The following is a 115,343-nucleotide window of genomic DNA, read 5'->3' as shown; positions in this document are numbered from 1 at the left end:
TCCCATGAAAGCCATAGCTCGTAAAATAAAGTACGATTTCCTGTCCTGATGCAAATCCCGCACCGACGATAATTCCTACATAGGCACCACCGATTTGCAAACTTTTTTTCAATCAGTTCTCTCCCTGTTTATCCTATTATCGGGATCATCACCAAAACGTGTGGTTGATTTCCGTTCCGACTGGGCGCTTTCCTGGGGGCGTCCGATGAGCGCTTAGGGCAACAGGATGTTGGTCACGAAGGCGTTATCACAGGACGTGATGCTTTTAGCCTTCGTTCCCCTAACTGCTCGCTCCAGGGTCTCGGGCCAACACGATGTTGGTCACGAAGGCGTTATCACAGGATGTGATGGTTTTAGCCTTTGTTCCTCTATCGCTAATCCCCAAGGAGTCGCCCAGCCGTAACGAAGATCAACTTATTTACATAGTAGACGTTTTACCAAAAGTCATCCACAACATTTGGTGATGAACCTATTATTGATAGACCTTTCTGCTGATTGTTAGCTTATCAATTACCTTCATATTAGGGGTATATCCAATACCAATTGTTTGTGGCACACGAATATAACCATCCTCTACCAGTACTTCAGGTGTAATGATATCCTCATACCAATAATGACTAGAGCCCGCAGTATCCCCCGGCAGTACAAAATTAGTGAGCGATGTTAATGCAATATTATGCGCTCGTCCGATTCCGGCCTCTAACATGCCGCCACACCAAACGGGAATCTTATTTTCCTTACATAAATCATGAATTCTTCTTGCTTCTGTTAAACCGCCCACACGTCCTATTTTAATATTGATAACACCACAACTACCTAGCTCTATCGCTTTTCGGGCATCTTCATAAGAGGTGATGCTTTCATCTAAGCAAATAGGCGTTTTTATCTTTCGCTGTAGATTAGCATGGTCGACAATATCATCTACAGCTAAAGGTTGCTCAATCATTAATAGATTAAATGCATCAAGTTGCTGCAATACATCCATATCGTTCAATGTATAGGCCGAATTAGCATCTACCATTAATGGCAAATCGGGCATTTCAGCTCGTATAGCACGAATTACTTCTACATCGTGACCAGGCTTAATTTTCACTTTTACTCGTTTATAGCCTTTATTTACATGGCTTTTTAATAGATCTATTAATACTTCGGTGGAAGATTGAATACCTACGCTAACGCCTACCTCTATTTGTTCCTTTTCTCCGCCTAACGCTTGAGCGAGTGATTGTTTTGTTTGTTGAGCATAAATATCCCATATAGCCCCTTCAATAGAGGACTTCGCCATGCAATTACGACGAATAGAGGAAAACAAAGCACTAACTTCATCTGGATGCCCAACCTCTTTATGTAACAAGATAGGAATCAAGAAGTCTTCAAGCATATGCCACGTTGTTTTTAATGTCTCCTCTGTATACCAAGGCGCTACAAATGCAACAGCTTCTCCCCACCCTACAATTCCTGATTCATCTATCGCTTCTATAAGTAGAAGTTCCTTTTCATCAATTGTGCCAAAACTCGTTGTAAACGGTGATTTCATTGGCATTTTTATATGTCTAACTGTAATCTGTTCTAGTTTCACAAGATTTCACTCCTTATCCTTATTATAAAGCTAATAAGGAGCGTCTGACTAATAGATAGCTATGGACATATTCCTTGTGCTTTTTCATTCGAACGATTGCATAATTTTGTTCAAACAATGTCGTTAAAATGGTACGAACTTTATAACGCCAGTCTTCTGCAAGCTTAGGACTCTCCACTTTCATCTTTTGTAAATGTTGAGGAATGGGCAATAAATAAGCGTCCTTATAAAATGATTGCTCTTGCTGAAATTCACCATCAATATCGAGCACTGGTAAGCCATCTACCGTTAGCGACCACGGTACAATTTCTTCAGCTCCCTCTTCCAGTTCATCCAAGGAGTCCTCCACTCGATCGCGTTCAACCCACCATTCTACGACAATTCGATCTGAAGGTAGCCCATCGTTAAAATCGTCCTTGAGCGGACCATAATAATCATTTTCATACTGAAAACTATAGGAATCGAGCTTCAAAAACGATAAATTAGCCATACATGCCTCTAGTGGATCAAATAGCCAAATCACAAGCTGGAACTCATGTTCTTTGGCATATTCCTGCTGGGCATGCTTTAATAATTCACCTACACCTTGTTCACGATATGTTTTCTCTACACCAATCATGTGTGAGTGTAAATACATTTTTCCATGTCCATAGCCAACAAAGCAGTAGTTAAAGCCAATCAGCTTTTCGTCTAAATACGCCCCAAGCACTAATCCACCATTTTGTACAGCCGCTAACAATTGATGAGAAGGAATAGCCTGACTCCCCCAAATACTTTCGTTTAAAATTTGTACTTCTGCAACCTCTGTAGGTGTCATTATTTTTTGAATACGTACCCTCTCTAACATTACGCTGACCCCTCCTTTGTATTCCCTGACTCCAATGCTAACAATACCGCTCTTGTAAGAATTTCAACTCCAGTTACCAGCCTCGCCTGCTTAAATTTCATCTTCGGATGATGTAGTCCTGGTGTTAGTCCACAGCCTAAACCTAACATCGTTGATTTTAAATGTGGGCGTTGCACAGCATAGTGATGAAAATCTTCTCCTCCAGGTGTACGAATGGGCTTTCTTAAATTCGACAACCCTGTTGCTTGCACGATTGCTTGCTCCATAAAATATTGAGCAGTTGGATCTACCTCAGCAGCTACTACATTTGCTACTGTACATAATTCAATCTGCACTTTATGCAAGATCTTGGAAGAATCAATAACCCTCTTTACTCCCTGTGCAAGTGCATCCATTACATCATTTTGCTGAGCTCGTATATCAATGGTGAACGATGCACTCCCAGGAATAATATTGCCGGATTCTCCTCCTGCATGGAATTTGGTCATCTTAATTGATACAGGAATCATCGGATCTGTATGAATCGTTCGTAAATCTTCGATAATAGTTGCTCCTACTTCAATGGCATTCACGCCGAGATGCGGCCTTGCAGCGTGGGCATCTTCTCCAATGATTTCCCCTTCTATCAACCGAGAGGCTCCATGATGTAACGCGGCACAATATGTACCGTCTTCAAGCTCATGGACAGGTCTTACATGGACACCAAATAAAAAGTCTAAATCATCAATGACACCTTCTTTTAAAACGGAAAAAGCACCTGTTCCTTTCTCTTCAGCTGGTTGAAAAATCACACGAATTGTACCGTTGAATGATGGAGCAAGCTCTTTCAAAAGTAAGAGAGTACCGATTGCCATCGTCATATGTCCATCATGGCCACAGGAGTGATTTGCACGAAACTCACCATCTACTTCCTGCCATAACGCATCTATGTCCGTACGTAAACCGACTTTAGGATGACCATTTCCTATATCTACATAAAGCCCTGTACTGTTTTTAAAGCGTATTGGTGTATAACCTTCCTGCGTTAGTAAATCGTAAATATAATTTGTTGTTTCTACCTCATGCCAGCTTATTTCAGGATTCTCGTGCAAGTACGTGAAAATCTCCATTAATCTTGGCCTCAAGCGACTCAAAGCTTCCTTCATAGCATCCAACCCCTTAAATTATCATACTATTAAGATTATTATAAATGAAAATGAAAACTTTTCTACTAAGAAACGTCCCGCTTTCAACAATTTAACTACATGTTACAGCTTATCACCTTCAGATTGTAGATAATTTTTATATCGAAGCATAAGAACTAGGTTGGTTGGTTGATTAACCACCTCTTATTCATTTTTATCGATTAGAAAGATGCTGATTTCCGCTAAATGCTACAGCGAGCTAAGTTGCATATAATAAGTAAAAGATCTGACTTATCCTCAATAGTTTGGGATAACATTTATTGAAGCATATTAGTTGATTGGAGTGGAGGCTGGGCGACTCCTCGGGGATCAGCGTCACAGATGAGACCCTGCAGCGCAGCGAAGCGGCTCATCGGGCGCCCCCAGGAAAGCGCACAGCCGGAACGGAAATCAACCACACGCAATATGATGAGCAAAGTATCAACAAAATATCTCTTAATACAAAAAAAATGCAAGTACAGTTATTTGATTAACTGTACTTGCATCTTTTGATTAATTAATACCTCGCATAGCTTTTGAAATAATTGGCGAAAGTACTAATATTATGATCCCGAAAACAATTGATAATGAGCCTAAGAAACCGAAGTATGTGAATTCACTTACCACTTCATAGACTTTTACAAGTTGTGCGTTGATCGCTTGCGCTGCTGCGCTTGTTAAAAACCAAAGTGACATCGTTTGTGCAGCAAAAGCCTTTGGAGCCAATTTTGTAGTAACTGACAACCCTACTGGCGATAATAATAACTCCCCAACTACAACTAAAAAGAATGATAATACTAGCCACCATGGACTTACTAAATCTGTACCACCAGATAAATACGCTGGAAGCATCATCACTAAGAATGACAATCCTGCAAAGAATAATGCATAAGCGAATTTACGCGGTGTAGATGGTTGCTTATCTCCCCACTTCATCCATAACATGGCAAATAACGGAGCCATTGTAACGACGAATAAAGGGTTTAATGATTGGAACCAAGAAGATGGAATATGAAAACCACCAATATCCAATCGTGTACGACTATCTGCATACGTTGCTAAAATAGTCGCCCCTTGTTCTTGGATTGCCCAAAACATTACAGCCGATAAAAACAAAGGAATATAAGCGAGCACGCGAGACTTCTCGTCCTTCGTTGTTTTCTCACTGCGATACATATAAATAAAGTACACCGTTGGAATTACAATACCTAGCGCCGTAATAATTAAACCAAAAACATTCACTGTTAGTACGCCAGTTTTGATACCAATTGCCCCAGCAATAATAATAAGTAGCGCTAAAATCCCAAATCGTGTAAAGACTTTTTTCCGTTCTTCAGGCAGTAACGGGTTGTTTACCTGTAATCCTGCTAACCCTAAATATTTTTTTCCTGTTAATTTAAAAATTATTAAACCAATTAACATCCCTACCCCTGCTACACCAAAGCCTAGGTGGAAACTATACTGTTGTCCAATTGTTCCGACAATTAATGGTGCAAGGAATGATCCCATGTTAATGCTCATATAGAAAATTGAAAAACCTGCATCACGACGACTATCTGTATCAGCATACATATCTCCGACAATGCTTGAAACGTTCGGTTTTAATAAGCCTGTCCCAATGACAATAAAGAACATTGAAACAAATAACATGCTTGCGCCACCAGGTAACGCTAGCAGGAAATGTCCAATCATAATGAACACGCCACCATAGAAAATAGTCCTACGTGTACCTAGTATTCGGTCAGCAATCCAACCACCGATAATCCCTGACATGTAAACCAATGATCCGTAGATAGCCATAATTGAGTTCGCTAGTCCACGATCTAGGCCTAAGCCGCCTTCATGCAATTCATAATACATAAAGAAAATCAGAATTGCTCGCATACCGTAGTATGAGAAACGTTCCCAAAATTCAGTGAAAAATAATGTAAAGAGCCCTTTAGGGTGTCCGACAAAGCCATCTTGAGGGACGGATTTTACAATTTCATCTTTAGTAGACATAAAAATATCCTCTCCCGATTTCATTATTCAATAATAATATTATTACCCAATATTAAAGATAAAAACTTTATTTCATCATACTAAAGCGTTTTAAAAACTTTTTCAAGAGTTTTAAAAAATGTTGGAATTTTACACCTTTTCTTTAAATTCAGTTTAATTTCCATAGAATTGTACCAAACCTATTGATATTCCTAAGTTTTCTGATTCTTTAATATCTACTAAATTATAAACCACCGTTAAATTATTCTAAAATATTTTATAGTCAGATTTTTTACTTTTTAAACAAAAAAGCTAGTATTATCTATAATTTCATTCACAGCGATATAAATTTGCTTTTTCGATTATAAAAAAGCATGCTAGAAACACGAAGTGCTTCTAGCATGCTTTTAAAACAATGATGTTATTGATTATTTCATTACATATTGTTGGAATTTTGCATAATCCGCTTCTTTCAACTCTAGCGTTAGCAGCGTACCATTTTCTTCATACGCTGTTTCATAAACAGAGGCATGTTCATTTAAATAAGAAACGATATTTCCCTGTTCGTACGGAATGAGCATTTTACATGTTATATAATCAGAGAAAATATGCTGACGTATCATTTGCAATAATTCCTCTAATCCAGTCCCTTCCTTCGCTGAAATCCAAATGTTATCACCGCTGATAACAGGGTATGGAACGCTTGCTATATCAGCTTTATTATACACATAAATTGTTGGAATCCCTTCAACGCCAACTGCTTTAAGCGTTTCATTTGTTACTTCCATCATAAAGCCGTGCTCAGAATTGGAAACATCCACAACATGGAGTAATAAGTCGGCATCACGAGCCTCTTCCAGAGTTGAGCGGAATGCCTTTACTAGATGATGCGGTAATTTGCTAACGAAACCAACTGTATCTGTTAATAAAAACGTCTTTTTATCAGGTAATTCTATTTGACGGACAGATGTTTCAAGTGTGGCAAAAAGCATATCCTTCTCAAACACTTGCTTATGATCTTCCTGCCCTATTTTCGTAAGTAGCTGATTCATAATGGTTGACTTACCCGCGTTCGTATAGCCAACAATGGAAACGACAGGGACGGCATTTTTACGTCGTTGTTTACGCTGTGTCTCTCGTTGCTCCTTTACATGCTCTAGGTCCTTCTTTATTTTCGAAATCTGATCCTCAATTTTACGACGGTCTAGCTCGAGCTTTGTCTCACCAGCACCACGGTTTTTAAAGCCACCACCAGTGCCACCACCTTGACGACTGAGAGAAGCATGCAAGCCAACCAAACGAGGTAGCATATATTGCAATTGTGCTAACTCAACTTGCATCTGTGCTTCACTTGTTTTAGCACGACGTCCAAAAATATCTAAAATCAACATCGTTCTATCAATAACCTTTGTCTCTAAATCGCGCTCTAAATTACGGATTTGCGAAGGTGATAACTCATCGTTAAAAATCACTAAATTTGCTTGTACTTCATCATAAAAGTTTTTTATTTCTTCAATTTTCCCTGTTCCAACATAATGAGATGGCGTAACTCGCTCTAAATTTTGTGTGACAATGCCGGCAACTTCAACATTTAAAGCTTCAGCTAAATTTTCCAGCTCCTCCATTGAATAATCAAAATGCTCATCATTCCGTAAATTTACGCCAACTAAAATAGCTTTTTCAACCAATATATCTACTTCTTTAATTCTATCCATCCACAAAACCTCCCACCAATGCCTTGATGCTACTACGACAAATTTTCTTCATCTTACCATATAATGTCCTAAACCGTGTCGTTTAACATGTATATCGAAAAAAATGCGCCTTCTTTGCAAAAGGCGCACTTCATTCATTTACTTCCGTTCTTCTTTTAACAATACTTCAGTACGATTGAACTCGTCTTCAATATCTTTATTCGGTCTATATGTCAAAATGCTGACAATAACCGCTACGATTAAGCACACTACGAAGCCTGGTACAATCTCATATAATGTATCAGCTAAGAATTTAATTTTCCCCCAAACAAAGGCGGTTGCAGCGCCTGCTACCATCCCACTAAGAGCTCCGTAATTCGTTAATTTTCTCCAATATAGGGACAGCAATATTACTGGACCGAATGCTGCACCGAAGCCAGCCCAAGCAAAGCCCACTAAGTCTAAAACAGAACTATCTGGATTCCATGCTAAAATTGCTGCGATAATAGCTACAACTAAAACAGCGACACGGCCAGTAAAAACATAATGCTTATCATCTGCTGTTTTATTAAATAAGGCTTTGTAAATGTCTTCTACAAGTGCTGACGAAGTAACAATTAATTGTGATGAAATTGTACTCATAACCGCTGCTAAAATGGCAGCTAGCATTATACCTGCAATAAACGGATGGAATAGGAGTTGGCCAAGTACAATAAATACCGTCTCAGCGTCCTTTAACTCACCTGCATTTTGCTCATAATAAGCCACACCTACCAAAGCTGTCGCAATCGCTCCGAATAAACTTAACATCATCCAGCCAATACCGATACGACGTGCCTGCTTTGTTTCTTTTACTGAACTTATCGCCATAAAGCGCACGATAATATGTGGTTGTCCAAAATAACCTAGTCCCCATGCAAGTGATGAAATGATTGCCGCAGCAGTTGCAGTTGCAGGTAATAAGCTCAGATGTTCAGGATTTACAGCTTTAATAGATGCTATTGTGTCTCCAATTCCACCTGTTAAAAACAATCCAAATAACGGGACAGAAATAAGTGCTATAAACATAATTAGCCCCTGTAAAAAGTCTGTATAACTAACCGCTAAAAATCCTCCAAACAATGTGTATGCCACAACAACAGCAGATACAAGCAATAAACCAGTATGGTATTCATAGCCAAATGAACTATCAAAAAACTTGCCTCCTGCAACCATTCCCGAAGAAACATAAAATGTAAAAAAGATTAAAATAATAATACCCGACGCAATTCTTATTAGCTTTGTACTATCATGTAAACGATTATCTAAATAACTCGGAATAGTAATTGAGTCATTAGCAATTTGTGTATATGCACGTAGTCTCGGTGCTACAAGTAGCCAATTCAAATAGGCACCAATCGTTAAACCAATAGCAATCCAGGCCTCAACAATTCCAGATAAATAGATCGCACCCGGTAAACCCATTAACAGCCAGCCAGACATATCTGCTGCACCTGCACTTAGCGCTGTGACAGCAGGGCCTAGCGAACGCCCACCGAGCATGTAATCCGTTAAATTCGTTGTTTTAACAAATGCATACCAACCGATTCCTAGCATGGCGATCATATAAATAATAATCGCAAGTAATTGATACATGTTTGCAGACATATTTTTCCCCCTAGTTTCCCTATCAATCTTTTTATTAAAAATTCTTTATATTTAAAATACCACAAGTATACAAAATAACCTATAATCATTCAAAGAGCGAATTCTGAAATTTATAATAGCAATGCAATTCATAAAGTATGTTAAACTAGTGCCATCTATAACACGATAAAGAAGGCGAAATGTATGACATTTGAAGAAATGAAAGCTCAGCTTATAGAGCGGATTTTACAACAGCAACTTGTTACTGCGACAATCAGTCAACCACGTATGAAATCAAACGAAGTAAAACGTATAAAGCTAAAACCTTTATTATTGAAGGATGCTTACCATATACAAGTTGAATATCAATTTGAACGTATTTTAAAGCATGAAAATGTTCTATTAGAAGATTTCCCTGAGAAGCTAGAAGCATTTTTGAACGATTACCGTCAAGCACATATTGATTATATTGATGAAAAAATACAAGTGCAGCTATCAAAAAAGAACAAAGTACTATGGAAATCTGATAAGTCCTCAACGCCAAAGCAAGTCAATTTAACGCATAATCGCAAGAAAAACTATTTACTGGCAGAGGATAAGCCATACCCATTTTTAATTCGTCTTGGCGTACAAACAGAAGATGGAAAAATAAAAAAACAAAAATACGATAAATTTAAACAAATCAACCGCTTCATCGAATTTATTGATGATGCATTAACATATTTACCAAAGGATCGTCAGGTTCGTATTTTAGATTTCGGTTCAGGCAAATCCTATTTAACATTCGCCTTATACCATTATTTAAAAATCGAAAAAGGTTTAGACATTCGTGTCACTGGTTTGGATTTAAAGAAGGAAGTCATTGAAGAATGCTCACAAATCGCACAGGATTTAGGCTATGAGCAGCTCGAATTTCTAGTAGGAGATATTAATGATTATAATGATGAGTCTGCGGTGGACATGGTCGTAACGCTACATGCTTGCGATGTTGCCACTGATATGGCATTGGCCCGCGCCGTAAAATGGGGAGCAAGCGTTATTTTAAGTGTCCCTTGTTGCCAGCATGAGCTAAATCGCCAGCTAAATACACCAGCTCTTGATATCATGCTTCAGCACGGTCTCGTACGCGAGCGTTTTTCAGCGCTTGCAACGGACGCAATCCGAGCAGAAATTTTATCACTTGTGGGCTATGAGGCACAACTGCTAGAGTTTATCGATATGGAAAATACACCAAAAAACATTTTAATAAGAGCTTATCATACTGGTAAAAAGCCAAGCACTGAACAGCGCGCTAGCTATGATGCGTTTTTAAAGTTGCTAAATGCCAAGCCGTTTTTAGCGAATGAGTTACAAGCTTACCTTTAAAATGCCGCGGTATTTGTGAGTAAAGCGCAGGGATTCACGCTGCTTCTGCGGGTATTTCATCGCGAAGCGCGGGTATTCACTCCTTCCACGGGTATTTCATAGCGTAGCGCGGGTATTTCATAGCGTAGCGCGGGTATTCGTCATCCTTCCGCGGGTATTTCCGAATTTGCTTAATCAAATAGAAAGGGCGGTCCAATAACTTTTGGACCGCCCTTTCTATTATAGTTCTTGTCGTAATGCTTGAATAACGTCAATTTTCGTGGCCTTACGTGCCGGACGATAGCCTGAAATCATCGCTACACCAATACTAATCGCTGATGCAATAATAACGAGCTGCCAAGGAATAAGTGAAAATGTAATGTCATTTTTACTAAATGCCTCTTCCCCTGTTGCTGCTTCTAGAATTAAAGGCAGTGCAGCATTTGCTACAAAGCTAATAACATATGAAATGGCAACAGCTATTAAAGTTCCAATAATACCAATGAACGTACTTTCCATTAAGAACAATCGTTGAATAAGCTTTGGACTAGCTCCAATCGCCTTTAAAACACCGATTTCACGAGTACGCTCTGTAACTGCCATTGTCATTGTATTGAAAATGCCAATCGAGGCGATCAAGACAGCAATTGTTCCTACAAAAATTAAGCCGATTTTTAAAACTAGGAAAAATACATTCATTTGATCTAATTGTTCAGTCACCGAATAAACGTTATAGCCTTTGTCTTTTAGTTTTTCTAATATCGGTTTTACATTTTCCATGCTATCAGCAAAAATATTGAATTCTGAATGAAACACGTCATCCTCTTTAACATTACCTGTTGCTACTAAATTAGTTGCTAGCATTGGCTTTTGCTCTGTATCCATATAAATAGAGTTATTGATCATCCAATCATAAGAAGGCTTCTTCATAACACCGACAATCGTATACTTTATTTTCTCTCCTTCTTCTGCCCCATCAGTACGTGGCATTAATGACAATTCGATCTCTTTACCAATTAATGAGTCCTTATAGCCTTCCTCACTACCATTATAATACGTGCCTTCTACTTCAGCTTTTTTACTCTTTTCTTCAATAATTTTGCGCTCAGCATCATTTATTAATGTTTGAGCAAAATGATAACCAACAACGATTTCGTTTGGTTTTGTTGGATACTTCCCTTCCGCAAGCTTGCCATTTACTTGCGCAAAATCATGCATATTCGCAACGTATACATCAGATAGTGTATCGCGATCCTCAAAAAATGAATGTGCGGATGCATTGACAGTAATCGTTTCAAGGACTGTTTCCACATGTTCTATACTTTTTATTTCATGGACTTGTTCCTCTGTAAATTGATCATTACCAAACACTTGAATTTTCGTAATATTTTCATCCGATAATATTTCATTACGTATGGAATCCTGCAGCCCAAACCCAACTGATGCGAGGACAATCAAAAATGCACAGCCCATCGTTGCCGCCAGTACTGTCATAAACACACGTAATTTATTTTTCTTTATATGCTGTGTAACAAAATCTAATTGATCTTTAAATAACATGTTATGCTTCCTCCTTTACAAGTTCCCCGTCGTACATGCGGAAACGTCGGTGTGCTATCGTTGCTACTTCCTCATCGTGAGTAATGATGACAAATGTTAAACCAAGCTCACGGTTTAGACTTTGAATGAGCAACAATATATCTTGCTCTGTTTCCGAGTCAAGACTTCCTGTCGGCTCATCTGCTAACAAAATCGGTGGGTTTGTAATTAGAGCTCTCGCAATACTAACACGCTGTTGCTGACCACCCGACAATTCATTTGGGTAATGGTCTGCCACCTCCGTTAAACCAACCTTGTCCATTAATTTTTTTACCTTTTCTGTACGCATAGCTTTCTTGATACCTTGTAACTTTAATGGTAGTTCTATGTTTTCAAACGCTGTTAAGCCTGGCATCAATTGAAAGTTTTGAAAGATAAATCCAAACTGTTGCAAGCGAAAAGCTGCACTTTCTACTTCAGTGAGATTAGCTGTTTCCTTTCCGTTTACCTTAATAGATCCTTGTTCAAATTTCATAAATCCAGCTAGTATTTGTAGTAAGGTTGATTTACCGGAGCCACTTTTACCAACAATTGCGACAATCTCTCCTTTTTTCACCTCAAAGTTGACACCTTTTAATACCGGCACCTGCTTTTCCTTGCCTTTCTTTCCAATTAAAAATGTATGTTGTAAGTTTTCAACCTGTATCATTTTTAAATAAACACCCTTTCACATTCTTCTGACTCATCACCATAACGTGTGGTTGATTTCCGTTCCGACTGGGCTCTTTCCTGGGGGCGTCCGATGAGCCCCAAGGAGTCGCCCAGCCTCCACTCCAATCAACTTCTATGCATGGATAAATATCATCCCAAACTTATGGTTATGAGCCCTTCTTTCTCTATTGTAGTAAAGAATTCTTAATAAAGTTGAAGGATAAAAATGAAGATATTCTTAAGAAAGGGGAAAACTATAAGCAAAACGATTCCTTTACATTCCCTTTACAATTCTGAGATATAAGTTATTCAAAAATTTATGTCTCCATAGTATTCTTTTGTAGTAAACAGAAAGTAAAAACCTTTATAAAACCTATTTTAAAAGCACTTTTCTGTATTAATAAAAACAAATACAGTGATGCCCTTATTATTTTATGAACAAATTGTATATTACAGGATTGTAAAGTTTTATGGAGAATAGAAGAATTTTATGTAGATAAATTAAAGATTTTGTTATGATAGTAAAGTTTAGAGGCCAATTTATTTATATCCAGGAGGATTCGATTTACATGCTTAACTCAAAAAAACAAGACCCTTTCTTTATAGCTTTGCATAAAATTGCTGAGAATATGAGAGAGGCCGTACATTACGCAAATGATTTTCGTATTAACAGTGTAGCTGACTTAAAAGAGATTAGCATTACTATGAAAAATTACGAAACAGCTGGTGATAAGCTCATTCACGAACTAATCGTGATGCTAAACAAATCATTTATGACACCTATCGAACGCGAAGACATTCTAGAATTTGCAATTCGTATGGACGACGTATTAGATGGTACGGAGCATTGTATCGCTCATTTTGAGATGTTCTCTCTAACTGAGGTTGATGAATCAATGCGTACTTTCTTAGGCTATATTTCAAAAGGTGCTGATGAAATTGTGAAAGCAACAGAAGAGTTAAAGAAAAAGAATCTTATTGGCATGCGCCCACACGCAATTCTTATTAAGGACTATGAACGTGAATGCGATGAAGTACAACGTTCATCTATTAAACAACTATTTTTAAATGAAAAAGATCCAATTCGACTTATTAAATATAAAGATATATATGAACAACTTGAAGATATCGCTGATCATTGCCAAAACGTTGCAAATACTATGGAAACAATTATCATGCGTAACGCGTAATTAGGAGATGGGCACTTACAATGAACACAATCATTATACTAACTGTACTGGTCGTTATCTTTGCCCTAACATTTGACTTTATCAATGGCTTCCATGATACAGCAAATGCTATCGCAACTTCAGTTTCTACTAGAGCATTGAAACCTCGCGTAGCTATCATGATGGCTGCGACGATGAACTTTATCGGAGCTATTACTTTCGTCGGTGTTGCAAAGGCTTTAACAAAAGATATTGTAGATCCATTCTCTTTAAATGCCTTTGCAGGAGACACGACAGGATCAGTCGTTATTTTAGCAGCATTAATCTCCGCTATTATTTGGAACTTACTAACATGGTATTTCGGTATTCCATCGAGTTCTTCACATACTCTGATTGGGTCCATTGCTGGTGCAGCAATTGCATCTGCAGGCTTCGGGGTTCTTAACTATGGCGGTTTTACTAAAATCATTATGGCCTTAGTGCTATCACCAATCCTTGCGATTTGCGCTGGCTTTATTATGATGACATTGTTTAAATTATGGTTTAAAAACTTAAATTTATATCGTACGAATAAAGGCTTCCGTACGATGCAAATTTTCACTGCCGCCATTCAATCTTTTACACATGGTACAAACGATGCACAAAAGGCAATGGGTATTATGACGATGGCATTAATCGCTGGTGGTTTGCATACAGGAGATGAAATTCCTTTCTGGGTACGAGCTGCAGCAGCAACTGCAATGGGGCTTGGTACTTCTATCGGTGGCTATAAAATTATTAAAACAGTCGGCGGTAAAATTATGAAAATCCGTCCAGTAAACGGAGTTGCCGCGGATTTAGCATCTGCGTCTATTATCTTCGGTGCTACATTAATTCATCTACCAGTTTCTACAACACACGTTATTTCTTCCTCTATCATGGGTGTCGGCTCTGCACAACGTGTACGTGGCGTAAACTGGGGGATGGCGCGTAAAATCGTCACGACTTGGGTTATTACAATGCCAATTTCTGCAGTTATGGCAGCTATTATTTACATTTTATTATCGTTATTCTTTTAGCTTCTCGGACACAATTATGCCGAGGCATAATTGATTTTGATTGCATACTAAGACTCCTGTTCCTTATTAGGGACAGGAGTCTTTACATTATTACACGACAAAATGTGACACATCCTTTACACTATTTTAAAAAGGAGGATAGCACCTACTATGAAAACTTTTTCAGCTTTTATAACAGCCCACGCTAAAGCTATCGTAGCCTTATGGTTCGTCATTTTTATTTCCATGGCTATGTTTGCTATACAACTTCCAAATAAGCTTCATGGCGACGGTTTCTTTGTGAAAGGAGATCATACCTACGTAACCAATGAGCTTGCCAAAACATTTGATTTACCATCCGATACAATTTTGGTCGTCTTCCATCCAGCGGACGATAAGAAAATTCAAGATACATTAAAAAAGTTGAAAAAAACAAAGGAGATTCATTCAATCCAATCACCACTCGATGATGCTTCTTTACAAAAGAATGGTGTAGCATATGCCATGATTCATCTTAAAAATAATATTGATCATCTACCGGATGTTGTGAAAGACATCCGTTCATTAATAGAGGATGACGGTGTGAGCATTACAGGCGGACCTGTTATTTCAGCGGACATCAATACAGCCAGTCAAAAGGATTTAGCGTCAGCGGAGGCAATAGGCTTACCAATCGCTATCATAGTGCTATTACTAGCTTTCGGTACTGTCGTAGCCTCCATCTTACCTATCATTATTGGCGTTGTTACTGTTGTCACCGCGTTTGGAATTTTGACTTTGTTTAGCGGTAATGTCAATTTATCGATTTTTGTATTAAATATAGTCCCCATGCTTGGACTTGCATTAAGCATTGATTTTGCCTTGTTGTTTATTAACCGATATCGCGAGGAACGTGCCCACACTTCCATTGTACAAGCTATTCAAACAGCTATACAGACAGCTGGCCGTTCAATCATCTTTTCTGCTGCTTGTGTCATGATTGGCTTAGGTGCCATGATTGTCATTGACGTCGAGATTTTTCACAATATCGCTTTAGGAGGCGCAATTGTTGTATTTCTTGCAGTACTTTCAGGCTTAACCTTGCTACCTGCTACGATGATGTTATTAGGAGATCGCCTTAATAAATGGCGCCTATTACGTGTAAAATCTGATGGCGCAAATCGTTGGCGTGGCTTTGCCGGTTTTGTCATGAAATATCCTGTTGCCATCGTTATTGTAGCTTTATTATTACTAGGTATTGGTATGATTCCATTGAAGGATATTAAACTTACAATTCCTCAGGTGGATTCATTACCGGCGAAATATGAGGCACGTGCAGCTTATGATCAGTTAGACGAAACGTTCGGACTTGGCGATACCTCAACTTTATATTTGTTAGCAGAACGTAAGGAAGGTTGGCAAAATGCTGAGGCAAGAGAGCTTATTTACACTATTCAAGAAAAGTTGCTTGATGACCCATTAGTAAATCAGGTATCAACCATTTATACGACGGCTAACATTAAGTCACCTGAGGAACTGACAGCTTCTTTGAAAATTCCACAAGTGGCAGAACAATTAAAACCAATTCTAAATACGTTTGCTAAAGATAAACAACTCTTTATCCCAATTACATTGAACGCAGCCGGTTCATCCACTACTGCTCAAGAATTTGCTCGAACATGGAAAGATAAAGATTTAGGTGTCGATTTTACTCTCGGAGGTCATGCGAAATTCAATCAAGAGATTTTCGATGAAATTGCTAGTAAAATTTTCTTGGCTGTCTCTATTATTATTGTTTCAACGTTCTTTATTTTAATGATCGCTTTCCGCTCTATTTTAATCCCACTGAAAGCGATTATTATGAATATCATTGGACTTTCATCAGCCTTCGGTATTCTCGTCTATATTTTCCAGTATGGTCATTTGGGCATTGAAGCCGGTACGATTGTCCTTATTATCCCAGTAATTGTATTTTGCCTTGTATTCGGCTTAAGTATGGACTATGAAGTCTTTTTAATATCTCGCATTCAAGAGGAATATCAAAAAGGGGCGGATAATACACGTGCCACGATTGACGGTCTAACTTCTACAAGTCGTATCATTACGTCAGCAGCGCTTATTATGATTGTTATAACCGGGGCATTCGCTTTTACAGATGTGATGCCCGTGAAGCAAATTGGGGTTGGTATAGCTGTTGCGGTCGCCATCGATGCAACCATTATCCGTCTCTTGCTCGTACCAAGTCTTATGAAGCTCTTTGGGAACTGGAATTGGTGGCTACCCTTCACGAAGAAACAAAAATAAATGGAGATCAATGATGCCTCGGCACATTGCATTTTACGTTAATAATTGTAGCTGACGTTTCACTTTCGCTACGAAAACATTTGCTGAAAGAAGTAAAAAAATCCGCTCCCTTACACAAAGGTTGCGGATTTTTCCTTATTTTGAATAAATACGGTCGTACCATTCTTTTGCTGCTTGTACCTCAGGCATTGTTAGCTGATGACCGTAATTAAACCATACAGTTGTCACCTCTGCCCCAGCTGCCGTTAAAAGCGCCTCTAAGTCTTCGGATTCCTGAGCAGAACACATTGGATCATTCGTTCCAGCACCGATAAAGACAGGAATAGAAGAAAGTGTAGGCAATTCAAGATCACGTCTAGGCACCATTGGATGATGCAGGATTGCACCTGCTAGAGCATCCTCATAATGGAATAATAGGCTAGCAGCTATATTCGCACCATTAGAGTAGCCGATAGCAACAACTCGATGACGGTCAAAGCCATACTGCTGTGCTGCTTCTAATAAAAAGTCATTTAATTCCTTCGTACGGAAAATTAAATCCTCTATATCAAAAACCCCTTCCGCTAATCGACGGAAAAAGCGTGGCATACCATTTTCAAGTACATTTCCACGGACACTTAAAATGCTTGCTGTCTCATCAATTTCCTTTGCAAGGCCAATTAAGCTTTGTTCATTTCCACCTGTACCGTGTAACAATAAAAAAGTTGGTTTTGTTTCATCTATTCCTTTATGAAAAACGTGCTGCATTTACAGTCCACCTCTCGATTATCTTGAATTCGAGATAATTGTAGCCTGTGGCAAAATTAAATTCAAGCTCTTTGACTTATTAATTTCGCGATTTTCACTATTGGGCTGTTCCTTGTGGTCTTTGTAAAATTTTGTGATCGTAAATACTGAAAATAAACAAGCAGCTAGAACAACAACAATAACTATTCCCACTAATTTTTTCCCATTCATTCGTTCGTATCCCCCGAATTACTTATTTCTTTTTACGAAAACCTTCTTCTAGTAAATATTCTTTCGCAGCATCGTGTGTACCAAAGGCTTCCTCTAAATTTTCTCCATGATAAACATTCCACGAACGTTGCTCAAAGGCTAGCATTAATTGAGCACCTTCACGATTTTGCCATACCTCTTCGATTGGTTCTTGATCCTCTGCTTCTTCCGATAAATATTGAATGGCATCTTCAATAATTTCACGAAGCTGTTGTTCATCGTAGTCACGAATATTTACTAAGCCTTTATTTGCTTCTTCCTTATAGCGCAATAAATCACCGACAAATACGAAGCCGTTGCCATTTGGGTGTAGTTTTTCCACAACAATTGTTTTTTCATAAAGACTATCCATAAAGTGATAATTTACGCGTTTCAATGAAATTTCCTTCTTTGTCAGTTCAGGAAATGAGTCGATGATGGCTTGCTTTTGTTCAAATGTTAGCATATAAAAATGCTCCTTTTCTATTCAATATACCTTACAGTATAACTTATTCTTCCTGTTATATCGAAGTAAAATAGGAAGTACTAAAAGTAAAGTTTCATGTCCATAACGTGTGGATTGATTGTGTGGGTTGATTTCCGTTCCGATTGGGCGCTTTCCTGGGGGCGTCGGGCCAACAGATGTTTTTTTGCGCGAAAGCATAGCGACAGCGGCACCGAGGCAGGTCACGAAGATCAACTTATATATACTCTTTAAAAATTGATGAAGAAACAAGAAACCAGAGCCTAATCATTTTCTACTATAAAAGTAAAAATCCGCTTTAACTCTCTGCGGAAAAAGCAAGAGCACACCGATGTTGCTCATACCTTATTCACGGAAAGTGAAGCGGATTTACCGTTTACAATTATCCTAGGATTCTTATGAGGCTTTTCAGACTCCCTACAACTTCATAACATTTTATCTTTTACAAACTGAATAACATGTGCAACGTATAGTTCCCGGTAAGGGACAAATTGTGCAGTACTTACTGGGCGCACAATTTTCACTCGTTGACCATCAGGGAAATATTCATAGCCTTCAATATTCAAAGTAGCTGTTTCTCCTAAAAAGAATGCCTCTGCCTCATCAAGCTTTGCTCGAACGACCCCTGACACTTCCTCATACTGCAAGTTAAATGATTCCCAATCATGTTTGAATGGATATATAAAAACATGACAAAATTCATTGTCAATCATGTTTTCTGAAACGATACTACAAGATGTCATGCCCATTTTAACAACTTCGTGTACGTCGACATCGAGTCCTAGCTCTTCCTTCACTTCACGAATTCCTGATTCTACTGTCTCTACGGCTAATAGATGCCCCGCCGCTGTAATATCAAGCAAACCAGGATAGTCCTTTTTTTGTGCACTACGGATTTGGAAATAGATATAGTCCTCATTGACAAGCCAACAGTGGAATGTTTCATGCCATAGCCCTTTTTCATGTACCTCTGCTCTCGTTGCTGTCCCTATCTGTTCATGCTGTTCATTAAAAACTTTCACAATTTCTTGTTCCATTTTTCCCGACTCCTATACCGACTTCGTAGCCTTTTTCTTAATCACATTCCGTTCATCATAAATATTGGACGCGATCACTTTTAATACTGCATAAAACGGTACAGCAATGATAATACCAATAAAGCCTGCAATATTACCTGCTGCTAAAATAACTGTAATAACGGTTAACGGATGGATATCGAGTGTTTTCCCCATTACATTAGGCGTTATAAAGTTACTATCAATTTGCTGCGCCACGAGTGTGACAACAGACACCCATATGACTAACACTGGATCCTGAACAACAGCCACGATCAGCGCTGGTGTAAAGGCGATCCATGGTCCTATAAACGGAATCATATTCATAAAGAAAGCAAATATAACAAGAAGTAATGAATACTCTAAACCTATAATTAAATACCCGACATACATAATGAGTGCTAGTAAAAAACTAATTTGTAGCTGTCCTTGTATATAGCTACGTAAAACACTATCAATTTCACTTAACGTTTTCTTCACCCATTCACGACGTTCACCACTAAAATATTTATAAATGGATGGTGCAAATTTTTCATGATCCTTCAACATAAATATAAAGAAAAATGGAATTAAAATAGCTAATAAAGAAACTGAAACAACTGATTGTAAAAACGATACTAGTCCCTTACTTGCCGCAAAAGCAATATCCTGCACATAATTCGCCATATTGTCGATTAAATCTTTTAACTGCGGTGGGAAGTTATCCCTGTTTTTCAACACATAATCAGCTGCCTCTTGAATACTAGCACTAATCTGTGGTACATTCTTCGCTAAATTATTTACCTGTACTGCAATCGGATTACCAACGATCCACCCAAAGCCACCAACAAGCGCAATTAATCCAATGACTATCGTTAATATGCTTGCCCATCTCGGCCATTTACGCTTCTCTAAAAACCTCTGAATCGGCTCCGTAACATAATACAAAACGCCGCCAAGCAATAAAGGTACAAAAATAGCCTTTAAAATAATAACAAGCGGCGAAAAAATCCAATGAATCTCTATAAAATATTTAATGACTAGTAGCGCAAGTAAAATCCCTACGCCTACTTGAAACCAAACTTTCCTCGTCACTTTCATTCACTTCCTTTTATCTCAGTTACTGAAAATACTACTTATATATTAACCATTTAGCAAGTATCCTAGTATTTATTGTCTAAATAATAGAGTTTTAAAACAAAAAAATTCGCAACCCTCCAGCGGGCAATCCCGCAAACCCCTCAAATGCCAAAGCATCTGAGTAGGCTCATACGGTTTGCCTTCCACAGGAGTGTCGCAAATTTTCACAATGTAGCAGTTTATAATTTTGTATCGTCTACTGAATTTAAGTAATCTTCAATATCTCCAATAACCGATTCAACACAGCCGTCCTCAAATGGTGAAATTAAGCCCGCTTCTTTTACAAGCTTCGTAAAGGACATAGAACCACCTAAACCACATAAATGAATATAGTCCTTCCAGGCAGCTGCAAATTCTTCACGTGAACGTTTCCAGAATTGGAATGCACAAATTTGCGCTAACGTGTAATCGATGTAATAGAACGGACTTGAATAAATATGACCTTGACGTTGCCATATACCACCTGCTTCTAGATAGCTGTTATGATCATAGTCACGGTGTGGCAAATATGTCTCCTCAATTTTTTCCCACGCAGCTTTACGTTCAGCCGGTGTCATATTCGGATTTTCATAGATCACATGCTGGAACTCATCAACTGCAACACCGTAAGGAAGGAATAATAAGCCACTACTTAAGTGTGTGAACTTATACTTTTCAGTGTCCTCCTTAAAGAATAACTCCATCCATGGCCATGTGAAAAATTCCATACTCATCGAGTGAATTTCACAAGATTCATATGTCGGCCATAAATACTCTGGTATTCCGATGTTACGACTTGAATAAACTTGGAAAGCATGTCCAGCTTCATGTGTTAACACATCGATATCACCTGAAGTACCATTAAAGTTCGAGAAGATAAATGGTGAGTGATAGTTTTCGATAAATGTACAATAACCGCCACCCTCTTTACCTTTCTTCGCCACTAAGTCCATTAATTCATGGTCAATCATAAAGTTGAAGAATTCACCTGTCTCAGGTGATAGCTCCTCATACATTTTTTTACCGTTTGCAACAATCCATTGCGGATCGCCTTTTGGTGTAGCATTCCCTGACACAAAGTTGAATGCTTCATCATAGAACTTAAATTCAGAAATACCAATACGCTTTGCCTGGCGTTCATATAACTTAGTTGCAATAGGTACGATTAAATCACGAACTTGGTCACGGAATTTCTTTACCATATCTGCATTATAGTCAATGCGATTCATTCGAATATAGCCTAGCTCGACATAGTTTTTATAGCCCAATTTAACAGCGATTTCATGACGCATCTTAACAAGGTCATCATATAGTCGATCAAATTCCCCTTCATGCTCAGTAAAAAAGCCAAAGCGCGCATCCGTTGCCGCCTTACGCATTTCGCGATCAGTAGACTCTGCATATGGACCAAGCTGGGCAAGCGTTAATGTTTCACCATTAAAGTCAATTTGCGCAGAGGCAACTAGTTTATTATATTCCGAAACGAGCTTGTTCTCCTTTTGCATTAGATCAATGACTGCTGGTGAAAAACCTTTAATTTGATAGGTTGCTAAATCAAATAATTGCTGGCCCCATTTTTCTTCTAACTGCTCACGGAATGGTGAAGCGATTAGCGCCTTATAATATTCTGTTGTTACCTCTTCCAGCTCAGGTCCAACCTCGTCAAAATAATCGCGTTCTGCATGATAAAATTCATCATTTGTATCAATCGAAGCACGAATGTACACTAGGTTCGCCATCGTAGCATAGTCATTACTCAATCCGTTTAATTTTTCAATTATTTCACTTTGCTCGTCCATCGTTTGCGCATTTTTAAATTGGTCAATGAAAGATAATTGTTGCTCTTTCATTGCCTCAATATTCGGACGGCTGTATTCATAGTCTTTAAATGTTTTCATAGAAGTCCCCTCTTTCTGTCATATACCCCGTTATATTTCTATTATATGCCAAATCTATATTATTAAGAAATAAATTAATAGCCAAATACATATGTTTTTAATAATGCTGCCCTTTCACGTAGCGTTAACTTCAATTCCACCGATTTTGGCGTTTTTGCCGCAACGACATCTACTTCAAAACCTAAAGACTCCGCTAAATATTTCGCACGCTTTAAATGAAAATCATTAGAGACGATCGTGATTTTCTTAGTTCCTTTAGGCAAAAGATCTTTACTAAATAATAAGTTCTCATAAGTTGAAGTAGATTGGTCTTCCACTAATACTCTATTAGCATCAATACCATTGTCCTGTAAGTATTTAAGCATGACTGAAGCCTCTGTCCGATCTTCATCTTCCCCTTTTCCACCTGACACAATCACTTTTACATGAGGATACTTTTTCAAATACTTTACAGCCTCTTCTAATCTATTTTTCAAAGAAAGCGATGGAATCCCTCCCGGTTTCACCTTCGCTCCCAGGACAATCATGTATGAAGCAGTTCCGTTTGCAGCTGGCTGGACCCCTTGCTTCATCTCCTCGCCGAGCCAAATATAAACAACACTACTTATAGCAAGTAGTATAACCCCTAATCTTATTACCCATTTCTTCACGATTGATCCCCCCTTACCATTTATTAACGTGCAGAGGAAAAAAAGGATGCTTGTACTAAAATTACTGTACAAACACCCTAATCGATTATCTTAATATAAAGCGCTTAATAGAATCCTGTAACGCAGTTATTTCATCTGTTAAATCATTGGAAGATTCGCTAACAACCTGAATGGCACGCTGCTGTTCATCAACCGATGCCGTTACTTCCTCTGATGCAGCAGCATTTTTCTCACTAATCATCGCAATACTTTCGATAGATTGCATAATATCATTCTTTGAGCTATTCAAATATTCTACTCCTGTAGTCATTTCCCTAATTATAGAAATGATTTCTTCTACGGCCAATTCTATTTCCTTAAAGGATGACTCTGTTATGGCAACCGAATCATTTTGCTGACGAACAATGACGTCTGTCTTCTTCATCTCATCGTTCACTAAATTAGTTTCACTTTCAATTCCCTTTAAGGTTGTACGCACTCGCTCTGTTGCTACAGATGTTTGATCCGCTAACTTACGTACCTCCTCAGCAACAACTGCAAAGCCCTTGCCATGCTCCCCAGCTCTAGCCGCCTCAATAGAGGCATTCAATGCAAGTAGATTCGTCTGATCAGAAATCTCCGTAATAGTACCGACGATCCCTTCAATTTCCCTGACTTTCACAATTAAGCTATTAAATACAACATGAACATTATGAATCAATTCTGAAGACTCGTGTGATTTCTCTTTTAAGCTCTTTAAATTTAAGAGCCCCTCTTGATTTGATCGCTTCATATGTTGGGATGCTTCAAGCATTACTTCATTTTTGTCATGCAATACTTCAATCTGTTGTGCAAAATCAATGGCAGTTCTATTCGTATCCTCTGCATCCGAAGCTTGCATTACTGCACCGTTTGAAACTTCATTTATCGCTTTTACTATTTCATCTCCATAAGCGTTTGTTTCCTCTGTCACAGATGTTAAATTTGACGATGTCGATTGAATTTCTACAATAGCTTCCTCTACATCTGTAATTAATGTTTTCAGTTGATCAACCATTTCATTAAAGCCTTCATTTAACTGACCAATCTCATCTGAGCGTTGTAGATTTTCAATTTCTACAGTTAAATTCCCCTTGGCTACCTCACGTACACGTTTTGATAATTTTCGCACTGGTAAAGCTAAATGTCTTGAAACCATTATGACAACTGCAGTACCTATAATGATGGCACCTAATAATGTAATACCAATGACGAGTAATAATGAATTAGCCCCTTTATTAAAGTCTTGCATATATGTACCCGATGCAATGATCCAGCCCCAATTAGGATCCTTTGCAGAATAAATTATTTTATCAGCTAATACATCTTGACCCGGCAGCTCAAACTCATATTGTGTAAATCCCCCACCAGCAAGTGCTTTTTCGGTTACTTCCCGAATAAAGTAATTGCCGTTACTATCTTTACCGTCCCATAGGTTTTCCCCTTCTCGGGTCGGATGGGCTATAAATGTCCCTTTTTCATCTAAAACATATAGATAACCATACTCCCCTAAGTCTCCAGGATATTTACTTGGCCTCTTCCCTTCACTATCCTTTGGTCCTAGAAGTGCCTCACGCACTTGCTCCTGTGCAACTTCTAAAGGAATGTCGCCCCTCTTAACACTCTCATTCGCAAGCTCAATTAATTGCAAAGAAGATTCAACACTATTTTTAATAACTTGTTCACCAATATCATCCATACCTTTTTTTGCTTTACTATAACTAATTAAACCTATAACTAAGCTAGGGATAATTAATAGTGCTAACGAAATGATAATTAGTTTCCCCTGTATTGAACGTGAAAACTTCATGCTTTAGCCCCCCTTCTTTCCTCTTTCACTATGACTATTAATCTATATTATGTTATGATTAGGGATTTTTCACAATGGGTAAAATGTAATTTACGTTTGAATTATTCGCCTTTTTACGCAAATATGCTCGATAACTTAACGAGGGGAGTATATCCATTCCTATTGGGCCATTTCCCGGGGGCGTCCAGCCTTCACTCCAAATCTAACAAATATGATTCCAAACTTTTAATGACGAGCTTCAAATATGCATACACACATTTCAATAGTTAAGAAAAAACTATCTTTCTACAGGGGTATGCCTTATAGAAAAATAGTTTTTTGATTGTTATCGTTATTAAAATGTTTAGACACTATCTTAACTCTCGTCTATGATATGATTTTAATCCAAACCACTAAAGATAATAAAGTAGCGAAAAGGGTCGGGATTGTTAAAATAATACCTATTTTTAAATACTGAACCCACCCAATCTTTATTCCTTTTTGCTTCAGTATATGGAGCCATAACAATGTTGCGAGTGAGCCAATCGGTGTCATTTTAGGACCTAAATTTGTGCCTATGACATTTGCATAAATAAGCCCTTCTTTAATAATTCCAGTCGCACTAGTTTCAGCAATAGCTAATGCATCAATCATTACAGTTGGTAGGTTATTCATAATAGCTGACAAAATCGCTGCTATAAACCCCATCGTTATTGTCGCTACCATCAACCCTTGCTGTATAGCGTGCTCTAATAGACTTGCTAGCAATCCTGTCATTCCTACATTTTTCAAACCGTAAACAACCACATACATACCGATAGAAAAGAACACAATATTCCACGGTGCGCCTTTCACAACTCTCTTTGTATCTACAATATGGCTACGTCGTGCTAGTAGGAAAAAGATAGTTGCTACACCACATAAAATAAATGACACTGGAATTTTGAAAAACTCACTCGTTAAGAAACCAACTAATAGAATGGCTAAAACATACCATGATAATAAAAATAATCTCGAATCACGAATTGCAAGCTTTGGATTATCAACCGCCTCGAGTGAATATTCTTTTGGAATCGAACGGCGAAAGACAATATAAAGTACAACAACGCTTGCTAGTAAAGAAACGAAGTTCGGTATCAACATATGTAGGGCATATTCCATAAATCCAATACCGAAATAGTCTGCCGACACAATATTTGTTAAATTACTAATGACTAACGGTAAAGATGTTGTGTCCGCTATAAAGCCACTTGCAATAATAAATGGAAAGATCATTTTATCGGTTAAATTCAATTTACGGATCATTGCGAGAACAATTGGTGTTAGTATTAAAGCTGCACCGTCATTTGCAAATAACGCTGAAACAATAGCACCTAGACAGGAAAGGTAAATGAATAAGCGTATACCACTTCCCTTTGCCACGCGTGCTATATGTAGGGCAGACCATTCAAAGAATCCTATTTCGTCTAAAATAAGTGAAATAAAAATAATTCCTATAAACGATAACGTTGCATTCCAAACAATCCCTGTCACCTCAACAACATCTTGCCAGGTAACAACTCCGAGCATTAACGCAATTGCAGCACCAAAACAAGCAGACCAGCCGATCGATATTTTACGTGGCTGCACTATTACAAAAAATAAAGTTACTAAAAATATCGCAATAGCTAAAATAGCTTGCACCATTTTCCTCCCTAATTAAAAACCAGTAGCTTTATTCGCTACTGGTTTCTTATGTTTAAATTATTCGCCTAAATCTGCATTATGATAAACGTTTTGGACATCCTCTAAATCTTCTAATACATCAATTAATTTTTCAAATTTCGCAATGTCGTCACCAGTTAATGCAACTTCTGTTTGTGGAAGCATTGAAAGCTCTGCTACTGTAAATTCTTGAACGCCTGCTGCTTTTAGTGCTTCTTGTGCAGCAAAGAATTGGTCCGGCTCAGCATAAATAATGACAGCCTCATCTTCTTCTAGAATATCACGAGCATCAACATCTGCTTCCATTAAAATTTCAAGAACTTCATCTGCTGATTTACCTTCTAAACCGATAACCGCTGTTGAATCAAACATGTAGGCAACAGATCCACTGACACCCATATTCCCATTATTTTTACCAAATGCTGCACGTACATCAGAAGCTGTACGATTAACATTATTCGTTAAAGCATCCACGATTAACATAGTGCCTGCTGGTCCGAAACCTTCATAACGTAATTCGTCGAAGTTTTCATCTCCGCCACCCTTCGCTTTTTCAATTGCTTTTTCAATAATATGTTTAGGAACACTGTATGTTTTTGCTCGTTCAAGAACAACTTTAAGGGCACGGTTTGATTCTGGATCTGGCTCGCCTGATTTAGCTGCCACATAAATTTCACGTCCAAATTTTGCATTGATACGGCTTGTGCTTTGGTCTTTAGACGCTTTCTTTTCTTTAATATTGTTCCACTTACGACCCATAGTTTCCACTCTCTTTCAAATTATAAGTTTATCAATTACGCCTCGGCGTAATTTCGTCCGGATGTTTTATTTTCATTTAAACACCCATGAATAGGATTGCACTCATCTTATATAGATCTTCCACTGAATGAAGATAAAATCATAAATGCGCAGTTGCACATTTGTAAATGGTGATTAAATACTTCTCGTATCTTTACTCTGCAAATAATAACACAAATGATGCTTACAAAGCTAGATATGCCAATGTTTAAGGTAACTTTATTAAGTCATTAATTGCAAAAATTTGTTTCACTTAGAGCCACTTGGGATGATCACCAAAACGTGTGGTTGATTTCCGTTCCGGCTGGGCGCTTTGTCGCTGCCGCTTCGCTTTCGCACAGAGCAAAGCTTCCTGGGGGCGTCCGATGAGCCGCTTCACTCGCGTTGCTCGCTCCAGGGTCTCGGGCCAACACGATGTTGGTCACGAAGGCGTTATCACAGGATGTGATGGTTTTAGCCTTCGTTCCCCTATCGCTGATCCCCAAGGAGTCGCCCAGCCTCCACTCCAATCAACTTATTTACATAGTACGTTTTAACAAAAGTCATCCACTACTTTTGATGATGGACCGCCACTTGACAATTGGTTTTCTACTTTGATTTTTTCTAATAGTGCATGACAGCCTTCTAAAACTAAATCATAGGTTTCTTGGAAATCTCCTGTATAGTACGGATCAGGAACGTCTTTTCGATGGTTAGTTAAATCTAAAAAGCGGAAAATTTTTGGGGAATCAGGATTCCCCAACATTGTGCGGATATTACGTATATTGCTTTCATCCATGCCAATAATGTAATCAAAATTTTCAAAGTCAGCCTTTTGTAATTGTCGGCCTTGCATCCCTTTTGTTGAGATGCCATATTCTTTTAGCTTATTTTGTGTTCCCTTGTGAGGTGGTTCGCCGATATGCCAAGAGCTTGTTGCAGCCGAATCTACATGGACTTTATGACTCAAATGCTCTTTCTCTACCAAATCACGCATGACCGCCTCAGCCATTGGTGATCGACATATATTCCCTAAACATACAAAAAGTACTCGAATCATTTTTATGTCCTCCTACAATCAATGTCGCCTTGGCGCAATTGTAGCTGTCGCTTTGCTTTCGCTACAATTAACATCTGTATCTAACGTTTTATCTTTTCAGCAAAATATTTGTGAATGCAGATAAAGCACTCAAAATCAATCGATTCTGAGCGCCTTCTAAGTTATCCCACATTACTTGCAGTATGCTACTACTTCAAGTGAATGTGAAGATTTTAGTTTGTGTTCTTCACACAGAGGGTTCTCCTCGTTGTTTCACTTTATTTCTTTTCTGCTGCAACTCGCTTCTCTAATTCTTCAGTTAATGCTATTAATTCATGCTCAAGGCGAAGTGTAAATTCCTCGCGCCCTTCTTTACCTTTACCCGTTACGTAAAATGGCTCGCCATAAATTAGATAACCTTTTCCACGCTTAAAGACATCTCCAGCATTACGTGCACCAACATAAGCAGCTGGTACAATTTGGGCTTTAGACAGCTGCGCTATTGTAATCGCACCTTGCTTTAAATCCGAACCTTCTGCATTTCTTGTACCAGATGGGAAAATCCCTACGATTTTACCCTCTTTCAATAACTGTGAAGGGATTTTAATAACACTTGGTCCTGGATTGTCACGATCAACCGGAAAGGCATTTAATCGTTCAATAAGCCAGCCAAGACCTTTTATATCAAACAACTGCTTTTTAGCCATAAAGTGAACTTCTCGAGGAGTCATTGAGACTCCAAGATTTAAAATATCAACATAGCCCGTATGTGTACATGCAATAATAAACCCACCTTCCTTCGGTAAGTTTTGCTCTTCATATACACGCGCTTTTGAGCCCGTTAATTTCAATATCACTTTTACAACATTCGCTATAAATTTATACACTGTTTCATTCCTACCTTATTCAATAGTTTTCCCCATTGTAATCGAAAAGACCCGTATACTGCAATTGCTTGTGAAATATCTAGACTCTTCCCACTAATACATCAACATCGATCGTAATTTCATTTAACAGGATATTGGATCCCTCTTTTTTATGCCAGCCCATCGGTGTCATTTCAAGCAGAGCTGGGACAAGCTCTGTAGCTAGCGGTACCGTATAAGTTATACGTTCTACACTAACATCGGTAAAGCTTTCTTTAAACCGAGCAACTATTTGTTCATTCGAATACGACTCTTTAGTAGAATCCGCATATAATTGCGCTCGAAGCTCATGTAAGTACCCGCTCTGAGGTACAACCTTAACAACACAACCATTCTGAGTTAACAGACGTTTAAATTCTTCGTAATTGGCAGGCGATAAAATATTTAATATGGCGTCGAAGCTCGACCTTGCAAATGGACTTTTCGCTAAATCACCGACACACCAAATTTGCTCTGGATAATGTCGAGATGCAGCAAGGATGCCTTCCTTGGCAATATCAATACCAATTCCTATCCCATGTTTCTTTGCCATAATACGAGCTAAATGTGAGCCCTCACCACAACCTGTATCAAGCACGGTTTCTGCATTAGCAATTAGCTCTCCGATTTTATCTTCTACTACATCATAGATACCACTATCAATAACCGCTTTTCGAGATTCAAAGAGCTCTTTACTGTACTTAGAAACAGCACCATGTGTCAGCATATTGACGTATCCCTGTTTGGCAATATCAAAAGAATGATTTGAAGAACATACTAATCTACCTTGCTCAAAAACTTCCATTGATTCCTGACAAATCGGACAAGCAAAAAGCTTTATATTTTTATCCATTAACGCTGCCCCTGCAGCTCTTTTAGATAGTGCCCCCATTAATTTTCCTCCTTCTGTTCTGTAGGTGAAATAAGTGCAAAACGCTCCCACTTACGACTTCTCCATCTAAAGTATACGATAACAGCTCGCATCCATTCATCTGCCGCAATTGCTAGCCAAATACCTACTAACCCCCAATGTAAAACGAATACGAACAAGTAACCGAGTGGGAGGCTCATACATACCATTGATAAAAAACCAATTTTCACCGGAAATCTTGCATCCCCTGAGGCACGTAGCGAGTTAATAACTACTATATTCATAGTACGCCCTGTTTCAAGTAGAATACTTAATGCTAGAACCGATGCACCGATGGCTATAACCTCTGGATTATCTGTAAAAACGTGCATAAGTTGCTGACGGAATATCGTCACAACTGCAACCATAGTAATCGTAAAGGCAAAAGCTGCCCGTACACTTGTCCAAAGCTGGTCATAAGCTTGATCCTTTTTACCAGCACCGACATTTCGTCCAATAATTATAGCTGTACCTGTTCCGATGGCAATCGCAAATAAATACGTAAACATCGAAATATTCATGGCATATTGTCTCGCAGCAAGTGTCTCTGCGCCTAAATACGTTGCATAATAAAGGAAGATAATTTGACAGAACTGATAAAGCACCTGCTCAAATGCTGACGGTAAGCCTATATTTAATATTTTTTGAACATATTCCTTTGAATACTCGAAATAATATTCTAGCTTTACTCTTACTTCCAAGACTTGATACAACAGCCAGAAAAACACAAGAACTGCTAAACCACGACTTATCACTGAGGAAATAGCCGCACCTTTTACACCTAACTCTGGTAATCCTAAGTTACCAAAGATTAAACCGTAGTTTAAGACAACGTGTAACACATTCATACCTAGTGATACATACATCGTTTGCTTTGTCCATCCATGTACACGGATAATCGCTGCTAACGCATTTATAATTGCCTGTAAAAAAATAAAGCTTCCGATGATTACCAAGTAGCTTTGAGCGTATTTAAGCACTTCCCCTTGCAAATTCATCATGGTCATTAAATGACTTGAAAAGAAGAAAAATAAAACACTCATCATTAGTCCAACGATCAAATTCATCGTTACTGCTAAAGCGGAAATCTTCGCAGCTTCAAAAATGCGCCTTGAACCTAAATATTGAGATACAACAATGGAAGCACCATTACCAACTACTTCAAGTATTAAAATTGCAATATGAATATATTGATTGGCTGCACCAACTCCTGATACAGCATTATCTGATAAAGCACTGAGCATAAAAGTATCGGCCAGTCCCATTAACATAAATAAAAATACTTCTAAAAATATCGGCCATGTTAAATGGAATAAACTTAACCTATCTGTCTCTTTAATATCACTTTCTCTTAACGTATCTGCCAATACTTTTCACTTCTCCTAATCGCTTCGTAAATATTTCACTTGCTGTTAATCTTTCAACTACCTTCTTTGCCTTCGATACAGATTAATTACTGCCCAATCAATTATGCCTCGGCATAATTGCGTCCGGAATCGGCTTTGTGCTTGCACAAAGAACTCCTTTTCGATTCCGTGACATCCGCCGGGGGCTTTAACTTCTTTCAGCGGGTGTTTGGACACCCGCTGAAAGAAGTTAAAAATATATAGTATCTTATCATAGATTTTTAGACTGTAAAGAGTTTTTATAATGAAACAATCAAATATGCCTCGGCATAATTACGTCCGGAGGCTTTAGGGCAACAGGAGTTAAAAGATTATGCAAAGCTACTATAATACGCAAAAAATCCCTCTCACAATTTTATGTGAAAGGGTTTCTTATCATAGTAAGCAATAGTCCTGCAATTGCTGACGTTTTTCAGTTGTTAACCCAAACTCTTGCTCTAGAAAAGCTGATTTCGAGCCATATCGGTTATCCATTGCATCAAATGCTGCTTGTAAATAGTCTTCACGGGCAGACATTAAGGCATAAAATTGCTGTAATTCTTGATCGCTATAATCTTGCTGCATGGTCTTAGCCATCCGTTCGACTAAGGGATGTAAATGTACATTTGTATCTAAATAGTCCTCCATTATCGTTTCCACAGGTACATCTAAAGCAAGTAAAATAAGTGCACTGCCAATACCTGTTCGATCCTTCCCGACTGCACAATGATGAACAAGCCCTAAATTTTCAGGTTGTTGAATCGTTGCTATTAACTCTTTGAACGAGGCATTATTAAAAGGCATTTGTGCATAAAATTCTCGGAACATCTCCGGGCTTACAACCTTATAAAAATCTTTTCCACCAGCGTTTGTAGGCATCTCAAAAGCATGATTTCCCTTAGCTGGTATTTGAATATAATTAGCATTAGGGAATCTCGGATTAGGATTATTTTGAGCCTCATGGTTGTCTCGATAATCAAAAATTGTTTTCACACCTAGCGTTTCAAAAAGCTCCTTATCTGCTGTCGTCATTTTACCAAGTGCCGCTGAACGATAAATCAAACCATTCTTAACAGCACGCCCATCTCTCGACTTATAACCACCCATATCCCGAAAATTATAAACTGCCTCAAACGGAATAATCTTTATATCAAACTGTTTCACTCACTGCACCTCTTCCTGTTAGCAAGCATACTTATCTCTATTTTATAGAACAATTCGATATAATACCAATTTTCGAACTAGGAAATGTCATACACTACTTAGAGCGATGAGGGGATTTATTTGAGCACTTCTTTATCTGGGCGGAGCAGGTCGGTGGTCGTATTTCCCGATCACTTTTCCTCCCAAGCGGAGCAGTTATCCACTTTACCCGATCACTTTTTCATCCAAGCGGAGCAGTTATCCACTTTACCCGATCACTTTTCCTCCCAGGCGGAGCAGTTATCCACTTTACCCGATCACTTTTCCATCTAGCGGAGCAGTTATCCACTTTACCCGATCACTTTTCCTTCCAAACGGACCAGTTATCCACCTTTCCCGATCACTTTTCCTCCCAGGTGGAGCAGTTATCCACTTTACCCGATCACTTTTCCTTCCAGCGGAGCAGTTATCCACTTTACCCGATCACTTTTCCTTCCAGCGGAGCAGTTATCCACCTTTCCCGATCACTTTTCCTCCCAGAGTAGGTCTCCTTCTTACCCATCAAAAAAGCTGCCCTTGATAAAGGACAGCTCGAAAATACTATTTTTCAATAATAATTATTTAAATAACTCAGGGTATACTGCTTTTGCGATTAACTCAACAGCTTCGCCAATACGCGGACCTGGGCGATTTGAAATATCAGTATCTATAGAATAAACCGCTTTATTTTGAATGGCCGTGATTGAATTCCATCCATCACGAGAAAGAATTTCTTCCGCTGAGTTTTTCACATAGCTTACTGTTGTTAAAATGACTTCTGGATTTTTCGCAATGACATCTTCCTCAGATACCGGTGCCCAGCTTTTAAGGTCAGCAAAAACGTTGTTAACATTTGCAGCATTTAAAATCTCTTGTTGGAATGTACCAGAACCAGCTGTATAGATATCTGGCTTTGGACTAATTTCTAAGTAGACATTTTTGGGTTTTTTCACATCTTTAACTTTCGCTTGGACATCTGCAATTTTAGCTTTAATATCTTCATTTAACTTTTCGCCTTTATCTTCAATTCCCATAACCGTTGCGACTTGTTCGATATCCCCATAAACATCATCAAATGATTTAGCTGATTGAATGGCAAACACTTTAATACCCGCATCCTCAAGGCCTTTTAATGCATTTAAATTTTCTTCATCTTTGCCTCCAGTTGTATAGGCAATAACGACATCTGGCTTTAGGGCTAAAATACGCTCACTATTGAATGTTGTAGAATTAGAGACGCGCTCAATTTTTTGTGCTTCTTCTGGATACGTATCAAATTCTGTTGCACCAACGATTTTATCGCCTACGCCTAGAGCAAATAAAATTTCTGTATTACTAGGTTGTAATGAAACAATAGTTTTAGGTACTGCATTAAACGCTACTTCTACGCCACGGTCATCCTTAACTTTATAGCTAGTTTTCTCAACTTGTTGAGCTTCCTTAGAAACAGTTCCTTCATTTGTATCTTCTTTCGTGCCACAGCCAACTAATACGAGTGCCAGCATCAACACAGAAAGCCATTGCAGCTTAAACATTTTCTTCATTTCATTGATTCTCCTTTTTCTTTTTCATCGGGTATGACTTACTAATAAACGGTATTTCAGCAATACCAGCATGCTGATTCATATAGACAGCCATTACAAAAAACACATTGGCTAGCAATCCTAAATAATCAAAGAGAATAGCTGGTACTTCGCGTTCTTCAGACACTTTGTGCAAAACACGATATGATTTTTTCGCCTCACTACGGCATAAATGTAATGTAGTAGCCGCCTCTATTCCTTGAGGTAATACAAAGTTTTGTATTTCATCCTTAACATGGCTAACATAGAAATCATAGCGATCACTTAGCCAAGTCAAATCATCTTCGGTTACCGCTAATTTACCTCGGACTGAGCCATTTACATGGTATGCCATTGGCAAAATGGCTAGCAAATCATCTGCTACTACCTCTACCGTTTCTTTTTTCACCGCCGCCAATGCTACACCAATATGCGTTGTTAGGCTATCTGTTCGAATTTCAAAATCTACTGTCGATGCCTTTTCACGCATAAATGGATAACAAGAATAACGTGCATCTTTTTTCAAATCTAAGTCCCCGCTTTCCTTCATGAAAAATTCTTACCTTATTAACACCCGGCTTACATTAGGTGAATTATAAGTGCACATAAAAAAAACGTTGTTCCCACTCCTAAGGAAACAACGAAAAATAACATAAATATTGTCGCATAGATACGACATAGCCTATGTATTTGCCGCATATCCTCCTAGCTTCCGAAGAGTTATCTATACGTTCAAACAAAGGTCGGTCTCCTGGCTTGCACAGTTCACTACGTTCATAAAGAACCTTCCCATCGGATAATTCGACAGTGGTATATCTTTATAATTCCTGTACTTACAGTTGCGGAAACAGCTTCGGTTTTTCACCGAATTCCCGATTATGCTATAGTTCAGCACCTTTATTCTGCAAGAATTATTCACTTGTAATGCAGTTTAACATAGATTGATAGGAAAAAATAGCTGTGGAATTTAGAATAAACAAATTACGATGGATAAGAATCATGCAGGTATTACCTTATGCACGCGGATATATTCACTGCCCCCACGGGTATTCATCCTGCTCGTGCAGATACTTGTTATGCTTCATGGAGTAAAACATTTTATTTTTTCATACGTTATAAAAAAATTAGCTATTTCAAAACTTTTACCGGATGGCATTCTTATATTTCTTTTTGGATTTAATATCTTCTTCTTCCTCAATTAAACGTTGTGCAATCTCTAGTAGTTTTGGGTCATTTGTTGCATCGAATAGCTTTTTAAAGGAAACTATAATATCATAGCGTATTAATGTCGGGTGTTTTTCGTCTAAGCATGTTTGATACCTTTTAGCCAAATATGATACGACTAAATCTCTTTGTACTTGCCCTGCTAAGCCTATTTTCCAAATTGCCTGTAAAGTATGCCTCACAGTGACTGTTTCTTCATCATACGTTACTGCCCAAATCTTTAAGAAGTCCTCTAATACTCTTTCTTCAGGATCACTTTTTGCTGCCAATGCGCATAAAAATTGTGCAGCACTTGCACGCACATGACCATTTTTGTATGTAAGAGTCTGAACAAGTTGTTCCCAAACTGAATATGTCCAATCAACTGGCTCCTGCATAATTTTCATTAATTCTTCGTATGATTTGTATTGAATATCACGGTCACGCTCTGTTAAATTACTAAAAAGTTGCAAAATCTCTTTTTCCATGATTCATCCCTACCTTTATTGTTTCAGAACGAAAAAAAATAATGCACTTGTAAGTGTTTTCTCATTTCCCATCATTCGTTACTTCGCTACTACAAAATAAAAGTCTCAAATAATTATAATTTCAAAGTAAGATCCCTACTTGTATATGTCAAAATTATCAGAAACGAGGTTCAATATGCAAGGAATACTTTCTTTTAGCTATATGAAGACATATTTTACTCGTTAGAGGTGTCACACTTATCAGCCTTTGCTTTAATTCAAGTAAAATACGCATTAATGATGACAATCATTCTATGAATAAGTGATGTTATTTCTTTTCTCGGCTCCATCTTCATTTTTGTAACTGGTCCTATAGTAGTAAATATATCTACTTATGTAAATTTATTCTTCACAGAAGTTATTTTACTCATTATTGATCGAGTAGTCGAGCCTAAATTAATGGATAACCATATCTGTTTGCCTGCTAGGTTTACTCGTAGGTTTTTAACTATATTTTAAATAGTTGATTTTTACGGGATAACCTCCAATACCGTCAAATAATAAAAAAGGTTATCCTTGTAATTTCTTTTACAAAGATAACCTTTTCGCTATTTAAATCGTCTATATTTTAGTACGGCTTTTTAAATACGACCGAAGCCTACTAAATATTGATTCCACCAATCAAGTGATTCAATGACAACACCTTTATTTTGAGCATCAATCATCGTGTTGTTTCCTAAGTAAATACCTACATGCGCTATACCCGAACCATAGCTGAAGAATACTAGGTCACCTACACGTGCTTCACTTGCTGAAATACGTTGTGTTGCTAAATATTGTTGTGATGCTGTACGTGGTAAAGATACGCCTGCTTGTTGGTAAGACCATTGCACAAGACCTGAACAGTCAAATCCTGTCGATGGGTTACTACCGCCCCAAACATAGCTACGACCTAGGAATTGTTTCGCAGTTGAAATAGCATCACCTGAAGATGCAGTGCCTGACCCTGAACCAACAACGACTTTTTGTTCTGATTTTTCATTGTTAGCTTTGCTACTATTGCTAGCATCGCTATTATCATTATCGTTACTGTTATTATTGTTGTTTGTTGCTTGTACAACTGGAGTAGCTGCTTGAAGTGCACGTAAACGAGCTGCCTCTTCCTCTGCTGCTTTACGTTCTGCTTCTAAACGCTCTTCTTCTTGTTTCGTTGCAATTTGTGCCTTTAATGCAAGAGATTTTGCTTCATTTTCAGCTTTTTTAACTTCCATTTCGCTTTCCTTCTCTTGAAGCTCTTGGAATTGCTTTTGAAGCTCTTTTTGTTTTTCATCTAATGTTGCTTTTTGTTTCTCTAAGTTAGCCTTATCTGCTTCTTGTTGATCTACTAATTCTTGGTCAGCATCCATTAATGTTTTTACCGCTACGACACGGTCCATTAAATCTGCAAAGCTTTTTGATTCAAGAACAGCGTTTAAATAAATACCTACAGTATTATCTTGAGCTTGGTATGCAGCCATACGGTCACTTAAAATCACTGAACGTTGCTCAATACGTTTTTTAGTATCGACAATATTTGCATCCACTTCTTTAATGTCTGCCTGTACTTTGTTAAATACTTTTACTTTTTCATCGATCTCTTGTTGTAGTTTCTTTAATTCTTCTTGTAGCTTTTTAACCTCTGTATCTATTTTAGCTTTTTTATCCATCATTTGTTGAGATGTTTCTTCTGCGTGTACTTCAGTTGGTTGTACTGTATTAAATAATAAGCCGCCAGCTAGTGCTAGTGCTAGCACCATCGACTTACGCCATTTATTGCGCTTACCCACGTTATTCTTTCCCTTCACTAGTCAATTTCGTTCGTAGAATTTTACTGTCATCATTGGAACGATTTCTTTTATGTAATCTTATATTTTATTAGCCTTTTAAAGTTTAGCACTATTAGCATAACTTTTATACTATTTCGCGCCTTTTTAATGGTTTAGTAAAACTCGAAACATTCTTGTAATATTCATGTAAATTCTAATAAATTCTACAAAATCTCGTTTTATTCTACATAGCAACGTTTTTAGCTACTTTACCATTAGACCCACTCTCTATCTTGTAATGTTTTTGTAATATTTCTAAGGATCTTTTTTACAATAAAAAAAGGTAAGGGAGCATTTCCCCTACCTATAAATAATGTGTATCCATAAACAAAGATTGATTTTCACTCCGAGTTGGCGCTTCTATTGCTTCATGGAACGTAGTGCTTGGATAGAAAGCCGTACTAAGAGAATGGCACATAAAAATAAGCCTAAGTATGCAGCTGTATTTAAGTAAACAGCATACATGTCATGAATAAATTGTGAAATCGCTAAAAGAGCTACAGAAATAATGCCAAAGGTAATACCAACGAGGAGCAAGACGAAACGGGAAAACAGATTGGTAATAAAACGAGCATTATCCTCATCCGAAAAAACATCGTGATGTAAAATAATTTTCCCACTCTCTATCCGTTGAATAAGTTGGTCGACTCGTCTTGGCATTTTGCGCAACGTCGGAATAAGCATGGACAATTCTTCTTGTATACGTTCCTTCGCCGCCAATGGTTCTTTAAATGGCTTCAGGAAGGATGCCCGCATATATGCGGATGAAAAATCTTTTGCTTCTGTAAAAATATCAAATCTTGGGTCAATTACCCGTAATGTGCCATCCAATGTTACTAAGGAACGCAGCGCTAAACCTACTGCGGGATAGAAAGCAAGACCAAAATCACGAACAACTGTAAATAACGCATGTATCAATTCCTCTGTAGGAATCCGATCCACATAAGAGATTTTCAAGAGAATTTGATCAATGGCTTGCTCCATCTTCGTACGTTCTGCATGATCAGCATTTTCAACCAATAATGTTAAGCCGTCAAATAAAGTACTTGAATCATTTAGATGAATCCCCATTAAAATTAGCTTTAAGCCATCTTGTTGTGTAGCTCCCAAACGCCCTACAGCCCCAAAATCAAGCAGTATCGGTGAGCCATCCGTCTCATCAATATGAATATTCCCTGGATGTGGATCTGCATGAAAGATACCAGAAAGAAGCATCTGCTCAAAGAAAGAATACAAAACAGTCCGGGCAAACTGCCTACGATCACTTTCTAAACGACTAAATTCAGCCGCAGCATTAGCAACACTTTTCCCACGTATATATTCCATGACAATAATATTTTCATAACAATATTCTGTATAGATTTTAGGAATCCGCACCTTATATTCGCTTTTAGCAAGAGCTTTCGTCACCTGCAATGTATTACGAGCCTCAATATCTAAATGAGTTTCCTCGCGTAAACCATCTGCAAATCCTTTAGCAAGCTCACGAAAACCAAGTGACTCAGCCCATGTAGACTTTCGTGAAAGCCAATTGGCAAACTCCTCTAAAATCTCGAGATCATCTCGCATGATCCCCTTCACTTCTGGACGCAGTAGCTTCACCACGACTTCATCAAAATTTTTCAATCGTGCCTTATGCACTTGTCCAATAGATGCTGCCGCAATAGGCTCCATTTGAAAGCTTGCAAATAGTTCATTCATAGGCTTCGGAAGTGACTCTTCTAAAATTTGTGTTACCTGCTCTGAAGGTAAAGGCTTCACACTATGTTGTAGCCTCTCCAATTCGGCAATAAAGATAGGAGAAAATAATTCCTTACGAGTAGAAAGGACCTGGCCGAATTTAATAAATATCCCACCACATTGCTCCAAAGTTACCCTTAAAGCAACGGCAAGCTCCTTTTCATTTTCACGTTGTCTTGCGTATTTAATCGTTTGAACAACGCCATTTGTCACAGCTATTTTCAACACCTGACGCAAGCGCTTTTGTTGTCGCCAGTAGCTACGAATGCGCAAGAATATATTCTTTTTCCCATTACGACGATCTCTAGCTGTAATACCACTTGAATCGAAAAGCTCAAAAACAAGATAGAGCAGCATCGAAATGAGTAGCATGCTACCAATCCAAATAAGTGTACTGACCTCTGTCACGGCTTGCATCATCGGTTCATATAAAAAATCTGTATGACGTAAATAGGTATACCAGTAAACAAAGGACGTTAGGGTCACACTAATAACTACAGAAAGAATCCTACGTATAAAATTAATGTTTGATCCAATTAATCGACCACTTACAAAATAAATAAGCCCTGAAACAACTAGTAGTTGAATAAAAAATTTCAAAAAAATCAACAGCGTCACCTCCGATGCTACTTCCTAATACTGCTAGTATAACAAATCTAAGGCTCATCATCATAAAGCGGGGTCACTTCCGTCCCGACTGTCATCCCCAACTTTTATTGATAACCAAATCCGGTTACTTAATTTCTTTTACTAAGTTTATCCCCAAAATTTTGTCTATTTGTTTACTTTTTTAGTACTTATCCACTTACAATGATTTTTACTCAGTAATTTTTGTTGATAAAATACCTTATAGGGTATATAATCCACTTAAATCAATACTTATCCACAATTTTATTCATTATCAACACTCGGAAAGTTTTGATTTATCCACAACATACCCATATACGTATATCACAAGAAAAGGATGTGCTTACACATGAGTAAAAAATTTTTAATAGTCGGTGGTGTCGCAGGCGGCGCCTCGACCGCTGCGCGTATTCGTCGCCTCGATGAACAGGCTGAGATTATAATATTCGAAAAAGGACCGAACGTTTCATTTTCAAATTGCTCTTTACCCTTTCATCTAAGCGGAATCGTTGATAACAGCGACAAATTAATCTTAATGACACCACAAGCCTTTCAAACAAAATACAAGATCGAAGCACGTGTTAATCAAGAAGTTTTACATATTAATCGAAAAGATAAAAACATTACTGTAAAGGATTTAACTACTGACACTGAGTACGAGGAAAGCTACGATACGTTAGTGTTATCTCCTGGTGCGAGTCCAATTGTTCCAAACTTGGATGGCGCTCATTCTTCACACGTTTTTACGGTTCGTAATGTCGTGGATATCGCCCGTTTAAATCGCTATATCCAGAGTGATGACATACAGGATATCGCTGTAATCGGTGGCGGATTTATAGGCGTAGAGGTTGCAGAAAATTTACAGCTTGCCGGTTTTAATGTCTCACTCGTTGAATTTAGTCAACAAATCATGATGCCATTTGACTATGATATGGCACAAATATTACACAAAGAAATGATGGATAAAGGAATTAATGTCATCGTCAATGATGGTCTAGCTAAGGTTACAGCAGATTATGTAGAATTGAATTCCGGCAAACAATTGAAAGCACAGGCTGTCGTATTAGCTATCGGCGTTCGTCCAGAAACCTCTTTAGCGAAAGAAGCCGGACTGACAATAGGTGAACTAGGTGGCATTCAAGTAGATGCTAATTACGCAACATCTGATCCTTCTATTTACGCTGTAGGCGATGCTATAGAAGTATTCCATCAGCTAACTCATAAACAAACTCGCCTGGCACTTGCAGGTCCAGCGCAACGACAAGCACGAGCAGCAGCTAATCATATGTACAATATACCTCAACAAAACAAAGGAGTTATCGGCTCTTCAAGCGTACAAATTTTTGATTACACGTGTGCCACAACGGGCTTAAATGAAAAAACAGCACTCGCACATGGCTTCCAAGCAAAAAGCGTGTATTTGATTGCTCCAGACAAAGTTGGTTTAATGCCAAATAGTAATCCACTTCATTTTAAGCTTGTTTACGAAGTGCCAACCGGGAAAATTCTTGGAGCCCAGGCGATCGGAAAAGGTAATGCCGACAAACGCATCGACGTTATTGCAACTATGATAACAATGGATGGCACATTAGAAGACTTAAAAGAGCTAGAGCTATCATATTCTCCAATGTTCAGTACCGCACGTGACATAGTTAATTTAGCTGCACTCGTTGCTCAAAACCAGTTATATGGTCATTATAAACAAGTAAAAGTTGACGAGGTTAGAGGTCTCGTTGAAAATAACGCCTATTTCTTAGATGTCCGCGAAAGAAATGAATTCGAGGCTGGTCATCTCATTCACGCGCATAATATTCCGTTAAGTGAGCTCCGTGAACGTTTGGATGAGATCCCACAAGATAGACCAGTTTACGTACATTGCCGATCTGGCCAGCGAAGCTACAATGCTGTAATGACCCTCCAGAATAACGGTTTCTCGAATGTCTTCAATGTTGCTGGATCCTTCCTCGGTATTTGCTTGTATGAATATTTCACAGATACAACAACTAACAGAGATAAAATTGTTACGGCCTACAATTTTAAATAGCACGAAAGGGATGCCGCTAGTTTGCAGCATCCCTTTTCATTTTAATTAGTAGAAAGCACTTTCTCCCAATTTATTGTGCCATTTTTAATTTGTTCCCGTTTCTCTTTATTCATAATATCATTTGGACGTCCGCCTTTTGGCCAATCTTTATTATGATTTGCCCATTCAGGTCGATCCTGCGATAAAATAAAGGCTGCTAAATCAGCGGCATCTTGATCTGTCAAAGTACCTGCTGCACCGACTGGCATATTATTTTGGATGTAGCCAGCCATTTTTGACATTCTTGCCATACCCGCTCCATCATTGAATGATTTTTCACCCCATAATGCCGGACCTGTATTAGCACCATTGCCTGAGCCATCTGCTGCATGACAAGCGATACAAGACTGAGCATATACTTCCTCACCGTTCTTAACATCCGGTATAGGAACGTTCTTCATAGTACTTGCACCTACCCATTCACGTTCTGCCCCGATAGGCACACCTTCTGAAATATAGGCGAAGTACGAGACCATCGCTTCTAACTCTTTGCTATTCATGTCAAATTTCTTACCGTTCATACTGCGAACCATACAACCATTAATACGCTCCTCAATCGTTACAATATCACCTGAGCGAGCGATATATTGGGGATAATCCGCCATAACGCCTACTAATGACGAAACTTGCTCATCGTAACCTGCCCCTGCATGACAGCTTGTGCAAGACAATTGATTCCCAACATATTCTTCTGCAGCAACATGTGTATCATTGACAAGTTCATAACCGTATAATATTGCTTCCTTCATAGGTCCATCTGGTACTTCTTCAATGCTTGGTGGCGCATAGACAACTGACTGAGCAGCTGCTGTTGCTGGTATTTTTGTTTGTTCAGCGGATTCTTTACTTTCGGCATCACCTAAAATTTTGTCACTAATGGCTGCCCCCACAAAAAGTGTACCCGCTAACAGCACTGTCCCCGCTACTCCCGCTACTATAGGTTTCATCTATAATACCCCCCTTTGTATAATCACCTATATTTTAGCAAAATAGCATATTTTCCGATGTGACTTTTCTCACACCTTACGCAAATAGAATCATTTAGAGGATAAAATTACGAAACTCATTGTTCTATAACACATTAAACGAGACTTAATACCTCTTGCAGTATGTACTTTTCCTGTATTTGTAGCTGACGCTTCACTTTCGCACCGATCAACATTTCTGAATGAAAAAAAATGCCGAGCACAGCATTGTACCCGACATTTTAGCGTTCCACTATAATTTACATTCACCATCAGCACAAATAGCTTCACCATCACCTACCATCTTTAACACTGGCTGAATCCCGGCTATCTCTGCCGCTTGATGCAATGTTCGTACAAAAACTTCATTTGGCTCCGCACCTTTAATACCGTAACGATTTTCAAAAACAAAGAACGGAACACTTTGTACACCTAGCTGTTGGGCATCATATCGATCTTTGTCTAAGGCTTCGTTGAAGTCAGTTGATACCAAAATGCCCTTCGCTATTTCAACATCTAAGTCTATATTTTCAATGACTTTTAACAAGAACATATTATCGTTTAAGTCTTTTCCTTTCGTAAAGTAACCACTCATAAGCTCTTCCGTATAGACCGATTCTTTACCAAACTGTCTTGTCCATTTTGCTAATCGATGCGCTTTTTCAGTATGAGCTGTTTTCATATCTTCAAAATTGTAATGCAAACCAACCTCTTCGGCCCGTATTGCTATACCCTTAGTAATTTCCTTTACTTCTTCTATCGTGGAGTCAAATTTCGCAGTCATACCTTCATATAAAGTTGGTGCATCTTTCTTAGGCGTATGTGGCCCAATTTGATATGTTTTGTATTCAATTTCTACCTGCCCTGAATAACCTGCCAAGTCAATGGCGCGTTCCAATTCTCTCTTACCAATGTAGCAGAATGGACATGTAAAATCTGAGAAAATCTCAATTTTCATTTACTACAGCCTCCTACAATATATCGATCCAAATTTTAATGGCAGTTGCTAAAATGAGCACTGCTAAAATAGCTTGCAAAACTTTTGTATTTAATTTTTTTCCTACTTTTGCACCTAGTGGAGCTGCTATTAAGCTAGCTACAATCATTATGAATGCAGGATAATAATCAACTTGTCCCGTCATCAACTTTCCAATTGTCCCGCCTATCGAGGATATAAAAGTAATAGCAAGGCTTGTAGCGATTGTCATACGTGTCGGTATACCTAATACGACTAGCATTATAGGTACTAACAAGAAGCCACCACCTGCCCCAACAATCCCCGATCCAATACCAACAATAAAAGCTAATACAGTTGCTATCGGTTTATTGAACGTTACCTCATCCAACGGCTTATCGTCAATTTGCTTCTTAGGAATAAACATCATCACTGCAGCAATCAACGCCAATACACCATAAACGACGTTAACCCCCACTTCAGATAAAAATTGGGAGCCGTAACTACCAACGAAACTCCCTGCTAATACAGCACTCCCCATATATATAATTAGTGATTTATTTAAATAACCACCTTTTCGATATGCCCACACCCCAGCAAGAGAGGCAAAAAACACTTCTACCGAACTAATACCTGATACCTCATGTGCTGAAAATGCTGCAAAACCAAGTAAAGGTGGGATATATAATAACATTGGATATTTAATAATTGCTCCGCCGATTCCCAACATTCCTGATATAAATGAACCGACAAAGCCAATCAAAAATATTGTAATGATCCATGCTAAATCCATCTTTTTTCCTTCTTTCTGGTCACTTGCGCCTTAATGGCATTGTCATTTCCACCAATATCAAATGAAAGGAGGGTTGTTCTTACCTTCAAATAGAAGAGACAACCCTCACCAGCATTAAGCTTTTTGAATAAAGAATGTAATGACACCAGCGTCTTCAGCTTTGTCTAAAATTGCATGACCGCCAGCTTTTGCCCAAGCAGGAATATCCGCAAGAGCTCCCTTATCCGTTACTTGAACCTCTAAAATTTCACCCGAAGCCAATGTATCTATAGCTTTTTTTGTTTTCACTATAGGCATTGGACAAGATAAACCCTTTGCATCTAGTTGTAAGTTTGATTTCATATTTTTCTCCTTTGGAACAGCAAACGTTGTAAGCGATTTTGCCGGTTCTGTTTGTTTTTTCACGACTTTACGAAGGATGAGCGCCTTCGCTTCGCGGTATTTACATGCTATAACCATGCATGCGTACTCATTGCATTTCACTAAATGTACTATCGAACTGCGCAGCGATTCGGGCCAATTTCCATCTCTGTCTGCTCATCCTGCGTCGGCGTAATCTTACCCATATTTACTTGACGAATTTCTTGATACGCATTTGGCTGTGGAGGCAAATGCTCTGTTACAACACTTCGGAATTCGGCTTCATCTTTAATGTTTAAGCCGTGATTTTCGGCAAATAATTGTCCAAGATGTTTTGCAACAGTTCCGTCTTCATTTAATTCATCAATCACCATAAAATGAGCCGGTAAAACAATTAGATCATCCGATAATTCTCTGTATCGTTTGTAAAGTGTTTCGCGTAAATCACCAACCCAATCTTCTGCAAGACCCGCTAAATCAGGGCGTCCAATTGAATCAATGAATAAAATATCTCCAGTTAATAAATACTTGTTGTCCACAACAAATGATGTTGAACCAATTGTATGACCAGGCGAATAAATCGCTCCTACGTCAATTTGCGAGGCACCAACTTGTACAGTTGCGCCATCAAGTAAAGGTGTATAGTCAAATACAACTTCTTCTGCATCCTTCGGTGGTAAATAATACGTCGCACCAGTAGTTGCAGCTATATGTCGTCCACCAGAAATATGATCAGCATGCAAATGTGTATCGAACACATATTTAATGTTTACGTTTTTCTCTTCCGCAAAGCTTGTGAATGCGTCAGTAAAACGCACAGCATCAATAATCGCCGCTTCACCCTCAGAGATGACCATATAAGAAAGGCAACCCTTCCCTAAACGTACAAATTGATAAAGCTCACCGCCACCTGTTAAATCTCCAACTTTAATCGGTTCTAAATATTCACTCCACGTTTTCATTCCACCAGTTAGATAAGCCACCGTACGTCCTGCTTCAGATAACATCTCAGCTACCATTAGTGACGATCCTTCTTTCGCACAAACGACTAATACATCTTTATCAGCTGGAATCTTCGGTAAAATATCCTCGACGCCATCTAATAGCTCAAAATACGGTATATTAAGGTATTCAAATTTATGACCATCAATTTTCCAATCTTCGAATGCATCCGCATTTCGAACATCTAAAATAAATAATTCTTCATTATTAATTACTTTTTTCGCTACTTCTGCTGCACTCCATTTTAAAATTGACACTCCTATTACCCCCTGAGGTATTATTTTATTGATATTTTTAGCGGAAAGGATTGTCCTCTCCGCCTATATAGTGAATCATTTATGTTAATTAGAACGTTAATGACGGTGCTGCATCTTTTGCAAACTCTAAGAACGTTACAGCTCCCCCAACTTCGATACCTTCAATAAAATCATCTGTCGTTAAACCCATTACATCCATCGTCATTTGACACGCGATCATTTTCACACCTAATTCCTGTGCCATTTCCACTAATTGCGGAATTGCTGGTACATTAGCTTTAGCAAACCCTTCTGCAAAATGCTCCGCTCCCGCAGGCATAGGTAATGCATGCATACCTTGTTTATGAATTAAATTTAATCCTTCGAATGTAAAGAAGATTGCTACTTCTTTCTCTGTAGCCGCCGCTGCCGTTGCAATATTGAACACCTTATACGCATCGAAAAGACCACCGTTACTTGCAATAATTGCTACTTTATTTGACATAATAAATTCCTCCTAAATGTTTTTTGTTAAGTCGCCAGTCCAGGAAGTCATCCCTGGTAGAACGTTAAATACTTTTGTAAAGCCATATGCTGCAAGCTTTTGGGCGGCTAAATCACTACGCTTTCCAGTACGGCAAACCACATAGATTTCCTGCTCTTTATCAAGCTCAGAAAGGCGTCCATTTAGCTCACCCATCGGAATAGACTTTGCTCCCTCGATGTGGCCAAAAGCAAACTCTGCCTCCTCACGCACATCGAGAACAAGACCTTCTCTTTCCATTGCCTCTTCTAGCTCAATTGTTCGTTCAAATGTTTGCTCAGCCATCATGTCATCTGAGCATTTACGAATATAATGTTTAAGCACACTTTCTTCTTCCACTGTCCCAATATATTGATGCCCCACAGATTCAGACCATGCAGCAATATCCGCCTTCGAACCCTTATCTGTTGCTGATACTTCTAAAATTTGACCATCTACTAAATCAGCCATCGCCTTTTTCGTTTTAACAATCGGCATTGGACAAGAAAGCCCCTTAGCATCCAGCTGAAAATCTGCCTTAATACTCATAACTTCCTCCCTCATACCTATACAGGTATTATTTTTTCTAAAAAAATATAGCAAAAGTTTCAGGTTACTTTACTTCACCATTCCAAGAAAGCATGCCACCAACCATATTGAATACATCGAAGCCGTGGCTTTCTAAAAACTGAGTAGCACTACCACTACGACCACCTGATCGACAGACCATAACATATGGTTCATTTTTATTTAGCTCATGCATACGGAATTCAAGTAAGCCAAGTGGGATATGAATAATGCCCGGAATGTGTCCTGACTCCACTTCATCTACTTCACGTACGTCGATTAAATTTATTGCCTGACCTTGCTCTAAAGCTTGTTGTACTTCCATTGTTGAAATTTCCTTCATGCTATTCTCCTCCTAATACGCGCTCATGCCACCACGAACATTTGTCACACGCTCAAATCCTTGTTTCTTCAGTTGTTTACATGCCTGACTACTGCGCATGCCGCTTTGGCAAATGACAACGACCTCTTTGTCCTTCGGTATCTTGTCAAAGCTAGAACCGAGCGGAATATTTTTGAATTGCGGGATATTTCGCCCCTTATATTCAGCTGGTGTACGCACATCGACAAAAACTTTATCCTTATCATTTAGAATGTTTTTCAATTGCGCCGCTGAAATTGACTGTACTCCTTTCGTTGGCTTCATTCGCCAAACGAAAAATGCTATAACAACAGCAAGTATAATCCATGTTTCCAAGTAACATTCGCCTCCTCACACATACTATTTAGGGTATATAAAAATTATCTACTTTTCACGACTAAATCCATTGCTTCTTGGATAGCCGTATTCACTTTTCCAGCATCCCCTTCAGCAGTCGTTACACAGTCCAATAAATTTTCACTAACAATTACTCCGATAGTCCGATCAACCGCAGAACGCACGGCAGATAGCTGTGTAATCACATCTTTACAGTTTTTTTCTTCTTCCATCATGCGTAAAACACCACGCAATTGACCTTCTATTCGCTTCACACGATTAGCTGTTTTTGTACCGTAAGCCATACTGTTCACGCCTCCTTCCAAAACGATTGATTGAACTTGCTTACGAGACTTATAATATACCCCATTAGGTATATTGTCAACATGAAAGTTCTAATTTTTTCTTAAACGTCGTTTTCATGTTATGTCCCTCTTGTATCAACGTTTTATCCCGTTAATTTAAGGTCGTTATCATCATCTCCTTTTATTTCTTAAATAAAAAAAGCGAGAAATCCGACGATTCTATCATCGAATTTCTCGCTTATATGAACTTTATAGTACATTGCCTTATTTCTTTTTAATCGTAATTGTCCAAGCCGCTTCGCCAACTTGTTCATACTCTGTTACCTCGTGCCCTTCTTCAGCAGCCCAACGTGGAATGGATTCTGTACCTTGTGTACAATCAAATTGCACTTCTAATTCATCACCTGAATTTAAGTCTTTGATAGCTTCTTTTGCTTCTACTAAAGGAAATGGACAAACCATCCCCATAACTTCTAACGTTTTTTTCATATGAAAACACTCCTTTTTTTACGCTGGTATTACTCGTGTAGCTTGCTTAGCTTTTTTATTTGGTCGAACGAATACAAAGTAAGATGCAGTCCATGTACCTAAAATCATAAATCCTAAAGAAATCCATCCTGACCAAGTCATCATCGCTGTCATCACCAATCCATTACCAATTGAGCAACCTCCTGCTAAAGCCGCGCCGAACCCCATCATAAGTCCACCACATAAGCTGTTAATCGCCGTTTTTGTATCTGGAATACGGAATCTAAATTCGCCACTCATTTTTGCTGCGAATAATGATCCTAAGAGAATCCCTAGCACTAGGAAAACACCCCAGTTGATGAAGCTAATTTGTCCTGTCACCAAAAATTGCAAAATATTAGCTGAAGGTGTTGTAACACCTAACCCGCCTATGCGACCAGTAGCAACACTTAACGGCCATGCTAAAGTTGCAATCACACCAATAATTGTTGCAGTTACAAATGGATGCCAACGTTTTTCAAATAAAACATGTGCTAATCCCGTTTTTTTCGGCTTTAACCCCGGGATTTTCAATCGAGGCTTCTTTAGCTCACGGTAAATAATCAATGCAACAACTACTACAAAAATCGTTATTATCAACCAGTTGTTTACGCCAATTGTCTCGGCAATAGAATTACTTTTAATACTCGTTTCTTTAATAGCCGTATCCAACGGCAACAATACGCCTGATTTCATCATTGCTGCTACAAGCATATAACCAGCTAATGCAATCCAACTGCCAATTAAACCTTCTCCTGCCCGATACCAAGTACCTGTAGCACAACCACCCGCGAAAATAATGCCAATTCCAAAAATAAATGAACCAACAATAACAGCCACGATTGGTAAAGAACCAGCACTGAATTCAAATACCTTTAAACTAATCAAGGTATATACACCAACACTTTGGATTGCTATTGCAATAAGTAATGCGTAAAACATACGGTTATCTTTTGTTAAATACATATCGCGGAATCCGCCAGTTAAGCAAAAACGACCACGTTGCATAACAAATCCAAGTAAAGCTCCGCAAATAAGTCCTGTAATAACCATTTGACCCATCCATCATTCCCCCTTCAATACCTTAGTATTCTTATAGGATATATTACCACTTGTTTTACTATGAATTCAATTACTTTTTTAACTTTTTCTACGCACACAAAAACCCCTTGCTACAAGTGCAGAAAACTGCTTCTTATAGCAAGGGGTCAGATAGTTATTTATTTTGCTAGCTGCATTGCTGGACCAAAGAATTCATAATGAATTTTTTCGTCTTTCACGCCAATCTCATGTAAATTTCCAATGATTGCTTCCATAAAACCAACAGGTCCACATACGTAAACATCTGCATTATCAGCTACTTTTTCTGCTAATAATTCTTTTGAGATTTTTTTATCTTCATCCGAATATAACGCTGTATATGTTGCATTTGGTAGCACATTTACTTTCTTTTTGATGTCATCGCTAAATGCTACAACTTTTTCATTGCGTGCACACTGGATAAAGCTCACTTCATTTGTCGCATCATCTGTTAGTGATTGCAGCATACTATTTAATGGTGTTACACCGATACCACCGCTTATAAATGTAATAGGAGTAGAAGTTTCTTCTAAGACAAATAGCCCTGCTGGAACACTTACATCCACTAAATCTCCCACTTCTAATACGTCATGAATAAAGTTAGATACTTTACCATTTGGCGTATGATCACTTTCACGTTTCACTGAAATACGGTAGCCGTCTCCCGCACTTGCTTGCGAAAGCGTATACTGACGGTTCATTAAATATTCTTCGCCTGGTACTTTCACGCGGATACTGATATATTGACCTGGTTCATAAGCTGGTAGAGGCGAACCGTCTTCATTTTCAAAGTAGATAGATGTAACAAGATCACTTTCTACTACTTTTTTTGCCACTTTCAGTTGTTTAAATAAGCGCCAACCGCCATTACGCTCAGCTTTTTGATATAGCTCTTCTTCTACTTGAATGAAGATATCTGCAATTACGCCATATGCTTCAGCCCAAGCATTAATAATATCATCTGTTGCTGCATCACCAAGCACTTCTTTAATCGCTTTTAATAAGTATTCTCCAACAATAGGATAATGCTCAGGTAAAATACCTAGACTACGGTGTTTATGAGCAATTAACATCACCGCTGGTAAAATAGCTTCTAAATTTTCTATATGCGCTGCAGCAGCATAAACTGTGTTTGCTAATGCTGTTTGCTGACGACCTTTTTCTTGATTTGTATGGTTAAAAATATTCAATAATTCTGGATGATTTTGGAACAAATTTTTATAAAACGTTTTAGTAATCTCCACTCCATGAACTTCTAATACAGGAACTGTTGCTTTAATAATTTGTACTGTTTCTTGTTTTAACATATGACCTACCATCCTTTCGTGATTACAATATAACGCTTTCGTTTTTTAAAAGCAATATATCAAATACATCTTTAACAAAATGGACATAATTAATGTATTTTAAATACATCTTTAAAAAAGTATTGAATTTATTATACTTCAATGTAAAAATGCTATAATTATTTTGAACTATAGAAAGTAGGGTGTTCTTATGCGCTTAACTTTATACACAGATTATTCTCTTCGAACACTCATCTATTTGGGTGCGAAGGAAGAAGGCCAATTATCAACTATCCAAGAAATTTCTGATGCTTATAATATATCGAAGAACCATTTAATGAAGGTGACACACCAGCTTGGATTATTGGGCTATATTGAAACGATTCGAGGGCGTGGTGGAGGAATTCGCCTAGCAATTGATCCGAAAACCATTACAATTGGTGAAATCGTGCGTCATACAGAAGAGGATTTTCATCTTGTCGAATGCTTTGACAAAGAAAATAATCTATGCAAAATCGCACCAGAATGTCAGCTAAAAGGCGTATTATACGAAGCATTACAAGCTTATTTAACAGTCTTAGATCGCTATACGCTTGATGATTTTTTACATTCGAAAGAAAAGTTGATGGCACTATTGCTTGGCGAATAAAAATACCCGCACAACTCAAGTTGGACGGGTATTTTTTATGTCTATATATTTTACAATGCCTTTGAAAAGAAAATCATATCTAGTGCGCGAATCCCATTTTCATAGATCGGCTCTGGATATTTACTGAAAAAATCTTTTTCAATGGTTTCCATACGAAAACCTGCTTTTTGATAGAATGCAATATTATCAATACTAGAATTTGCAGTTCCAACTATTATCGTTTGATATCCTTGTGATTGACAAATTGCCGTTATTTGACGAAGTGCTCCTTTCCCAAACCCTATACCTTGATACTTCGGTACAATCGCAATATTTTTTAGTTCTACTGTCTTATCAGATTGAGCAAGAAGTAAAGCTACCCCCGCTAATTGCTCACCACATTTAATCTCGTATAATTCACCGTCATTTAAATATTTTCGAACAGCTTCTTCACTTTCATCTGCCAATAACAAGTGTGGTAAATAGTCTTCCCTCACACCTTCTACTTTCTTTAAAGAAGTACGATATTGGACAAAATCTTCACGCTCAAAAACATTTAAAACACAAGGCTGCTTTTCTTTGACCTCTAGCCATGAATGCTCCTTCGGAAAATCATTTTCAACTCCAAGTCGAATAAAAGGTAACTTTTCCTGTGCCTTTTGTGAGCGAATATTGACCTCTCTAGCTCCTGCAAAAACACGCTCTAATCCTAACTCAAAAAATGCGATATCTAAAATGGCAATTTTTGATTGAAGATTATAGCCTTTTCCCCAAAATTCATGGCCCAGCCATGAACCTATATGACAGCTCTTTTTATTGTGATCAATAAACATTAACGCTGTCACACCAATAAGTTGTCCTTCCTCATCTAAAACAACACGAGGAACTGTCTTTCCTGCTTCTTCGTCCACGCACTCACGTTTAATAAAATTAATCGTATCTTCCACTTTGCCAGCAGGTAACCCTAGTGCATCTCGAACCTGTGGCACGGAAGACAGTGCATGCATCGCTTCAGCATATTTTATAGCGTGTCTCACTAAAGTTACTGCCATATTCCATTCTCCTTTTAACTAAATTGCCCCTTATGCATTGGATTTTTGTATCATCCTCTAATGGCAATAAGAGCTTATTCCATCCATTTATTCATGTCGATGGCTCATCACCATATCTTGAGGTTGATTTCCGTTCCTGCTGGACACTTTCCTGGGGGCGTTTAGCCTCCATTCCAATCAACTTATATACATGACATACGTTCTATCAAATGTCAGCCCTTACTTTTGGCGATGAGGCATATTCATGTATTCCTAAATTTAATTATATGTTAGTTGCCAAGATACACCGAAACGATCCTGAATCCAGGCAAATTTCTTAGAAAACCCATAATTATCGAGTGGCATTAACGCCTGTCCACCCTCTAAAATTTGAGCAACCAGACTGTCGATTTCTTCTATAGACTCACATTCCACAAAAATAGAAGTTGACGGTGTAAAGGTAAAGTTATGCTGTATTACACTATCATTCACCATTATTTTCAAACCCTTTAAATGAAGAATAGCCATTGCAACTTGTTGCGAGTTTTCCATATAAGTTAAGCTTTCTACCTGTAACTCTGAAAACCACTGTTGATATTGCTGAATAGCTTCATTGGCTTGTCCCTGAAACATTAAAAATGTAGTGGCACTTTTCATTTATTTAACTCCCCTTCATATTTTGTAATCCATTGTGCTGGTGTCATTTTCGAAACAAGTTCTCCAATTAATTCATACGGAATATTTTTAGTGCTTGTAAAACGAATACAGCTTTTCCCCATATTGAGTTTCGTCGGTACTCGTTTCGCATATTCCTCCTGGAACCACGAGAGTAACGCTTGATCTGCATATATGCCCATATGATAAACCGCAATATGACGTTTTTGTGCAGCAAGGCTTATAAAGGGTAAAGGAGTGTTCGGTGTACAATGGTAACCCTTCGGATAAGTAGATAACGGGACAACATAGCTTATCATGTCATAATACATACTTTCTTCAAAACCCTCTGGTAAATTGCTTTCTATCACATCTACAAGTTTGGCAAAACCCTCCTGCCATTTTTCATCTACTTGCTCAATATAAGTGTTTTTCATACTCTGTCCCCTTTTCAACATAGTATTATTGCTAGGCTAATCATAGGATTGCCAATTACCATGAATATAGCATCATTAAAAGGAATCAATAAAGTCTCTTTGCTATTTATGCTTTACCCTCTGCCTTTGCTTTTCGGTATAATTCCTTTGTTTTGTAGCCAAGTCTTATAATTTCACGCATCTCCACCAAGCGCGCTACCTGCGTCTCTTCCTTTTTCGCACTATAGATATAACGAGCCCAGTCCTTTTGATAACCCGGTGTTAATCCATCATAAAATGTTAAATCATCCGTATTTTCTGCAAGTGCATCACGCAATTGAGGAATCATACCCTCATAATCACTTACGCACTGACTACTCGCTGTCTTCTTCTTGCCACGGCCCTTGCCATCTCTTTTTATGCTTAATATTGAAAATGTCTCATCTAGCGACATCAAACTCGCAAATTTATAATCACTGCCAACAATGTATTTTTCCTCGTTTACTTGAATAGCTGGGAATATTTCATCGCGATGGATAAACTGTTCATACTTCTTATTTCCCTTTTTCGGATAAACAAAAAATAAATAGCCCTGTTCCGCTAGAGCGTTTAACTTTAATGCATCATGTAAATATGTGACCATTTCATCAATCGTAAACACAAAGGCAACGATTCGATCATTAGGCGCACTCCCTGATTGGGATATTCCCTCTAGTATCATATCCTGTGGCTGATTATGAATGGACATAGACAGTCCTTCTTTAAGTTTAAACTTCTTCTGCATAGCTTTGACACCTCTTTTAATGATCAATACAATTTTCTCTTAGTTTTGATAGTATAGCTGATTTAATGAAAAATTCGTACAAAAAAACGCTCGAATTTTCTCGAGCGTTTAATTTACATGAATAAGCTACTTTATTTTGGTAGTCGCTACTATTCCTTTAATAATCGGAATGGCTGTTCCAATTAACACTATCGGTAGGAACCACCAGCCAATATTCTCTGCCTCACCAAGTGCAATACGTATCATTTGGAATGATATAGCTGCAAATAAAATGAGACAAAGATTTTTTACTTCATTTAATATTTTTCGGCTATTTAAATAAAAAGCCTCAACATTACTTTCATTTAAACGTGCTGGGTAATTATGCGTATGCGGAACCCTTTCAAGGACCGCTAGAAAAATCCATAGAAATATTCCGATCAACGGAAGGATGAATAATTCTATTTTGGAACCCCAGCGATTAACTTCTCCTGCACCATTAAAGTGAGCTGGAATCTCCTCTGGTAGTTTGCCCCACATGATAAAAGTATAAAGGATGGACAGTACAAATAATCCACCACCGATATAGTCCCAAATCTTTTCATATGTTGTTTTCGGTAATTTCAAAACAGGTCTATACATCTTCCCACACCCTTACTTATTCCTTTATTATTTCTACGGTACTACAGTGCATTTAGTTTCAAATTTATGCAAATTGTCTTAATTGTTTGTGATATATACATAACTATCGCTTTCACTAACCGTAAAGCGGCACTTTATTCTATCTTTTTTATCATTTTATCTACAACTTACGTCCTTATCATTCCTTTTCAATATAGTAAAAATTCTCATAATACTTTGTAAAATTCATATAATCTGATATAAATGGTATATACATATTTCATTTTTTTGTAACATTTCTACTAAATTACTGAGAAAGGAAACGACAACTATGCGATTTACTATCTATAAGAAGTTATTACTCGGTTTTTTCATTGTTATTTTAGTATTAGTTGGCACCATCGGATTAAACTTCAAACAGCTTAATTCCGTAAATAAGACATATCGCGTGTTACTCGAAGAACAAACAACAAAATCTATTAGTATACAAGAACTCCGCGCAATTGCTAAACAAGAAATTGTAAATATGAGGGGCTATCTATTACTTGGAGACAAGCAAAATTATCAAAGTAATACCGCGTCCCGTGAAGAATTTAAAAAGAAATATGATGAATTAAAGACATCCTTCGATTCTCAAAAATCAATTGAATTATTAGAGGCAATTTATAAAAGCGAACAAGATGTCCAACAGTTCGCAGATCGAATGTTTTCATTAAAGGCAGATGGTGAAACAGAACAATATGTAAAGCTTGATAGCACACAGGGACGCATAATTATTAAACAATTCGATGCACGTGTGGCTAACCTCGCTAACTATCAAGATGAATATATAAAAGGGAAAATTGCTGCTACATCAAAAGAAATACAATCCATTAAATTCCAAATGATTATTCTTGGCGTCTTAGCCGTCGTCATTAGTCTGATAATTGCTATGGTCATGGGAAGCCTTATTTCCCGCCCTATCAAAGGTATGGCAAAGACCGCGAAAAAGATTGCTGGGGGCGATTTAACAGCTGAGCAAATTCACATTAAGAATCGTGATGAAGTAGGTGATTTAGCACTTGCCTTTAATCAAATGGCGGAAAATTTAAAGGATCTCATTACAAATGTACGACATAACACTGTACAAGTAAGTGGTTCTGCTGCCGAGTTAACTGCTAGTGCTGAACAAACTATTCAAGCGACAGAACAAATTACTTCCTCTATACAAGAAGTAGCAAGTGGCTCCGAAGCTCAAGGTAAAAATGCTACTGAAAGCTCGGTAGCTATGAAAACGATGACAACAGGCATTCAGCAATTGGCTGCGACTACAGCTGCCGTTTCAGAACTTGCTATCGAGACAAATACGGAAGCGAATAAAGGAAATGAATCCCTTCACCGTGTTATTACACAGATGAACACAATTAATTCAGCGGTTTTAGAATCTGCTAGCGTTGTAAAAAATTTAGAAAACCATTCTGTTGAAATTGGAAATATTATTAGCCTCATAACAGATATTGCAGAGCAAACAAATTTGCTAGCACTGAATGCTGCAATTGAGGCAGCACGTGCAGGAGATCATGGTCGTGGCTTTGCGGTAGTTGCGGATGAAGTAAAAAAATTAGCGGAGCAATCCAAGCGATCTGCTGAACAAATCGCAACTTTGATTTCAGAAATCCAACAGAATACAAATCGCGCCGTAACTGTTATGGATACTGGTACACAAGAGGTTCAAGTGGGTATGCAAGTTGTAAAAGTAGCGGAGGAAGGCTTCTCAAAAATCGTTGAACTGATCGAACAAGTATCGAAACAAATTCAAGAGGCAACGACAGTTTCAGAGGAAATGTCATCGAATGCTGAGCAAATTTACGCATCCTTCGATGAAATTGCAACTATTGCTCAAACGTCTTCTTCAAATCTACAAAATGTAGCTTCTGCTTCTGAGGAGCAATTAGCGACTATTGAAGAAGTGGCCGCTTCTGCTGCCACACTATCCAATATGGCCGAGGAATTACAAACACAGGTTGCGCGTTTTAAAGTGGAGTAAAAGGGATAATTGAAAGTTAAAGTTTAGCAACAAGTCCTATAATATGCCTCCGAATTGTTTATTAAATACAATTCGGGAGGCGCTACCTTTTTCAAGTCTTTAATATCTAACTAAAGCCTCGCTTTGATACTATCATGTGCGTTCAACTATTTATAATAGATAGGATGATATTCAATGAAAAATATGCGTATATCTAACCTTTTAAGTGATAGTGAGATTATGGATTTATTAGATGGTCCACAAAAAATGGGTATAGTTCTCCAAAAGGAAGAAATTACAGAACTGTCTAGAGTTGTTTTGAGAGAATCATTAGAAAAAACAGTGGAGGTATGTAAGGCAAAAAAAGACTTTGAAAGTGTCGAAGCTTTTAGTAATTTATTGTGTAATTTCGATAATATCACTTTTTTTGTAGAGCTTGAAAATAGTGATTCTATTGTTTATTCTTTTGAATGTATTACGGATTCAATGCATTACAGTTTTAAAGATAGTGGTTTTTTTACATTGCCAAAATAAAGGATACCGAACTAGTTCATCAGGTATCCTTTTACTTTGATTAAATTATTTAATACCATTGAAACTAACGCCAGCAGGTTTAGGTTTTATTACTTGATTTCCGTCTTCCCCTTCGACACTCAAAACATAGCATTAATTTTAAAATTAGCAAAATCAATATTTGTTCATTCTCAAACATATTTTGATAATCTATTTCGTTGACAAATTAGCATTTCCATCAAAAAGCCTCCCGAACTGTATTTGTAATTAAATACAATTTGGGAGGAAACTTCGAATCTAGTATATGTCACTCAATGACTTCATTTATTAAAAACCTGTTTGCCTTAATTTCTCAGCACTTTCCTCTTCAACAAGACCCTTAAGCTCAGTCAACACTACGTCAAAATCAGTATGTTTTCCTAGCAAAAATGTCATTTCATGTTCAATCGGTAACCGTGTTTCAATGGCAGCTTTATTGTGCTGAGTATGTGTTTCATGTTTATCTAAAATCCGCCACTTTCGCTTCATATGTATCTTTTTACCGCTTAGGTAGCCGTGGAATCTGCCCAGGTAGAGTCCCTTATTTGTACTTTTCAGTTAAGACATGTAGCATTTCAATCACCGACGTCTCCTTACTTGGTACTTGTAAGGACGCAAGCTCACGTACTTTATGCTCACCTACACAAACGCTTTCCTTCGCCTTTACAAACATGGACGCATCGTTTGCATCATTCCCAAAAGCGATAAATTCACCTTCAGCGATACCTAATTTCATTAAGCCATTCCATTTATCTATGCCTTTCGGGCTCATATCTACAATATTTTCGGATGTATGTTCATACAACGAGATTGGTAATTTTTTTAGTTCAACTACTATTTCATTACGCTGCTCCCCAGGGAATAATACTACTTTCACGATATCCTTTAACTCTTGCAACGAAACATTTTTCGCAAGCTTTAGGGGATCTAAATTTTGATAAATTGGATGTGTCTCACTGCCTGTATACGTATAATCCCAATCACCGTCTATTAAATACGGCAATCGATAGGCTGAAATAATATTTTGAATCTCTTCTACAAGTTCTGCTTCAAATGCTGTTACCTCAATAGTTTCTCCGTTCCGTACAACAAATGCACCATTTCCCCCTACCATTGAAAATTTTCGCATTGTTTCAGGTAATACTGGTAGTAAATCACGAATCGGACGAGCTGATGCAAAAATGATTTCATGCCCGTTTTCGATGCAAGCTTCTAGAGCATTAGTAACTCCCTCACTTAATGGTTGACCCTTAAAGCAAATCGTACCGTCTAAATCAAATACAAATTTCAATGTCACGCCCTCTTTCTAAACTGTTAATTACTCATTATTATCTCATAAATATTTACATTTATTGTAGAAATAATGATTATTATCATAACGTGGGGTTGATTTCCGTTCCGGCTGGGCACTTTCCTGGGGGCGTCCGATGAGCCGCTTGGGCCAACACGATGTTGGTCACGAAGGCGTTATCACAGGATGTGATGCTTTTAGCCTTCGTTCCTCTGCCCGCTCGCTCCAGGGTCTCATCTGTGACGCTAATCCCCAAGGAGTCGCCCAGCCTCCACTTCAATCAACCTTCATACATGACATACGTTTTAACAAAACCACCCCAAAATTTCAGAGAAAAGCTAAAAAATAAAGGAATTTTTTATCATTATCAAATGATTGATTTCATAATAAATTATTGATCACCAAATAAGACAGAAAAGAAATAATTTTTAGAATATTGTTGACATTCACGAGATATCGAAGTATGATTGCTTTCAACAACACATTATTGTAGGCCAAGATTGGAAATAGTAGAAATGCAAGTGTACTTGTAGAGAGTCGGTGGTTGGTGCAAACCGATAGGCACACATTTTGAACTCGTCCATGAGCCACTCCCTGAACTTTAAGTAAGGGACGTCGGTTTCCTCCGTTAACAGGATAGACAGTGATGGCTGTCGATAAGGGGGCTTTTTCTGTAAAGAGAAAGTCAATTAGAGTGGTACCGCGAGCATAAACTCGTCTCTATATTTTTATATAGAGACGAGTTTTTTTGTTTTTTATTTAAATCATTGGCCTAGGTGTGGAATTCGTCTCTAGCAGAGCTAACGGTTCAAAGCAGAGACATTATCAATATAATGACAACTACTACAAAAGGAGTGTTTGAAAATGGGAAGAAAAATTTGGGTGTTTGATACAACTTTACGTGATGGCGAGCAAGTGCCAGGTGCAAAACTGAATTTATACGAAAAAGTAGAGATTGCTCAGCAACTCAAAAAATTAGGCGTCGATATTATTGAAGCTGGTTTCCCTGCTTCATCACAAGGAGATTTTGATGCAGTTAAAGCTGTCGCACAAAAAGTTGGGAATACAAGTGATATTATGATTACTGCTTTAGCACGTGCTGTACAGGCAGACATTGATGCTGTTTATAATGCTGTAAAATACGCAGAAAATCCTATGATTCATATGGTGCTAGGTACTTCTGATATTCATGTTGAGAAAAAATTTAGTAAATCCAAGGATCAGATTCTACAGATTGGCATAGATGCAGTAAAATATGCGAAAACTCTTCTACCACAAGTCCAATATTCAACAGAAGACGCATCTCGCTCTGATTTTGAGTATCTTTGGAAAACCATTGAAGCCGTAATGAAGGCTGGTGCAACAATGATTAATGTACCTGATACAGTCGGCTTTGCAGAACCAGAAGAATTCGGAGCGATGATTTATAAACTAAATGACCGTATGAAAAACTTAGACGACAGCGTTCTGTTAAGTGTTCATTGTCATAATGATCTTGGTATGGCAACTGCTAATACGCTTGCTGCGATTAAAAACGGCGCAGATAAAGTAGAATGTACAATTAACGGTATTGGTGAACGCGCAGGAAATGCAGCATTAGAAGAAGTCGTCATGGCATTAAAAACACGTAGCTCTGTATACAATGCTGAGACACGTATTAACACAAGAGAAATTATGAATACGTCTCGTCTTGTTTCAAGCTTTATGGGCTTAGACGTACAAGTAAACAAAGCGATTACTGGAGATAATGCTTTTGCCCATTCATCTGGTATTCATCAAGACGGTCTTCTTAAATCTCGTGATGCCTATGAGATTGTCCATCCAGAAGATGTAGGTCTTGACGATATGGAGCTAGTCCTGACAGCTCGCTCTGGGCGTCACGCGGTGAAAAACGCTCTTGAAAAACTGGGCTTTTCAAATCTTTCAGCGGATGAATTCGAAGGAATCTTCGAAGGCTTCTTAAAGCTGGCTGATGCAAAGAAAGAAGTTTACGATCACGATTTATATGTAATTGTAGAAAGCTATTATGAAAAGCATGACGCAAATAACGCCAATGCCACTCACTATAGTGATCAGTTCTTTGACTTCGATGATTTACAAGTCGTCAGCAACACAAGCTTCCCTTCAGCAAGCGTGAAAGTCCGTAAAGGCGGCGAGGTATTTAAAGCAAGTGCAATAGGCTCAGGTCCAATTGATGCCCTTTATTCAGCCATCGCAGAAATTACAAACATGGATGTGAAACTTGTAGAATATAATATCAATAGCGTTTCTCGTGGTAAGGAAGCGCTTGGTAAAGTAAAAATTACAATCGAACATGAAGGTGAAAAGTATATCGCCAAAGCTGCAGATACAGATATTTTAAAAGCGAGTGCGCTAGCTTATATTAATGCGATCAACAGTATTGTTGTTGCCAAATTAACGCCTGTTATGAATTAAATAGTCGAAAGCAGTATGACCCAATAGTGTCATACTGCTTTTATTTTTCCTATCGACTGCCCTCTTCTAACTTTCCAAATTCCTCTTCAATCAATTCAACATCAAGACGTTCAAACAGTGGCGACACTTCGCTAATGCTTGCTGGTAAGTCCACTTGCTCATGCCACGTTACTTCATTTATTCCTAACATTCCCCTAACCTTCTCAGCTGAAAACGGTAAAAATGGATGTAATAGCTGTCCAAGGTTAGCAATAATATAAACACATGTTGCCAGTGTTCGATTGCCAGCTTCCACATTCTCTTTCACCTGTAGCCATGGCTGCTGCTCGTCAAAATAGCGATTAGCCGCACGAATATATTCAAAAATAGCCTCTAACGCTTGCTTAAAATGAGCCGCTTCTATATGATTCCCAACATCATTAAACAGCTGAATTGTGTGTGTTCGAATAGTGTCATCTACCTCGGCATGAGGCACTTGACGATCAAACGATTTCTCTAAAAACTTCAATGTACGATTAACAAAATTACCGTAAGCGCCAAGTAATTCGCCATTATGACTATAAATAAATTCTCGCCAAGAAAAGTCCGTATCGCGATTTTCTGGCGCATTCATTGTTAAAAAATAACGAATGGAATCTGCATCGTAACGACTTAAAATATAAGGCACCCATACCGCCCAGTTTTGGCTTGTCGATAATTTTCGTTTTTCTAATGTCAAATATTCGTTTGATACAATATGTGTAGGTAATGCCTTTGCTCCTATCCCCATAAGAATGGCTGGCCATATAACTGTATGGAACGGAATATTATCCTTACCATGCACATAATACGAAATCGTTTCTTCATTCCACAAATCTTCAATCGCTAGTTGATGCTGCTTTGCCCATTCAATACTTGCTGTTAAATAGCCTGCTACTGCTTCAATCCACACATATATTTTTTTGCCTTCAAAACCTGGTACGGGCACATCTATTCCATTTGGTAAGTCCCTTGTTACAGCACGGTCTGGGACACCTTCTGCCAAGTAACGCTCTGTTAAACCTAAGGCATTGTCTCGCCAGCGTTTTTCCGTCTTTGCCTGTGCTAAATAAGTCTCCAGCCCCCCCTGAAACTGACTAAAGGCAAAATAAAAATGCTCTGTCTCCCTGATAATTGGCACACTCCCACATATCTTACAGCGTTTATCGATCAAATCGAGCGGGTCTAAAATGGTTGAGCAATTATCACATTGGTCCCCACGTGCCTTGGCACCACAGTTTGGACAAACCCCCTCGACAAATCGGTCAGGCAAAAACTGCTTGTCCGTTTCACAATATGCCTGTTCAATTTTCTTTTTGTATAAAAAATTGTTCGCTAATAGCTGTAAAAAAATTGTTTGAACAGATTCATGATGGTGCTGCGCATCTGTTCTCGTATACAAATCATAGGTAAATCCTAATTCATTGAAGCATCTTGAAAACTCTTCGTGATAATGATTAGCAATCGCTTCCGTTGTCGTGTTTTCCTGTGCAGCCCGAATAGAAATCGGAGTGCCATTACAGTCACTTCCTGAAACATATAGTACCTTCTCGCCCTTTTGTCGATAATATCTAGCCAAAATATCACCCGGTAATAATGCGGCAACATGCCCTAAATGCAAAGATCCATTTGCATATGGCCACGCGCCCCCAATAACAATTGTCATCCTAAGTAGCTCCCCTCGAAAAAATGTAAAAAGTGTAAGGTGTGTTGATTAACCTTTTTATTCATCCCACTTAATCAGAATCCTTTTTCCGATCAATAATAAATCTATATTTCCCTAATCAACACACCTAAAAAAGTGTATAAAAAAACGCCCTAATCAAAATTGATTAGGACGAGTATACCCGTGTTACCACCTATATTTACAAATAGCTCACACTATTTGCCTCCATCAGTGCGTCTCATATTATCAATTATGCCTCGGCATAATTGCGTCCGGAATCGGCTTTGTGCTTGCACAAAGCCGATTCCGTGACATCCGCCGGAGGCTTAACTTCTTTCAGCGGATGTTTAGACACCCGCTGAAAGAAGTGAGAGATACTGCCGCTGTTGTAACGAGTGCCCATCTCGTCGTAATCTACTCGCTAAATTGCTTTCGGTACGAAGCTCAAAGGTCATTTTCAAAAGGGGACATTTACCTCATTTCCACCAACAGAGGCTCTCTATATAATGCTTATCCAATTTACTTTTCCTTATCCATGCTTTTACTATAGATTTCCACCATTTTACTCTTTCTGCTGTTGAATTGCAATGGATGTCGATAAAATGAAAAAGTTGGGTGATAAAACAAAAAAGTTGGGTAATAAATCAGAATAAGTAGTCGATAAAGTTTATCCTAGCTTTACATCAAGTAACTCTTTTAAATCATCAATAATAATGTCTGCTTTTTGTAGTTCTGCTTCCTGTGCAAAGTCGAAACGTACCCCAACAGAGAGTAACTGATTGTCATGAGCTGCCTGAATATCAGAAGAACGATCACCAACCACTGCTCCGCGTTCAATTGCATTTTCCTCAATTACCTTTTTCACTAAATCAGATTTATGACCACTCGAAATGGACTGAATACTATATGTACCTTTGATAAAACGCTGTAATTGATAGGTTTCTACTATTGCCTGTAAGTACTCGGTTTGTCCATTACTAGCAATGAATAAATCATAGTTATCTGCCAAAGTAGCCAGTGTTTGCTCCGCATTTGGATACAATGCGCCCTGGCAATTACGTATTTGTTCTATAAGCTTAACGTGGAATAATGCATTGCTTTTTTCACGTGTCTCTAGCGTGTGCATAGGACATAACGTTTCCCACACAACAGGTAATGAAACACCCATTATTTCGCGGTATTTCTCTATGGGTGTTTCCCCCTGCCACAAGCCCTTTGCACGTAGCACATCGAACGTCGCCGATAGTGCTGGCTCTAATATTAGATTTGTTTGAAATAAAGTACCATCCATATCAAAAATAATAGCTTTTTTCATAAAATCACCCCTTCTACCATTATCAACGTATTCATTAGAAGGAGTGTTGCAACCATTAGTCATCAAAAAACTCCATATGCATTTTTTCCTTCTTATAGTAATCTAATCGATCCTGTAAAGTCCCTGTATGAAATTCGAATTTATGACCGTCTGGATCCGTGAAATAAATCGATTTTTTATCTCGTACATCTCTTTGTCTACCTTCTAGGATATTGACATTAAGTTGGATTAGCTTTTCGTACACTTTGTCAAAATCGTCTTCCTGGATAGAAAACGCTATATGTGTATAAGATTGATGTATTTCATTGCGTGGAATATCCTGTTCTACATTCAGGGCAAGCCACAGCCCATCTACATCGAAATAGGCTGTACTTTTCCCCTTCACTAATAATTTCGCGTCAAAAACCTTTTCATAGAATGCAATGGATTCCTCAAGATTTGAAACTGAAAATAATAGATGATTTATGTTTTGGACTGTCATGCGTATGTCCCCCAACTTGAAACCGCTCATATCAAGTTTCGTTTAATTTGATTTTTTACCTTTCTTCCCCTTTGCAATTTGCTTTGATTTGCGTTGCTCAGTAAGCTTTGCCTGCGCATTTGCTTTTCGTTCGATAAAAGCAAGCTCTCTTTGCAATTTAAAGTAGCTTTGGAGACGTGATTGTTCAAGCACACCATCTGTAATGGCTTGCTGTACAGCACAATGTGGCTCCTTCTGATGTGTGCAATCTCTGTAACGACAGGCTGTAGAAAGTTCCTCAATATCCTTAAAACTAGAGGCTAAGCTGTCACTCTGATCCCATAATTGCAGTTCTCGCATTCCAGGTGTATCAATTAAACAGCCACCTCCTGGCAATAAAACTAATTCACGATGTGTGGTTGTATGGCGCCCCTTCGCATCATCTTCACGAATATCCGAAACCTCCATATAGTCCTCACCACTAAGGGCATTCGTCAATGTGGATTTCCCTGCGCCAGAAGAACCGAGCAACGCACCTGTCACACCTTCTGTAAATAGCGTACGAATATCTTCTAAGCCCTCTCCTGACAGAGCACTAGTCACATAAATGTCCACACCGAACGCTACAGACTCAACCTCACGTATCTTACTAGAAATATCTTCACACAGATCAGCCTTCGTCAATACAACGACCGGCTTCGCACCTGAATCCCACGCAGCTACTAAATAGCGTTCTAAACGACGAATATTAAAGTCAGCATTTAAGCTCATCACTAGAAGCACGATATCAACATTCGATGCTACAATCTGCTCTTGTATTCCAATACCCGCAGCCTTACGTGAAAAGACTGATTTTCTTGTAAACAATTTATGAATAATCGCCTTTTCCTCACCAGGCATTTTCTCAACTAACACCCAATCCCCAACTGCAGGGAAATCCTCACGTGCTAATGATGTATACGCGTAATGTCCAGCAATCGTTGCCAGCCACTCTCCTTCTTCAGCCAGTACACGATAGGAATGCTTATGCTCTAAAGTAACCCTAGCCGGTACACAGTTCGCTAACTTAGCCTCCTGTTTAAATCCCGTCATTTGCTCTTCAAAATATGTTGAAAATCCTAAAGTTGTTAAATTCAATTTGTTTTCCTCCTAAATGTATATACCATTTGTCATCAATTAAAAATAAACACAAAAAAACCATGTCTCTGCGCAATTCGGCAGTTACAAGGTTCACAGGCACATTTAAGAGCATATACAAAACACCACATTCATGAATTAAATCTCACTACTATGTGTGGTTAAATTGTATATTTTAGGCGTGTGAAATTGAACAAACCGAATTGCAGTTCGTTAAAAGCGGCTTTATTCATCATGTCACATCACCTACTTTCGTTTTTATTATTTTCAATATAACGGAATCTTCCGAAATTGTCAATTATAACTTACAAGCATGTATCCCCTCCCTCCCCGCATACAATAAACAAGATCACTATTGACGAAGGAGATGTTGAATTGTCAAAAATCATTTCGATCAGTACATACAAACCACCGTACACATTACAACAGACAAATGCGGAAGAGCTAACGAAGGAGCTTTTTCATGCAAAAATCCCTAAATTAGAACGCTACTTAAAAGTGTTTGAGAATGGTGGTATTGCCACACGCCATTTTTGTATACCACCAGAATGGCATCGTACTGATCATTCCTTTGAGGAGCGTAACGATTTATATATTGAGCTAGCTACACAATATAGCGTTGACGTCATTCAAGCCTGTTTACAAAATGAAGCATTTTTACAATCACCGATTTCTCCTAAAGATATTGATGCCATTATTTTCGTGAGTAGCACAGGCATTTCTACACCAAGTATTGATGCACGGGTTATGAATCAACTTCCTTTTTCAGACAGACTTAAGCGTATTCCACTTTGGGGACTTGGCTGTGCTGGTGGTGCAGCAGGTGTTAGTAGAGCCTATGATTTTTGCCGTGCCCATCCGGAAGCAAAAGTTCTTGTTGTTTGTGTCGAGCTTTGTAGTCTAACCTTTCAGCCAAATGATTTTTCAAAAAGTAATTTAATCGGTGCCTCTCTTTTTGCGGATGGCGCAGCATGTATACTCGTCTGTGGCGACGAAGTGAATATCGCAGTAAAAAAATCAACACCTACTATTATCGGAACTGGCTCTAAGTGGATGCCAGATTCAGAAAATGTTATGGGCTGGAATATTAAAAATAATGGTCTACATGTCGTTTTTCAGAAAAGTATCCCTGCCATCATCACCAATTGGCTCGGCCCATTCATTGAACAATTTTTAATGGAACATGAACTATACTGTGAACAGCTTAGCCATTTTATTGCACACCCTGGCGGTAAAAAAGTATTAAAAGCTTATGAAGATACGCTTTATTTAGCTCCCCAAAAAACCGACATTTCTCGGGAAATATTAAAATATCATGGAAATATGTCATCTCCTACGGTGTTATATGTGTTGGAGCAATTTATGTTAAACGAAGGACAAGTAGAGGATACGGGTTTGCTCGTCGCTCTCGGCCCTGGCTTCTGTGCTGAAGCTGTATTACTTAAATGGAGGGAGTAGCATGATTATTTACATTATTTTGAGCCTCGTCATTCTACAAAGATTGACAGAAGTTTTCATTGCAAAACGCAATGAAAAATGGATGCTCTCTCAAGGAGCCTATGAAGTTGGTTCCTCTCATTATCCATATATGGTTACTTTGCACGCCGCTTTTTTCCTGTTTTTAATTATTGAAGTAGTTACTAATCATAAAAGTGTATCGCCTTTATTTCCATTATTATTTTTATTATTTATTGCCGTTCAAGCATTACGCATTTGGTGTATTCGTTCATTAGGGTCTTTTTGGAACACAAAAATACTAATTTTACCTAATGCAAAAGTCGTACGGAAAGGCCCTTACACATTTATGCGTCACCCAAATTACGCAGTTGTTTGCTTAGAAATTATTCTTCTACCTTTAATGTTCCAAGCATATTTTACAGCATTCTGCTTTACACTTTTAAATGTAACAATGCTATCTGTACGCATTCCAATTGAGGAAAAAGCTTTACGAGATGCGACGAATTATAATCATGTATTTCACAAGAAGATTTCGGAATCCTAGCCGAAATCTTTTTTGTTTCTCTCACATTTACTGCTCGTAAAAGCCCGATTTGCGAAGAATAAAATGCCAATATAATAGAATCCTAACAACATAAAAATAGCTGCTTCAAAAGTGTCTTGCTTAACTTTTGAAACAGCCTTCCACAACATACTTTATACAGTTTTATCAGTATTGATTTCTATAGTCAGCGCGTTCAATTTGTGGTCCAAATCCTCAAGCAAGCGTAATTTATGATTCAACTGCTTTTCAAAATCCACTGATTGAGCCAATACCTTATTTACTTGGGCATCTACGTGTGTAAGGAATTCCGGATTCATCATCGTTTTTCCACTCAGGGAAAGCCTATGATTTTTTACATCTGCTAATTCATCCGATAATTTTGCTATCTCACTGCTTTTCTCCTCTATTTCTTTGGCTAAATGCTTATTAAGATTGTCTGAATTAGCTTGTTCTAAACGGGATCTTTCGATGGCTTCAATGATAGTCTTCATTTGTTGGCTTAGATCTCTTGTAAAAACATTCAACTTATTTTCAAGGTCATCCACTGTAGTCTTATAATTAACATCTGAATTCATAGAAATCGATTCATCTTTAGTGAATTTTAAAGATTCCTTTATTAGCTTATTTTCTGCACGCAGTTCTTCCAGCTCTTTTAATAAACCCTCTATCGAAGAAAGTTGTTTTTTCTTCTGGATTTCTCTTGCTTGTATATCATCATAGTAAGTTTTTGTTGTTCTTTCATGGTCTCTCTTCAGCTTTAAAAGCTCCATCGAAAGCCCCTTTTTCTGTTTTGTTAATTCGACATTTTCTCGCTCTAACCTCAGTATTAGTGAATAATAATCACCATCTCTGAGCCTTTTAACTTCATTTTTAAATTTCGCTAATTCGGCTCTTAAAAAAATGATCATTTGCTGGAGCTGAATAGGATCATTGTTTTTGACAATATCATTATCCACACTTCCACCTCCTATCACGATAATTTTTTAAGTAAACTTATTACTTCTTCAAATTGCTCCTTACTCTCCTCTAACATTTCATCAAGCTGCTTCATCATCTTCATTTCTCGTTCCTCATCGCCAACTTCTTCAACTTCACTCTTTTCTCCTGATATTAAATGGGTAATAAGCAGATTCAATGTGCCCTTTTCGAGATAAGCAAAGCTATTATTTTCTTCATTACTATAGTTAGATAGATTATCAAGCCGTTCCTTCATAAGTTGATGGACAACACTATCTTTTTTTTGATTCATATTTTCACGCTTACTCATTTTCACCCTCCTGTGTATAGCTCATTCCATTGAGATTAATAGGATTTAAGACAACTACACCATCTTCTAACTGATCACAATATGTAAAACCCATGATACTTCCTGAATAAGATGATTTATGACCCCATTTGATCTGAAAGTTAGGAAATGATAATGTCTCGTTTGGCTCTAGCGTTGTTTTTCCTATAGGTCTAAGCCAGAACTCCTCCTTGCTCGATTGATCATTGATTCGCTCCCAACTACTGTTTCCTTTTAAATTTGGTGCAAAATGTTCATAGACATACCTTCCAGAAAAGGAGAATGGGGAATCTTCAGGTAGCTTTATGCATAGATAAGGATTCGTTATTGGCTTATTACCTAAATTGCGAATATGATAAGAGCCCAAGCATAGGCTTTCCTCATCGGGATTATAAGAAATATTAATTGAGGATGTGAAATAACTAATAACATTAATACTCTCCGGAACAATAAACTCCTCAATCGTTTTTTTTATTTCATGAACATAAAAATCCGTTTGTTTTTTTAATTCATTAATTTTTTCTTCTACACGATCGATGCGAGTAAGCATAATCAGTACCCCTTTGCTAATAGTATTGAATTAATGAAAGCAAATTCAAACTTCTTTATGTGGCAGTTACGTCCTTTCATAAAAAAAAAGAGAGGATTACCCTCTCTTTACAATATGATTTTCTTCTATGTGTTAGTACCATTAACCAACAGTTGGGAATACAGCAGGGCATTGCGCTGGGCGAACTACACCCGGACATGCGAACGGTAATTCTGCTCTTGGCTCGCAGAAAGTCGCTAAGAATTCCACAGTAACTGGGAATGTAGATTGAATACTTTGGCAAACAGATATAGTAACTACTAATGCAGAAAACGTAATTGTACCTGCTCCAGGTGTTGGAGTTCCTGTTGAACACACGAAACAATCTAAATCTGTGAATAAAATTTCTACATCTGTCCCTTTCGGCGCACATAATGTAACTTGTTCACAACGTGAAACTGTAATAGGATTGCTTGTAAACTTAGTACCATTTGGTAAAGTAACAACTAACGTAAGAGTAAAGTTCTTTTGAATAGTCAGATTTTGAAGACATACCGTTGAACCATCAATAGAGAATTGACGATTCTCACGGTTCAAAATAACAATAGGATTAGTTGCACTTGGAACTACATTACATGTAACCACTGCTCCTGCTAAGTTAGTAGTTGCCGTTACTCCTGGAAAACTAATTGGTCCAGTAGTAGAAAACTCGAACGACGCTTCCTTTACAATCCAGTCAAATACCTTATCGACGTTTATACAAATTTGTTCCTGCGCCTGGGATGGCATACTCTCTTGCATCCTTTTGACACCTCCATATTTTTTTTACCTTTCGTTTGTATCTTATGTTTTCTGACTAAAAGTGCATGGGCTAAAAAGTAATTCGTTCTGATTTTTATTAATCAATTATGCCTCGGCATAATTGCCGCTGACGCTTTGCTTTCGCTACAAAAAACATTTGCTGAAAGAAGTTAAAATACTTAAGTATCAGTATGTATCGTTTTTGCTTACATCTCCGCTTCTTAAGGAGAAACAAGAATGTTTGAAAGGACCGGTATATTTGTAACAGAAAGTAAATATTTTTAATAAAATATTAATGGACTGAAAGGGGTGAAAATGCAATGGAAAATTCAAAATTGTACTGCACTCAAGACATTGAAAAATTGAAGCAAAAAATAGAAGCCTACAAGGACACGTTAACTTCATTAAAAACGGGAACTTCAATTGAAGATTATTTATTTATGAAAATGGATTTTGATGGGATTAAAACGCAAATGGCACTTTTAGAAGGGCAAACTGAAACAATAGATGATAAGCAAAATTCACAAATCGGAGGCAATGAGGAGCAGATAAAACTTCTATCGGCACAAATTGAGTCTCTAAATCAAACGATTGAGGAAATGAACCAAGAAATACTAAGGGTTTTAAACAAATTACTCACTAGTGAAAATACTGAAGCTCCAACTACTACACATAAAACTGAAAACACATCTAAATTTATTGCTAACGGTGCACAAAGGGATCTGATCATTACACAGACAACAAGCCAATCGGCGATTACATCAAAACAGCCATCTTATAAAATGCTACAAAGTCTGGCAGGTAAAGCAATAAATGCGCAATTAGATGGTAACAATGATATACCTTCTGCTCACAACGGAAACCAAAGAAATGTACCCGAAGAACGCCATTTTAATCAACAATATTTTCAATCAATAAATACTCATCCAAGCCAAATATATAATGGTTTATATAGAAATACCACTACCAAATCCTCCTTCCATTTTAAAAACGCTACCAATGCACAGGAAATTCCAATTAGTGTTTATGAATCTAATACTTTACCGCATACCGAAATCCATAATTCCACTGACAATGACCTTAATGCGAAAGATTTAGTAAATTACGTAGAACCCGAAAAAATTAATAACACTGTCACTATAGATGAAATGAGCTCTATACTAACAAATGAGCCTGTCACTCCTGAAGAAGCTGAAGTAATTAATAAACCTGCCATTCCCGAAGCTTCTGAAGTAGTTAATGAGCCTGCCATTCCTGAAGCTTCTAAAGTAGTTGCTGAACATGCCGTTCCTGAACCTTCTGAAGTAGTTAAGCCAGTCGACACAAATACATCCACCACTTTAAAAAATGACGAATTTGAAGTTTTTGAAGCTACGCCAGAGGAAAAATATGAAACCCATATACAAATTGAAGAGGTAAACAAACAACCTGAGCTAAAAGAAGAATCAACTGAAGAAGGGCATAAAAAAGAAAAGAACTCTTTGTTTTTCAATTTCTTTCGAAAATGGAGTTAGTTTAAAATTAGGATGTACAATGTTTAACAAACTGGAGAAGTATACGATGAATAAGTCCAATAAGTATGAACATACATATTGGACTTTTTTATGTTCAATTGAAAAAATAAGTACTATTAGTAAGTACTCGCAAAATGCCAAAGCTTCTCAAAAGGAACCTCAAAATTTCCACATTTAAAAACTACGAAACAGATAATTGCCCTTCCCCCCCAATCTTAGCTGAATAGAATAATGAAGAAAGGGGGTGTAAAAATGTGTATGAATAATTCTACGTGTGGCTGCTCATCTAATAATGAATGTGAAAATTTTGGACCTTTCTTAGCAGTCGACGCTGCATGTATTACTCCAACTAGGGTTACTACTGGCTCAATCATCCCATTCTCCTCTGGACTTACCGGAGCTGAAGTGTCAACAGTTGCTAGTGGATTAATTAATTTAGTAAGTATTGTAGGATTCGGTACTGCTGTTCCAACTGTGCTTACTGGCGGCGGTAATATTGACTTAAGTCTTGTGACAACGGAAGCTTTTAATGTTCCACGTGCAGGTACTATTACAGCTATTTCAGCATCCTTTAGTATACTAGCAGCTGTAAGTGTTGCAGGAACAGTAACAATCAGAGCTCAAGTTTACCGTGCAGCTGCGGGAAGTAATATTTTCAGTCCTACAACAGCACTTGTTGATTTAGTACCATCCTTCACAACATTTGCGATAGGTACTTTAACAAGTGGCACTACAAACGTTACACCAGTACCAGTAGTTGCTGGTGATCGTTTATTAATGGTATTCTCAGCTACTGCATCAGGAATTGCTCCTTTAATAAACGTCATTGTTGGTAACGCAAGTGCAGGAATCACTATTGAATAGAGATTGTAATCGTAAATTTAAATAAAAACTACCATTACAGTAACATCACCCGTTCAAAAATGGAAAACATTCGGCAATAATTCAAACGTTTGAATAGGTGATTTCTTCTAATTGAGAAATCACCTGTTTTTAGCTGTTAAAATTATTGCCTTTATTTCGCCAAAGCCACTTGAATATGTGCAAGATGATGCTTTCCGTGCCAAGCATATAAGGCTACAGCTTTTTCAAGCGTCATTAACCCTGAATCAGGATGATTAAATGCTCGTTGTAATTGCTCTGCTGTTAAGCTTTCCAGCAAATAAACCCAGCGTTCATGTAAACCTTCAATCATTTTATAAGATGCCGAAACAGGCATTTCTGAATCCGGAAGCTGTGCCCACTCCACTTCGTTATAAGGTTTAATTGTCGGAGTATCCTCTGTCAAAGCTAGCTTAAAACGAATGTAGCTGTTCATATGACTATCTGCAATATGGTGGACAAGCTGCGTAACCGTCCAGCCATTTTCTCGGTAGGATTGTGTTAAGGCTTGTTCACTTGCTTCGTGAAGTGCCTCTGCTAGTTGTGTCGGTAATAGATGAATATCCTCTATCCATTCCTTTACTTGCTGTGCTGTCACTACTTCCGGAAATTGAAATTGTCCAATTGGATATCGTAAATCGGTCATGTAGCTATCCTCCATTTCTATTTTCTTACTTTTCATATTACCAATTTTATATTTTTCACGCTATTCACATTCATTCTTCTAAATAAAACCCTCATTTTGTAAGAATTTTAGCTTACAAAACGAGGGTCACATTATGTGGAACATTAACTTTTTATTCAGTAATATCATAAATTAACGTATCAAAATAGCTCTCATTCTTATAAAGTAAAATTGCCCATTCTCCTGGTTTCGGGATCTTTACACTTGAAGGTGTATGAGCATCTGCCCCATTAACAGGTCCGCCAAGCCCTGTAGTCCAACCATCTACTAAAATAGGATGCACTGTTTTAGAATCTTTATGATACCCGACAATTGTTAACTTGGTATCGTGACCTTCTTCAATTCCCCAAATATGCCACATCCATTTTTGAGTGTTTAAACTCGGCGTATTGGCACCGATAACACCCGATTTATTTGCATTACCGATAATACCCCTCTCTCCAAATTCTACTGCCTTTTTGTCCCAATCAATTGATTTAAAGTCACTTTCTTGCACAAAATCAGGTAGATCATTTGGCAGAGCAACCGCTTTCTCATTCATTGTACAGCCTACCAAAAACAACAACATCGAAAACAAAACTATACATCGCCTCATTTCATCACCCCTTAAATAATCACGGTTATTTCCTATGAAACGATTTTTTCACTCATATTGTTGCAGAGTATTCAGAAAATATACTTCTTCTAATGCAACCTATTATTCTATAAACCTCATCACAAATTTAACTAACGACTTTAGCGGATGAATAACCGTTAAGGCTGACTCTTTTTCGAATTGCTGTGCTGCTTCAACCATTGAAAGCTGTGCAACTGAAATGTGCTGCTGTTCCCTCGCTACATCATGAAGAGTTTGTATAATAGCGTTATTATATGCATCCTTTTTTCCCTGAATAATCAGTTCAAACGTATTGTTGATAACTTTAACTTCAGCATTAATGGATTTTTCATGTAGTAAAGCGTATTGCTGAAGTCTGTTCATCGTACCTTCTACAGTTTCAGGATTTGTAAAAAGTATCATTTGAGGCTGTTTTTCTTCACATACTGTTTCAAAGAAGGGCTCATCTATTTTAATAATGGGAATAGAAAGTTCCAACTGCTCTTCCTCTAACAATGCAATGTAATTAGTACACGTTATTAAAATGGCATCCATATTACAACTTTCCATCCACTTAAGTTGTTCTTTCACCTTAAAAACTAACCCGTCAGTCCCTTTTGAAACTTGCTGTATAAGACCTGGATCTACAAAATGAACTAACTCTACCTTCTCAATGTTTTGAAATGCCTGTTCTATATACTCAATATTTGAATGATGTGCATGTAAACAACCAAGCTTCTTCCTCAAGACTAGCCCCCCCTAATTAGTAAGCTGCTTTTCCATTGTCGCTACAGAAAGAGAGAAACCGTTACGATTTTCTTCCTTGCTCTCTTTTGTGACAACATAACCTAACGAGCGATATAACTCAATATTTCTTGGTACACTCATACGTACTTTACATTCGCTAATCGTTTTTTCTTTCTTACGAGCATATTGTTCAAGCTCTTCAATTAATGCTTTAGCCAATCCTTGTCCCTGCTTTTCTGGAATAACAGATAATCTAAAAAATCAATTTCGCCTTGGCGTAATTGCGTCCGGATTTTGAATTGTGCCCGCACAATTCATTCCTTTCAAAATCCGTGACATCCGCCGGAGGCTTTAACTTCTTTCAGCGGGTGTTTGGACACGCGCTGAAAGAAGTTAAAAGCATGTAGCATAACGTTATGAATTACTGAAGCTTCCTCTACCTGCGCTAAAATAATGTTCATCCGCCAACACTCCTTTTTGTTTAAAAATACATTATAATGCATTTTTAAACAAAAATAAACCGCATCATCACAAGATAATGCGGTTACTACTATTAGTTTTTATTCACAAAACGAATTGCTTTACTCATTACCGTCGGGACGACTGATGCATGATTTTCCTCCAACGCTTCATAAAACGCAACGTCCATAATGTTCCCTAAGTCGCTCGCAATTTGTTGAGCATCATCCACCATAAAGGTTTCAAGTTCCCCCACACCGATGAATAATTTTTCATAAGCAAATGGACGCTCTTTTATAAATGTTGAGGCATAACTGAATAGTTCATGCTCATTCCACCAAATTGAAGGGCTAATCGCTATATAACGTTGGAAGGTTGCTTGATGATGGAATAATTGCCAAAGCACAAAGTAGCCTGCTAATGAATGCCCAAACAGTGATTGCTGCTGCATATTTACAGGGAATTGCGCCTGAATACTTGGCTTTAATTCCTCCTCTAAAAATGTACTAAAATTCTCTGCTCCCCCATGTTTCTCATAGCCCTTACCTTTAAATCTTGCAGGATACGTATATGTTTCGGCTTGTCCTGTAAAATCATAAAATCGGCGTTCATGCATGTCAGCACCGTGCCCAATGCCAACAACAACGGCTGATAAGACTCCTGTTTTAGGCGCATTACGACTTTGAAGGCGGACCGCTTCCTTTACAAGATGAAAATAAGACGACCCATCTAATACGTATAAGACTGGAAAACCCCCTTCCGGTACTTCTCCATTTGGTACATAGATATTTACCGTATACGTATAATCCGTAAACTTCGATTCAATTTGTTGTGTCATATAATCAAGTGCTTTCGCGGTTTTCTCCTCAATCATTTGTCAGTCTCCTTCATAACATCATAGCCATAACATACTGGTGTTTGCGTAACTGGATCTTGCATAATACGTGCATTAATATTGAATACGTTTCGCATAACATCTGCACATAAAATTTCCTCAGGCGTGCCAGTTTTCATTACAGTTCCTTGTCGCATTGCGATTAAATGATCAGAATATCGTGCCGCGTGATTAATGTCGTGCAATACCATAACAATAGTACAACGATGCCGCTCATTTAAGTTTTTCACAATTTCTAGCACCTCTAACTGATGTGCCATATCTAAATAAGTTGTCGGTTCGTCCAATAGCAAAATATTCGTTTCTTGCGCTAAAGCCATCGCCAGCCATACACGTTGGCGTTGACCTCCAGAAAGCTGAGCAAGCTCTCGATTTCGATACTCAAGTGTATTTGTCACATTTAAGGCCCATTCAATCATTTCCTCATCCTTTTTTGTTAAGCGATTCACATTATTTCGATGTGGATAACGACCATAAGCAATGAGCTCCTCAACCTTTAACTGACCTGGTGCAATAGGCGTCTGTGATAAGATAGCTAGCTTTTTCGCAATGTCCTTCGTCGATAATTTTTGCATGTTTTGATCCTGTAAATAAACCGTACCCTGCTGCTTCTTTAATATACGACCAATCGTTTTTAATAGTGTAGATTTTCCACATCCATTAGGGCCAATAATAGTCGTAATCTTTCCTTCTTCTATTGTTAAATTTAAGCCTTCAAACACCCGAACCTGTTCATAGCCAGAAGCCAAATTTTCCATTCTAAATGCCGTTTGCACACGATTTCCCCCTATGCCTTCGATTTCACTAGTAAATATAAGAAATATGGAATCCCGATAATTGAGACAACAATACCAACTGCCAGCTCAGACGGCGCAAATACTGTTTTTCCTATAAAATCAGCTGCAATAAGCAAGCCCGCGCCTATCAACGCACTTACTGGCATGACATAACGATGTTGTATACCAACAAGCTGTTTAGCAATATGTGGTGCCATTAATCCAATAAAACCGATACTACCTGATACCGATACACAGGCACTGACCAGGCCGACACTTGCCAATAACAGCTTCATTTTCTCTTTTTCTACCGCTATCCCTAAGCTTGTAATACTATCCTCTTCTAATTGAAAATAATCGAGCAAATATGATTTCCGGTAAACGTAAAAGCTTAATAAAATAAGCCACGGCAGCATAGTCACAACAAAAATCCAGTTTGCATTATAAATGGATCCTGCCATCCAAACTGCTGCACCTTCAAAATCCTGAGCATTCATTTTCAATGATAAAAACAAAGACAATGCCCCAAAGCCACTATTAATCGCAATCCCTGTTAAAATTAGTCGTTGCATATCTAAATGACCATTTTTCAGGGCAAATGAGAAAATTAACACAGCGGCCATCGCACCACCGACAAACCCAAAAATGGGCATCATCAAAATGGAGAACCAGCTGCTCATATCTGCAGATGTGAGACGTAATTGAAAGAAAAACATAAATATTACCACTGCTGCACCGGCACCTGCATTGATCCCTAATATCCCAGGGTCTGCTAGGCCATTGCGCGTAATACCTTGTAGCACAACCCCCGCCATCCCTAAGCCAATACCGACTAATCCTGCAATGACAATACGTGGTAAACGGAATTCAAAAATGACAAGATCAAATTTGGGGTTTGGCTCGATGCGTAGCAATGTTTTTAAGACATCCATCACCGACATATCAAAGACACCATTTGTAAGATGGAGATAGCTGGCACCCAAAATAAATAACATCAGTATTGAAACAGTCACAACGAATACACTTGAGGTTTTTTTACGCACGTTTTTCACCTCCGTGTTTACGAACTAAATATAAGAAGAATGGGACACCAACCAGGGCCGTTAATACACCGATTGGAGTTTCGAAAGGGTAATTAACAAAGCGACTGAGTACATCACAAAGCGCTAAGAAAAATGCACCTACTACAGCTGCACACGGAATGATAAAGCGGTAATCAACTCCAACAAGGAACCGTGTAATATGAGGAATGACTAATCCTACAAAAGCAATCTTCCCTACAAGTGCAACAGCCGTACCTGTTAAACATACAACGGCCAGCATACTAATAATTTTCACGGCCTTTGTTTTTTGCCCAAGTCCAATAGCGATATCTTCTCCTAGTGAAGTGATCGTAATAGCCTTAGCTGATAATAACGCAAGAACTAAACCGACTAGTCCAAATGGGATCGATAGCATGAGCATATCCATATCCACCATATGTACTTTTGTGTTATACCAAACACTTACCGTTTGTGATACTTGGAAATACATCGCAATGGCTGTAGCAATACTGCTTAAAAATGTACCAATGACCGTCCCAATAATAGCAAGCCTTACCGGTGATAAACCATTTCTAATTAAAGAGCCAAAACCAAATACAATCCCTGCTCCTAATGCTGAACCGAGCATAGAAAGCAGGATCATTTGGTAATTAGGAAGCCCTGGGAAAAATACGATTGCTAACGTGATCATAAATGCCGAACCATCATTCACGCCCATTAAGGATGGGGATGCTAAATAATTTCGCGTAATACCTTGCATCACTGCGCCAGCTACTGCTAAAAATGCTCCCACCAGTAAAATAGCGGCAATTCTAGGAATACGTCCTGTTCGTATAATTTGGTGGTCCACATTCGAAGAATCAAATGCAGTAATCGCCTGCCACACCGTTATTGCGCTAATGTCTTTTGTGCCATACATAACGGATACTAATGCCACAATCGCAATGAGGAATGGAGAAGCTGCTAATAGTGAAAATGCCATAATGTTTGTTTTTTTCAACTTCCACACCTTTTTCTATATCAATTATGCCTCGGCATAATTGCGTCCGGAATCGGCTTTGTGCCTAGGCCTGCGTGATGCAGGTCAGTTAGCCGTTATCGCATGGATGCGATGATTTTAGGCTAACATCCCCTAAGCACTCCTTTCCGTTTCCGTGACATCCGCCGGAGGCTTTGGGCCAACGTGATGTTGGTCACTCAGTCGTTGCCACAGGACGTGGCGTTCCTAGACTGAGTTCTTCTATTTCAGCGGGTGCCGCTGAAAGAAGTTGAACTCACTTTATAAAAGGCTGATAATAGCCTGGTGACACCACCAAATCTATTACCAGCCCTCTCTACATTATTTAAGTAATTTTTCAGCTGCGATATCTAAGAATTTCACCTTAGACCATGCTGTACCACCTTGCGCTAAAGGTTCAATGGCATTAACGAAAACCTGTTTATTTTGTGATGCCTTCAAGCTTGCGAAAATCGGATTCTTTTGTAGCTCTTCTAATGCTTTTGGTGCGTCGGCATTTTCTGATTCCTCGAATTGAAGGAAAATAGCATCAGGATTAACTTCTGCTAATGTTTCAAGAGATAGTTCAGCCTGTGCCTTTGCAGTTTTTAAAACTTCTGGTATTGGAGCCCCTAAATCTTCATATAAAACAGGGTTTAAGTAAACGCCTGCAGGATAGATATACATGATGCCACCACGTACTCGAATAACTAGGATCTGCTTGTCCGCTAATTGCTCTTTAGATTTCACTTGAGAATCAGCTACCTTCGCTTCATAATCTGCAATGATTTTTTTTGCCTCATCTTCTTTCCCTGAAAGCTGTGCAAGTAACGTTAAGTTCTCTTTCCAATTTGTAGAGACATGTGAATACGGAATCATCGTTTGAATTTTTTTAAGCTTTTCAGCCATTTCCTCAGGGTATTTTGAGGAACCTAAAATAACATCTGGATCTAGTTTAAGAATGGCTTCAGTATTCGGTGTCATTTTATTTCCAACAAGCTCAGCACCTTCTAATTCAGAAGCAAGATATGTTGGAATTTTCCCACCGATATCAAGCACACCAACAGGCTTAATCCCGAGCATTGCCGCATCTTCCATAGACTCTAAGCTTGCAGCTACTATATTTTTAACATCTGCGGCAATTTCATATTTTTCACCTAAGTATGTAATCGTTTGTGTTTTCGCTTGATCTTCTGTTGCACTAGTTTCTGCTACATTATTTGTAGATGTAGAAGACTCTTCTGCTTTATCCGTTCCACATGCAGCCAAAGATAGAGCTAATAGAGCAGGTGCACACATCTTAAAATATTTATTCATAGATATATTCTCTCCTAACGAACCTGATTATATTGATAATGATAATCATTTTCATTTATAAGTCAATAGAGTTTATCAATTTAATTGATATTCATTATCATTTACGATTCCTATCCTAACAAAGAGAAAACCCGTTGTGAATGGACAATTTCACGAATCACATGGACTTTTGCCGATTTTTCAACTTCTTTCAGCGGTAGTCTCCCACCTGTATAGGTGGTGAGATGAATGCGGGGCAAAGTTACTTTTCAACGGATGTCCAAACACCTGTACCTGTCGCTACACTTTCGGTACAAAATATATTTGCTGAAAGAAGTTAAAGCCTCCTTACCGATTCCGGATGCAATTATGCCGAGGCATAATTGATCTACAAAAAAAGCTGCTTCTTTTTTCAAGAAACAACTTTTTTATAAGTATTTAGCTTCCTCAAGCATTGTTTTTCGATATGTTGTCGGCGACATTCCAGTACATTTTTTAAATACTCGACTGAAATAAAAGCAATCTACATAACCTACACATTCTGCTATTTCCGCTACTGGAGAATCGTCATATTTCAGTAACTCCTTCGACCGCCGGATGCGATATTCCGTTAAGTATACGCTAGGATTCATCCCTGTATGCTGTTCAAACAGATAGGCAAACCTACGACGCTCCACGCTAAATTCTTCAGCAATTTTCGAAACCGAAAGTTGTGTAGCATAATTCTCATGTATATACTGTAAAGCTTGCTCCATCTCGTCACTTGCCGTATCGAGCACCTTCACTTTTGCCGACATAAGAATGGCTTCCAAAAGATTCATAAATAGAGTCTTTGCTTTGAATACTGACATATTACCTAGCATTGCTTTGCTTTCTATTAGCTGCTGTACATAATCAATAATTTTAGTATGATAACCTGTATTGATTAAAAAGTGCTGAGTTGATAATGGATATAAAATTGACTCTTCGGGAGAAAGTTGATAATGAACAACTGCATATTCCCATCCTTTATCATCAGAAGCTCTAATTTCGATTGGCATTTGTGGTCCTGCATGTACGATCATACCCGGCTCCATTGTATAAGGGGTACCGTTAAAGCTAAATATAGCGCTACCAGCAAGCGGCACAACCAATCCACACTTCCCAGGGGCTGTTGTTCGCCCTTTATCTACTTGGCCTGGCTCCATTTTATTTGTAAAAACATCCGTAAATTTTACAGACGCATGTGCATAGTAATCAATTAAATGCTTGATATCCATTTTATAACCTCTACATTCTTTACAACGCTTTGAATTTGTGAAAAATGATGTAGATCATGATCTACTAAACTAGCAAAATAACGGTGAAGTGTTAATTCAGAAGCACCTATTGTAAAAGGCTGTTGCCATTGCTGATCAACTATTTGATAAAGCGCGTCAATTAGCTGATGTCTCTGATCGATAAAACTGGCTATCGTTTCTTCTTTACTTTGTGCACGACTATTTCTTGCTGCACTAGCATTCATCTCTCCTACATCTGGTCCTTTTGGTAAGCTTTCCTTTGTAAAAAGAAACGGTAAACGTTGGTTTAATACGAATTCATCCCACGGTGTAAGATGTCCAATTACCTCTGCAACCGTCCATTTCCCAGGCTCTATAGGGGTACGCCATTGTTCTTCAGTTATATTTACTAAACTTTCCACAAATACGATAGATTTTTCATAATGCGAGATTATTTGATGTTTATCATGATACAAATTCAATAGCTCCTTCGCTTCATTTTTAGTAGAAAATCTGTAGTTTCGGCCAAATTATTTCCCACTGTTTATTTTGGACTCTGCTCTTATAAACTTCATGCATCGGAAAACCTTTTTGAAAATATGGTGTGGGGGCGACAATCCCAGAAACTAAGTGCTTAATACCATGAGGTGCAGCTATCTCAAGTATTCCATCGGCAAGCCTAACACCGATAGCTGTTGGAATTTCTGGAAAATGTGCTATTCCATCAATAGATGACTGATAAGGTGTACTATTATTTACTACATGCATCCTTGCTTGATTCTTCACAGACCAAGGCTCATTCGGTAAATAGTTCTTCAATTCTTGTTCATACTGCTTCTCATAATTCTCTAAAGAATTCACTTTATCAAAATATATCACATCAATATCAGCTAATGATGTTCTGTATTCTTTTTCATGCAAATAATCCCATACCTTCGTACGAATAAATCCAGCACATACCCATGAATCAGGTAATCTTAGCTTCTCTACAGTTTTTAAAATGCCCATCACCCATTCATCTGCAGCAATTAAGCTTTTTAGCTCTTCTTCTGTTTTTATCAGTTTCATTCACCTCTGAATTTGTCATACCAATGCTTACGTCGTTACCTAATTAATGATTCTCAACCCATGTCCTTATTTTGTTAGCAACATCCTTAGGTGCTTCACGAAAAAATATCATGACCTGCATCAGCGATCGTACTTTGTACCGATTATATTTATTAATTTTATTTATATAAAATGAAAAATAATATATTAGATTTATAAATAATTTAGCAATACTCTTTAACTAACAACGTTAAAGGAGACGCTTATGAAAAAACCTTTTATTTTGATTGTGGCCTTTGCCATTGTAATGGGGCTTATTTATACGAAGCTTTCACTGACACTCGTCATTATCGGAATTATCGCTGCCTTTATCGGTACCCTCGCTGGGGGTGCTGGACTAATTACAATCCCCGCTATGATGCTTGTTGGCATACCTATTCAAACAAGCATTGCTACGAATAAGTTTTCATCGGGCATTGCAGCATTGTCGAGTATCTTTTATCTTCTTTATCATAAGGAGCTTCGTCTAGCATCTATTATGAAATATGTTGCTGTAGCCATTGCTGGAGGCGTATGTGGAGCACTCCTAACAGTATCCATCTCAGAGAAAACAATGAATATTATTGCATGTATTCTACTTATTTTTGCCTTATTAATAACGTTAAAAAATAAAGAATGGACTATTAGCTCAGAAGAAGCTGACACTACACACAACAATAAATTATGGCAGCCATTTTTAATCGCGGTTTATGATGGCGGCTTTGGACCTGGCTCTTCAACCTTCAGCATACTACATTTTTTACGCTATCATTACACTTACATAAAGGCCGTACAGCTCACACGTGTACTTATTTTCGGAAGTTGCACAGGGGCATTTATAGTATTTTACCAAACTGGCTTTATTCAATGGCATTATGCAATTGCGATGGCAATAGGCTCCATTATCGGCTCTCAACTCGGACTTTTTATTCTACCGAAAGTTCCGATAAAGACAGCTAAAATACTACTAATAATTATCATTTCATTACTACTTATACAAGTAGCAATAAAAATAATTTAACTACTTAATCGAATTATTTTCGGATATGGACATTTAAAGAAGAATAAAATAAAAGAAGGCGTGACAAGACTATTTCATGCAGTCTATGATGAGGTAAAGTTATAAGGAGGATATCCATGCAAGCTACTATTCAGAAACAACAAAATAGCTATATCGTAAAATTCAACCGTCCGCTGTCACATTCAGTTGATGCTGTTTGGGCTGTATTAACGGAGAATGGAAAGCTTCAAAAATGGATGAATAATTTAGAAATTATTGATCTTCGAAAAAACGGTAAAATGCATTTTAATATGAATGATGGAACAGATACTTATATGGAAATAACAATTACAGACTATGTTGAGAAGGAAGTGCTCGAATTTGATTGGGGCAAAGATACAGTCAGATTTGAACTCTCCCCCACTAGCAACGGTTCCCTATTAGTATTACTTGAATCGATTGGTGAGCTAACTGAGCATACACCTAAAGATTTAGCCGGGTGGCATGTATGCTTAGGCCTGCTTTCGGATTTATTAAATGGAACGGTACATGGAGAATTCCCAATAGAAGAATGGCAAAAGTGGTTTGCAGAGTATAAGCAACTTGTAGATGACGTTGAAAAGATTTAAGCATAAATGAACACTATTATGTCTATGAAATTAAGGTGTCATATTAAAGTATGGCTCTCTTCAGCAAAACGAGGGGCTGATTTCCGTTCCGACTGGGCGCTTTCCTGGGGGCGTCGGGGCAACAGGATGTTGGTCACGAAGGCGTTATCACAGGACGTGATGCTTTTAGCCTTCGTTCCCCTACCCGCTACGCTCCAGGGTCTCGGGCCAACACGATGTTGGTCACGAAGGCGTTATCACAGGATGTGATGGTATTAGCCTTCGTTCCTCTATTGCTGATCCCCGAGGAGTCGCCCAGTCGTAACGAAGATCAACCATATAACTTAACATGTATCTTCTAGCATGTCACTCTAATTTATAGTGATGGAGCGGCGTGTTAGCGGCAATGTTTTTCATTGCAAAAGCGAGTAGCTCTGAACGGAAATCACCCTCATTTAAAGGGCCACAAAAATCGCATAGCTTTCCTTAACCACTTTGTTTTTATTAATGATAAAAAGCTGTAGCAATTTCAAGTGCTTTTAGCGGATCCTTAATTGAATCCAGCGTATAGACAAGTTTGCCCTCCTGCCATACGATTAAATTCCCTGATTCATAAACATCTAAACGAGCAAAGCCATTTTGCTTCGGAATAGGCAGCATATGTGTTTCTAAAAATTGTACTGCCTGCTTAGCAAGCTTCACACCCGCCTCCGGGTTTTCTGTTCTTGTATGTGTCGCTATTGCCCATCTCCCCTCATTCCAACCAGTCCATAAAGAGCCAACACCTGCATCCTGATAACCTTTAATGTTGTATCCAAGATCAACCTTTTGGCCACCATTTTGGCTATAGTTCTCAAAGGAAATTTGCTCATTCGCTTCGTCTGTACTTTCATATTGCTGCACGGAAAGCCGAGCAATAACCGTCGCTCTATCTGGTTGTTTTAGTTTACTATCATTGATGGATAAATGCTCTTTGCTTTCCAAAAATACTATTTCAACTTGGTTAGCTTCAGCCTTCGTTGTTGCAGTTAAAAATGTACCTTTTGTGATTGGAAGCCCTTTTGGTAAAGTTATCGGTAAATTCGTTTTAAGCTGGTCCTTAATATTTTTAAGTGCCCCAGCCTGAGTATTAGATGCTACTGTGTTTTCCTTATTTGTTTTGGGCGGTTCCTGTTGATGTTCATGTGATTGTTGTTGCTCTTCTTGTGAATTGTTTGGCACGTTAGCTTGTTGTTCTTCTTGTGGTTTATTCGGCACGTTAGGTTTTTCTTCTTTATCAGAGCATGCACTCACTATACTGAAACTTAAAAGCATGCAGGTAAAAAGGATTTTTTTCATGGCCTTGCCCCCTATATTTCTTTTCCCTGTCCATAATCAACCGAAGTTTTTTGTTATTTAAGCTACCACCTACTTTCTGTTACCTTCTCAAGAAAATGGTAAGTGTTTTTTCTAATTTTACTCCCTTGAAGGTAAGTTCGGTAGATAAAAAAATCCCCCCAAGTATTTTGGAAGGATTAGTCGCAAAAATATCATCCACAAATAAGTTTATGCACATAGCTTTGTTTATGTTCCATTACTGAGCAAGCTACTTCCACTATCCGCATCTAAATAAGAACGAGCAGATATACGCTTAATTACCATCTCGAACATTCATATGAGCGAATATTTCTTCTTGCAATAGTTTCGAAGCGCCAACCACTTCGGTTACTCCATCGGAAACCTGAAATAAACTCTCTTCCTACAGCAACTAGGAAGAACCAAAAGGCTGCTCCATTAAACATCCATATAAACGTATTTCTAAATAAGCATGATTGAATTCCACTTGTACCTATTCCGAATGATGGAAGTGCTGGCGTAAAGCTAGGTGGTGGACCAAGAGGCATTTGACCTGCCGGTGGCGGACCAAAACCAGGTGGACCGAACGATGGTGGCGGACCAAAACCAGGCGGTCCAAACGATGGTGGTGGACCAAAACCAGGCGGTTCAAATGATGGTGGTGTTCCAACACCAGGTGGTCTAAATGATGGTGGTGTTCCAACACCAGGTGGTCTAAATGATGGTGGTGGGCCGAAACCAGGCGGGCCGAATGACGGTTCGAAACCAGGCTCTGGAAGTGGCATAATTTCTTCATATGGATACATGCTAAACCCCTCCTTTTACATAATTCAATATATGTAAGAGGGCTAATAACCGTTGAGCAATTGCCTATTAGCCTTGTATTTAGTCGTCCTAAACTTCATTCGTATATTCGTGGTCAATATCGTATAATAAAAGGTATGTTTTCCAAGAAAAGGGGTACTTATGCGAAAAATAATTTTACTAATTACTACAATTCTATTGTCCTTTGGGATCTGGCTATTTTTCAACTCTACAAATTCTTCTGCAGAATCAACACGTATTCAAGACAGGCTAGCTGCTGTTAAAAAGTACAAATATTATTTAGATAAAGGGAACGACAAGATTGGCAAGGAAATGGCTAAAGAAGATTTAGTCATTGTGGAGCCTATCGAAATGCAGCAGAAGTATATTAAACAGGCTCAAAAAAATGGAACGTTAATTTATGGCTATATTAACGCAATGGAAGCAGACAAATGGAATTTAGAGTTCTATAGCCAATTAAAAGAAGAGGATTTTTATAAAGACGAGCGCGGAGAAAAGATGTATTTCTCTGAGTGGGATTCGTATTTAATGGATATGACATCTGAACACTATCAAGCACTTTTACTAGAAGAAATTCAAAAACAAATTGTTCAAAGAGGGTTGGATGGTGTGTTTTTAGATACTGTTGGCAATATCGAGTCCTACTTACCTGAAAAAGAACAGGGCGTGCAAAATGAAGCAATGCTTGCCTTTATAAAAAACATAAAGCAGCAATATAACGACTTGTCTGTTGCTCAAAATTGGGGCTTTCAAACATTAGCTGATTATACAGCACCCTATATCGATTTTGTTATGTGGGAAAACTTTTCGTATGATGTAGTCGGAGAAGATGAATGGGCGTTGAATAGGATGCAGCAATTAGTTCAGATCCGAGAAAAATTCGGTACTCAGGTGATGACAATCGGATTTAACGACGAAGAGAAAAGTCTTGCCTTAGCTGAAAAATACCATTTTAAATTCTTTTATAGCCCAGCAGGATCTTACTACAACACATGGCAGTGATGGTCCCCCCATCTGTTAAATAATGCTTACAATCCTCTCCGTCAAGCAACACTAATCGGAGGGGGTTTTTAATATAATTATCTAGGCAAATAAGGATGCATCACTCGCCAATCCTCCAGCTTTTCTTCAAAAGATTTAATATTTTTACCTGGTATTGGGCTAGTCGAAGGCATTTTTTGATATGCTCGACCATCTAAAACCTCAAGGCCGATATGTTTTTTAAAAACCTCGAATGCCTTTGCACCATTAAAAAGCACTAGCTCAATATGAGGATAGTGTGCAAAAAGCGTTTTAAAATCATTCGGTTTTTCATTACGAATAGCCGCATCTAAGCTTCCTTTACGCTCGCACGACTCTATTGTATCCCAAAGACCAATATGATGGTTCTTTAGCAATTTTAATCTTTCTCCATAATCCTGAGGTACATCTACTTCTACTATTTCACCAATAATCGGCCAAAAGTGATTGCGTGGGTTACCATAATATTGCTGCTTCTCTAACGATTGCTTTCCTGGCATCGAGCCGACAATTAGCACCTTCGTTGACAAATCAATAACCGGTGGTAGTACATTTTTAAGTTCATTTGACATGACAATCACCCCTTCCTTATATTTTAGCGAAAAATTTGCTCAAATGTTATTGAAGAGCATGTACCAAAAATCAAAGCTTATCACCATACCATGGGGTTGATTTCCGTTCTGACTCGGCACTTTCCTAAGAAAGGCTCCTTCTCTATTTGTTGGATATTTATGATAGACTAATCATCAGACAAATGTTGATTATGAGCATCAAACTACATAGAGGTGAAATATGAAAAGTTGGTTCCAGTCTCTTACAGCTAGAATGATTTTTTTAATAAGTATCTTGATCCTTTTAATATGTGGACTGTTTATGTATTTTTTGCAAGAACATATTCGCGATACGACAGAAAAACAGATGGGGATGGAAGCACTAAATATTGCAAAAACCCTCGCATCTATGGAAGAGATCATTACGGCATTCGATAAAGAAGAGCCAAGTGAAATCATCCAGCCAATCGTCGAACCTTTAAGAAAAGAAATTGACGCTGCATATATTGTCGTTGGAAATTCTGAAGGAATTCGTTATTCACATCCTTTAAAAGATAAAATTGGAGAAAAAATGGTTGGTGGAGATAACGATGCCGCATTGCTAGATAGGCAAGCTTATATATCTAAAACTATAGGGTCACTAGGTGAATCGATTCGAGGTAAAGCCCCTATCCTATTAGACAATAAAATTATTGGTGTTGTATCTGTCGGTTTTTTAACAGAAAATATCGACACAATCATCGAAAGCTATATTCACAAATGGATCAAATACACCGTAATTATTCTTTTCATAGGCATATTAGGCGCCATAGCTATTTCCATTTATATTAAAAAGTTATTGTTTAATATGGAGCCTATTCAAATTGCTAAATTATATCAACAAAACAAGGTCATTTTAGAAACAACAGCAGAGGGTATACTGGCTGTCGATCACTTTAATCAAATTACTACCATTAATAAGAGTGCTTATGAAATGCTAGATTCGGCTCACAATAAATCTCTCTCAGATTGGATGGGCACAAAAATCGAACATATTTTCACACCTAAAGTTGTTACAGAGCAAAACATTCATAATTTAGAGCTACCACTTGATGAGCATATTATCATTTTAAATAAAGTGCCTTTAGTTGAAAAGAAAAGGAAAATTGGTTCGTTATATACCTTTAGAAAAAAAGTAGATATCCAAAAAATCACGGATGAATTAAAACAGATGAAGCAGTATGCGAATGTTCAACGGGCCTATACTCATGAATTCGCTAATAAGCTTCATATCATTTTAGGTTTACTTGTCCATAAACATTACAACGAAGCAATTGAGTTTATTAAAGAAGAACGAAACTTACAACTTAAAAATCAAGCTTTTTTAAATAGCAATATAACAACCCCGCTTTTACTTGCCTTAATTCAGGGAAAAATTGCAGAAGCCGTAGAACTGGGGATTAAACTCGAGCTAAACGAAATTTCTTCATCTATTGAATTATCTAAACAGCAAGAGGATGCTATCCTAACAGCTCTTGGTAATGTACTTCAAAACGCTATTGAAACTTTAAAAAGCTGGGAATCCTCAGATAAAGTGATTCGACTATCCATCAATAATTATAAAAATCATTACTTATTTGAGATTCAAGATAATGGACCAGGTATTGATCACAATATTTACGATAAAATTTTTAAAAAGGGTATATCTACTAAAGAAGGATTAGACCGTGGACATGGACTTGCTATAAGCAAGAAAGCCCTTCAGGAGATACATGGGGAAATTTTATTGGATTCCGGTGATTTATCAGGAGCATGTTTTTTGATTATAGTTCCTAAAGGAGACATTGAGAATGACAACATTAAAAAGTGTATGGATTATTGAAGATGACTTTAGAGTAGCAAAAATTCATGCCGATTATGTTCATAATATAGAAGGTTTTATTGTCACTGAAAACTTACGCACTGGAAAAGAAACAATCGAAAAGCTGGAGATGACTTCTAGCTTACCAGAAATTATATTAACAGATTTATATATTCCGGATGTTGAAGGTAGCTCATTAGTAAGCCATATACGTCACCTCTATCCGTCTATAAAAATTATCGTAATCTCAGCAGCAACTGAAGTAAGTTTAATAAGGGATGTATTGGACTTAGGTATTTTAGATTACTTGATTAAACCATTTGAACAACAACGACTTCAACGCGCATTTCAGAAATATTTGCAGGAACTTCGTTTATTTCAAAATAGCAAAAATGTCACTCAAAATGACCTTGATTCTTTATTTTATAGTGAATCAAACAGTAAGGTAGTAGATGAAGAAACGTTTGTAAAAGGAATTGATTTGCACACATTACAAATAGTTAAAAGCATTTTTGAAGATCTCAAAACCCAGGAGCTCACAGCCTCCCAATTAAGTGAACTCATTGGTTCTAGCCGTTCAACAGCTCGCCGTTATTTAGAATACTTAGTTGGCGAGCAGTTTTTAGAGACAAAACTAATTTACGGGACCGTTGGCAGACCTGAACGAAAATATGTCTATCATGAAACTTATGAACAAAACTAATAGTATGTTATTTATTTAACATATGATTATATTATTTTCCTCTCTTTAGCACTGTGATATTTTTTAAATAATCTGAATGATTAATCACAAAGGGAGGAAATATTTTTGAGTCTAAGTATAATCGGATTTTTAACTATTATTATTATTGTTGCTCTACTAATTAGTGGTCGTGTATCACCACTTGTAGCAATGGTTATACCACCTATCGTAGCTGCATTTATAGCTGGCTTTAACTTCGATGAATTGGGAGAATTCTTTAGTTCCGGATTAAGCTCTGTGATGAACGTAGCTGTAATGTTTATCTTCGCTATTATTTTCTTTGGTATTATGCAGGATGTAGGATTATTCGAGCCATTGATCAATAAAATGATTGCGCTTTCAAAAGGAAACATTATTGTCGTTGCAGTGATAACAGTGATCATTGCTGTAGTAGCGCAACTAGACGGTTCTGGAGCTTCAACATTTTTAATTACAATCCCAGCATTATTGCCTTTATATTTACGTTTACGGATGAATCCATATCTCTTGCTGTTATTAGTTGGAGGAGCAGCAGCCGTTATTAATATGATTCCTTGGGGTGGTCCATTAGGTCGTGTTGCTTCCGTTTTAGAGACAGATGTAACTGAACTTTGGTATCCTTTAATCACTATTCAAATCATTGGTGTCGTTTTAATGTTAGCTTTAGCGGTGTTCCTTGGTTTTAGAGAAAAGAAGCGTATTCTGAAACAATACGGTACCCTGGACTTCACAAATGATGATCACGCTATTACACAAGGTGTTGTTTCATCAGAAGTAGACACAAGTTTACAACGACCAAAACTATTGTGGATTAATGCAATTGTTACTGTTCTTGTTATCGGAATTTTAGTTGCAGGTATTTTACCAGCAGGATTAGCTTTTTTAATTGGAGTGGCCATCGCCCTGCCAATCAACTATCGTTCTCCTAAAGAACAAATGGAACGTGTACGAGCACATGCTCCGAATGCCTTAACGATGGCGTCTATCATCATTGCCGCTGGACTATTCTTAGGCATACTTAATGGTACCGGGATGTTAACTGCGATTGCTAACAATGCTGTAAACATTTTACCATCAGCCCTATCATCTTATTTACATATCATTATCGGGGTATTGGGGGTACCATTTGATTTATTACTAAGTACGGATGCATATTACTTCGCTTTATTCCCTGTAGTTGAACAAATTGGCTTATCTTTCGATATTGATTCTCTTTCAACTGCCTATGCCATGATTATTGGTAATATTGTAGGCACATTTGTATCGCCGCTTGCTCCTGCAGTTTGGTTAGCTTTAGGCTTATCAGGCTTAGAGATGGGGAAACACTTAAAATACTCTTTCTTCTGGATGTGGGGATTGAGCATTACTTTACTATTCATTGCTGTAGCATTAGGAATTATTGCTATCTAACTCAACACCGAATGTTGGTGATGATATTGGTTAAAACGAATGCCATGTGTATAAGTTGATTGGAGTGAAGGCTGGGCGACTCCTCGGGGATTAGCGTCACAGATGAGACCCTGGAGCGAGCGGGCAGAGGAACGAAGGCTAAAAGCATCACATCCTGTGATAACGCCTTCGTGACCAACATCGTGTTGGCCCAAGCGGCTCATCGGACGCCCCCAGGAAAGCGCCCAGCCGGAACGGAAATCAACTCCACGTTATGGTGATAATTCATATAAATAGAAATATAGTACCAGTTGTCGAGTAGTGAAGCGGCAACTGGCTATTTTTATATAGATATCGTCTTATAAAGAAAAATCAGAGCCAGCAAGTATTTCCTCCGAGCTTTTCACATGTAATTTATTGGATGAATGATTTTTTATATAGGCCCTTACTATTTCATAACCAATGCAATACCCTATCCATTGAGGAAGCTTTCCACCATATAAAAATTCAACATGATTGTTTAATCCTTGAATATTGATTTGAGGCAAAAAATGCCCCTTCCAAATTTCTAGCATCTTATCCAATGAGTAGGACCTCAACCATGGTGCTAACCATTTATTCCCGTAGATCTCCTCTACTGCACATTCTGCTAAACCTTCTAAAATTAAAGAATCTAACAAAGTCACTTCGTCTAGAGATTTATTTACATATTGCAGACGACAAACATGATTATACTCATGTGCAAATAACGCTTTAAGCTCCTGCTTTTCAAGCTCTCCTATATATAAAAACAGCGCATTTGGATAGGCAACACCGTTTTTCTTAGTAATTGTTTGCTCCTGCGTGATCGGGAAGATATAGATTGGTATATTTGGACCACTCCATCTCTCCTTTAAATAGATAAATTCCTTCTGTATTACTTCCCAAACGTTTTGTTTTTTTAACTTGTTAATGTCTATTTTTTCATGCGACTGAAAAAGCCCCTGCTGCTGTAATTCAAATTGTACTTCATCCGGAGATCCACCAATAAAAATCTCTACTAAACGACTGCAAAGAATAGAACGTTGTAAGTCCTCAACGTTCTTACTATCATTAAGCCTTTGACTAGCTATTAATTCATCGAGCCACTCATATGTTGGTATTACTGACATACATCCCCTCCCTTATTATAGCTTATGTTTAAAGTAGACAATCGGCTAGTGATAATGTTCGCAACCGCATATATTAGCTTGTAAGGAAGTCGAAAGGAGGGATAGTTTGTGAATCCAGCTAATACTTATAATCTTTGTTGTCAATATCATGGTAAACGTGTAAGAATTGAAGAACGAGGTGGCAGAGTACATTACGGAGAAATAACTAGGGTGGATAGAAGACAGGTGTGGATTCAACCTGATAGACGATTTGGCGGTTATGGTTTAGGTTACTGGGGTTGGGGAGGATCAGGAGCAGGTTTTGGAGTTGGAATCGCACTTGGGGTAGTTACCGGAATTGCCCTAGCACCACTATTATTTTGGTAATATTGAAATGACTAATTATACTATCCGCTGCATGGAGAAAAAATAAGCCATTTCAATTTGATGAGATGGCTTATTTTTCTTATTGCACTTGCTCTTGTTGCTGTTTGCTTTTAATCAACTCGGATATTGTGACGAATGTATAACCCTGTTTTTTCAGTTCTGGTAAGATTTTTTCCAGTGCCTTAATAGTCTGCGCGCGATTGCCGCCTCCATCATGGAACAAGATAACATCTCCAGGCTTCGATCCTTTCATCACTTTTTGTACAATTTTGTTAACCCCAGGCTGTTTCCAATCTTGAGTATCCTGATGCCAAGACCACATAACTACTTTGTATCCATCCTTAACTGCGGCATTGATCATTTGATCATTATAATAACCACCTACAGGACGAAACAAAATTGGTGCGAACCCAGTAATACTATAAATTATTTCCTTTGTCTTACGTAGTTGCGCCTGTAATTCAGCTACGGAAGCTTTAAACGGATGTGAATACGTATGATTGGCCAACTCATGCCCTTCAGAATAAGATCGTAAAACAAGGTCTGGATATTTTTCTGCATTTTTACCAATAATAAAAAACGTCGCCTTTGCATCATACTTTTCCAATAGATCTAAAATATCCGCCGTATATTTTGGATGAGGTCCATCGTCAAAGGTTAGCGCAATTATTTTGTCTTTTGTATTAATGTCCCACACTACTTCCCCTGTCTCCTCATAATAAGGTCGACCTTTATCCGCATAGGCTGTCAGCTCTGTAAAAAATACCGATATGATTAAAAAACAAAGGGATAAAACCAAAACATATTTACGTGTCATAAGCATCACCTCCCAAGTTCAAATTCACATAACTCCGTCAACTTACTATTTGCGAATTACAATGAAATATACTTATGAAGGTTTGGCTGTTTTCCCCTTTTAACTTTTTCAAAAAGATCTATTCATACATAAAAATTTAATAAATTCCCTGTTATATTTTGAACGAAATGTGAAAACACTCACATAGTACTTTATTTTTTCACTAATTGATGTAAAATAAAAGACACGACTGATATATAACAACGCGAGGGAAAACCGATTTTTCTACCGATTGTTATAGTACAAAAAAACCAACCAACAAAAGGGATTTTCCATATGTGAATTATTACAGTTTTTGAACAAAATACTTATCGCATGTTCGAGTATAAAACTAAAAACGAGGCAACAGTTGCATTAAAGAATTTCAAACAAACAGCTATGCTTTCTTATACAAAATAAATAAAAAGAAGAATCAACTCATATGAAATGGGTCGATTCTTTTATTTTGGAAAACTATTGTATCCATTGAGAAAACACCGGTCGTTTTAGGTAACAAATAATTTTTAATGAAAATGCCGAACACCTTTTTATCTATCGCCATATGTATATAGAGAAAAGGAGTGATTTCGGATGGTAACAATTGAGCCTATTATGATTAAAGGCCATTTTTTCACTGCAATAGTTGTTCAATTACCAAAAACAACGCTGCTAACAATTTCAAACGATACGGGGTACATTATGTGTGGGGCTTTAGATGTTGGTCTATTAAATGACCGCTTAGCAGATCGGAAAATTATTGCCGGTCGGGCAGTTGGCGTGAAAACAATTGATGAGCTATTGACAGCTCCATTAGAATCCGTGACATATGAAGCGCATCAACTTGGTATTACTGAAGGAATGTCTGGTGTAGAGGCTTTATTAAAAATGGTATAACAAATATTTTTGTGCATAAATAAAGCGTCAAGGCATTAACCTAGACGCTTTTTCTCCATTATAAAATTCATATTGAACGATTTTCATCTTGCATAGTATGAGCCTTTTGAAAGGTGGTTTTCTATGTATTATACAAATGTCAGTCAGCAAACTCCTCGTGTCATAGTTGTGACCGGAACCGGAAAAGTAATGGCTAAAGCAGGCTATGCCCAGCTTCAAGTAGAGGTAAGTACACAAGGGAAAAATGTACAAAATGCACAGCAAGAAAATGCGATCATTATGAATCGTGTGATACAATCCATTTTAGCTCTTCATATCTCAAAAGAACATATTCAAACTGCAAGCTACAATATTGCACCTCATTATGATTTCGAGAATGGTAAACAAGTTTTTAATGGCTATGAAGTAACAAATGCCATTTCCGTTAATGTAACTGATACAAATCAGATTGGTACAGTCATTGATACAGCTGTGAAAAATGGTGCAAATCGCATTTCCTCTATACATTTTAACATTGAAAATACGGATGCATACTACCAACAGGCACTCAGCTTAGCTCTTCATAATGCCCAAATGAAAGCGAAAACAATTGCCGATACTATGCATTTGCCCATCCAGCCCCAGCCAATCGAAATCATTGAGGAACATGAAACTGGACCTGTCCTGTATAGATCAATGGCGACGGTTGATTCCACCATTTCTACACCTATAGAACAAGGTCAAATTACTATTAATGCGACTGTCCGAGTAAAGTTTCAATATTAAATGAGCCTTCTACCTAATACCACGAAGGCTCTTAAAGTCATTGCAGCTTGCAGAGACTATCTATAATTAAATTCAAATGTATTTTTTTTCTAAACATATTACTTCATCAGAGGTTTTTAAAATGATATCAAAATGCTGACTATACGAATGCATAAACAATTCATATTGAATTCTACGCTCTTCATGCGACTGCATTAAATAATTGATATCGGCTCCCCTTTCAAGTACATCACGGCCCGACCTTCTCTTAATTTCCGTATCATTATCTGTATAAAAATAAATTTTCAAATCAAATAATTTTGGATTAATAAATGCCACACTCATTCCCTCTACAATTGTTACCTTAGTTTTTGAAGGAATTAATACACTCTTCATATAATGTGTATCTATTGTCAATAAATCGAGACCTTCTCTAACCATTTGAATATCTCTTTCCAAAGAAGGCAAATGATGTGCCGCAGGATGGCAAGCAGTCATTTTAAAATGATGCTGTTCGTTTCGATAAGTATAGTCGATAATTGTATGCTTTCGTATATCCGAACTAACAATATACGGGTCTGTATTAATATAATTCACTACATCTTGGTTTAAACAGGCTAATAAGCTTATTGGCGAACGTTGTTTTTCCTGCAGCACCATGTCCAGAAATGCCGATAACAGTTGGTTTATCTTCCTTGTTGACCCAAGTTACGATCTCTTGCAATAAATTATCCATCTTTCTCCCCCCGCTACTGCGTCCTTTAAATACGCTTACATAAAATTCTATTCAAATTAATTTTACAGCTCTAAATTTAGCTCATCACCTAACGCCAGCTTATTTGCCGTTCCGACTAGGCGCTTTCCTCCAATCAACTTATATACGAGATGTTTAAATCTTTATCATTCCCATATACGTTCTAAAGTCACTTCATGATCTTTAACACTTAGCTGAAAAACATCTGGGTTACTTAGATGTGTCCAAAATTGAAAGTCAACATCATTATTATAATGTTTCAAAAGTAAAGTAATTATATTTCCATGACTAACGACAATTGTACGTTTGACGTCACTTTGGAAAATCCCCTTAACAACATTAACGATACGTTCCATCGCTTCTTTACTTGACTCTCCACTATCAAATTTCAAATTCATATCTGTAAAAGTCGCTTGCAACTTTTCATACCAATCCGGTAAATCTCTTGTACTTAAAATGCGTTCTGAAAGACGTTCGTCAATTTCAATATTTATATTCCCCCTTGTACTCAGCGGTTCTATAGTTTGAATCGCTCGTAAAAAGGGACTTGTAATAATTCGGTCAATTTTTTTGTCAGTGAAAAAATCGGCTAAAATTTCAGCCTGATGAAAGCCATGTTCTGTTAAAGAAGCATCCGCCGATTGTCCTCGGGCTTCGCAATGTCTAATGACATAAATATGTTTAACCATATAAACCTCCTAGAGAAAATATGGAGAACCTACATCATTGTTATTAACCACAATATCTGCATTTTGTTGCGGCTCATGTTCTTTTAAATATAGACTTGATGCAGCATGATACCTGTTAAGGAACATAGTCTCTGCACTTTCATAGCTTCCGAATGCAGTCGTCTCCCGCTTTGCTCCTCTTTTTCTAGCTATCTCAAAATCTGTTTGAACCATAATTTTATAGTCAAAAAATTGAACTAGCTCCTTTTTTAATAGGAATGTTCCATCAATAATAAAAATGGTATCGTCTTTTGCAAGTTGTTGTTCAGGGTTTACATAGTCATCTTTTTCTAAATCTAATGAAATTGTCTGATACTGACGATTTCCTGTTTCTCCTAAAGGAATTAGCAATTTTTCCTTAAATGCTTGATAATCGTGTGCATCTTCGTAATACCCGATTGCTGAATCCTTTCCTTGTCTATAACGAATCACTCTTGGATGATGAAAATTATCAATGCTTGTTCGTACTACTTCCTTTTTTCTTCGACGAAGCTCTTCAGCAAGTTCATTAGCAAGAGTCGTTTTCCCTGAAGCTGTTATTCCACTAATCGCTACTCTAATTGGATGGTGAAGTTGTAAATCTACAATATGATCTGCTAATTTTGAAACAAGTTCTCGTCTTAACATTTTTCATTAACCTCACAGATTATAAGTTTTTATTTTACGGTTATTATACCCCCTTTGCTAATTAGTTCCAATTCGTTCGACGCATCACCAATCTTACCCTTCTTTAATTTTTCCGTATTTTTTTCTTTCTGATAACCTTCTAAATTAATGCTTATATCGGATGATTCGCTGTTCGCTATAAGCTCTAATGATTTCGGTGCCTCTTTGTATGATATTGTAATATCCCCTGAAGCAGTCCCTACAAATAGTGCTTTTCCTTCGCTGATTTCTTTCATAAAAACTTCACCGCTAGTCGAAGTAATTTTCGTTTTTGGACTGTTGACTCTAGTCATATAGCTATCACCATTTGTAGCAGCTATTATTAATTCGTTTAAGGTACTGTCTACGATACTCAACTCACCATCTTTTGATGTGATTGTCCCTTTATCAGCCGATAGTCCCTTAATGGTTTTAGAGCCAGAATCCGTTGAAACCGATAGTTCTTCTGTTTCAATGTTGTTAATTTTGATATCTCCATAGCTGTTTTTTAATGCAATCTTATTCACAGCATTTTTAGGAACAGAAATGTGAATAGTACCCTTTTTTCCAAAGCTAAAATTTTTCATAACTCCTTCTTCAGTGTCTTGTTGAAGTACCTTTACTTTATTTCCGTCTTTCTTAATTTCAACAGGATTGTTTTCCGGATTTTCTTGTTGCTTACCTTCAACTTCAATTGTTATTTTTTTAGATTCTGTATTTTCTAATGCTATATTCCAAGACTCTATGTTTAGTTCTAGTTCTTCAATTTCCTTAACATCAAAGGATTGTTCTTCATTAATGCTTTTTTCTCCGTTTATGTTAAGAGTGAATAAAATTCCTCCTATCGCAATAACGAATATCAAAGCTATGATCGCTTTTTTCACTTTACATCCTCTTTTCTCATTTCAATTATGCCTCGAATCTATTCCAGTTTTTGCTGAAAGAAGATTATCAATTATGCCTCGGCATAATTGCGTTCGGAATCGGCTTTGTGCCTAGGCCTGCACGAGGGCCGACACGATGTCGGTCATTTCGGTAATGCCACAGGATGTGGCGTTTTTACCGATGCAGGTCAGTTAGCCGTTATCGCATGGATGCGATGATTTTAGGCTAACATCCCCTAAGAACTCCTTTCCAATTCCGTAACATCCGCCGGAGGCTTTGGGCCAACAAATGTTTTCTGTGCGAAAGCGAAGCGACAGCAACAACATGATGTTGGTCACTCAGTCGTTGCCACAGGACGTGGAGATTTTAGAATGAGTTCCTCTTATTCAGCGGGTGTTTGGACACCCGCTGAAAGAAGTTAAATTAAATCTACTTTGTCGACTTTATAATAGGACAGATAGCCGATAATAAGCCCTAATAGACACATTATTATTGGAACCATGATAAATTGAAATAAACTGGCAGATGTGTCCCCATTTGAAACTGTTGCATTAATAAGAAATCCAATTAAGACAGCTGATGTAATTGTTGATGCTGTGGATTTTTTTCGCATGCCGAAGTACAAAGGTATTAAGCTGACCCCAGCCATCATAAAAGCATTGATAAAGATAGACGGAATTGTGGCTACCATCTCTTGTATCTCAACAGGTGTTTCAAACAAACCCATCATAGGATTTGTAAAATATACAGCGATATTAACCATAAAGGTCGCAATAATAATGCTAAAGAAACAAAATCCGAATACTAGAGATAGCTTAGCAAGAATAATTTTTTTCCTTTTTAATGGATACGTAAATAATAATCGAACTGTTTTATTTTTATATTCATCTATAACTAAACTAGATAGAATTACACTCGAGAAAATGATAAAGACAATGCGAATTAAAATATTTGTTAAAGATATAAAATCTGTATAATCCAGAAACATCTGTTCATCCCCGGAACCAACAGCCATAAGTGCAACTGCCGCAAAAATTCCAACAATACAAATGATTACTCCTTTAAAATAACTAGATATACGATTCTTTTTCCATTCAAGTCTTAATAGTTTAAGCAATTTGATTCCCTCCGTTAATAAGATTTAGGAAATACTCTTCTAAATGTTGTTGCTGTTTTTCAATGCCATTAACAGCAATATTATTTAAAATAAGTTCTTTATTAATCTGTGATTGAGAAACGTTCTGTTCAAAAATTCGAATACAATATTGATTCGCAATTTCATATTTCCGAATACCTAACTTGTTCTCTAGCACATGAATTGCTTTTTTCACATCGTCTATTTTAATCTCCAGATACTCCATGTTCTCTTTTCGAATATCCTCCATCCTTACCTCTTTCAATAATTTCCCATGATGAAGGATGCCAATTGTATCTGCTATTGATTCAATTTCTGATACAATATGACTTGATATCAATATAGTGATTCCATGCTCTTCTTTTAAAAGCAATAAAAGCTCGCGTATATCTTTAATGCCTATAGGATCGAGACCATTAATCGGCTCATCAAGAATTAGAATTTCAGGTTTCGTGATAATTGCCCGCGCAATGCCTAACCTTTGCTTCATCCCAAGCGAAAATTCGTGTATTTTTTTATGTTCAACACCATTGAGCCCTACTATCTCTAGTGCCTCCTCAGCGGCCCCTTTTTCATAAACCCCAATATACTCACAGTGAAGCTCTAAATTTTCTTTAGCCGACAGTCTTTCGTAAAATTCCGGGTACTCGATAATACTGCCTATTTTGCTCAAGTATTGATATGAAGTAGTAGAAATGGATTGGTTCAATATTTTTATTTCACCTGAAGTCGGTTTTACTAAATTTAAAATCATCTTCATAATCGTCGTTTTTCCAGCCCCATTCGGACCTAAAAACCCATAGATTTCGCCTCTCTTAACGTTCATATCGACGTTCGAGACGGTTTCGACTCCTTTGAAGTTCTTACTTAATTGATGTATCTGAATAACGTTTTCCATGTTATTTACTCCTTATCATTTTGAATTCGTTACATTAAGCTTACTAAGTGAAAGTAAAATCAAAGTAAACTCGATGGAAAATGACAGTAATTTTTTCAGGAGAGTAAGGATATAAAGATCAGAAGCTGTTATGATGAAATTGAAATGAGGGATAAAATTGGAAACCGTTGAAAAAATCCTAATCGTAGATGACGAGATTGGTATATTAAAATTATTAGAAATTACGTTACGAAAAGAAAACTTTATACATATTGATACTGCCTCAGCGGGTAAAAGCACACTACAACTTGTAAAAGAAAATCAATACGATATTATTTTGCTTGATATTATGCTACCAGATATAAGTGGCTTTGAACTTTGCACAGAAATACGTAAGCATACAAACACCCCAATTATTTTTGTTAGTGCTCGCTCTACTGATTTTGATAAATTAACGGGATTGGGTATTGGCGGAGATGATTATATTACGAAACCTTTTAATCCGTTAGAGGTCGTCGCTCGAATAAAGGTCATCCTTCGACGTCAAAAAATGTATGAGCGTTCTCAGCAACAGCAGCATACAAAATTTGATTTCGGTTATTTTGCTCTTAATCCTGAATCTGCAACATTAATCGTTAACAATCAACTTGTCGAGTGTACAGCTAAAGAATTAGAGCTACTACATTTCTTTTGTAAAAATCCAAATCGTATTTTTACAACGTCACAGCTCTATGAATTCGTGTGGGGAAATGATGTATATGGCGAGGAGAAAACCGTAACGATTCATATTTCAAAGCTAAGGAAAAAACTTGGGGATGATACGCGTAAGCCTAAAATTATTGTGAATTTAAGGGGTATTGGCTATAAATTCATTCCACCAAAAGAGGATTCACAATGCGAATAAACACTCGATTTACGTTACATCTTGCAATGGGGATTATTCTGTGGATGCTTTTGAGTGGTATTTGTATTGTTATCGGGCTCGAGGGTATTCTTCCACTCATTAAAAAATCTGTTAGTGAAGAGTATGAGAGTTTAATCGTAGTATGGATTTTTGGGTTTAGTACTATTGTTTGTATTGCCGTATTTGGGTGGTATTTTGGAGGTCCTCTTGGATTTATCATGTCTTGGATTCATCAGCTATCACAAGAAAACTACACACAGCCTGCGGGACTTTCTAAAATCTATACCCGTAAAGGAAAGCTCCGTATGCGTTACATGTTATATCAAGAGGTACTTCAACATCTACAATCCTTATCAGAAAAATTAAAAGCTGCTGAAACAGAACGTGAAAAGGTTGAACAAGCAAAACAAGAATGGATTGCCGGTATTTCGCATGATTTAAAAACACCATTAACGTATATTACAGGCTACTCTACTCTATTATTAAACGAACAATACGATTGGTCTAAGGATGAAGCTCGTTCTTTTATTCAAGAAATTGCAGATAAAGGCAAGCATATGGAGGAACTTATTCAAGATTTAAGTCTTGTCATTCAGTTTAATAATACAGACGGTCAATTACCCTTGCATAAAACCAATCAGGATATCGTGGATTTTACAAAAAGAATCGTTGCTACTATCAGCAACAATCCACAGGCAAATGACTATATCTTGCACTTTAAAACTAATACAACTGTTATAAACATTGACTTTGATACGAAATTCATGCAACGCATATTTCAAAACATTCTTATGAATTCCATTATCCACAATCCATCTAACACAAATATTTATACACAGATTTTTGATAGAGTAGAGCATGTAGAAATCCACATTGTGGACAACGGTGTAGGGATGTCTCAACACATGATGGACAACATATTCCAACAATACTATCGTGGAACTACAACAGATTCTTCTTCTGAAGGTACTGGATTGGGAATGGCGATCGTTTATAAACTCGTTCAAGCTCATAAAGGCACTATCTCCGTACAGAGCGAACCTTCTAATGGAACAACGTTTATTATTACATTGCCTAAAAAATAATATGGGAATTGAACACTTTTGGATTTTGCCTGAGCTGTCGGTTGTTGGACTTGACAGTTCTTCGGCGGATTCGATCACTTTTGGGGCTACCCGATTACTTCTTCAGTGAACCCGATCAATTTGATGGCCCATCGGAATCATTCATGAAATTATATGGTTTGACATATATTTAAGCATCATAAATCGGTTCATAAGGAGGATTTCATGCAATCTGAAAAATTGCGACTAAGAAAGATTCAACATCTTGCTCATGAAATTACTGATGAAATGCATAAAGGTGAAGAACTTACACGCTTAGAAACATTGATTCCTGTTATTGATAATTTATCTCGTGCAATTGGTGATTTAACAGATTCCTATGGAAAATATTCATTAGATTATGTAGAAGAAAAAGTGAAAAATGCTCATGCGCTTTTGTTTAACAAAGAAAAAGTGAATGTCTATTTATAAAGATATAGGAAAAGGGTAACCGTATAGATGGTTACCCTTAAAACATTTAATGTGTTTCAGGATTAAATGTTTTGCAATCTGTTTCTTCACTATTAGATGCCTGCTGTCCCTTTTGACTTACAACATAAATTTTTTCTGCACCACATCTGTTTCCAGAGTTCCAAAATGTACAGTTATTGACTTCACAAAGAATCTCTTGTGCCATCGTTTCCACACCTCCTCTTTTGTTATCATTAACAAAATTGAGGTATTTTAATACTTATTTATAGAAGGTGTAATAAACGGAAATATACATCATCTAAACGATTTCATAGTGTTGAAAAACAAAATGGTCAAAGAAATCTGTGTGAATGTTGTGGCTCTCTAAATGAGAGTGATTTCCGTTCCAGGCTACTCGCTTTCCTGTGGGCGAGCGTCGAGCCGCTTCCTCCGCTACGTTGCTGTCGCTACGTTAGCACTACGCTTTCGCACGGAAAACATTCGCTCCGTGCAGGGTCTCGCCTGTCTCGCTTTCCCACGGGAGTCGAGTAGCCTTCCACTCCAATCAACAATAATAGAACTTTTATAAATTTTACGCATTTCAAAAGTGAACGCTATGACAGCTCACTCTATTTGAACAGAATAGATTTACAACAGTGATGCAATTGTATCTCTTGTTGTTGCTATTATATCTTCGAATATAAAAGCAATTATTGCTGTCGCTTTGCACAGACAATCCATTGTTGCTGAAGTATTGTTTTATTACTATAAATTAGAGTGACATCTAAATAAATACATGCTAAGTAGTGGTTGATTGGAGTGGAGATTGGGCGACTCCTTGGGGATTAGCGTCACAGATGAGACCCTGGAGCGAGCACCGCGAGTGAAGCGGCTCATCGGACGCCCCCAGGAAAGCGCCCAGTCGGAATGGAAATCAACTACTCGTTGTGCCGTAAGAGTCATTCTTTAATTTCATTGTCACAATAGTTTTCCTCCACGTTATTCAATAACCTTTGTTGGTGTTGCCTCTTGCACAATTATAATGCCATCATATGCCTTAGCAGGTGTCATATCAATTGTATAAAGCATCTTCATAAACTTATACCAAACACTAAAGTCATCTCCGATATTACCCATTCTTTGTTTTTTTGCTAAGATATCAGCTAAATCCTTAGATTCATTAGCTTTTTTAAAGTCTACATAGAATATATTTTCCTTCACTTCGCTGAAAGCATCTATTAATGCATTATGGTGCTTAACTGTATACTCTTTTCTTACGCCAGACCCATTTTGTGCCTGAAACGTATTGTTAACAAAGTCAGTCCCAATAGCAAAGTATGCATCTTTATACACTTCGTCTAAGTATTGGCCCATAGATTTGTACCCTGCTAGATTCGCTGAAGTTTTCTCTATATGTCCATTATGAGCAGACATCAGTACTTTATCATGACCTTGAGCCGCTTCAAAATCAACGATCCATTGTAAGTTTTTCGCTAAATATTCATCACGAAGATTCGCATAATTACCATCACTTAAAAATAATTGTGTTCGCTGCTTCATAATTTGCGCATATTGAGCAGCAAGTAAATAAGCTTCTTTCGACGATTGCTTTTCATAAGAACCTTTATTTGTTTGCAAATCCTTTATGATTGCATCCATATTTTTGTCAAGTTCCTCTAGCTGACTACTAGATAAATCTCTCATTGTTTTATTCGTCGCATCTTTTAGCTGTGCCTTATATTTCTTAGCACCTTCACTATTGACCACTTCGTAATAGTCTAGTAACCCTTTTTTACTATAATCATAGCGTTGCATATCGTTCCCGTAAAAATAAATTTTATCTTTCTCATTGGCAGTCATGTTGTAATCATGCATCCACTGAACAAACTCAATCATTTGCTCTGTTTTATAGATACCATAATCCAAAGCTTTTACCGCTTCCTCAGCTGTGCCAGTACCATTTAAAATAAACTGATTAATTTGCTGAGCACCACCAAAATCACCTTCTAACACAAAAACACGAACATTTTCATTTTTTATTAGAGCTTGAAATACATCCTTCTTTAAAGTTTGGAATTCAACGTTACCATGTGTTGCTTCTCCAAAACCAATTACTTTCACGTCATTTGGAATATCAATATTTTCAACCGCGGATGTATATTTTGAAGCATCCTTAACAGCCTCTACCTTTCCCCATCCCGCTAAAACAAACACAAGAAATATTGTTGAAATTAACAAAAAACTCCTTTTAACAAGTACCATTTAAAAAAACCTCCCTTTATTTATTAAAAAGTTATTCCACGTCAGCAGAATGAAATAAATCCCACACTTTATACAGCTTTTCGTTGGAAATATAAATATCCTCCGAGGAAAAACAGTAAGAATCCTCCGCCTACAACTGTTAGTAATTGATCCCAAGGTACGAAGAATACATCATCCGTATTGTCGACTATATACATCATTGAGAATGGTTGAGCCCATGGATAGTAGGGTCCGATAGTTTTTGAATTGATTGCTAATATAGAAGGTAAAGTAAAAATTACATTAACTGCAAATGGGGCAGCAAAGCTTTTAAACATGACAGACATCCACAACTGCAAAGCCACTAATGGCAATGTCGCTACCCATCCTCCGATAATGCTCTTCCAAACAATCTCCATCGGGAAAGGATCTGTATAGCCCTTTATCATGCCTACAGCAAATATAGAACATAAATACAATAACTGCATCCCCAACACAAGAAGCATAATTAATACATACTTAGCTACAAATACTTTTCCTCTTGTCACCGGTAAAGCTAAAAGCTGTTTCCAACCTCCAGATTGATGCTCATATCTACAAATAAGACTTGCTAATACCCCTGCAATTAAAGGTAGAAACAATAATGCATATGTTAAATTCATTGAAAACAAAGAAATGTACCACGGATTCACATCAAGACCTTGCGTATTAGATTCTAAATTTGATGTTAATCCGATAAAAAGTCCGATTATCGGCCCTGCTAAAATGATTGGCACCATTTTAGATTTTCGCAGTTTAAACCATTCAGCGCTCAGTATAGACCACATTTACTTTACATCCCTTCTAGCGAAATCTATCATTCCGATAATATACAGCAAAATACCGATGCTGATTCCAAGCATGACATTTATAACGGGCTCATCCCATTGATTCATTAAAGATGGCCATTTCCAGATCATCCAATCAGGCAATACAAAGGAGGAATACGCAAAAATCACGCCGAAAATACCTACTGTAATTGGGATCCCCTGATTATGACAAACGCTTGCAATCCAAAGCTGAAGTGCTAATATTGGCAACGCTGCAAAAAATGGATAATAAGCAAATTTAGCAATTTCCATATATGGTGTGCTATCGCCCAAATCTAAAAAGATTCCGTAAGCCAGTGTCATTAACATTAATATCGTGGAAGACAAGAACAGTAAAATCGCTAGAACAGTGAACTTTGATAAATACACCGTTAATTTAGACACCGGTAGTGCAATTAATTGCTTCCACGCGTTCGTTTCATTTTCAATGCTCGCTATAAATGAAGTTAAAATAGCAATCCCTAAAACGATAGCAAGTGGTGTAAATGAATGAACATTTAATAAATAGTAGCCCCAATCGTCCTCGCTTTGCTCTAACAAATAGTCCTTCCTTACACCGTAATTTACCATTTGTAGAGCAACAACACCTATTGGTCCTAAAGCTGTTAAAAACCATAATCCTTTGCGTTTAATTTTCAAAAAGTCAGAGGTTAACAGTTTTCCTATCATAGCGCTTGCTCTCCTGTTGTCATTTGAAGGAAAATCTCCTCTAATGATCGCTTCTCTTCCTCTACTCGGTAAACCGAAATGCCTTCTTGTACAAGGATTTGTACAATGTGTGCTACCTTGTCATCTGAACATTCATCAAATAAAATGAGGTCATCCTTATGTTCTGCCTTAATGCCATTTGCTACTAATGAACGCCAACCCTTTTCACCGTCACTCACTTTAATGACTACCTTTGGCTGGGCAAATCTACGCATTGCTTCAATTGAATCTTGGAAAATCATTTTCCCCTTTGTCACAATTCCTACTTGCGTAGCCATTTGATCAATTTCAGATAATAGATGGCTTGAAATAATAATCGTCATTCCATACTCTGAAGGCAATCGTTTAATCAAATTACGAATTTCGATAATACCAGATGGATCAAGACCATTCGTTGGTTCATCTAAAATAAGTAATTCAGGATTATGTAACAACGATGCAGCTATACCTAAACGCTGCTTCATCCCAAGAGAAAAGCCCTTTACTTTTTTATCTGCGGCATCCTTCAAACGAACAATTTCTAACACTTCATCGATACGGGATTTCGGTACACCTAAAATTTTTCTTAACGCTTCTAAATTTTCATAGGCGGTTAAATGTGGATAATAGGAAGGGTTCTCTACTAATGAACCAACCTTTGCTAAAATATTAATTCGTTCCTTCGTTAAATCTTTTTGGAAGATTTTAACGGTCCCGGAAGATGGCTTCATTAGACCAAGAAGCATACGAATCGTCGTCGTTTTTCCCGCTCCATTCGGTCCTAAAAATCCATATATTTCACCTTTACGTATTTGTAAATTTATATTTGATACAGCTTGCTCTTTAGCAAAGCTCTTTGATAAGTTTTCTGTTTGTACGATATATTCCATTGTCCTCACCTCTGTAATTATCATAAGTAATGAAGGTTAAAAACAGGTAAGGTCCAAGGTTAAATTTTGTTTAAAAAAAGGCACTTTATCATAACGTGGGTTGATTTCCCACGGAGTCTGTATGGAGTATGAATCAAAACCATAAGCTTTGCTGACATACTATTTAGACAATCACTCTAAGTACGAAAATGAAGCATGCCTTAACATGCTTCACGAATTATTCTACTTGTAATGTTTAATTTTAATCTTGGTGCCAGATTCGCTTGACTCAATATCCCAATCTAAATTCATGCCCTTCACCATAATATCGACTATAGATAAGCCGATACCAGCGCCTTTAGCATCGGATTCATTTTTCATTCCGTTTCCGTGATCCTTTATGATAAATGCATCATATTGCTCCGTTGATTCGGTTTCTACGCCAATATATTTCCCGCTACTCGCATGACGTAATATATTTTGAAATAAATTATCAAATACTCGCCCAAGCCATATCGGATCCACTTGCCATTCATTTTTCTCAAATGACTGTAGTTCAATATCGATTTCAAAGCCTTCCTTTTCAAACACTGAATACCATGTAGTCATTTGCTCACGTACAAAACGTATAACGTTGATTTCTTTCGCCTCAAATTTATATTTACTAGCCATCAGCAATGTATAGGACATTAAATTTTCTATTAAAGCGTCAACACTAACAATCGATGTTTCCATTGCCTTAATCGCTTGTTTTCCATCCTCTGATAACGCCTCTTTACTAATTGAATAGGATTGCGCTCGTATTTTCGTTAATGGTGTTCGTAAATCATGTGATAAATTAGCAATCAATTCACGTCTTAGCTGTTCTTCCTTTTGCTCACGATCCTTACTTTCCCTAAGCTCGCACACCATACGATTAAAGCTATGTTCGAGCTGACCTATTTCGTCTTTCTTCTTGACCTTCGTTTCAATAGGTAAGCCATCTACATCACGAATTTCCATTGCTTCCTGTAGGTGCAATAGTCGTTTCCGAATCCCTCTGAAAAATAAAAAGGAGACTATAATGACAAATAAAATAATCGCAAAAACACCGAAAAATACAAAGGCCCCATATTTTTCATAAACACTCCTAATTGGTGGATTAAACACTTCTTTAGGAATTTCCAAAACGATAAATCCATTCGATTCATCTTCACCTAGAAAAGCAATGACAGTAAATGGATCTCCACCATAATGTTCTTTTATAAACTTTGTTGTAAATGCCGGTGTCCATTTTAATGGCAGTTGCTCAGCCACATTCAATGTTGTAAGCAATGTACCATCCTCACTTACCCAAAACATTGATGCTTTAGAGTATTGTTTCTTCCAACTTTCAAAATGTTGAACAATTGCTTCCTCTGTCATGTTTTTTATACTTTTAGCTTCTGCATGCCATTTTCCCTCTACTTTACTCTCAATCTCAGCTCCCTTCGAAAGACCATCTTCTCCATTTTTGGCAATCCCTAAAACAAAAAGGGGAATGACGAGATAGGCTATTTGAACAATAGAAATAGCGAGCAGAATGATAAACATATACTTAGCTAGTAAGGATCGAAAAAATTTCATTGCTTCACCCTATATCCAATACCACGAATGGTTTCAATAATTGTTGGCTTGGCTGGATTTACTTCTATTTTTTCTCTTAAGTACCGAATATGCACCATTAATGTTTTATCGCCTTCTATGTAACTTTCACCCCAGACACCTTCATAAAGCTGTTCCTTCGTTAAAATTTGATTTAAATGGCGAATAAAATACTGTAATAGATAGAATTGCTTACCGGTTAATTGAATTTCTTCATCAGTTTCCTTGTTGATAATCCGCATATCTTTCGTATAAATTTTTAAATGCTGAAGTTCTAATACATCATCATTCTTTTGATATCTTCTTAGTAAAACCTCCACACGGGCTATAAGTTCATCTGGGTGGAATGGCTTCGTTAAATAATCGTCTGCGAAGTTAAGGCCCTCTATTTTATCCTCTACAGCAGTTCTTGCTGACAGCATTAAAATCGGGATTTCTTTATTTTCCCGCTTAATTCTTTTGCCAATTGAAAAGCCATCTAAGCCTGGCAGCATCACATCCAATATAGCGATATCCTTACAAGCTATGTGCTGATCGACCTCTTCCCCAGATTCAAGCCATGTAACCTCATATCCTCTTTCCGTTAAATCCTTTGTCACCCATTGACCAATCTCTTTTTCGTCTTCTATGTACAATATGCTATACAAAATGGTAATCCTCCCAATCTACAACTAAATTTTAGAAATAAATGTTATTCGAAGCATATTCGTATTATACGATTTCATAGATTTGTACTCAATCGTTGTCTGTAAAGTGAGAGATTCATTTAATAAATCACATCTAAAGCTCGGTATGTCGATAAAATTAGAAAGTTGAGCGATAAACTTTAAAAGTTGGGTGATAAAACTAGAAAGTTAGGCGATAAACTTTAAAAGTTGGGTAATAAAACTAAAAAGTTGGGCGATAACTTTAAAATTTCATCGATAAAACAGGCTAACTATAAAAAGACGTATTTGGTCCCCCAAATACGTCTTTCTTTCTTTTAATCAGTAATTATCAACATATCATGATCATCAAACTGCCACATGTCCCCATAAGCAACTTCCCAATAGTAGCCGTTTGGGTCTTGGAAATAGCCACTATAGCCACCCCAGAATACCGTTTCGGGTTCTTTGACGATTTTCGCCCCGGCATTTTTAGCTAAATCAAACACTTGATCAACTTCTTCTTTCGACTTTCCATTATAAGCAAGCGTAATCCCGTTAAAGCCATTGCCCATAGCCGGTGGATTTGCTTCGTTAATATCTTTTACTAAACGGTCAATCGGAAACAGTGAGATTTTTGTCCCTCCATTATTAAAGAAAATAACATCTGGGTTTGTTTCCTCACCATAAACAATCACTTCAAACCCCAGACCCTCTCTATAAAATCTAAGAGACTCGATCATATCTTTTACACCCAACGTTATTAAATTCAAACGATTCATCTATCCATCTCCTTTATATCAATTTCGCCTTGGCGTAATTGCGTCCGGATTTTAAATTGTGCCTAGGCCTGCACGATGCAGGTCAGTTAGCCGTTTTCGCAGGATGCGAAGGTTTTAGGCTAACATCCTTGTATTCATTCCTTTTAAAATCCGTGACATCCGCCGGAGGCTTTATCTTCATTCAGTAGGTATTTGGAACAACCATTGAATAGGATCCTCATCTTCTGTAGCTGAAGATACAAAAACATTTATTGCTGAATGAAGATAAAAGCCTCCCTTACTTATTCTATTTCAAGCATTGAATCCCCTTCCACCTTCTGTAAACCATTCATGTTGCTTCTGTCCATATACTTTTTGTATAAGCCATTTTTAATCCGCATCGCTCCATATTATTTTGGCTTATAGATGCAAATTTGGCGTGGCCTATCATTAAACTACAATTTTGTTTCAAAGCTTTATTGATACGAAACTGTATGAATGCTTGGTGAATCCCTTGATTACGGGCAGTTGGTTTCACGGCAGATGCAGCTAAAATGGCTGTCCCATTATTTACATACAAAGAGCCGACACCAACATCCTCATTATGAAGAGAAGCGATATAAAATGACCAACCAGGCTTGTCATGCAACACTTGATTATTTGTCGCAACACTTTGTGCTAAAAATGCTGGCATACCAAAACCTTCAGCATAGATATTCCCGTAACAATCAAATTCGTCTTCCTTGATTTGTCTTATTTTAATGGGCGAATCCTTTGTTTTCCCCATCGTCTCTTCATTTAGCTCACAATATAATGTTGCATGAAAATCACTCTGGAAAAGACCAGCATTATGTAATTTTTGTAGCGAAGTAGCGTTTACATATTGAGGGGCTAAATCAAAGCGAGCTGGTATTTCTCTTGCTCTATAAAAGCTAAGGATTTTATCTATAGTATTCTCCGAACCCAAGCTATCACCCTTTACCACATTATAAGAGGGACCGGGGATATTTTTAATAGAGAAAGCATAGGCACCATCAAATTGACCAACCTCTACTCCCAAAGCATTGTTCTGAATTTCCTTAATTGCATTCAGCCTCGACTCAAACATCTTGACTTCCGTCATTTCAAAGTGATCTACCAAGTTTTTCGTTATTACCACTCCTTATTCACCCACCCCGTAAGATTTACTTTTCTACCACTAATTGTAACCTACACAAAGGGCCGAACTACGTAAACTAATAAAAATTTCTTCCTGTGAACCATTGATATCTCACAAAAGTAACCTCTACGTTTCTATGAAACTAAAAAGTGCGTACTTTTTTTTGCAATGGCATGAAAGCATAATAAGAAAGCAACAAAGCGCTAGCAAAAATTGGAGGACAGAAAAATGAATAATCATTTACAAGATACAATCACATTAAATAATGGCTTACAAATGCCAGGAATGGGTTTAGGCGTATTTCAAGTAGAGAATGATGCTACAGCAGAAATAGTGAAAAATGCGATCGAGGTCGGTTACCGTAGCATCGATACTGCAGCCATTTATGGCAATGAAGCGGGGGTTGGTGAAGGTATTAGACAAGCACTAGCATCTACTTATTTACAACGTGAGGATTTATTTATTACATCCAAAGTATGGAACGATGGCTTGAGCTATGAAGAGACAATCGCAGCATACGAGGACAGCTTAGAAAAATTAGGGCTAGATTATTTAGACCTCTACCTTATTCATTGGCCAGGTAAAAATAAATATAAAGAAGCTTGGAAGGCACTCGAAGATTTATACGAACAAGGGAAAATTAAAGCTATTGGGGTATGTAATTTCCATGTGTCGCACTTACAGGATCTTCTTAAAACAGCTCGTATCACACCGGTTATTAACCAAGTGGAATTCCATCCACGATTACAACAAACTGAGCTACGTTCATTTTGCGAAGAGCACAATATACAAATGGAAGCTTGGGCACCATTAATGCAAGGTGGACTTCTTGATCATGAAACTATTTCAACAATAGCTGAAAAATACGGAAAATCAAATGCTCAAGTGATCTTACGTTGGGATATTCAAAACGGTATCATCACAATTCCAAAGTCTGTGCGTAAAGAACGTATGATTCAAAACGCTAATATTTTTGATTTCACCCTAACTGATGAGGAGATGGCGATTATTAACGCTATGAATCTAGAACAACGTGTTGGGCCAAATCCAGATGACTTTGACTTTGCTCTGTAAACGTAAAAGAGACTGTCTAATCTCCTTCTCTTAGACAGTCTCTTTCCAATCTATTTAAGATGTATGCTTAATCGCGATATCTTCATCACGTTGCATTATCAGTACATCTTCACCTTTATCTTGTAGCATTTCGATATGTTTTTCACCCCAAGTGCAAAGGACGTTCAGCACAGGGTCCATCTCTTGACCATAAGGTGTTAGCGAATATTCAACTTTCGGCGGTACTTGATTGAAAACCTTGCGATTAATTAATCCAGACTGCTCTAATTCACGCAATTGGCTTGTTAGCATTTTTTGTGAAATACCTGGAATCAATCGGCGAAATTCATTCGTACGAATCTGACCATGGTGGGTTAGATGACAAAGAATGACCGGTTTCCATTTACCTCCGATTACTTCTAGAGTGGCTTCGACACCAATATTATAAACTTTTTTCATTGTAAACCCCCTGAAATATTCAAAAGTAACTAAAAGTACCCTACACAACTTTTAGGCATGTATGAATATTACTATACACTATACAAAAAATCAAAGGAGATATTAATAGAATGAAAGATACAAAAATGCCGAATGCTAAACTAATATTACTCGCACTTGCAATCAGTGCATTTGGTATCGGCTCTACAGAATTTATAAGCGTTGGACTTCTTCCATTAATTACAGAAGATTTTGGTATAACGTTAAGTACTGCGGGTTTAACCGTATCCATATATGCACTAGGTGTAACTATTGGTGCACCGCTTTTAACAGCCTTAACATCGCGCCTTAGTCGCAAAAATGTGTTACTACTCGTCATGGTACTTTTTATTATCGGGAATTTACTTGCAGCTCTAGCACCCTCATTCTCATTACTACTTGCCGGCCGTGTTATTTCAGCATTAGCACATGGCGTGTTTATGTCTATTGCCTCTGTTATCGCTGCAGATGTTGTGGCACCTAATAAACGAGCAAGTGCAATAGCTTTTATGTTTACAGGGCTAACATTAGCAACTGTCACTGGTGTCCCGCTAGGAACTTTTATTGGACAAGTATCTGACTGGCGAATGTCGTTCATTTTCATTGTGATAATAGGTATTATCGGATTAATTAGTAATGCCCTGCTTGTTCCTAGTCAGTTATCTAAAGGCAATCCAATATCAATTCGCGATATCGGAAAAGTATTAGGGAATATACGAATGCTATTAATT

Annotated in this window: 117 protein-coding genes, 1 pseudogene, 1 riboswitch and 2 other annotated features (2 of these 121 cut by a window edge); of the genes and pseudogenes, 27 read left to right on the top strand and 91 right to left on the bottom strand. The window is 37.7% G+C overall.

The window, feature by feature from the left end:
- The 7 genes from ACQKN2_RS04725 to putP all read right to left on the bottom strand — a co-directional run.
- Window positions 1-112 carry the 5' end (the start) of a YkvI family membrane protein gene (locus ACQKN2_RS04725; protein WP_427413921.1) on the bottom strand. 941 nt of this gene lie to the left of the window's left edge, so only the first 112 of its 1,053 coding nucleotides appear in the window; the start codon lies at window positions 110-112; its stop codon lies beyond the left edge, outside the window.
- 360 nt (window positions 113-472) lie between these two features.
- Complete coding sequence (gene menC / locus ACQKN2_RS04720) at window positions 473-1,579, bottom strand: o-succinylbenzoate synthase (protein ID WP_427413920.1); 1,107 nt, start codon at window positions 1,577-1,579, stop codon at window positions 473-475.
- Between the two features lie 22 nt (window positions 1,580-1,601).
- Window positions 1,602-2,426 carry a GNAT family N-acetyltransferase gene (locus tag ACQKN2_RS04715; RefSeq protein WP_427413919.1) on the bottom strand — a complete coding sequence of 275 codons (825 nt, stop codon included), beginning with the start codon at window positions 2,424-2,426 and terminating at the stop codon, window positions 1,602-1,604.
- A complete protein-coding gene (locus tag ACQKN2_RS04710; protein ID WP_427413918.1) occupies window positions 2,426-3,571 on the bottom strand; it encodes a M20 peptidase aminoacylase family protein in 1,146 nt (381 codons plus the stop codon). The genes ACQKN2_RS04715 and ACQKN2_RS04710 overlap by 1 nt, the downstream gene beginning before the upstream one ends.
- Window positions 3,572-4,102: 531 nt before the next feature.
- Window positions 4,103-5,590 carry a peptide MFS transporter gene (locus tag ACQKN2_RS04705; protein ID WP_427413917.1) on the bottom strand — a complete coding sequence of 496 codons (1,488 nt, stop codon included), beginning with the start codon at window positions 5,588-5,590 and terminating at the stop codon, window positions 4,103-4,105.
- Between the two features lie 407 nt (window positions 5,591-5,997).
- Window positions 5,998-7,284 carry a GTPase HflX gene (hflX, locus tag ACQKN2_RS04700; protein ID WP_427413916.1) on the bottom strand — a complete coding sequence of 429 codons (1,287 nt, stop codon included), beginning with the start codon at window positions 7,282-7,284 and terminating at the stop codon, window positions 5,998-6,000.
- A gap of 138 nt (window positions 7,285-7,422) precedes the next feature.
- Window positions 7,423-8,910: a sodium/proline symporter PutP gene (putP, locus tag ACQKN2_RS04695; protein ID WP_427413915.1), complete on the bottom strand. Its 1,488-nt coding sequence runs from the start codon at window positions 8,908-8,910 to the stop codon at window positions 7,423-7,425.
- A gap of 183 nt (window positions 8,911-9,093) precedes the next feature.
- Between putP and ACQKN2_RS04690 the strand changes: the two genes are divergently transcribed.
- The gene (locus ACQKN2_RS04690) at window positions 9,094-10,254 is read left to right on the top strand and encodes a class I SAM-dependent methyltransferase (RefSeq protein ID WP_427413914.1); all 1,161 of its coding nucleotides are present in this window, start codon (window positions 9,094-9,096) and stop codon (window positions 10,252-10,254) included.
- 219 nt (window positions 10,255-10,473) lie between these two features.
- Here the strand turns inward: ACQKN2_RS04690 and ACQKN2_RS04685 are convergent, their stop codons facing one another.
- Both ACQKN2_RS04685 and ACQKN2_RS04680 read right to left on the bottom strand, forming a co-directional pair.
- Window positions 10,474-11,793, bottom strand: coding sequence for an ABC transporter permease (locus ACQKN2_RS04685; protein WP_427413913.1), 1,320 nt, complete (start codon window positions 11,791-11,793; stop codon window positions 10,474-10,476).
- A gap of 1 nt (window position 11,794) precedes the next feature.
- Window positions 11,795-12,481, bottom strand: coding sequence for an ABC transporter ATP-binding protein (locus tag ACQKN2_RS04680; RefSeq protein WP_427413912.1), 687 nt, complete (start codon window positions 12,479-12,481; stop codon window positions 11,795-11,797).
- Window positions 12,482-13,052: 571 nt separating this feature from the next.
- Here ACQKN2_RS04680 and ACQKN2_RS04675 point away from each other — a divergent pair.
- The 3 genes from ACQKN2_RS04675 to ACQKN2_RS04665 all read left to right on the top strand — a co-directional run bounded on the left by ACQKN2_RS04675 (window position 13,053) and on the right by ACQKN2_RS04665 (window position 16,972).
- Window positions 13,053-13,673 carry a DUF47 domain-containing protein gene (locus tag ACQKN2_RS04675; RefSeq protein ID WP_197143807.1) on the top strand — a complete coding sequence of 207 codons (621 nt, stop codon included), beginning with the start codon at window positions 13,053-13,055 and terminating at the stop codon, window positions 13,671-13,673.
- 20 nt (window positions 13,674-13,693) lie between these two features.
- Window positions 13,694-14,710, top strand: a complete 1,017-nt coding sequence (locus ACQKN2_RS04670; RefSeq protein ID WP_427413911.1) for an inorganic phosphate transporter — start codon at window positions 13,694-13,696, stop codon at window positions 14,708-14,710.
- A 150-nt stretch (window positions 14,711-14,860) separates the two neighbouring features.
- Complete coding sequence (locus ACQKN2_RS04665; protein WP_427413910.1) at window positions 14,861-16,972, top strand: MMPL family transporter; 2,112 nt, start codon at window positions 14,861-14,863, stop codon at window positions 16,970-16,972.
- A 135-nt stretch (window positions 16,973-17,107) separates the two neighbouring features.
- Here the strand turns inward: ACQKN2_RS04665 and ACQKN2_RS04660 are convergent, their stop codons facing one another.
- From ACQKN2_RS04660 to ACQKN2_RS04565, 20 genes are all read right to left on the bottom strand, one after another.
- Complete coding sequence (locus tag ACQKN2_RS04660; RefSeq protein ID WP_427413909.1) at window positions 17,108-17,719, bottom strand: alpha/beta hydrolase; 612 nt, start codon at window positions 17,717-17,719, stop codon at window positions 17,108-17,110.
- 18 nt (window positions 17,720-17,737) lie between these two features.
- Window positions 17,738-17,929 carry a hypothetical protein gene (locus ACQKN2_RS04655; protein ID WP_197143811.1) on the bottom strand — a complete coding sequence of 64 codons (192 nt, stop codon included), beginning with the start codon at window positions 17,927-17,929 and terminating at the stop codon, window positions 17,738-17,740.
- Window positions 17,930-17,951: 22 nt separating this feature from the next.
- A complete protein-coding gene (locus ACQKN2_RS04650) occupies window positions 17,952-18,413 on the bottom strand; it encodes a hypothetical protein (RefSeq protein ID WP_427413908.1) in 462 nt (153 codons plus the stop codon).
- 443 nt (window positions 18,414-18,856) lie between these two features.
- On the bottom strand, window positions 18,857-19,468 hold the full coding sequence (locus tag ACQKN2_RS04645; protein WP_427413907.1) for an NUDIX hydrolase: 612 nt from the start codon (window positions 19,466-19,468) through the stop codon (window positions 18,857-18,859).
- A gap of 12 nt (window positions 19,469-19,480) precedes the next feature.
- Window positions 19,481-20,566, bottom strand: coding sequence for an AI-2E family transporter (locus tag ACQKN2_RS04640; RefSeq protein ID WP_427413906.1), 1,086 nt, complete (start codon window positions 20,564-20,566; stop codon window positions 19,481-19,483).
- A 218-nt stretch (window positions 20,567-20,784) separates the two neighbouring features.
- Entirely contained in the window at window positions 20,785-22,482 is a 1,698-nt protein-coding gene (locus ACQKN2_RS04635) for a M3 family oligoendopeptidase (RefSeq protein ID WP_427413905.1), read from the bottom strand.
- 74 nt (window positions 22,483-22,556) lie between these two features.
- The gene (locus ACQKN2_RS04630; RefSeq protein WP_427413904.1) at window positions 22,557-23,132 is read right to left on the bottom strand and encodes a YdcF family protein; all 576 of its coding nucleotides are present in this window, start codon (window positions 23,130-23,132) and stop codon (window positions 22,557-22,559) included.
- Between the two features lie 85 nt (window positions 23,133-23,217).
- Complete coding sequence (locus tag ACQKN2_RS04625; protein ID WP_427413903.1) at window positions 23,218-24,960, bottom strand: methyl-accepting chemotaxis protein; 1,743 nt, start codon at window positions 24,958-24,960, stop codon at window positions 23,218-23,220.
- Between the two features lie 366 nt (window positions 24,961-25,326).
- Complete coding sequence (locus tag ACQKN2_RS04620) at window positions 25,327-26,625, bottom strand: arsenic transporter (RefSeq protein ID WP_427413902.1); 1,299 nt, start codon at window positions 26,623-26,625, stop codon at window positions 25,327-25,329.
- A gap of 57 nt (window positions 26,626-26,682) precedes the next feature.
- Entirely contained in the window at window positions 26,683-27,402 is a 720-nt protein-coding gene (locus ACQKN2_RS04615; protein ID WP_323647756.1) for a YebC/PmpR family DNA-binding transcriptional regulator, read from the bottom strand.
- A gap of 571 nt (window positions 27,403-27,973) precedes the next feature.
- Window positions 27,974-28,480, bottom strand: coding sequence for a low molecular weight protein-tyrosine-phosphatase (locus ACQKN2_RS04610; protein WP_427413901.1), 507 nt, complete (start codon window positions 28,478-28,480; stop codon window positions 27,974-27,976).
- A gap of 257 nt (window positions 28,481-28,737) precedes the next feature.
- A complete protein-coding gene (locus ACQKN2_RS04605) occupies window positions 28,738-29,346 on the bottom strand; it encodes a lysophospholipid acyltransferase family protein (RefSeq protein ID WP_427413900.1) in 609 nt (202 codons plus the stop codon).
- A 79-nt stretch (window positions 29,347-29,425) separates the two neighbouring features.
- A complete protein-coding gene (locus ACQKN2_RS04600) occupies window positions 29,426-30,256 on the bottom strand; it encodes a putative RNA methyltransferase (RefSeq protein ID WP_427413899.1) in 831 nt (276 codons plus the stop codon).
- A complete protein-coding gene (locus ACQKN2_RS04595) occupies window positions 30,256-31,641 on the bottom strand; it encodes an MATE family efflux transporter (protein ID WP_427413898.1) in 1,386 nt (461 codons plus the stop codon). The genes ACQKN2_RS04600 and ACQKN2_RS04595 overlap by 1 nt, the downstream gene beginning before the upstream one ends.
- Window positions 31,642-32,055: 414 nt before the next feature.
- The gene (locus ACQKN2_RS04590; RefSeq protein ID WP_427413897.1) at window positions 32,056-32,823 is read right to left on the bottom strand and encodes a tyrosine-protein phosphatase; all 768 of its coding nucleotides are present in this window, start codon (window positions 32,821-32,823) and stop codon (window positions 32,056-32,058) included.
- A gap of 596 nt (window positions 32,824-33,419) precedes the next feature.
- Window positions 33,420-34,385: an ABC transporter substrate-binding protein gene (locus ACQKN2_RS04585; RefSeq protein WP_427413896.1), complete on the bottom strand. Its 966-nt coding sequence runs from the start codon at window positions 34,383-34,385 to the stop codon at window positions 33,420-33,422.
- 1 nt (window position 34,386) lies between these two features.
- Window positions 34,387-34,929 (bottom strand): hypothetical protein, encoded by a 543-nt coding sequence (locus tag ACQKN2_RS04580; RefSeq protein WP_427413895.1) that lies wholly within the window; start codon window positions 34,927-34,929, stop codon window positions 34,387-34,389.
- Window positions 34,930-35,127: 198 nt separating this feature from the next.
- A riboswitch (cobalamin riboswitch) is annotated at window positions 35,128-35,317 on the bottom strand.
- Window positions 35,318-35,545: 228 nt separating this feature from the next.
- On the bottom strand, window positions 35,546-36,094 hold the full coding sequence (locus ACQKN2_RS04575; RefSeq protein ID WP_323647766.1) for a hypothetical protein: 549 nt from the start codon (window positions 36,092-36,094) through the stop codon (window positions 35,546-35,548).
- Window positions 36,095-36,714: 620 nt separating this feature from the next.
- Complete coding sequence (locus ACQKN2_RS04570; RefSeq protein ID WP_427413894.1) at window positions 36,715-37,917, bottom strand: NlpC/P60 family protein; 1,203 nt, start codon at window positions 37,915-37,917, stop codon at window positions 36,715-36,717.
- Window positions 37,918-38,298: 381 nt separating this feature from the next.
- Complete coding sequence (locus ACQKN2_RS04565; protein WP_427413893.1) at window positions 38,299-40,287, bottom strand: ABC1 kinase family protein; 1,989 nt, start codon at window positions 40,285-40,287, stop codon at window positions 38,299-38,301.
- Between the two features lie 367 nt (window positions 40,288-40,654).
- Between ACQKN2_RS04565 and ACQKN2_RS04560 the strand changes: the two genes are divergently transcribed.
- Complete coding sequence (locus ACQKN2_RS04560) at window positions 40,655-42,349, top strand: FAD-dependent oxidoreductase (protein WP_427413892.1); 1,695 nt, start codon at window positions 40,655-40,657, stop codon at window positions 42,347-42,349.
- A gap of 41 nt (window positions 42,350-42,390) precedes the next feature.
- Here the strand turns inward: ACQKN2_RS04560 and ACQKN2_RS04555 are convergent, their stop codons facing one another.
- From ACQKN2_RS04555 to hmpA, 13 genes are all read right to left on the bottom strand, one after another.
- Window positions 42,391-43,335: a c-type cytochrome gene (locus tag ACQKN2_RS04555; RefSeq protein ID WP_427413891.1), complete on the bottom strand. Its 945-nt coding sequence runs from the start codon at window positions 43,333-43,335 to the stop codon at window positions 42,391-42,393.
- A gap of 271 nt (window positions 43,336-43,606) precedes the next feature.
- Window positions 43,607-44,311, bottom strand: coding sequence for a DsbA family oxidoreductase (locus ACQKN2_RS04550; RefSeq protein WP_427413890.1), 705 nt, complete (start codon window positions 44,309-44,311; stop codon window positions 43,607-43,609).
- A gap of 13 nt (window positions 44,312-44,324) precedes the next feature.
- A complete protein-coding gene (locus tag ACQKN2_RS04545; RefSeq protein WP_427413889.1) occupies window positions 44,325-45,101 on the bottom strand; it encodes a sulfite exporter TauE/SafE family protein in 777 nt (258 codons plus the stop codon).
- Window positions 45,102-45,215: 114 nt separating this feature from the next.
- Entirely contained in the window at window positions 45,216-45,443 is a 228-nt protein-coding gene (locus ACQKN2_RS04540; RefSeq protein WP_323648046.1) for a sulfurtransferase TusA family protein, read from the bottom strand.
- Between the two features lie 149 nt (window positions 45,444-45,592).
- A complete protein-coding gene (locus ACQKN2_RS04535; RefSeq protein WP_427413888.1) occupies window positions 45,593-46,720 on the bottom strand; it encodes an MBL fold metallo-hydrolase in 1,128 nt (375 codons plus the stop codon).
- An 88-nt stretch (window positions 46,721-46,808) separates the two neighbouring features.
- A complete protein-coding gene (locus ACQKN2_RS04530) occupies window positions 46,809-47,204 on the bottom strand; it encodes a DsrE/DsrF/DrsH-like family protein (RefSeq protein WP_323647779.1) in 396 nt (131 codons plus the stop codon).
- A gap of 12 nt (window positions 47,205-47,216) precedes the next feature.
- Window positions 47,217-47,771, bottom strand: a complete 555-nt coding sequence (locus ACQKN2_RS04525; RefSeq protein ID WP_427413887.1) for a sulfurtransferase TusA family protein — start codon at window positions 47,769-47,771, stop codon at window positions 47,217-47,219.
- 64 nt (window positions 47,772-47,835) lie between these two features.
- Window positions 47,836-48,132: a rhodanese-like domain-containing protein gene (locus ACQKN2_RS04520; RefSeq protein ID WP_427413886.1), complete on the bottom strand. Its 297-nt coding sequence runs from the start codon at window positions 48,130-48,132 to the stop codon at window positions 47,836-47,838.
- A gap of 12 nt (window positions 48,133-48,144) precedes the next feature.
- A complete protein-coding gene (locus ACQKN2_RS04515) occupies window positions 48,145-48,486 on the bottom strand; it encodes a rhodanese-like domain-containing protein (protein ID WP_427413885.1) in 342 nt (113 codons plus the stop codon).
- 44 nt (window positions 48,487-48,530) lie between these two features.
- Complete coding sequence (locus tag ACQKN2_RS04510; RefSeq protein WP_402931296.1) at window positions 48,531-48,791, bottom strand: metal-sensitive transcriptional regulator; 261 nt, start codon at window positions 48,789-48,791, stop codon at window positions 48,531-48,533.
- Window positions 48,792-49,055: 264 nt separating this feature from the next.
- Entirely contained in the window at window positions 49,056-49,280 is a 225-nt protein-coding gene (locus tag ACQKN2_RS04505) for a sulfurtransferase TusA family protein (protein ID WP_249074808.1), read from the bottom strand.
- Between the two features lie 18 nt (window positions 49,281-49,298).
- Complete coding sequence (locus ACQKN2_RS04500; RefSeq protein ID WP_427413884.1) at window positions 49,299-50,360, bottom strand: YeeE/YedE thiosulfate transporter family protein; 1,062 nt, start codon at window positions 50,358-50,360, stop codon at window positions 49,299-49,301.
- Between the two features lie 158 nt (window positions 50,361-50,518).
- A complete protein-coding gene (gene hmpA / locus ACQKN2_RS04495; protein WP_427413883.1) occupies window positions 50,519-51,685 on the bottom strand; it encodes an NO-inducible flavohemoprotein in 1,167 nt (388 codons plus the stop codon).
- Window positions 51,686-51,875: 190 nt separating this feature from the next.
- On the opposite strand from hmpA, the gene ACQKN2_RS04490 reads away from it, so the two are divergent.
- Window positions 51,876-52,313, top strand: a complete 438-nt coding sequence (locus tag ACQKN2_RS04490) for an Rrf2 family transcriptional regulator (RefSeq protein WP_427413882.1) — start codon at window positions 51,876-51,878, stop codon at window positions 52,311-52,313.
- 50 nt (window positions 52,314-52,363) lie between these two features.
- Here ACQKN2_RS04490 and ACQKN2_RS04485 read toward each other — a convergent pair whose 3' ends face one another.
- The 5 genes from ACQKN2_RS04485 to ACQKN2_RS04465 form a co-directional block, all read right to left on the bottom strand.
- Window positions 52,364-53,344 (bottom strand): GNAT family N-acetyltransferase, encoded by a 981-nt coding sequence (locus tag ACQKN2_RS04485; RefSeq protein WP_427413881.1) that lies wholly within the window; start codon window positions 53,342-53,344, stop codon window positions 52,364-52,366.
- 258 nt (window positions 53,345-53,602) lie between these two features.
- Window positions 53,603-53,980, bottom strand: a complete 378-nt coding sequence (locus tag ACQKN2_RS04480; protein ID WP_427413880.1) for a VOC family protein — start codon at window positions 53,978-53,980, stop codon at window positions 53,603-53,605.
- The gene (locus tag ACQKN2_RS04475) at window positions 53,977-54,414 is read right to left on the bottom strand and encodes a DUF1801 domain-containing protein (RefSeq protein ID WP_427413879.1); all 438 of its coding nucleotides are present in this window, start codon (window positions 54,412-54,414) and stop codon (window positions 53,977-53,979) included. The genes ACQKN2_RS04480 and ACQKN2_RS04475 overlap by 4 nt, the downstream gene beginning before the upstream one ends.
- 106 nt (window positions 54,415-54,520) lie before the next feature.
- Window positions 54,521-55,177 (bottom strand): YdeI/OmpD-associated family protein, encoded by a 657-nt coding sequence (locus ACQKN2_RS04470; protein WP_427413878.1) that lies wholly within the window; start codon window positions 55,175-55,177, stop codon window positions 54,521-54,523.
- A 126-nt stretch (window positions 55,178-55,303) separates the two neighbouring features.
- On the bottom strand, window positions 55,304-55,798 hold the full coding sequence (locus ACQKN2_RS04465) for a DUF1648 domain-containing protein (protein WP_427413877.1): 495 nt from the start codon (window positions 55,796-55,798) through the stop codon (window positions 55,304-55,306).
- A 310-nt stretch (window positions 55,799-56,108) separates the two neighbouring features.
- Between ACQKN2_RS04465 and ACQKN2_RS04460 the strand changes: the two genes are divergently transcribed.
- Window positions 56,109-57,803, top strand: coding sequence for a methyl-accepting chemotaxis protein (locus ACQKN2_RS04460; protein ID WP_427413876.1), 1,695 nt, complete (start codon window positions 56,109-56,111; stop codon window positions 57,801-57,803).
- Window positions 57,804-57,977: 174 nt separating this feature from the next.
- The gene (locus tag ACQKN2_RS04455; protein ID WP_427413875.1) at window positions 57,978-58,316 is read left to right on the top strand and encodes a hypothetical protein; all 339 of its coding nucleotides are present in this window, start codon (window positions 57,978-57,980) and stop codon (window positions 58,314-58,316) included.
- A 306-nt stretch (window positions 58,317-58,622) separates the two neighbouring features.
- On the opposite strand, the gene ACQKN2_RS04450 is transcribed toward ACQKN2_RS04455, so the two are convergent.
- Together ACQKN2_RS04450 and ACQKN2_RS04445 are read right to left on the bottom strand one after the other, a co-directional pair.
- On the bottom strand, window positions 58,623-58,823 hold the full coding sequence (locus tag ACQKN2_RS04450; RefSeq protein WP_427413874.1) for a hypothetical protein: 201 nt from the start codon (window positions 58,821-58,823) through the stop codon (window positions 58,623-58,625).
- A 52-nt stretch (window positions 58,824-58,875) separates the two neighbouring features.
- On the bottom strand, window positions 58,876-59,625 hold the full coding sequence (locus ACQKN2_RS04445) for an HAD-IIB family hydrolase (protein WP_427413873.1): 750 nt from the start codon (window positions 59,623-59,625) through the stop codon (window positions 58,876-58,878).
- 487 nt (window positions 59,626-60,112) lie between these two features.
- Window positions 60,113-60,350 (top strand) — a binding site (T-box leader).
- A gap of 139 nt (window positions 60,351-60,489) precedes the next feature.
- Between ACQKN2_RS04445 and ACQKN2_RS04440 the strand changes: the two genes are divergently transcribed.
- Window positions 60,490-62,061, top strand: coding sequence for a 2-isopropylmalate synthase (locus ACQKN2_RS04440; RefSeq protein WP_427413872.1), 1,572 nt, complete (start codon window positions 60,490-60,492; stop codon window positions 62,059-62,061).
- 49 nt (window positions 62,062-62,110) lie between these two features.
- On the opposite strand, the gene metG is transcribed toward ACQKN2_RS04440, so the two are convergent.
- The 4 genes from metG to rsgA form a co-directional block, all read right to left on the bottom strand.
- Complete coding sequence (metG, locus tag ACQKN2_RS04435; protein ID WP_427413871.1) at window positions 62,111-63,745, bottom strand: methionine--tRNA ligase; 1,635 nt, start codon at window positions 63,743-63,745, stop codon at window positions 62,111-62,113.
- Between the two features lie 164 nt (window positions 63,746-63,909).
- Window positions 63,910-64,290: a binding site (T-box leader), on the bottom strand.
- 122 nt (window positions 64,291-64,412) lie between these two features.
- Window positions 64,413-65,060, bottom strand: a complete 648-nt coding sequence (locus tag ACQKN2_RS04430) for an HAD hydrolase-like protein (RefSeq protein ID WP_427413870.1) — start codon at window positions 65,058-65,060, stop codon at window positions 64,413-64,415.
- A 55-nt stretch (window positions 65,061-65,115) separates the two neighbouring features.
- The gene (gene fosM, locus ACQKN2_RS04425) at window positions 65,116-65,541 is read right to left on the bottom strand and encodes a FosM family fosfomycin resistance protein (RefSeq protein ID WP_427413869.1); all 426 of its coding nucleotides are present in this window, start codon (window positions 65,539-65,541) and stop codon (window positions 65,116-65,118) included.
- Window positions 65,542-65,583: 42 nt separating this feature from the next.
- A complete protein-coding gene (gene rsgA / locus ACQKN2_RS04420; protein WP_427413868.1) occupies window positions 65,584-66,657 on the bottom strand; it encodes a ribosome small subunit-dependent GTPase A in 1,074 nt (357 codons plus the stop codon).
- Between the two features lie 375 nt (window positions 66,658-67,032).
- Here rsgA and ACQKN2_RS04415 point away from each other — a divergent pair, with 375 nt between their 5' ends.
- Together ACQKN2_RS04415 and ACQKN2_RS04410 are read left to right on the top strand one after the other, a co-directional pair.
- Complete coding sequence (locus ACQKN2_RS04415; RefSeq protein ID WP_427413867.1) at window positions 67,033-68,115, top strand: type III polyketide synthase; 1,083 nt, start codon at window positions 67,033-67,035, stop codon at window positions 68,113-68,115.
- A gap of 1 nt (window position 68,116) precedes the next feature.
- Window positions 68,117-68,659 (top strand): isoprenylcysteine carboxyl methyltransferase family protein, encoded by a 543-nt coding sequence (locus ACQKN2_RS04410; RefSeq protein ID WP_427413866.1) that lies wholly within the window; start codon window positions 68,117-68,119, stop codon window positions 68,657-68,659.
- A gap of 152 nt (window positions 68,660-68,811) precedes the next feature.
- Here ACQKN2_RS04410 and ACQKN2_RS04405 read toward each other — a convergent pair whose 3' ends face one another.
- From ACQKN2_RS04405 to ACQKN2_RS04390, 4 genes are all read right to left on the bottom strand, one after another.
- Window positions 68,812-69,615, bottom strand: coding sequence for a hypothetical protein (locus ACQKN2_RS04405; protein WP_427413865.1), 804 nt, complete (start codon window positions 69,613-69,615; stop codon window positions 68,812-68,814).
- Between the two features lie 14 nt (window positions 69,616-69,629).
- Window positions 69,630-69,926: a hypothetical protein gene (locus tag ACQKN2_RS04400; RefSeq protein WP_427413864.1), complete on the bottom strand. Its 297-nt coding sequence runs from the start codon at window positions 69,924-69,926 to the stop codon at window positions 69,630-69,632.
- On the bottom strand, window positions 69,919-70,494 hold the full coding sequence (locus tag ACQKN2_RS04395) for a hypothetical protein (RefSeq protein WP_427413863.1): 576 nt from the start codon (window positions 70,492-70,494) through the stop codon (window positions 69,919-69,921). The genes ACQKN2_RS04400 and ACQKN2_RS04395 overlap by 8 nt, the downstream gene beginning before the upstream one ends.
- A 141-nt stretch (window positions 70,495-70,635) precedes the next feature.
- Window positions 70,636-71,274, bottom strand: coding sequence for a hypothetical protein (locus ACQKN2_RS04390; protein ID WP_427413862.1), 639 nt, complete (start codon window positions 71,272-71,274; stop codon window positions 70,636-70,638).
- Window positions 71,275-71,594: 320 nt separating this feature from the next.
- On the opposite strand from ACQKN2_RS04390, the gene ACQKN2_RS04385 reads away from it, so the two are divergent.
- Window positions 71,595-72,788, top strand: coding sequence for a hypothetical protein (locus tag ACQKN2_RS04385; RefSeq protein ID WP_427413861.1), 1,194 nt, complete (start codon window positions 71,595-71,597; stop codon window positions 72,786-72,788).
- 258 nt (window positions 72,789-73,046) lie between these two features.
- Window positions 73,047-73,652: an exosporium glycoprotein BclB-related protein gene (locus ACQKN2_RS04380; RefSeq protein WP_427413860.1), complete on the top strand. Its 606-nt coding sequence runs from the start codon at window positions 73,047-73,049 to the stop codon at window positions 73,650-73,652.
- Window positions 73,653-73,803: 151 nt separating this feature from the next.
- On the opposite strand, the gene ACQKN2_RS04375 is transcribed toward ACQKN2_RS04380, so the two are convergent.
- The 13 genes from ACQKN2_RS04375 to ACQKN2_RS04315 form a co-directional block, all read right to left on the bottom strand.
- Entirely contained in the window at window positions 73,804-74,316 is a 513-nt protein-coding gene (locus ACQKN2_RS04375) for a YfiT family bacillithiol transferase (RefSeq protein ID WP_427413859.1), read from the bottom strand.
- Between the two features lie 151 nt (window positions 74,317-74,467).
- Window positions 74,468-74,896: a hypothetical protein gene (locus ACQKN2_RS04370; RefSeq protein WP_427413858.1), complete on the bottom strand. Its 429-nt coding sequence runs from the start codon at window positions 74,894-74,896 to the stop codon at window positions 74,468-74,470.
- Between the two features lie 156 nt (window positions 74,897-75,052).
- Window positions 75,053-75,697 (bottom strand): aspartate/glutamate racemase family protein, encoded by a 645-nt coding sequence (locus ACQKN2_RS04365; protein WP_427413857.1) that lies wholly within the window; start codon window positions 75,695-75,697, stop codon window positions 75,053-75,055.
- A 12-nt stretch (window positions 75,698-75,709) separates the two neighbouring features.
- Window positions 75,710-75,916 carry a GNAT family N-acetyltransferase gene (locus ACQKN2_RS04360; protein ID WP_427413856.1) on the bottom strand — a complete coding sequence of 69 codons (207 nt, stop codon included), beginning with the start codon at window positions 75,914-75,916 and terminating at the stop codon, window positions 75,710-75,712.
- Between the two features lie 104 nt (window positions 75,917-76,020).
- The gene (locus ACQKN2_RS04355) at window positions 76,021-76,158 is read right to left on the bottom strand and encodes a hypothetical protein (RefSeq protein ID WP_427413855.1); all 138 of its coding nucleotides are present in this window, start codon (window positions 76,156-76,158) and stop codon (window positions 76,021-76,023) included.
- A 92-nt stretch (window positions 76,159-76,250) separates the two neighbouring features.
- Window positions 76,251-77,030: an alpha/beta hydrolase gene (locus ACQKN2_RS04350; protein WP_427413854.1), complete on the bottom strand. Its 780-nt coding sequence runs from the start codon at window positions 77,028-77,030 to the stop codon at window positions 76,251-76,253.
- Window positions 77,027-77,809 carry an ABC transporter ATP-binding protein gene (locus ACQKN2_RS04345; protein WP_427413953.1) on the bottom strand — a complete coding sequence of 261 codons (783 nt, stop codon included), beginning with the start codon at window positions 77,807-77,809 and terminating at the stop codon, window positions 77,027-77,029. The genes ACQKN2_RS04350 and ACQKN2_RS04345 overlap by 4 nt, the downstream gene beginning before the upstream one ends.
- Window positions 77,810-77,838: 29 nt before the next feature.
- Window positions 77,839-78,822, bottom strand: coding sequence for a FecCD family ABC transporter permease (locus ACQKN2_RS04340; protein WP_427413952.1), 984 nt, complete (start codon window positions 78,820-78,822; stop codon window positions 77,839-77,841).
- A gap of 40 nt (window positions 78,823-78,862) precedes the next feature.
- Window positions 78,863-79,870 (bottom strand): FecCD family ABC transporter permease, encoded by a 1,008-nt coding sequence (locus tag ACQKN2_RS04335; RefSeq protein ID WP_427413853.1) that lies wholly within the window; start codon window positions 79,868-79,870, stop codon window positions 78,863-78,865.
- 339 nt (window positions 79,871-80,209) lie between these two features.
- Window positions 80,210-81,184: an ABC transporter substrate-binding protein gene (locus ACQKN2_RS04330; protein WP_427413852.1), complete on the bottom strand. Its 975-nt coding sequence runs from the start codon at window positions 81,182-81,184 to the stop codon at window positions 80,210-80,212.
- A gap of 407 nt (window positions 81,185-81,591) precedes the next feature.
- The gene (locus tag ACQKN2_RS04325; RefSeq protein ID WP_427413851.1) at window positions 81,592-82,422 is read right to left on the bottom strand and encodes a helix-turn-helix domain-containing protein; all 831 of its coding nucleotides are present in this window, start codon (window positions 82,420-82,422) and stop codon (window positions 81,592-81,594) included.
- Window positions 82,404-82,898: a DinB family protein gene (locus ACQKN2_RS04320; protein ID WP_427413850.1), complete on the bottom strand. Its 495-nt coding sequence runs from the start codon at window positions 82,896-82,898 to the stop codon at window positions 82,404-82,406. The genes ACQKN2_RS04325 and ACQKN2_RS04320 overlap by 19 nt, the downstream gene beginning before the upstream one ends.
- 25 nt (window positions 82,899-82,923) lie before the next feature.
- Complete coding sequence (locus ACQKN2_RS04315; protein WP_427413849.1) at window positions 82,924-83,490, bottom strand: nucleotidyltransferase family protein; 567 nt, start codon at window positions 83,488-83,490, stop codon at window positions 82,924-82,926.
- Between the two features lie 286 nt (window positions 83,491-83,776).
- Between ACQKN2_RS04315 and ACQKN2_RS04310 the strand changes: the two genes are divergently transcribed.
- Together ACQKN2_RS04310 and ACQKN2_RS04305 are read left to right on the top strand one after the other, a co-directional pair.
- On the top strand, window positions 83,777-84,529 hold the full coding sequence (locus ACQKN2_RS04310; protein ID WP_427413951.1) for a sulfite exporter TauE/SafE family protein: 753 nt from the start codon (window positions 83,777-83,779) through the stop codon (window positions 84,527-84,529).
- A gap of 116 nt (window positions 84,530-84,645) precedes the next feature.
- Entirely contained in the window at window positions 84,646-85,137 is a 492-nt protein-coding gene (locus ACQKN2_RS04305; protein WP_427413848.1) for an SRPBCC family protein, read from the top strand.
- A gap of 483 nt (window positions 85,138-85,620) precedes the next feature.
- Here the strand turns inward: ACQKN2_RS04305 and ACQKN2_RS04300 are convergent, their stop codons facing one another.
- Both ACQKN2_RS04300 and ACQKN2_RS04295 read right to left on the bottom strand, forming a co-directional pair.
- Window positions 85,621-86,454 carry a hypothetical protein gene (locus tag ACQKN2_RS04300; protein WP_427413847.1) on the bottom strand — a complete coding sequence of 278 codons (834 nt, stop codon included), beginning with the start codon at window positions 86,452-86,454 and terminating at the stop codon, window positions 85,621-85,623.
- Window positions 86,455-86,750: 296 nt separating this feature from the next.
- Window positions 86,751-87,257 carry a transporter gene (locus ACQKN2_RS04295; protein WP_427413846.1) on the bottom strand — a complete coding sequence of 169 codons (507 nt, stop codon included), beginning with the start codon at window positions 87,255-87,257 and terminating at the stop codon, window positions 86,751-86,753.
- 160 nt (window positions 87,258-87,417) lie between these two features.
- Here ACQKN2_RS04295 and ACQKN2_RS04290 point away from each other — a divergent pair, with 160 nt between their 5' ends.
- Window positions 87,418-88,278, top strand: a complete 861-nt coding sequence (locus ACQKN2_RS04290) for an endo alpha-1,4 polygalactosaminidase (RefSeq protein ID WP_427413845.1) — start codon at window positions 87,418-87,420, stop codon at window positions 88,276-88,278.
- Window positions 88,279-88,355: 77 nt separating this feature from the next.
- On the opposite strand, the gene ACQKN2_RS04285 is transcribed toward ACQKN2_RS04290, so the two are convergent.
- The gene (locus tag ACQKN2_RS04285; RefSeq protein WP_427413844.1) at window positions 88,356-88,868 is read right to left on the bottom strand and encodes a DNA-deoxyinosine glycosylase; all 513 of its coding nucleotides are present in this window, start codon (window positions 88,866-88,868) and stop codon (window positions 88,356-88,358) included.
- 220 nt (window positions 88,869-89,088) lie between these two features.
- Here ACQKN2_RS04285 and ACQKN2_RS04280 point away from each other — a divergent pair, with 220 nt between their 5' ends.
- The 3 genes from ACQKN2_RS04280 to ACQKN2_RS04270 all read left to right on the top strand — a co-directional run bounded on the left by ACQKN2_RS04280 (window position 89,089) and on the right by ACQKN2_RS04270 (window position 92,818).
- Window positions 89,089-90,708: an ATP-binding protein gene (locus ACQKN2_RS04280; protein ID WP_427413843.1), complete on the top strand. Its 1,620-nt coding sequence runs from the start codon at window positions 89,089-89,091 to the stop codon at window positions 90,706-90,708.
- Window positions 90,677-91,390, top strand: a complete 714-nt coding sequence (locus ACQKN2_RS04275; protein ID WP_427413842.1) for a response regulator — start codon at window positions 90,677-90,679, stop codon at window positions 91,388-91,390. Before ACQKN2_RS04280 ends, ACQKN2_RS04275 begins: the two co-directional genes overlap by 32 nt.
- Before the next feature lie 105 nt (window positions 91,391-91,495).
- Window positions 91,496-92,818, top strand: coding sequence for a CitMHS family transporter (locus ACQKN2_RS04270; protein WP_427413841.1), 1,323 nt, complete (start codon window positions 91,496-91,498; stop codon window positions 92,816-92,818).
- A gap of 338 nt (window positions 92,819-93,156) precedes the next feature.
- Here ACQKN2_RS04270 and ACQKN2_RS04265 read toward each other — a convergent pair whose 3' ends face one another.
- Window positions 93,157-93,948, bottom strand: coding sequence for a DUF2268 domain-containing protein (locus tag ACQKN2_RS04265; RefSeq protein WP_427413840.1), 792 nt, complete (start codon window positions 93,946-93,948; stop codon window positions 93,157-93,159).
- Window positions 93,949-94,056: 108 nt separating this feature from the next.
- Here ACQKN2_RS04265 and ACQKN2_RS04260 point away from each other — a divergent pair, with 108 nt between their 5' ends.
- Window positions 94,057-94,314 (top strand): hypothetical protein, encoded by a 258-nt coding sequence (locus tag ACQKN2_RS04260; protein ID WP_427413839.1) that lies wholly within the window; start codon window positions 94,057-94,059, stop codon window positions 94,312-94,314.
- 79 nt (window positions 94,315-94,393) lie between these two features.
- Here the strand turns inward: ACQKN2_RS04260 and ACQKN2_RS04255 are convergent, their stop codons facing one another.
- Window positions 94,394-95,131, bottom strand: a complete 738-nt coding sequence (locus ACQKN2_RS04255; protein ID WP_427413838.1) for a polysaccharide deacetylase family protein — start codon at window positions 95,129-95,131, stop codon at window positions 94,394-94,396.
- Window positions 95,132-95,740: 609 nt separating this feature from the next.
- On the opposite strand from ACQKN2_RS04255, the gene ACQKN2_RS04250 reads away from it, so the two are divergent.
- The gene (locus tag ACQKN2_RS04250) at window positions 95,741-96,043 is read left to right on the top strand and encodes a YunC family protein (protein WP_427413837.1); all 303 of its coding nucleotides are present in this window, start codon (window positions 95,741-95,743) and stop codon (window positions 96,041-96,043) included.
- Window positions 96,044-96,166: 123 nt separating this feature from the next.
- Complete coding sequence (locus ACQKN2_RS04245; RefSeq protein ID WP_427413836.1) at window positions 96,167-96,808, top strand: SIMPL domain-containing protein; 642 nt, start codon at window positions 96,167-96,169, stop codon at window positions 96,806-96,808.
- 56 nt (window positions 96,809-96,864) lie between these two features.
- Here ACQKN2_RS04245 and ACQKN2_RS04240 read toward each other — a convergent pair.
- The 6 genes and pseudogenes from ACQKN2_RS04240 to ACQKN2_RS04215 form a co-directional block, all read right to left on the bottom strand.
- Window positions 96,865-97,523: pseudogene (locus ACQKN2_RS04240) on the bottom strand (uridine kinase family protein).
- Window positions 97,524-97,687: 164 nt separating this feature from the next.
- Window positions 97,688-98,230 (bottom strand): histidine phosphatase family protein, encoded by a 543-nt coding sequence (locus ACQKN2_RS04235; protein WP_427413835.1) that lies wholly within the window; start codon window positions 98,228-98,230, stop codon window positions 97,688-97,690.
- Window positions 98,231-98,239: 9 nt separating this feature from the next.
- Window positions 98,240-98,896 (bottom strand): AAA family ATPase, encoded by a 657-nt coding sequence (locus ACQKN2_RS04230; RefSeq protein WP_427413834.1) that lies wholly within the window; start codon window positions 98,894-98,896, stop codon window positions 98,240-98,242.
- Between the two features lie 29 nt (window positions 98,897-98,925).
- Window positions 98,926-99,798, bottom strand: a complete 873-nt coding sequence (locus ACQKN2_RS04225; RefSeq protein ID WP_427413833.1) for a DUF4097 family beta strand repeat-containing protein — start codon at window positions 99,796-99,798, stop codon at window positions 98,926-98,928.
- A 419-nt stretch (window positions 99,799-100,217) separates the two neighbouring features.
- On the bottom strand, window positions 100,218-100,916 hold the full coding sequence (locus tag ACQKN2_RS04220; protein WP_427413832.1) for an ABC transporter permease: 699 nt from the start codon (window positions 100,914-100,916) through the stop codon (window positions 100,218-100,220).
- Window positions 100,909-101,832 (bottom strand): ABC transporter ATP-binding protein, encoded by a 924-nt coding sequence (locus ACQKN2_RS04215; protein WP_427413831.1) that lies wholly within the window; start codon window positions 101,830-101,832, stop codon window positions 100,909-100,911. The genes ACQKN2_RS04220 and ACQKN2_RS04215 overlap by 8 nt, the downstream gene beginning before the upstream one ends.
- 157 nt (window positions 101,833-101,989) lie before the next feature.
- On the opposite strand from ACQKN2_RS04215, the gene ACQKN2_RS04210 reads away from it, so the two are divergent.
- The 3 genes from ACQKN2_RS04210 (at window position 101,990) to ACQKN2_RS04200 (ending at window position 104,250) form a co-directional block, all read left to right on the top strand.
- Entirely contained in the window at window positions 101,990-102,715 is a 726-nt protein-coding gene (locus ACQKN2_RS04210; protein WP_427413830.1) for a response regulator transcription factor, read from the top strand.
- Window positions 102,706-103,800 (top strand): sensor histidine kinase, encoded by a 1,095-nt coding sequence (locus ACQKN2_RS04205; protein WP_427413829.1) that lies wholly within the window; start codon window positions 102,706-102,708, stop codon window positions 103,798-103,800. The genes ACQKN2_RS04210 and ACQKN2_RS04205 overlap by 10 nt, the downstream gene beginning before the upstream one ends.
- A gap of 204 nt (window positions 103,801-104,004) precedes the next feature.
- A complete protein-coding gene (locus tag ACQKN2_RS04200; RefSeq protein ID WP_323647896.1) occupies window positions 104,005-104,250 on the top strand; it encodes a group-specific protein in 246 nt (81 codons plus the stop codon).
- A 46-nt stretch (window positions 104,251-104,296) separates the two neighbouring features.
- On the opposite strand, the gene ACQKN2_RS04195 is transcribed toward ACQKN2_RS04200, so the two are convergent.
- The 9 genes from ACQKN2_RS04195 to ACQKN2_RS04155 all read right to left on the bottom strand — a co-directional run bounded on the left by ACQKN2_RS04195 (window position 104,297) and on the right by ACQKN2_RS04155 (window position 113,082).
- A complete protein-coding gene (locus ACQKN2_RS04195; RefSeq protein WP_082172635.1) occupies window positions 104,297-104,455 on the bottom strand; it encodes a DUF1540 domain-containing protein in 159 nt (52 codons plus the stop codon).
- Between the two features lie 773 nt (window positions 104,456-105,228).
- Window positions 105,229-106,491 (bottom strand): erythromycin esterase family protein, encoded by a 1,263-nt coding sequence (locus ACQKN2_RS04190; protein WP_427413828.1) that lies wholly within the window; start codon window positions 106,489-106,491, stop codon window positions 105,229-105,231.
- Window positions 106,492-106,559: 68 nt separating this feature from the next.
- Complete coding sequence (locus ACQKN2_RS04185; RefSeq protein WP_427413827.1) at window positions 106,560-107,297, bottom strand: ABC transporter permease; 738 nt, start codon at window positions 107,295-107,297, stop codon at window positions 106,560-106,562.
- Window positions 107,298-108,008 carry an ABC transporter permease gene (locus ACQKN2_RS04180; RefSeq protein WP_427413826.1) on the bottom strand — a complete coding sequence of 237 codons (711 nt, stop codon included), beginning with the start codon at window positions 108,006-108,008 and terminating at the stop codon, window positions 107,298-107,300. It abuts the gene before it with no gap.
- Complete coding sequence (locus ACQKN2_RS04175) at window positions 108,005-108,916, bottom strand: ABC transporter ATP-binding protein (protein WP_427413825.1); 912 nt, start codon at window positions 108,914-108,916, stop codon at window positions 108,005-108,007. The genes ACQKN2_RS04180 and ACQKN2_RS04175 overlap by 4 nt, the downstream gene beginning before the upstream one ends.
- A 222-nt stretch (window positions 108,917-109,138) precedes the next feature.
- The gene (locus ACQKN2_RS04170) at window positions 109,139-110,500 is read right to left on the bottom strand and encodes a sensor histidine kinase (RefSeq protein ID WP_427413824.1); all 1,362 of its coding nucleotides are present in this window, start codon (window positions 110,498-110,500) and stop codon (window positions 109,139-109,141) included.
- A complete protein-coding gene (locus ACQKN2_RS04165) occupies window positions 110,497-111,165 on the bottom strand; it encodes a response regulator transcription factor (RefSeq protein ID WP_427413823.1) in 669 nt (222 codons plus the stop codon). The genes ACQKN2_RS04170 and ACQKN2_RS04165 overlap by 4 nt, the downstream gene beginning before the upstream one ends.
- Before the next feature lie 335 nt (window positions 111,166-111,500).
- Window positions 111,501-111,944 (bottom strand): VOC family protein, encoded by a 444-nt coding sequence (locus ACQKN2_RS04160; protein WP_427413822.1) that lies wholly within the window; start codon window positions 111,942-111,944, stop codon window positions 111,501-111,503.
- A 328-nt stretch (window positions 111,945-112,272) separates the two neighbouring features.
- A complete protein-coding gene (locus tag ACQKN2_RS04155) occupies window positions 112,273-113,082 on the bottom strand; it encodes a GNAT family N-acetyltransferase (RefSeq protein WP_427413821.1) in 810 nt (269 codons plus the stop codon).
- 228 nt (window positions 113,083-113,310) lie between these two features.
- On the opposite strand from ACQKN2_RS04155, the gene ACQKN2_RS04150 reads away from it, so the two are divergent.
- A complete protein-coding gene (locus ACQKN2_RS04150) occupies window positions 113,311-114,156 on the top strand; it encodes an aldo/keto reductase (protein ID WP_427413820.1) in 846 nt (281 codons plus the stop codon).
- Between the two features lie 54 nt (window positions 114,157-114,210).
- Here the strand turns inward: ACQKN2_RS04150 and ACQKN2_RS04145 are convergent, their stop codons facing one another.
- Window positions 114,211-114,594 (bottom strand): winged helix-turn-helix transcriptional regulator, encoded by a 384-nt coding sequence (locus tag ACQKN2_RS04145; protein ID WP_427413819.1) that lies wholly within the window; start codon window positions 114,592-114,594, stop codon window positions 114,211-114,213.
- A gap of 110 nt (window positions 114,595-114,704) precedes the next feature.
- Here ACQKN2_RS04145 and ACQKN2_RS04140 point away from each other — a divergent pair, with 110 nt between their 5' ends.
- Window positions 114,705-115,343 carry the 5' portion of an MFS transporter gene (locus tag ACQKN2_RS04140; RefSeq protein ID WP_427413818.1) on the top strand. The gene runs 543 nt beyond the window's last position, so the window shows 639 of its 1,182 coding nt (coding positions 1-639); it begins with the start codon at window positions 114,705-114,707; the stop codon falls past the right edge of the window.

The organism is Lysinibacillus sp. NPDC093688 (assembly GCF_050280145.1).
GTDB lineage: Bacteria > Bacillota > Bacilli > Bacillales_A > Planococcaceae > Lysinibacillus > Lysinibacillus xylanilyticus_B.
The sequence above is the reverse complement of the archived record's forward strand: the minus strand, read 5'-3'. Positions and strand labels throughout refer to the sequence as shown.

Bases quoted from the DNA above. Each gene is read 5' to 3' on its own strand.
- ACQKN2_RS04440 (WP_427413872.1), top strand. From the start codon at position 60,490: ATGGGAAGAAAAATTTGGGTGTTTGATACAACTTTACGTGATGGCGAG.
- fosM (WP_427413869.1), bottom strand. From the start codon at position 65,541: ATGACAGTCCAAAACATAAATCATCTATTATTTTCAGTTTCAAATCTT.
- ACQKN2_RS04665 (WP_427413910.1), top strand. From the start codon at position 14,861: ATGAAAACTTTTTCAGCTTTTATAACAGCCCACGCTAAAGCTATCGTA.
- ACQKN2_RS04510 (WP_402931296.1), bottom strand. From the start codon at position 48,791: ATGGCTTACGGTACAAAAACAGCTAATCGTGTGAAGCGAATAGAAGGT.
- ACQKN2_RS04175 (WP_427413825.1), bottom strand. From the start codon at position 108,916: ATGGAATATATCGTACAAACAGAAAACTTATCAAAGAGCTTTGCTAAA.
- ACQKN2_RS04250 (WP_427413837.1), top strand. From the start codon at position 95,741: ATGGTAACAATTGAGCCTATTATGATTAAAGGCCATTTTTTCACTGCA.
- ACQKN2_RS04325 (WP_427413851.1), bottom strand. From the start codon at position 82,422: ATGGATATCAAGCATTTAATTGATTACTATGCACATGCGTCTGTAAAA.
- ACQKN2_RS04710 (WP_427413918.1), bottom strand. From the start codon at position 3,571: ATGAAGGAAGCTTTGAGTCGCTTGAGGCCAAGATTAATGGAGATTTTC.
- ACQKN2_RS04305 (WP_427413848.1), top strand. From the start codon at position 84,646: ATGCAAGCTACTATTCAGAAACAACAAAATAGCTATATCGTAAAATTC.
- ACQKN2_RS04660 (WP_427413909.1), bottom strand. From the start codon at position 17,719: ATGCAGCACGTTTTTCATAAAGGAATAGATGAAACAAAACCAACTTTT.
- ACQKN2_RS04315 (WP_427413849.1), bottom strand. From the start codon at position 83,490: ATGAAACTGATAAAAACAGAAGAAGAGCTAAAAAGCTTAATTGCTGCA.
- ACQKN2_RS04680 (WP_427413912.1), bottom strand. From the start codon at position 12,481: ATGATACAGGTTGAAAACTTACAACATACATTTTTAATTGGAAAGAAA.
- ACQKN2_RS04330 (WP_427413852.1), bottom strand. From the start codon at position 81,184: ATGAATAAATATTTTAAGATGTGTGCACCTGCTCTATTAGCTCTATCT.
- ACQKN2_RS04300 (WP_427413847.1), bottom strand. From the start codon at position 86,454: ATGAAAAAAATCCTTTTTACCTGCATGCTTTTAAGTTTCAGTATAGTG.
- ACQKN2_RS04525 (WP_427413887.1), bottom strand. From the start codon at position 47,771: ATGAGTATTAAGGCAGATTTTCAGCTGGATGCTAAGGGGCTTTCTTGT.
- ACQKN2_RS04230 (WP_427413834.1), bottom strand. From the start codon at position 98,896: ATGTTAAGACGAGAACTTGTTTCAAAATTAGCAGATCATATTGTAGAT.
- ACQKN2_RS04145 (WP_427413819.1), bottom strand. From the start codon at position 114,594: ATGAAAAAAGTTTATAATATTGGTGTCGAAGCCACTCTAGAAGTAATC.
- ACQKN2_RS04200 (WP_323647896.1), top strand. From the start codon at position 104,005: ATGCAATCTGAAAAATTGCGACTAAGAAAGATTCAACATCTTGCTCAT.
- ACQKN2_RS04540 (WP_323648046.1), bottom strand. From the start codon at position 45,443: ATGAAATCAAACTTACAACTAGATGCAAAGGGTTTATCTTGTCCAATG.
- ACQKN2_RS04215 (WP_427413831.1), bottom strand. From the start codon at position 101,832: ATGGAAAACGTTATTCAGATACATCAATTAAGTAAGAACTTCAAAGGA.
- ACQKN2_RS04290 (WP_427413845.1), top strand. From the start codon at position 87,418: ATGCGAAAAATAATTTTACTAATTACTACAATTCTATTGTCCTTTGGG.
- ACQKN2_RS04645 (WP_427413907.1), bottom strand. From the start codon at position 19,468: ATGGAACAAGAAATTGTGAAAGTTTTTAATGAACAGCATGAACAGATA.
- ACQKN2_RS04640 (WP_427413906.1), bottom strand. From the start codon at position 20,566: ATGAAAGTGACGAGGAAAGTTTGGTTTCAAGTAGGCGTAGGGATTTTA.
- ACQKN2_RS04610 (WP_427413901.1), bottom strand. From the start codon at position 28,480: ATGATTCGAGTACTTTTTGTATGTTTAGGGAATATATGTCGATCACCA.
- ACQKN2_RS04265 (WP_427413840.1), bottom strand. From the start codon at position 93,948: ATGTCAGTAATACCAACATATGAGTGGCTCGATGAATTAATAGCTAGT.
- metG (WP_427413871.1), bottom strand. From the start codon at position 63,745: ATGACAATTGTTATTGGGGGCGCGTGGCCATATGCAAATGGATCTTTG.
- ACQKN2_RS04530 (WP_323647779.1), bottom strand. From the start codon at position 47,204: ATGTCAAATAAAGTAGCAATTATTGCAAGTAACGGTGGTCTTTTCGAT.
- ACQKN2_RS04600 (WP_427413899.1), bottom strand. From the start codon at position 30,256: ATGGGGGCACTATCTAAAAGAGCTGCAGGGGCAGCGTTAATGGATAAA.
- ACQKN2_RS04655 (WP_197143811.1), bottom strand. From the start codon at position 17,929: ATGAATGGGAAAAAATTAGTGGGAATAGTTATTGTTGTTGTTCTAGCT.
- ACQKN2_RS04350 (WP_427413854.1), bottom strand. From the start codon at position 77,030: ATGATTGAGGAGAAAACCGCGAAAGCACTTGATTATATGACACAACAA.
- ACQKN2_RS04340 (WP_427413952.1), bottom strand. From the start codon at position 78,822: ATGTTATTTATTTTGGGTGCCAGCTATCTCCATCTTACAAATGGTGTC.
- ACQKN2_RS04410 (WP_427413866.1), top strand. From the start codon at position 68,117: ATGATTATTTACATTATTTTGAGCCTCGTCATTCTACAAAGATTGACA.
- ACQKN2_RS04355 (WP_427413855.1), bottom strand. From the start codon at position 76,158: ATGAACATTATTTTAGCGCAGGTAGAGGAAGCTTCAGTAATTCATAAC.
- putP (WP_427413915.1), bottom strand. From the start codon at position 8,910: ATGTCTGCAAACATGTATCAATTACTTGCGATTATTATTTATATGATC.
- ACQKN2_RS04180 (WP_427413826.1), bottom strand. From the start codon at position 108,008: ATGATAGGAAAACTGTTAACCTCTGACTTTTTGAAAATTAAACGCAAA.
- ACQKN2_RS04390 (WP_427413862.1), bottom strand. From the start codon at position 71,274: ATGCAAGAGAGTATGCCATCCCAGGCGCAGGAACAAATTTGTATAAAC.
- ACQKN2_RS04620 (WP_427413902.1), bottom strand. From the start codon at position 26,625: ATGGTGCAAGCTATTTTAGCTATTGCGATATTTTTAGTAACTTTATTT.
- ACQKN2_RS04475 (WP_427413879.1), bottom strand. From the start codon at position 54,414: ATGAAAAACACTTATATTGAGCAAGTAGATGAAAAATGGCAGGAGGGT.
- ACQKN2_RS04190 (WP_427413828.1), bottom strand. From the start codon at position 106,491: ATGGTACTTGTTAAAAGGAGTTTTTTGTTAATTTCAACAATATTTCTT.
- ACQKN2_RS04170 (WP_427413824.1), bottom strand. From the start codon at position 110,500: ATGAAATTTTTTCGATCCTTACTAGCTAAGTATATGTTTATCATTCTG.
- ACQKN2_RS04460 (WP_427413876.1), top strand. From the start codon at position 56,109: ATGCGATTTACTATCTATAAGAAGTTATTACTCGGTTTTTTCATTGTT.
- ACQKN2_RS04160 (WP_427413822.1), bottom strand. From the start codon at position 111,944: ATGAATCGTTTGAATTTAATAACGTTGGGTGTAAAAGATATGATCGAG.
- ACQKN2_RS04310 (WP_427413951.1), top strand. From the start codon at position 83,777: ATGGGGCTTATTTATACGAAGCTTTCACTGACACTCGTCATTATCGGA.
- ACQKN2_RS04385 (WP_427413861.1), top strand. From the start codon at position 71,595: ATGGAAAATTCAAAATTGTACTGCACTCAAGACATTGAAAAATTGAAG.
- ACQKN2_RS04430 (WP_427413870.1), bottom strand. From the start codon at position 65,060: ATGAAAAAAGCTATTATTTTTGATATGGATGGTACTTTATTTCAAACA.
- hmpA (WP_427413883.1), bottom strand. From the start codon at position 51,685: ATGTTAAAACAAGAAACAGTACAAATTATTAAAGCAACAGTTCCTGTA.
- ACQKN2_RS04205 (WP_427413829.1), top strand. From the start codon at position 102,706: ATGCGAATAAACACTCGATTTACGTTACATCTTGCAATGGGGATTATT.
- ACQKN2_RS04705 (WP_427413917.1), bottom strand. From the start codon at position 5,590: ATGTCTACTAAAGATGAAATTGTAAAATCCGTCCCTCAAGATGGCTTT.
- ACQKN2_RS04455 (WP_427413875.1), top strand. From the start codon at position 57,978: ATGAAAAATATGCGTATATCTAACCTTTTAAGTGATAGTGAGATTATG.
- ACQKN2_RS04450 (WP_427413874.1), bottom strand. From the start codon at position 58,823: ATGAAGCGAAAGTGGCGGATTTTAGATAAACATGAAACACATACTCAG.
- ACQKN2_RS04395 (WP_427413863.1), bottom strand. From the start codon at position 70,494: ATGCTTACTCGCATCGATCGTGTAGAAGAAAAAATTAATGAATTAAAA.
- ACQKN2_RS04485 (WP_427413881.1), bottom strand. From the start codon at position 53,344: ATGGCAGTAACTTTAGTGAGACACGCTATAAAATATGCTGAAGCGATG.
- ACQKN2_RS04650 (WP_427413908.1), bottom strand. From the start codon at position 18,413: ATGCTAACATTTGAACAAAAGCAAGCCATCATCGACTCATTTCCTGAA.
- ACQKN2_RS04285 (WP_427413844.1), bottom strand. From the start codon at position 88,868: ATGTCAAATGAACTTAAAAATGTACTACCACCGGTTATTGATTTGTCA.
- ACQKN2_RS04235 (WP_427413835.1), bottom strand. From the start codon at position 98,230: ATGGTTAAACATATTTATGTCATTAGACATTGCGAAGCCCGAGGACAA.
- ACQKN2_RS04490 (WP_427413882.1), top strand. From the start codon at position 51,876: ATGCGCTTAACTTTATACACAGATTATTCTCTTCGAACACTCATCTAT.
- ACQKN2_RS04375 (WP_427413859.1), bottom strand. From the start codon at position 74,316: ATGACCGATTTACGATATCCAATTGGACAATTTCAATTTCCGGAAGTA.
- ACQKN2_RS04400 (WP_427413864.1), bottom strand. From the start codon at position 69,926: ATGAGTAAGCGTGAAAATATGAATCAAAAAAAAGATAGTGTTGTCCAT.
- ACQKN2_RS04555 (WP_427413891.1), bottom strand. From the start codon at position 43,335: ATGAAACCTATAGTAGCGGGAGTAGCGGGGACAGTGCTGTTAGCGGGT.
- ACQKN2_RS04370 (WP_427413858.1), bottom strand. From the start codon at position 74,896: ATGAATGAGAAAGCGGTTGCTCTGCCAAATGATCTACCTGATTTTGTG.
- ACQKN2_RS04560 (WP_427413892.1), top strand. From the start codon at position 40,655: ATGAGTAAAAAATTTTTAATAGTCGGTGGTGTCGCAGGCGGCGCCTCG.
- ACQKN2_RS04625 (WP_427413903.1), bottom strand. From the start codon at position 24,960: ATGAAGTTTTCACGTTCAATACAGGGGAAACTAATTATCATTTCGTTA.
- ACQKN2_RS04670 (WP_427413911.1), top strand. From the start codon at position 13,694: ATGAACACAATCATTATACTAACTGTACTGGTCGTTATCTTTGCCCTA.
- ACQKN2_RS04690 (WP_427413914.1), top strand. From the start codon at position 9,094: ATGACATTTGAAGAAATGAAAGCTCAGCTTATAGAGCGGATTTTACAA.
- ACQKN2_RS04685 (WP_427413913.1), bottom strand. From the start codon at position 11,793: ATGTTATTTAAAGATCAATTAGATTTTGTTACACAGCATATAAAGAAA.
- ACQKN2_RS04585 (WP_427413896.1), bottom strand. From the start codon at position 34,385: ATGAAGAAAATGTTTAAGCTGCAATGGCTTTCTGTGTTGATGCTGGCA.
- ACQKN2_RS04520 (WP_427413886.1), bottom strand. From the start codon at position 48,132: ATGAAGGAAATTTCAACAATGGAAGTACAACAAGCTTTAGAGCAAGGT.
- ACQKN2_RS04345 (WP_427413953.1), bottom strand. From the start codon at position 77,809: ATGGAAAATTTGGCTTCTGGCTATGAACAGGTTCGGGTGTTTGAAGGC.
- ACQKN2_RS04550 (WP_427413890.1), bottom strand. From the start codon at position 44,311: ATGAAAATTGAGATTTTCTCAGATTTTACATGTCCATTCTGCTACATT.
- ACQKN2_RS04480 (WP_427413880.1), bottom strand. From the start codon at position 53,980: ATGAAAAGTGCCACTACATTTTTAATGTTTCAGGGACAAGCCAATGAA.
- ACQKN2_RS04280 (WP_427413843.1), top strand. From the start codon at position 89,089: ATGAAAAGTTGGTTCCAGTCTCTTACAGCTAGAATGATTTTTTTAATA.
- ACQKN2_RS04715 (WP_427413919.1), bottom strand. From the start codon at position 2,426: ATGTTAGAGAGGGTACGTATTCAAAAAATAATGACACCTACAGAGGTT.
- ACQKN2_RS04245 (WP_427413836.1), top strand. From the start codon at position 96,167: ATGTATTATACAAATGTCAGTCAGCAAACTCCTCGTGTCATAGTTGTG.
- ACQKN2_RS04275 (WP_427413842.1), top strand. From the start codon at position 90,677: ATGACAACATTAAAAAGTGTATGGATTATTGAAGATGACTTTAGAGTA.
- ACQKN2_RS04505 (WP_249074808.1), bottom strand. From the start codon at position 49,280: ATGAAAAAAACGTTAGAAGTTATGGGGATGGTTTGTCCATTTCCTTTA.
- ACQKN2_RS04295 (WP_427413846.1), bottom strand. From the start codon at position 87,257: ATGTATCCATATGAAGAAATTATGCCACTTCCAGAGCCTGGTTTCGAA.
- ACQKN2_RS04380 (WP_427413860.1), top strand. From the start codon at position 73,047: ATGAATAATTCTACGTGTGGCTGCTCATCTAATAATGAATGTGAAAAT.
- ACQKN2_RS04675 (WP_197143807.1), top strand. From the start codon at position 13,053: ATGCTTAACTCAAAAAAACAAGACCCTTTCTTTATAGCTTTGCATAAA.
- ACQKN2_RS04465 (WP_427413877.1), bottom strand. From the start codon at position 55,798: ATGTATAGACCTGTTTTGAAATTACCGAAAACAACATATGAAAAGATT.
- ACQKN2_RS04195 (WP_082172635.1), bottom strand. From the start codon at position 104,455: ATGGCACAAGAGATTCTTTGTGAAGTCAATAACTGTACATTTTGGAAC.
- ACQKN2_RS04500 (WP_427413884.1), bottom strand. From the start codon at position 50,360: ATGGGTCAAATGGTTATTACAGGACTTATTTGCGGAGCTTTACTTGGA.
- ACQKN2_RS04255 (WP_427413838.1), bottom strand. From the start codon at position 95,131: ATGACACGTAAATATGTTTTGGTTTTATCCCTTTGTTTTTTAATCATA.
- ACQKN2_RS04150 (WP_427413820.1), top strand. From the start codon at position 113,311: ATGAATAATCATTTACAAGATACAATCACATTAAATAATGGCTTACAA.
- ACQKN2_RS04470 (WP_427413878.1), bottom strand. From the start codon at position 55,177: ATGCAGAAGAAGTTTAAACTTAAAGAAGGACTGTCTATGTCCATTCAT.
- ACQKN2_RS04635 (WP_427413905.1), bottom strand. From the start codon at position 22,482: ATGAAAACATTTAAAGACTATGAATACAGCCGTCCGAATATTGAGGCA.
- hflX (WP_427413916.1), bottom strand. From the start codon at position 7,284: ATGGATAGAATTAAAGAAGTAGATATATTGGTTGAAAAAGCTATTTTA.
- ACQKN2_RS04545 (WP_427413889.1), bottom strand. From the start codon at position 45,101: ATGGATTTAGCATGGATCATTACAATATTTTTGATTGGCTTTGTCGGT.
- ACQKN2_RS04185 (WP_427413827.1), bottom strand. From the start codon at position 107,297: ATGTGGTCTATACTGAGCGCTGAATGGTTTAAACTGCGAAAATCTAAA.
- ACQKN2_RS04575 (WP_323647766.1), bottom strand. From the start codon at position 36,094: ATGGAAAAAGAGATTTTGCAACTTTTTAGTAATTTAACAGAGCGTGAC.
- ACQKN2_RS04615 (WP_323647756.1), bottom strand. From the start codon at position 27,402: ATGGGTCGTAAGTGGAACAATATTAAAGAAAAGAAAGCGTCTAAAGAC.